The organism is Sphingomonas phoenicis (assembly GCF_047238005.1).
Lineage (GTDB): Bacteria > Pseudomonadota > Alphaproteobacteria > Sphingomonadales > Sphingomonadaceae > Sphingomonas.
Window position 1 is genome coordinate 3,455,660 of record NZ_JBDFMC010000002.1, and the last position, 115,343, is coordinate 3,571,002.

Genomic DNA, 115,343 nt, shown 5'->3' on the forward strand with positions numbered 1-115,343 from the left:
TGTCAACATCGACGTGCCGGAAGGCCTGGAGGTGAAGACCCCCGATGCGACCACGGTCGAGATCAGTGGCGCCGACAAGCAGAAGGTCGGCCAGCTGGCCGCCGAGATCCGTCGCTGGCGCAAGCCGGAGCCCTACAAGGGCAAGGGCATCAAGTACGACGGCGAGTTCATCTTCCGCAAGGAAGGGAAGAAGAAGTAATGTCCAAGGGTATGACACTCTTCGAGAAGCGCCGCCGGCGCAACCGTACCGCGCTGCGTGCGCGGGCCGGCACCCGGCCGCGCCTGTCCGTGCACCGCTCGGGCAAGCACATGTATGCGCAGGTGATCGACGACGTCGCCGGCCGCACCGTGGCCGCGGCCTCGACGCTGACGGCGCGCGATGCGTCGGGCGCCAACGTCGATGCCGCCTCCGCGGTCGGCAAGCGCGTTGCGGAGGCGGCGCTGGCGGCGGGCGTGACCAAGGTCGTGTTCGATCGCGGCGGTTTCCTGTTCCACGGTCGCGTCAAGGCGCTGGCCGAGGCGGCTCGCGAAGCCGGATTGGAGTTCTGATATAATGGCCGACAACAACGATACCCAGTCGCAGCCCGGCGAGAACGCCGTGGTTGAGGCTCCCGCCGGTGACGCCGGCGCTAACACCGGCGGCAACACCGGTGGCGGTTATCAGGGTCAGGGCGGCGGCCGTGGCCGTGGTGGACCCGGCGGCGGCGGCGGTCGCGGTCGTGGTGGCCCGGGCGGCAACCGTGGCGGTCGCGACGGCGGTCGCGGTGGTCGCGACAACCGCGGTCGCGGTGGTCCCGGCAGCGACGATGGCGGCGAGGAGCTGATCGAGAAGCTCGTCCACATCAACCGCGTGTCGAAGACGGTGAAGGGCGGCAAGCGCTTCGGTTTCGCGGCGCTGGTCGTCGTGGGCGACGGCAAGGGCCGTGCGGGCTTCGGCCACGGCAAGGCCCGTGAGGTGCCGGAGGCGATCTCGAAGGCGACTGCGGCCGCCAAGAAGAAGATGGTGCGCGTTCCCCTGAAGGATGGCCGCACGCTGCATCATGACGGCAACGGCCACTTCGGTGCCGGTCGCGTGACGCTGCGCTCGGCGCCGCAGGGCACCGGGATCATCGCTGGTGGTCCGATGCGTGCGATCTTCGAATCCCTCGGCGTCGCCGACGTGGTGACCAAGTCGATCGGCACGTCGAACCCGTACAACATGATCCGTGCGACCTTCGAGGCTCTGGGCGACCAGACCAGCCCGAAGTCGGTCGCGCAGCGTCGTGGCAAGAAGATCGCGGACCTGCTCGGTCGTGGCGGCGCCGACAAGGGCGTTGCCGAGGCCGACGCCGCGGCCGTCGTGGAGTAAGCGAGATGGCGACCATCAAGATCAAGCAGACCGGTTCGCCGATCCGCCGGACCAAGGATCAGCGTGCGACGCTGATCGGCCTCGGTCTCAACAAGATGCACAAGGTGTCGGAGCTGGAGGACAGCCCCGAGGTCCGTGGCATGATCCGCAAGGTTCAGCACATGGTGTCGATCGAGGGCTGACCCTCTCGTCCCATCGCGAAACAGCCGGGAAAGGCGGTGCAGGCCCACGGGCTTGCATCGCCTTTTTCTCGTTCTACCCCGATCTCGATCAATCGGGGGAATGGGTGTGGCGGGGGCCGTGTTCGACAGGGCGGTGGAGGACATCTCCGGACGTCCGATCGTAAAGGAGCTTCAGTCCCTGCGCGGGATCGCGGCCGTGATCGTGCTCGTCTACCATGCGGCACTGTACCTGGACTTCGGGGCAGGGCCTGCGTTCTGGATGACCACCGTGGTCAACGCGCACGCGGCAGTCGTCAGCTTCTTCGTCCTCAGCGGTCTGGTGCTCACCCTGTCGCTGATGCGGGCACCGCTGACACTGGAGGAGGTGGGCTTCTTCTATCTCCGCCGGGCCTTCCGGATCTATCCGGCGCTCTGGTTCGCCTGCGGTATCGCCACCTGCTTCTTCCTCGTGCTCGGCAACGCCACCTTGCCGGCCGCAGGGACCGCGTGGGCGAGCATGAACTTTGCCGTCTGGCCGCTGTCGTGGGCGAAGCTGGCGCTCGCGTTCGCCGGGATCAAGCCGTATCTGCCGGTGCCGATCTGGTCGCTAGCGGTCGAGTTGATCGGCTCGCTGGCCATGCCCTTGGTCCTCCTTTCGATGCACCGATCGGTCTGGGCGTTCGCGGCCCTGACCCTGGGCCTTGCCATCGTGTCGATACGGGCATCGACCGGTCTGGTCCTCGTTCCCAATTACCTCGTCGACTTCGCCCTCGGCGCAGGCATCGCGCTCGCGGTGCCGGCATGGCGGCGTGCCGCCCGCCGCGGCTGGGTCGTCGGCATCGTCGCGCTTGTCGGATTCGGCATCCTGTGGTGCGCGCGGCTGATGACCGGTGCAGATTTCGATCGGCTCTATCATCAGGGAGCGGCGGCCACGCTGGAAGGCGTGGGGGCGGCGCTGCTGATCGGCAGCATCTATGTCCGTCCCGATTGTTTCCGCCTGCTGGCCGGGCGCACGCTGATGTGGCTCGGCGACATTTCCTACAGTCTCTACCTGCTCCACTTGCCCGTGCTGGGGGTGGTCGGGGCGCTGGCGGGATGGATCGCGCCGGTATGGATCGGTGACCATCCCGGGATCGCGACACTGGCCTTGGTCGCTGCGACGGCGGCAGTGACGCTGCCGGTGGCGGATTGGGCGTTTCGCCGCATCGAACTGCCGACGATCGGCGCAAGTCAGCGCGCGCTCCGCCGGCTGAAGGATCGGCTGCATCCGCCGGAGGGGATGCCGATCGCCGGATGGAGCACGGACGCTCGGCCGACATGAGATGCGGGGGTGACATCGCGCATCCGCTCCGCTAAGGGCGCGCCTTCCATTTTCCATCAGCGCGACAAAAGCGAAAGCGAGTGCCAATCATGAAGCTCAACGAACTCCGCGACAACCAGGGTGCCCGCAAGTCCAAGATCCGCGTCGGTCGCGGCATTGGCTCGGGCAAGGGCAAGACCGGCGGTCGCGGCCAGAAGGGCCAGAAGAGCCGCGAGGGCGTGTCGATCGCCGGGTTCGAGGGCGGCCAGATGCCGCTGCACATGCGTCTGCCGAAGCGTGGCTTCAACAACATCTTCGCCAAGGATCATGCCGAGGTGAACCTGGGCGCGATCCAGATCGCGGTCGACGCGGGCAAGCTCGACGCCGGCTCGACCATCGATCACGCCGCCCTGAAGGCGGCCGGTCTCGCCCGTGGCGGCAAGGACGGCGTGCGCCTGCTGGGCAAGGGCGAGCTGACCACCAAGCTGAACTTCCTGGTCGCGGGCGTCTCCGCCTCGGCGCGCGAGGCGGTCGAGAAGGCCGGCGGCTCGGTCGAGGTGCCGGTCCTGGTCTCCGCATCGGAGAAGGCCGCCGCCAAGAAGGGCGTCAAGTACAAGGAGCGCGCCGCTCACAAGGCGTCGTTCAAGGCCTGACCTGAGCTCGGCTCCGGCACCCGTGCCGGAGCGGAATTTCGTCGGCAGGTTAGACAAGCCTGCGGGCGTGACTATATGGCGGCGGGGGGCGGCAAACGCTTACCCGCCGCATTGGTTTCCAGGACATCGATACGCATGGCATCCGCAGCCGACCAGATGGCGCAAAGCATCAACCTGGCGAAATTCGCCAAGGCGACCGACCTCAAGAAGCGGCTGTGGTTCACCATCGGCGCGCTGATCGTGTTCCGCCTGCTGTCCTATGTACCGCTGCCGGGCGTCGACCCGACCGCGCTAGGGCTGCTCAGCGAGAAGACGACGGGCGGCGTGCTCGACTTCTTCAACACGTTCTCGGGCGGCTCGCTCAGCCGCATGTCGCTGATCGCGCTGGGCGTGATGCCGTACATCACCGCCTCGATCGTGGTGCAGCTCGCGACCTCGCTCAGCCCCAAGCTGGCGGCGATCAAGAAGGAAGGCGAGAGCGGCCGCAAGAAGCTGAACCAGATCACCCGCTACGGCACCGTCGCGCTGACGGCGGTGCAGGGCTATTTCATCGCAGTCGGCCTAGAGGCGTTGGGCGCATCGAACGGCGTGGCCGCGGTGATCGAGCCGGGGATGACCTTCCGCATCGCCGCGGTCATCTCGCTGATCGGCGGGACGATGTTCCTGATGTGGCTGGGTGAGCAGATCACCAGCCGCGGCATCGGCAACGGCGTGTCGCTGATCATCATGGCCGGCATCGTCGCGCATCTGCCAACGACGCTGATCAACCTGCTGGAGGGTGGCCGCTCTGGCAGCCTGGATCCGATCCGGCTGATCGGCATCGTCGTCGCGGTCGTTGGGCTGATCCTGTTCATCTGCTTCATGGAGCGCGCGCAGCGCCGCATCCTGATCCAGTATCCCAAGCGCCAGACCCAGCGGGGGATGCAGGCCGATCGCAGCCATCTGCCGCTGAAGATCAACACTGCGGGCGTGATCCCGCCGATCTTCGCCTCGTCGCTGCTGCTGATGCCGCTGACCATCTCGCAGTTCGCCGGCCAGCGCGTGGCGGGGGAGAGCGCCTGGGGCGACTTCATCATCTCGCTGAACCAGTATCTCCAGCACGGCAGCCCGGTGTACATGCTGCTGTACGGTGCCGGCATCATCTTCTTCTCGTTCTTCTACACCGCCGTGGTGTTCAATCCCGAGGAGACGGCCGACAATCTGAAGCGGTACGGCGGGTTCATCCCCGGCATCCGGCCGGGCAAGAACACCGAGAACTACTTCGACTATGTGCTGACCCGCATCACGGTGATCGGCGCGGCATACCTGACGATCATCTGCCTGTTGCCGGAATATCTGGTGTCGGCGCTGTCGATCCCATTCTATCTCGGCGGGACCAGCCTGCTGATCGTCGTCAACGTGACGATGGACACGGTGACGCAGATCCAGTCGCACCTGCTGGCCCACCAGTATGGCGACCTGATCAAGAAGGCGAAGCTGAAGGGCGGCCGCCTCCGCTGATCGGCGGACGGACGGCATCCGGGCGACAAGGGGAGCGGCATGAACATCATCCTGTTGGGACCGCCGGGCGCGGGCAAGGGCACCCAGGCGGCGACGCTGGTGGCGGACCGCGGCATGGTGCAGCTGTCGACCGGCGACATGCTGCGCGCCGCCGTGAAGGCGGGCACGCCGGTGGGGCTGCAGGCCAAGGCGGTGATGGATGCGGGCGAACTGGTGTCCGATACGATCGTGTCGGCGTTGATCGGCGAGCGGCTCGATCAGGGCGTCGCCAGCGGTGCCATCTTCGACGGCTATCCCCGCACGACCGCGCAGGCTGAGGCGCTCGACCTGCTGTTGACCGAGCGTGGCCAGCAGCTCGACTGGGTGATCGAGCTCGAAGTGGACGAGGCGGCGCTGACCGAGCGGATCGTCGGCCGCTATACCTGCGCCGCGTGCGGGACGGGCTATCACGACACGTTCAAGCAGCCGCGACAGCCGGGCGTGTGCGACGTCTGCGGATCGACCGAATTCAAGCGCCGCCCGGACGACAACGCCGAGACGGTCGCCACGCGCATGGCCGAGTACCGGGCGAAGACCGCACCGATCCTGCCCTTCTACGAGGCGCGAGGCCTGGTTCGCCGGGTCGACGGCATGGCCGACATGGCCGTGGTGGGTGCGGCGATCGCCGCGATCCTCGACGAGAAGCCTCGATAGGGCTGCCCGGTCCTGTAAGGGCCGGTGGCGGTCGCGACGGTAAGATCCTGCATGCGCGGGGTGACCGGGCGAGAACGGCCCGTCATCCGTCCATGACGCATTTGTCATGGCCCGGTCACTCCCCGGTATCCCGACCGATTCTATCGCAACTGTCACAGGGTCCCCGCCGCCGCGACGGACCCGGACAGGTTACGAGAGATCGGTACCCGTACTCCCGGGGGTGCCGTAGGGCCGGCGGAAAGGATGCTTTCCGCCGGCTTTTCCTGTACGCGCGGCACGATCGCGAGCGAGACGAGCAAGGCCGATGACCCGCAAGATCCTGATCGTCGAGGACGACCCCTCCACCGCCGCCTATCTGGCCAAGGGGCTGGTCGAGGCGGGCTATACCGCCGAGACCGCGTCTGACGGTCGTGACGGGCTGTTCCTTGCCAGCGAAGGGGTGTTCGACCTGATCATCGCCGATCGCATGCTGCCGGGGCTGGACGGGCTGTCGATGGTCGGCGCGTTGCGTGCCGCCAGGATCCCGACGCCGGTGCTGGTCCTGTCCGCGCTCGCCTCGGTCGACGACCGGGTCGACGGGCTGAAGGCAGGCGCCGACGATTACCTGTGCAAGCCCTTCTCGTTCGCCGAGCTGTCCGCCCGGATCGAGGCGTTGGTCCGCCGCGCCGATCGCGCCGCGACGGAGCCGCAAAAGACCCGCCTGTCGGTCGGCGATCTGGAGATCGACCTGCTGTCGCGCCACGTCAGCCGGGCCGGCCGCCCGATCGCGCTCGGCGGGCGCGAGTTCAACCTGCTGGAATTCCTCGCCCGCCACGCCGGCCAGGTCGTCACCCGCACGATGATGCTGGAGAAAATCTGGAATTATCATTTCGATCCGGGATCGAACGTCGTCGACGTGCATATCGGCCGCCTGCGCCGCAAGCTGGAGGACGGATTCAACTCGCCGATCCTGCACACGGTCCGCGGCGCGGGATACCGGCTGGCGGCCGACGGCTGATGCGCTCCTTCTGATGCGCCTTATCTGATGCGGCTGTCGGTCACGGCGCGGATCGCGCTGCTGGCGATCGCGCTGGCGCTGGTATCAAACCTCGTCCTGGTCGGCTTCGTTTGGAAACAGACGCATGACGACGCGATCGCCGCGACCCGGCGCGAGATGATCGAGCAGTCCGATGCACTTCTGTCGATCTGGCGGCAGGGCGGGCAGGGTGCGCTGGCCATGGCGGTCAGGGACGCACGGCCGCCGGGCGACGTGTCGCTGGTGGTCGCCATGCTCGATCCGCAGGGGCGTCGACTGATCGGCTACGCGCCCGACCGTGTGACCGTGCCGTTGCGGCCCACCCGTTTCCACGTCGCGCGGCTGGGCGAGGAGGGCAGCTGGGGCCAGCACGATACCGGCTATCTCCTCCATCAGGTCGGCGGGAACTGGCTGCTGACCGGCCGCAACCTCGACGTGATCGAGGCCGAGCAGCGCGCGATCGAGAGCGCGCTGGCACTCGCCGTCACCCTGTCGCTGGCGCTGGGGATCGGCGCGGGACTGGTGCTTGCCCGCTATGTCGGCGCGCGGCTGGATCGCATCGCCGGCGTGATCGAGGCGGCGGGGCAGGGCAATCTGTCGCGCCGGGTGGAAATGGTGGCGGGCGGCGCCGACGCGTTCGATCGGCTCGCCGCGAGGCTGAACCTGATGCTCGGCCGCGTGGAGCGGCTGATGACGGAGCTGCGCGTCGTCACCGACAGTCTGGCGCATGATCTGCGCTCGCCGCTGGCCAGGCTGCGGACGAAGACCGAGCAGGCGGTGATGAACGCCGACCCGGCCGCGCGCGATGCGATGCTGGGCGGGCTGCTGGCGGAAACCGACGTGGTCATGCGCATGCTGACGATGGTGATCGAGATCAGCCGTGCCGAGTCGGTATCCCGCGATCGCTTCACCGATGTCGATCCGGCCGCGCTGATCGAGGAGATCGCCGACCTGTACGGCCCCGTCGCCGAGGAGGCAGGCCTGGGCTTCGTCGTCGAGGTGGACACGGCGGTGCCGACGATGCGGCTCCACCGGGAACTGATCAGCCAGGCGATCAGCAACCTGATCGACAACGCGCTGAAGCACGGCGCGGGGGGCGGAGAAGTGACGCTGCGGCTGTCCCCTCATCCGGAAGGAGTGGCGATCCAGGTCGAGGACCGCGGTGCCGGCATCGCCCCGGCCGACCGCGCCGTGGCGCTGCGCCGGTTCGGGCGGCTGGATACGGCGCGGACGACACCGGGCGCGGGGCTGGGCATGTCGCTGATCGACACCGTCGCACGGCTTCATGACGGGCGGTTCGAACTGGCCGACAATCGTCCGGGCCTGATCGCCCGCATCATCCTGCCCCGATCGTGATGCCGGTATAAATAGTTGTTAGTTTTCGCGTGTTAGAGGCACGGAATGACCGAGCCGACGTACCAGATCGAACCGGATGCCGCCAACGAGTTCCTGCGGCTGACGCTGACGGGCGATTGGAACGTGGACATCACCGTCCGCTTCGCGGCCGATGTCGCCGCCGCGCTCCAGACGATGATCGCGCATGGTGCCCGTCCCGGCCATTTCCGGACGCTGATCGACATGCGCCGCAAGAACCTGTTGCCGCAGAACGTCGCGGCGGAGTTCGCCAAGATGGTCCGGCCCGACTCGCCGTCGAAGCGGATCGCGATGCTCGTGTCCGGCGCGATCCATCGCATGCAGGCGAAGCGCATCGCCGATGACCGGCGCGCGGTGTTCGACAGCGAGGAGGACGCGCTGGCCTGGCTGATGGACGATGGCGTGCCGGCGGTGGTGGGGCCGCGCGCGGCCGCGTGACTACCGGCGGGTACCAAGACTGCCCGCTTTCCGCTAATGGGCGCCGATGGACGCCCTGACCGCCTTCGGCCTGTTCGCCGTCACCTTCATGCTGATCTGTTACGTGCTGGAGGATCGGGCGCCGTTCTGGACTCTCCTCTTCGCGCTGGGCTGCCTGATGGGATCGGCCTACGGCTTTCTGCAGGGGGCATGGCCGTTCGGGGCGGTCGAGTTGATCTGGTTCGTGGTGGCGCTCCGCCGTTGGGTCGGACTGCGAACAAAGGCGGCGGCGATCCGACCAGCCGAGGAACCGGCCGGTTGACACGGCGTTGCCGTGCGCTTAACTGACCCTCACTCCGTAACACCGGTTCCCGGCGGCGTCATCTGGCGCTCGTCGCCATCGTGCGTTCGGGGCCAACGCGTCGAGATAGCGGTCGTGCTGCCATGCCGATCGCTGTGGAGCTAGGAGATTACATCACATGGCACGTATTGCGGGTGTCAACATCCCGACCAACAAGCGCGTTATCATCGCGCTGACCTATATTCACGGTATCGGCCCGGCCAAGGCCAAGCAGATCACCGACAAGCTGAGCATTGCGGCCGAGCGTCGCGTGCAGGACCTGACCGATCAGGAGGTTCTCCAGATCCGCGAAGCGATCGACGCCGACCACACGGTCGAGGGCGATCTGCGTCGTGAGACCGCGATGAACATCAAGCGTCTGATGGACCTCGCCTGCTATCGTGGCCTGCGCCATCGCAAGGGCCTGCCGGTCCGCGGCCAGCGCACGCACACCAATGCGCGCACCCGCAAGGGCAAGGCGAAGCCGATCGCGGGCAAGAAGAAGTAAGAACGGTCCGCGGGACGGTTTTAGCTTCTCCTCCGTCGGAAACAGGTTCGAGGCAGGCCGCCTCCCGGTTTCCGCATCAGGGAAAAGGTCAGGAATTACCAAATGGCACAAGCACCGCAGCGTATTCGCCGTCGCGAACGCAAGAACATCACCGCCGGCGTCGCGCACGTGAACGCCAGCTTCAATAACACCATGATCACCATCACCGATGCGCAGGGCAATGCGATCAGCTGGTCGTCGGCCGGCATGATGGGCTTCAAGGGTTCGCGCAAGTCGACCCCGTACGCGGCTCAGGTCGCGGCCGAGGATGCCGGCAAGAAGGCCGCCGAGCACGGCGTCCGCACCCTCGAGGTCGAGGTGAAGGGCCCCGGTTCGGGTCGCGAGTCGGCACTGCGCGCGCTGCAGGCGGTGGGTTTCCAGATCACGTCGATCCGCGACGTGACCTCGATCCCGCACAACGGCGTGCGGCCGTCCAAGCGCCGGCGCGTCTGAGTACCGACGGATCGACCTTCCGCACCGGTTGACGAGCCGGTGTCCAGATTACCAAGCTATATCAGAGGCCGGCGCCCCACCGGCCTCCAACCCAGGGGAACCCCGTGGCTGTCAACGCAAAGAACTGGCAGGAACTCAAAAAGCCGAACGGCCTGGAGAAAAAGGGCGGTGACGGCAAGCGCAAGGCGACTTTCGTCGCCGAGCCGCTGGAGCGTGGCTTCGGCCTGACGCTCGGCAATGCGCTGCGCCGCGTGCTGCTCTCCTCGCTCCAGGGCGCGGCGGTGACGTCGATCAAGATCGAGAACGTCCTGCATGAGTTCTCCAGCCTCGCCGGCGTGCGCGAGGACGTGACGGACATCGTCCTGAACGTAAAGCAGATCGCGATCCGCATGCAGGGCGAAGGCCCGAAGCGCCTCCAGCTGTCGGCCACCGGCCCCGGCGAGGTGAAGGCGGGCGACATCGCCGTGTCCGGCGACATCGAGGTCATGAACAAGGACCTGGTGATCTGCCATCTCGACGAGGGCGCGACCTTCAACATGGAGCTGACCGCGGATGTCGGTAAGGGCTATGTGCCCGCCACTGCCAACCGTCCGGCCGATGCGCCGATCGGGCTGATCCCGGTCGACGCGCTCTACTCGCCGGTACGTCAGGTGTCGTACAAGGTCGATCCGACCCGCGTCGGACAGGACCTCGATTACGACAAGCTGACGCTGACGATCGAGACCGACGGCACCGTCACGCCCGAGGACGCGGTGGGCTACGCCGGCCGCATCCTGCAGGACCAGCTCGCGCTGTTCGTCCACTTCGACGACTCGTCGGTCACCCGTTCGGCCCCGATCGGCCAGGCGGCGGTGCCGGCGGCCGGTGCGGAGCCTGCGGGCGACACCCAGCAGATCAATCGCTACCTCCTGAAGAAGGTGGACGAGCTGGAACTGTCGGTGCGCTCGGCGAACTGCCTGAAGAACGACAACATCATCTATATCGGCGATCTCGTCGGCAAGACCGAGGCAGAGATGCTTCGTACGCCGAACTTCGGCCGCAAGTCCTTGAACGAGATCAAGGAAGTGCTGTCGTCGATGGGGCTGCGGCTGGGCATGGAAATCCCCGGCTGGCCGCCCGAGAACATCGAAGAGATGGCCAAGAAGCTCGAGCAGGAAATCATGGGCTGAGCCGCACGCGGATAGCGGCGCTATCCGCGAGACGGCACTAGTCCGGCCGGCGGGTCGGCTTCCAGCCGATCCGTTCGACGTAGAGGACGCGGCTTTGCCGCGGCCCGGTTGAACACCAGAACGGGTGTGATCTTTTGTGACTGTTCAGGGCAAATGGCGGTGGCCCTTCTACAACACCGCCTGGATCGGGGTACCTTATCCGGCCCCCCTACGAACGAAAAGGATTGATCATGCGTCATCGTGTTGGCGGCCGTAAGCTTCAGCGGACCTCGGCCCACCGCCTCGCCCTGTTCCGCAACATGTCGGCCGCGCTGATCAAGCACGAGCAGATCACGACCACCGTCGCCAAGGCGAAGGAACTGCGTCCCTATATCGAGAAGCTGGTGACGCTGGCGAAGAAGGGTGGCCTGTCCAACCGTCGCCTCGCCCATGCCCGCCTGCTCGACGACGCGCAGCTGGCCAAGCTGTTCGACGTGATCGCGACCCGCTATGCCGACCGCAATGGCGGCTATACCCGCATCATCAAGGCCGGCCCGCGCCAGTCGGATGCCTCGCCGATGGCGATCATCGAGTTCGTCGACCGCGACGTCTCGGCCAAGGGTCAGGATTCGGGCCCGGTCATGAACGACGACGAGGATTACGACGCCGTCGCCTGATCGGCGCCGTCGATCGCCTGCCAAGGGCCGCGTCTTCCATCCGGAAGGCGCGGCCTCTTTCGTTATCGGCCGCATCTCGCTATCGCGCCGCGATGGAACACCCCGACAGCATCCTCATCGTCGATTTCGGCAGCCAGGTGACGCAGCTGATCGCGCGCCGCATCCGCGAGGCGGGTGTCTATAGCGAGATCGCCCCCTTCCAGTCCGCGGACGAGGCGTTCGCCCGGCTGGCGCCCAAGGGCATCGTCCTGTCGGGCGGCCCCGCCTCGGTGGTCGATGAAGACAGCCCGCGCATCCCCCAGGCGATCCTCGACAGCGGCTTGCCGATCCTGGGCATCTGCTACGGCCAGCAGGCGCTGACCGCACAGCTCGGCGGCCGGGTCGAGAAGGGAATGGGCGGCGAGTTCGGCGAGGCGTTCATCGACATCGGCGCACCCTGCGCGCTGTTCGACGGCCTGTGGGCGGAGGGCGAGCGGCACCAGGTATGGATGAGCCACGGCGACCACGTCGCCGAACTCGCCCCCGGCTTCCGCGTCGTCGCCACCAGCCGCGGCGCACCCTTTGCCATCATCGCCGACGATGCCCGCCGCATCTATGCCATGCAGTTCCATCCGGAGGTCGTCCACACGCCCGACGGATCGCGACTGATCGCCAACTTCGCCCGGCACGTCTGTGGCCTTGTCGGTGACTGGAGCATGGCGGAGTTCCGGGCCGCCAAGATCGCCGAGATCCGCGAGCAGGTCGGTTCGGCCAAAGTGATCTGCGGCCTGTCCGGCGGGGTCGATTCGTCGGTGGCGGCGCTGCTGATCCACGAGGCGATCGGCGATCAGCTGACCTGCGTCTTCGTCGATGGCGGTATCCTGCGCCAGGGCGAGGCGGAGCAGGTGGTCGGCCTCTTCCGCGGCCATTACAACATCCCGCTGGTCCATGTCGAAGCGCAGACGCTGTTCATGAGCGGCCTTGCCGGCGTCACCGATCCGGAAGCCAAGCGCAAGTTCATTGGCAAGACCTTCATCGACGTCTTCGAGGCGGAGGCGAGGAAGATTGGCGGGGCCGAGTTTCTGGCGCAGGGGACGCTGTATCCGGACGTCATCGAGAGCGTGAGCTTCACCGGCGGGCCATCGGTGACGATCAAGAGCCATCACAATGTCGGCGGCCTGCCCGAGCGGATGAACATGAAGCTGGTCGAGCCGCTGCGCGAGCTGTTCAAGGACGAGGTCCGCGCCCTCGGGCGGGAACTGGGGCTGCCCGACATCTTCGTCGGGCGGCACCCGTTCCCCGGCCCCGGCCTGGCGATCCGCATTCCCGGCGAGGTTACGACCGAACGCTGCGACATCCTGCGAAAGGCGGACGCCATCTATCTGGAAGAGATCAGGAATGCAGGCCTGTACGACGCCATCTGGCAGGCGTTCGCAGTGCTGCTGCCGGTCCGCACCGTCGGCGTGATGGGCGATGCGCGGACCTACGACTCGGTGCTGGCACTGCGGGCGGTGACCTCGGTCGACGGGATGACGGCACAGGCCTTCTCGTTCCCGGGCGACTTCCTGCCGCGCGTCGCGACGCGGATCATCAACGAGGTGAAGGGCGTCAACCGGGTGGTCTACGACTATACGTCGAAGCCGCCGGGCACGATCGAGTGGGAGTGACCGGGGATCAGCGCGGCATCAGCGACGGTCGGTCCTCTAGGCCTGCCGGTCATGATGTGAGCGCCAGTCGGCGAGAGCGATGCGATAATCGCGATCGGCGCGGTCGCGACGGGCGGTAAGCCGGTCCAGCTCTCGGGCGTGATCGCGCTCGACCTGGCGACGATGGCGGGCCAGAAGCGCCTCCTGCGCCGAGAGTTCGCGCTGCTCGTGATCGAACCGGGCCTGTGCCTCTGTCATGGCGGCCTCTGCCTCGTCGAGCGTTTCCCTATCGGGTCGGGGCGGCGGGGGCGGCGTAGCAGGCGGCTTTTCGGTGACGCGCCGCGGCTGGGCCGTATCCGGCTGTCGCTTCGGCTTCTCCGGTGGACGGGACGGTGGCGGCGGGGCGGCGGCCAGCTGCTCGGCCGCCGATCCGCGCGATTTGCGGATGACCACCCCCGGCTGGGCGAGCGGCTCGGCGGACAGGGCAGGGTCGGTCACCAGCTCGGCGATGCCGCGGGCGAACAGGTCGCGGTCCGAGCCCCAGGCGGCGAGCGCCGCCTTTCGGCTGGGAGCCGCGACATAGGCGTCATGGAAGCCGATCGGGGTCCGAAAGACCTTGAGCCTGGGAGACCGCGCCATGCCGACACCACGCGGCAGGCACGCTTCGGTTCCGCCGAAGCTGCAAGGATTGGCGCGCCCGGCTGGATTCGAACCAGCGACCACAAGCTTAGAAGGCTCGTGCTCTATCCAACTGAGCTACGGGCGCGTGCCGATCGGGAGTTAGCGCGGATTGCCCGGCGACGGAACCGGGATCATAATGCCCGCCATGACAAAGGGCGAGCGGCGGGGCATCGATTTCCGCTATTACGATCTGGTGATGGCGGCGTTCGTCGCCATCCTGCTGCTGTCGAACGTGATCGGCGCTGGCAAGGTCGCGACGGTGCCGCTGCCGCTGATCGGGGATTGGCCGTTCGGGGCGGGTATCCTGTTCTTTCCGTTGAGTTACGTTATCGGCGACGTGTTGACCGAGGTATATGGCTATGCCCGGGCGCGGCGGGTGATCTGGGCCGGGACGGCGGCGGTGCTGTTCATGGCGCTGATGAGCTGGATCGTCGTCGCACTGCCGCCGGCGCCTGGATGGACCAACCAGAGCGCATACGAGGCGGTGTTCGGGCAGGTGCCCCGGATCGTTCTGGCGAGCGTCTGCGCCTTCTGGGCGGGCGAGTTCGTCAACGCGTACGTGATGGCGCGCATGAAGATCTGGACGGGCGGGCGCCACCTGTGGTCGCGGACGATCGGATCGACCGTGGTGGGGCAGGGGGTCGACAGCCTGATCTTCTACCCGCTGGCGTTCCTGGGCGCACCGGGATGGACGAGCGGGCTGGTGGTGGTGGTGCTGTTCACGCAATGGGCGCTGAAAGTCGGGTGGGAGGTGCTGCTGACCCCGGTCACCTATCTGGTCGTCGGCGCGCTGAAGCGGGCCGAGGGGGTCGAGATATTCGACGAGGATACCGACTTCACGCCGTTCCGGGCGCGGGTCTGAGCGCGGAAGGTAAGGCTAAGGTAAGGCATAAATCGATGTGGCGCGAAGGACCGACGCGACGCTTCGTGCGATCGATCGCGTCACCGGCATGCATGTCAAAGAACATGGCCGTGGGTACGGGAAATCGACAGTGTAGGACAGGTTTGTCCAGTGCATCGCTCGACAGCAGAGAGAAGGGCCGACCAGCGCCGTCGGCTGAGACGTCGCTCCGGATCGGCCATGGGCGCCGTCACCCGGCCAGACGGGATCGGTCGCCCCGGGCAGGTGGCCCGGCCCCGCTCGCTCGGGAGGCCCGCGGGATCAGGCGGCGATCGTTTCCATCAGGCCTTCGAACAGGCGACGACCGTCGGTGCCGCCGTGCGCGGCCTCGACCCGGCGTTCGGGGTGGGGCATCATGCCGAGCACGTTGCCCGCGTCATTGAGGATGCCTGCGATGTTGCGGGCGGAGCCGTTGACGGTGGCGGCGTAGCGGAAGGCGACGCGGCCTTCTCCCTCCAGCCGGTCGAGCGTCGCGGCATCGGCAAAGTAGTTGCCGTCGTGGTGCGCGACGGGGAAGCTGACCGTCTCGCCCTGCGCGTAGAGGCGGGTGAAGGCGCTGTCGGCATTCTCGACGACCAGCGACGCGTCGCGGCAGACGAAGGAGAGCTGTTCGTTGCGCATCAGCGCGCCGGGCAGCAGCCCCGCCTCGGTCAGGACCTGGAAGCCGTTGCAGACGCCGAGCACCGGCAAGCCGCGGCCCGCCGCCTCGACGACGGCGCGCATCACCGGCGAGCGCGCGGCGATGGCGCCGGCACGGAGATAGTCGCCATAGGAGAAGCCGCCGGGAACGGCGACCAGGCCGATGCCATCGGGCAGCGATGCCTCCGCATGCCAGACCATCGCGGGCGCGGTGCCCGTCACCTGCTCCAGCGCGACGGCGATGTCGCGGTCGCAGTTCGAGCCGGGGAAGACGAGGACCGCGGTCTTCATGCGCGCTCGATCCGGAAATTCTCGATGACGGTGTTGGCGAGCAGCTGGCGGCACATCGCCTCGACCGTGGCATCGTCGGTGCCGTCGGCAACCTGCATTTCGATCAGGCGGCCGACGCGCACGTCCTCCACCCCGCCAAAGCCGAGCGAGCCGAGCGCGTGGTGGATGGCGCGGCCCTGCGGATCGAGCACGCCGGGCTTCAGCGTGACATAGACCTTCAGCTTCATCACTTACCCCGCTTCTTGCGATGGCTGTCGAGGTCGAGCACCGCGGTTTCCTCGCCCTCCGGCATAAGGCCGAGGCGGCGGGCAACCTCTTGATAAGCCTCTGCTTCCCCGCCCAGATCGCGGCGGAAGCGATCCTTGTCGAGCTTTTCGCCCGAGGCCATGTCCCACAGGCGGCAGCCATCGGGGCTGATCTCGTCGGCCAGGATGATGCGGCCGTAATCATCGTCCCACACCCGGCCGAATTCGAGCTTGAAGTCGACCAGGCGGATGCCGACGCCGGCGAACAGGCCACACAGGAAATCGTTCACGCGGATCGCCAGATCGGCGATGTCGTGCATCTCGTCCTGGCTGGCCCAGCCGAAGCAGGCGATGTGCTCCTCGGAGACCATCGGATCGCCGAGCGCATCGTCCTTGTAGTAATATTCGATGATCGTGCGGGGCAGCTTCGTCCCCTCCTCGATCCCCAGCCGCTTCGACAGCGAACCGGCGGCGACGTTGCGCACGACGACCTCGATCGGCACGATCTCAACCTGGCGAACCAGTTGCTCGCGCATGTTGAGACGGCGGATGAAGTGCGTCGGCACGCCGATATGATCGAGCAGGGTGAACACATGCTCGGAAATGCGATTGTTCAGCACCCCCTTGCCGTTGATCGTGCCCTTTTTCTGCGCGTTGAACGCGGTGGCATCATCCTTGAAATACTGGATGATCGTGCCCGGCTCGGGACCCTCGTAGAGGATCTTGGCCTTGCCCTCGTAGATCTGGCGGCGGCGAGCCATCGGGTTCCCTTCGGAAACGGGTGAACCGACACCGCAAGCGGAGTGCGCGCGGGCCGGGCCTGGAATGAGGTCGCGCCTATAGGGGAAGGGCGCGGGGGGTGCAATCAGGTGGTGGCGTGCGGACTGACGATGCGGGCATGGAGCAGCGCCTGCATGTCGCGGCGGCCATCGGCGATCAGCGGGATGGACACCGCGCCGGGCAGCACGCTGTAGACGATGCGGTAGCGACCGAGCAGGGTCTGGCGAAAGCCGCATTGCCCGGCATCCATCAACTCCCGGGGGCGGCTGCCCCGGTCGGGGAAGGAGGCCAGGCTGTCGACGCAGTCCAGCAAGGATGTGAAGAAGTCCTCTGCCTCGTCGCGACCACGGTGCTCCGCGATGTAAGCGGCGATCTCGCGTGCATCCTGGAGAGCGGCGGGAGTAAGCTTGACGCCGTACCGCATGGTCAACGCGTCAGGATCTCGTCACGCAGTCCTTCCAGCGCTTCACGGGCAGGAAGTACCCGGCCCGTTCGGACATCCTCCATGCCGAGCGCCAGGATCTTGAGCAGCGCCAGTGTCTCCTGCGTGCGTTCGTACTCGCGGACGTCCTGGAGCACCGCCTTCGCCTCGCCGTTCTGGGTGATGACGATCGGCGCGCCGCCGTCGTTCAGTTCGGCAATGATTTCAGCGGCGTTCGCCTTGACGTAGCTGATCGGCTTGATCTGGGTGGACAGGCGCATGATCATCTCCGGACCGAATATGGTCCTTATATAGGATGTTTCCCCGTCAAGGGCAATCAGGTGACCGCCTGTCGCTGCCGATATTCGGGGGCCATGTAGCTGCCGCTCGCGATCACATCGCACAGGATTTCGCCGGCCTTCGCCACGTCTTCGTGGCTGAGATAGAGGGGCGTGATGCCGAGGCGGAGGATGTCGGGATCGCGGAAATCGCCGATGACGCCGCGGGCGATCAGCGCCTGGGTGAGGGCGTGGGCGTGGGGGTGGCGGAAGCTGATGTGGCTGCCGCGGTCGCTTGGATCGGTGGGGGTGACGCAGTCGAGCCCGGCGGCGGCACCGGCGGCGGCGAGGATGTTCCAGAGGCTTGCGCTTTTGGCCCACAGGGCATCGCGGTCGACCGCTGCCCACAGGTCGAGCCCGGCCTCCAGCGCGGCCATGGCGAGCATCGGCGGGGTGCCGGCGAGCCAACGTTTCATCCCCGGTGCAGGCGCGTAAGCATCGGAAAAGGCGAAAGGTTCGGCGTGCCCCATCCAGCCGGACAGCGGGCTTGCCAGACGATCCTGCCAGCGGCGGGCGACGTAGCAGAAGGCGGGCGCGCCGGGGCCGCCGTTCAGGTATTTATAGGTGCAGCCGACCGCCAGATCGGCACCCGCGCCCGTCAGGTCGATGGGAACGGCGCCGACCGAGTGACTGAGATCCCACAGGATTATCGCGCCGGCCGCATGGGCGGCGCGGGTGAGGGCGGGCATGTCGAACCGCTCGGCGGTCTTGTAGTGGACATGGGTGAGGAGGACGACGGCGACCCGGTCGTCGAGTGCGTCGACGATGCCGCCCCGCTGGACGACGCGGAGGGTGGCGCCGGGACTCGCGGCGACGACGCCCTCCGCGATGTGGAGGTCGGTGGGGAAGTTGCCGGCCTCGCTGAGGATGACCGTCCGTTGAGGATCGATGCGAAGACCGGCCGACAGGAGCTTGTAAAGATTGGCCGATGTGGAGTCGCCGACGATCACCTCGTCCGCATCCGCGCCGATCAGCGGGGCGATCTTCGCACCCAGCCGGACGGGCGCATCGATCCAGCCCTCGTTCCAGCTGCGGATCAGGCGGTCACCCCATTGGCGCTGCACCATGTCGTCCATCGCCGCCACGGTGGCGCGGGGAAGGGGGCCGAGCGAGTTGCCGTCGAGATAGATGATGCCGTCCGGAATCGCGAAGCGATCGCGGTAGCGGGCGAGCGGATCGGCCGCGTCAAGTGTACGTTGATCGTCAATGTTCACTTGACGGACTCCATGATCAGGCGGCGGGCGGCGGCCCAGGCGGCGGTGTCGGGGGCGATCAGCTCGACATGGCCGGTCGCGGGGACGGTGTGGAGCGTCGCGCGGTCGCCGGCGGCGGTCGCGCGGGCGACATAGTCGGTCGCGAGGCGATAGGGGATGATCCGGTCCTCGCGCCCGTTGACCAGATCCTGGCGGACGCCGAGCGGGAGGAGCGGCGGGATCGAGGTGTCGGCGAAGCGATCGGGCCGGTCGCCGGTCAGGCGGGCGACGACCGCGGTGCCGCAGCCATTGTCGGGGCTGGCCTCGGTCGCGGCGAGATCGGGCAGGCCGCCCAGCACGATCGCACGGGCGATCGGCAGCGGATCGGCGGTGCGCAGTGGACTGGCGGCGGGCAGGCGCGGGCGGGCGGCGAGCCAGAGCGCGAGGTGGCCGCCGGCGGAATGGCCGACCGCGACGGTGCGGCGAAGGTCGAGCCCGAGGGCGGACGCGTCGGTGCGCAGCCGGTCGGCGGCCGCGGCGACGTCGCGGAAGGTGCCGGGATAGCCGCCGCCGGCGCGGTCGACGCCGCGATACTCGATGTTCCAGACGGCAACGCCGTGGCGGCGCAGATCGTCGGCGATCCAGTTCATCAGCGTGCGATCGGCGATGTCGGTCTGCCAGCAGCCGCCATGGACCATGATCGCGACCGGGTGCGGGCCCGCGCCGTCGGGCAGCCAGAGATCGACCACCTGCAGCGCGTCGTCGCCGTAAGCGATCGTGCGGGTGGGCGCGGGGCGCGGGCGGCTCTTCAGGTCGGGCCAGGTCAGGAGCGGCTTCGGCAGGTCGGCGGCCATGGCGGGTCCGGGCAGGAGAAGGGCGGTCAGGGCGAGAAGGCGAATCGGCATGGGGCGTGGGTAGCATTGTCGTCATCGCCGCGCAGGCGGGGATCCATGGACGCCGGGGTTTGGGAGGAGCCGTGACGTCTGCGTGTAGATCCCCGCCTGCGCGGGGATGACCATGGGAATATGTCGAGTCCGCCCCGGGCCGACCCACCCCCAGCCCCTCCCTTGTCCAGGGAGGGGAGAGGGAAACGTTCAGGCCGCGACTTGCCCTGTCGTAGGCAGCGGGAAGCGGTGCGATCCTTGCCCTTGGCGGACAGATCGCTATGACGACGGAACATATGGCGACCGACCTCACCGGCCCCGACACGCCGATCGGCATCTTCGACGCTCCGTTCGACTCCGCCCTGTCGGAGCGGTACCTGGTCTATGCGCTGTCGACGATCACGGCGCGGTCGCTGCCCGATGTGCGCGACGGGCTGAAGCCGGTGCACCGGCGGCTGCTGTGGGCGATGCGGCTGCTGCGGCTGGACCCGGCATCGGGGTACAAGAAGTGCGCGCGCGTCGTCGGCGACGTGATCGGCAAATATCATCCGCACGGCGACCAGTCGGTCTACGACGCGATGGTGCGGCTGGCGCAGGATTTCGCGCTCCGGTACCCGCTGGTCGACGGGCAGGGCAATTTCGGCAACATCGACGGGGATAACGCCGCCGCGTACCGCTATACCGAGGCGCGGCTGACCCAGGTCGCGATCGACCTGATGGATGGCCTGGACGAGCAGGCCGTCGATTACCGCCCCACCTATAACGGCGAGGAGCAGGAGCCGGAGCTGTTCCCCGGCATGTTCCCCAACCTGCTGGCCAATGGCGCCAGCGGGATCGCTGTGGGCATGGCGACGAGCATCCCGCCGCACAACGCCGCCGAGCTGCTGGACGCGGCCATCGCGCTGGTCGACGATCCGGCGGCCGACGTGATGGCGCATGTGACCGGCCCGGATTTCCCGACCGGCGGGCTGGTGGTCGATCCGCCGGCGGTGATCGCGGAGAGTTACCGGACGGGACGCGGCAGTTTCCGGGTGCGGGCGCGCTGGTCGGTCGAGAAGGAGAAGGGCGGCGGCTGGCAGGTCGTGGTGTCCGAGATCCCGTACGGCGTGCAGAAGGGCAAGCTGATCGAGCAGATCGCGGCGCTGATCAACGACCGCAAGCTGCCGATCCTGGCCGATGTGCGCGACGAATCGGATGCCGAGGTGCGCATCGTGCTGGAGCCGCGCAGCCGCACGGTCGATACGTCGGTGCTGATGGACGGGCTGTTCCGGCTGACCGAGCTGGAAACGCGGGTGCCGCTGAACCTGAACGTGCTGGACAAGGAACGCACGCCGCGGGTGATGAGCCTGCGCGACGCACTGTACGCGTGGGTCGAGCATCAGTTCGTGGTGCTGGAGCGGCGCACGCGCCACCGGCTGGACAAGATCGCCGACCGGATCGAGCTGCTCGACGGATATCTGATCGCGTACCTGAACCTGGACCGCGTGATCGAGATCATCCGGACCGAGGACGAGCCCAAGCAGGTGATGATCGCCGAATTCGCGCTGACCGACCGGCAGGCCGAGGCGATCCTGAACATGCGACTGCGCAGCCTGCGACGGCTGGAAGAGTTCGAGATCCGCAAGGAGCGCGACGGGCTGGACAAGGAACGCCAGAAGCTGGCCGCCCTGCTCGACAGCCCGGCCAGGCAGAAGACGCGGATGAAGCGCGATATGGAGAAGATCCGCGACCGCTATGGCCCCGACACGCCGCTGGGCAAGCGGCGGACGACGATCGAGGAGGCGGCGCCGACCCGCGACATCCCGCTGGAGGCGATGATCGAGCGCGAGCCGATCACCGTCATCCTGTCGCAGCGCGGCTGGATCCGGGCGATGCGCGGGCATGTCGATCTGGCATCAGCCGAGACGCTGAAGTTCAAGGAGGGCGACGGCCCCGCCTTCGCGTTCCACGCGCAGACGACCGACAAGCTGCTGCTGGCCGCGGAGAATGGCCGGTTCTATACGCTGGGCGCCGACAAGCTGCCGGGCGGTCGCGGCTTCGGCGAGCCGGTGCGGGCGATGATCGATCTGGAGGGGCAGACCGGGATCGTCGCGTTGCTGCCCGCCAGCCGCACCGCGCGGCTGTTGCTGGTGGCGAGCGACGGGCGCGGCTTCATCGTGCCGGTGGCCGAGACGATCGCCGAAACGCGCAAGGGCAAGACGGTGATGACGCCGCGCACCGGCGCGAAGCTGAAGATCGTCCGCCCGGTGCTGGCGGCGCACGATTACGTCGCGGCGATCGGCGACAACCGCAAGATGCTGGTCTTCCCGATCGCCGAACTGGTCGAGATGACGCGCGGACAGGGGCTGCAGCTGCAGCGATATCACGACGGCGGCCTGTCGGACGCGATGACGTTCGTGTTCGCCGACGGGATCAACTGGACGATGGGCGGCGACAGCGGCCGGGTGCGGACCGAGACCGACCTGTCGGCGTGGCGCGCGGCACGCGGCGCGGCGGGCCGGATGCCGCCGACCGGGTTCCCGCGGGATAATCGCTTCGGGTGAACGGGCGGCGCGGCAGGCGCGGGCGGTGGTGGATCGGGGGCCGGCTGATGGCGGGCATGTTGCAATGTTGGCGAGCTTCGCGCGACCTGCGTCGGCAAGCCGCATCGCGTCTCCGTTTGCCACGACGACAGACTCCGGCCGAACCAACGTCGACCGTTTCCGCCCAATCTGCGGCTCGTCCGTCCTTTATGACGTTGGAATGCGTTCCGGCATGATCTCCGTTCCGACATGAGCATTCGCATCTGTTGCCTTTGCTTTGCCCATGGTTCAGGTGTTCAAGCAGCGGCGCGTAGCTTGGTGTACGGTCAACGGAGAGTAGGCGGTGGTTCCCTCAGGAAATGGTGAACTGGAAATGACAGCTATGGGTGATTTATGCCCATCGCGATAAACCGGTTGCTTAAAATTTAACCGTTGAGACGCCAAGCTTCAGTTATGACGACTAGAACACCGCTTTGGGATTCCATCCGCAATATTTTCGATCGCGGCCGGAATTATCTAGCAACAGGGTCGCTCCTGTTTTGCCGCAGGCCAGCATCACCGAGAATAACCGGCATTATGACGCGCGAGGTATACGATCTGATCGCCGGGCTGGACGATGTCAGGATGATCACTCCGCCGAATCCGCCCCATCTACCTATTGCGACGTTCGAGTTCGAGCGTGCCGGCTACAAATACGAAGTCCAGCTCCAGTCACTCAATGGCTTCCAGGGTGTCGATCCGGGTAGTCGGTATGATACGTCGGTGAGCGTCATCCTTGCTTTATCCCGCTGGCTTATCCCCGATGCTACCACTGAGGAGATGAGCACGCTCAACGCAAAATATTTGAACTGCCGTGCGGTAAAGATTGACGATTTCGTTGAATTCGCTGTCGTTTCGCGTCTGCTGTTTGTTCGTGGACACGAGCGCTCGACGATTAAAGAGATGATCCAGTCTCTCGTTTCCGAAACTGAAGATTTCATTCAGGGCCTTATGTCGTCCCGATAGACTGAGGCGAGCGAAGGTATACGCGACATGTTCGCTATGCGGTAGAGGCACGGGTCCGCAGCGTAATCAGACTGTGCAAGGCGCGGTTGAAGTGGCGTCACCTCCTCCATAGCCGACATTAGAACTTTTCCCGACAATGGAACCTGCGATTGAGTCCCACGGCGTCGATCGCGATGATGGCCGCGTACGGGTCCTGCTTTCCCGGAAGCTGTTCCCGATTGCGCTTTCCTGTGAAGCCGGATTGCGACCGTGAGCGTCCGGGTGCGGGCGGTTCGCTTGTGGCAATGGCGGTTGCACGCGGCGGGCGATCGGAGCTGGCGCGGGCTTGATCCGTGTTTCGCCGGGCGCGGATGCTTTAGGGCATCTTAACAGTGTCGCCGCTACCCGCAGGGTCATGGCCACTGCCTTTTCCGACCTGCCGATCGCGCCCGCGCCGACGCGCGAGGCCGTCGGTCGTGCGCTGGAGATGATCCCGGTGCCGACCGCGCAGATGGTGTGCGAGCAGGGGCGGATGGCGATCCGGGTGGTGAACCGCGCGTACCGGCAGGCGGGGCTGGGCGATGTCGGGCGGACGCCGCTGGAGATGGAGGCCATCGCGGAGCAGGTCGAGCTGCTGTTCGCGTCGGACCGGCTGCGGGTGGATTTCGACTGGAGCTACGGCGAGGCGCTGAACCGGCGCTATTACCGGGTCACCGCGGCGCGGCCGGACGTGCGGATCGACGACCGCTGCTTCGTGACGCTGCTGGACCAAACGGCACGGCTGAACACCGAGCGCAGCCTGAGACGCGAGATGACCACCGACAGCCTGACCGGGCTGCCCAATCGCGAGGGGTTCGGCGAGCAGGTGCCGGGCGAGCCGCGCGAGGGTGGGACTGGGAGTGGGGGCGGGACCGGCGGTACGGCGCAGGCGTGCGCGGTGCTGGTCGTCGACCTGGCGCGGTTCAGCCGGATCAACGCGTGCCTGGGCGGGCTGGCGGGCGACGAGCTGCTGATCACGGTGGCGCGGCGGATCAAGGGGGCGCTGCGCGCGCGCGACACGCTGGCGCGGATCGGCGGCAACGAATTCGGCATCCTGGTGGCGATCGGCAGCGATCCGGCCGAGGCGATGGCGCTGGGCACGCGGGTGCGGCGCGCGCTGTCCAGCCCGTTCCGGCTGACGGAGTACGAGATCGGCGTCGAATGCGCGATGGGGATCGCGTTCGGCAGCACCGGCGACGAGCTGGAAGAGCTGCTGCGCCAGGCGCAGTTCGCGACCAAGCGGGCCAAGACGACCGGCGAGATCGAAACGTACCAGAACCAGGCGTTCGCGATCGCGCGCGCGCAGTTCGGCATGGAGACCGCGCTGCGCCACGCGATCGAGGACCAGCGGCTGCGGCTGGCGTTCCAGCCGATCTGCGACCTGACGACCGGGCGGATCACCTCGTTCGAGGCGCTGGCCCGGTGGACGGCGCGCGACGGGCGCGAGATCTCGCCGGTCGATTTCATCCCGGTGGCCGAGGAATCGGGGCTGATCGTGCCGCTGGGCCGCTGGGCGATGGACGAGGCGGCGCGGACGCTGGCGAGCTGGGACCGCGCGGTCGGCGGCGATTGCGGCGGGCGGGTGGCGGTGAACCTGTCGGCGATCCAGCTGCAGCGCGACGCGGTGGCGCCAATGGTCCGCCGCGCGCTGGACGCGCACCGGCTGGACGGCGGACGCCTCACGCTGGAGCTGACCGAGAGCGCGCTGGTGTGCGAGCCCGACCGGATCGCCGACATCATGTACGCGCTGAAGGACATGGGTGCGACGCTGGCGATGGACGATTTCGGCACGGGCTATTCGAACCTGGGCTATCTGCAGAAGCTGCCGATCGACGTGCTGAAGATCGACCGGTCGTTCGTGACCACGATGCTGGCCGATCGCGACAAGGTGGCGATCGTGCGCGCGGTGCTGGGCCTGGCGAGCGCGCTGGGCATGCAGACGACCGCCGAGGGGGTCGAATCGGTCGAGACGTCGCAGACGCTGGCGGCGCTGGGCTGTACCTATGGCCAGGGATATCTGTTCGCGCGGCCGCTGGAGGCGGATGCGGCGCTGGCGATGCTGCTGGCCGGCTAGAGCGGTTTCTGGCGGCCGGCGATCTCGTCGGCGAGGCGGTCGACGCGGGCAGCGTCCGGGAAGTCCTCGGCGATCCAGCGATCCTCGATCCGGCGAAGCGCGGCGGCGACGGCCGGTCCCTTGTCGAGGCCGCGGGCGACCAGCGCGCCGCCGCCGATCGGCAGCCGCGGCGGGGTGAAATCCACGATCGGCAGCGGATCCTCGCCGGCCAGCAGCAGGCGATCGACCGCGCCGTCGACCCCGGCGCGATAGGCGAGGGCGCGCGGCCCCTCGTTCCCCGGGCCGGCGGTGGCGGCGACGAGGCGGCGGCGCTGCTGGTTGGAGAGCTTCAGCCGGGCGCCGACCCCGTCGGCGGCGGTAGCGGGCAGCAGCGCGGCGAGCCGGCGGATCGCGTCGGGGGCGATGCCGGCGGCCGCTTCGCGCGCGGTGAGCGCGGCGAGGCGGGCGGCGCCGGCAGCGTCGATCTCGGGCAGGACGGCACGCAGGATGCCGGCATCGACCATCAGCGCGACGACCGGCACCGCCGCGCGCGCGACCAGCAGCTTCAGCAGCTCCGCCGCGATCCTCTCCCGCGACAGCGCCATCAGGTCGTTGGCGCGGAGGGCACAGGCGGCCAGCCCCTCCGCGTCGATCGCATCGCCAAAGCGGGCGTGGAAGCGGAAGAAGCGGAGGATGCGCAGGTGATCCTCGGCGATGCGCTGGAGCGGATCGCCGATGAAGCGGACACGGCGTGCGGCCAGATCGTCGAGCCCGCCAAAATAATCGATGACGGTGCCGTCCGCCGGATCGGCGTAGAGCGCGTTCATGGTGAAATCGCGCCGGGCGGCATCGGCGCGCCAGTCGTCGGTGAAGGCGACGACGGCGTGGCGGCCATCGGTGCTGACGTCGCGGCGCAGCGTCGTGACCTCGATCGGGCGACCGTCCAGCACGGCGGTGACGGTGCCATGGGCGATGCCGGTCGGGACGACGCGGATGCCGGCCGCGGCGAGCCGCGCCATTGCCTCGGCCGGCTCGTGGCGGGTCGCGATGTCGACATCGGCGACGTCGATGCCGAGCAGCGTATCGCGCACCGCACCGCCGACGACGCGTGCCTCGCCGGCGGCGGCGCCGAGCGCGGCGGTCAGCCGGTCGAGCCCCGGCCAGTGGCGCCAGGCGGCGTCGGGAAGGGTGACGGGCGGCGTCGTCACGCCCATCGCAGCCGCCGCGACAGGTTGACGAGCATCGCCGCGGTGGCGCCCCAGATGCGCCGCCCGTCCCACGGAATCTCGATGAAGTGCCGCTCCGCCCCGCGCCACATCGCCGAGGCGGCGCGGTGGTTGGCAGGATCAAGGAGATAGGCGAGCGGCACCTCGAACACGCTCGCCACCTCCGCCTCCGACGGGACGAGCGGCAGATCGGGCGGGACGACGCCGATGACGGGCGTGATCTCGAACCCGGTCGCGGTGCGATACCGATCGACGGCGCCGACCAGATCGACCGTGGCGGGCGGCAGCGCGATCTCCTCCTCCGCCTCGCGCAGGGCGGCCTGCAGCACCGTCTCGCCCGGATCGAGCCGGCCGCCGGGAAAGGCGACCTGGCCGGGATGCGCGCGTAGCGATTCGGTCCGCTGGGTCAGGATGATGCCGGGTTCGGCGCGATCGGTGACCGCGACCAGCACGGCGGCGGCGGTGAGCGTGTCGGCACCGCGCAGGGCCAGCTCCGCGACATCGCCGGGCAGCAGGTCGCCCGTATGCACCACGGCGAGCGCGGCGCGCAGCCGATCGGCCAGGGTCACGCGGCGGCCAGTGGGAAGAAGGCGCCGTCGCTCCAGACGCCCGGCGCGCCGCCGTCGTCGTCGACCAGCGCGAGATCGGCGAGTTCGTAATAGACCGGGCGCGCGACCAGCGCCTCCAGCCCGCCACGGACGTGGAGATAGGGGCGGGGTCCGTCCTCTCCCTCGGCGAAGCGCAGCGCGTTGTCCGGCCCGGCGGTGACGAGGTCGCCGGTGTTGAGCTGGAAGGCAAGGCGCATGTCGCGGCCCGTGCCCTCCACCTTCAGCGTCGTGGCGACGAAGGCGGCATCCTCCACCTCGATCGACAGCTTCTCGACCGGGGTGACCAGGACGTGGCTGCCGTCCGGCTCGCGGCGCAGGACGGTGGAGAAGAGGCGGACCATCGCGATGCGGCCGATCGGCGAGCCCTGATGATACCAGGTGCCGTCGCGGGCGATGCGCATCTCGCTGTCGCCGCAGTGCGACGGGTTCCACTGGTCGACCGGGGGCAGGCGCCGCTCCTCGACGAGGCGGGCGATCTGCGCGAGGCTGAGCGAGGCGAGGTCGGGCGGCGGCTCCATCGGCATGGCGGGCGGGGTAGGCGGACGGACCGGCGGCGTAAAGCCCGCCGCGTTCAGCCGGCCGGACCGAGCGTGCCGCTGCCCGCCGGTACGCCGGCGCCGCGGGCGAGCAGGCGATGCGGCTCGACCGGGCCGGGCAGCCGCCAGCCGCCGGTCCGCTCCGCGGTGAAGCCGAAGAAGCGGCCATAATATCCGGGGTCGCCGATCAGCATCATCGCGGCGTCCAGCCCCTCCGCCCGCGCGGCGGCGAGCGCCGCATCGGTGAGGCGACGGCCGACGCCGCCCTGCTGGTGGCCGGGCATCACCGCCACCGGGCCCACCATCACCATCGGCACGGCGCCGCCATCGTCGGCGGCGAAGCGGACCGGCCAGCACTGGATCGAGCCGACCAGCGCACCGTCCGCGTCGACCGCGGCGAAGCCCAGCGCCGGGATCGCCAGCGCCGTGCCGCGCACGGCATAGGCGGTGCGGCCACGGCGATCGGGCCCGAAGGCGGCGTCGAGCAGCGCCTCCACGGCGGCGGCCCGATCGGGCGTCAGCGGGACGATCATGGTCATGGCAGGCAATCCGATAGCGGGCCGATAGCGGGCCGATGGCGCGCGCGCGGCGGACGGCGCATCCGGAGGCGCGCTGTACTGCGCGGGCGGCGGGTGGCAAGCCGTAATGGCCCGGGCTTTCTCCGGCGGACGCATATGCTAGGGGGCGCCATGAACGACCGTCTCCAGCTAGAAGTCCATGATATCGAGGTGTCGGTGCTGACCGGCATCTATTCCGAGGAGACGCACCTGCCGCAGCCGGTGCGCATCTCGCTGACGGTGGAGATGGCCTGTCCCGACCGGTTCGAGCCGGATACGCCGCTGGCCGCGTCGAAGAACTATCTTGACCTGAAGCACGCCGCGACGGGCGCCCTGCCCGAGAGACAGCATTTCACCCTGATCGAGGGGCTGGCCGAACATATCTGCGACACGCTGTTCCTGCAGGATGCGCGGGTGATGGCGGTGACGGTGAAGATCGTGAAGCTGGCGATCGCGGAGGCGGGCGAGAAGATCGGCATCACCCTGTTGCGCCACCGGCGATGAGCGCGGCGGGCCGCATCGACCTGGCAGCGGACGACGGGCTGGCGGCGCGGTTGCGGTCGGCACGGGGTCCGGTCGTGACGGCGGTGATCCGGGCGCCGCACGAAGCGGCCGCGGCGGCGCTGGTACGCGCCACGATCGCGGCGGTGGCGATGGAGCGCGCGCCCCTGGCCCGGGTGAACGCGGTACTGGTGGCCGACGGCGCGGCGCCGGTGGCAGTGGACCGGGTCGCGGCGTTCCTGGCGGGGGCCGTGGCGACGACCGGGCAGACGCTGGACGTGGCAGGGGACCGGCTTGGCTAGAGTGGATTTCGATCAGGTCTGGTCAACAGGATCGTCACCCCGGACTTGATCCGGGGTCCCGCTTGCCCCGCCTCCAGCGGGATCCCGGATCAAGTCCGGGATAACGACTGTATAAAGCTGATCGACAGCGACTCTAGAGAGTGATCCATCCACGCTGAACCACTCTCGACGACCACCCCGGCGAAGGCCGGGGGCCAGCTGAAATAGCCGGCTTGACGATGCGGAACGCCCCTCTCTGGCGCCCCTCCGCTGGACCCCGGCCTTCGCCGGGGTGGTGCTTTATCCTGGATGGATCGCCCGCCAGACCCGGTCGTGGCGCTACGCCGTCGTCCGGGCCGGCGACGAGCCTGCCGCCGGGTCAGGCGGCAGGGCGGCTCCGGCCGCAGGGGCCCAGCGCCGCGAGGACGACGGCGTAATCCTGTTGCGCCTGGCTCGCGTCGGCGGGGGCCAGCTGGTCGACGGCGGTCGCGGGCAGCGCGGCGGGGAGCGCGCAGGCGAGACGGTACCACAGCAACGTGTCGCGCGCGGGCGGGCCACCGCCCTCCTCGACGATCTCGCCCAGCGATACCGACCAGCGCGGCTGCTCGCCCGGGCGGCGCAGGATCGACAGCGATACGGGGCGCGCATCGGCGGTCTGGAGGAAGACCTGCGTCTCGCCCTCGCCCGGCAGCGCGCCGGGAACGTGGAAGGCGTTACCGATACCGGTGATGGTCGGCGGCGCATCGGCGGCGACGAGTTCGCGGGCGATCCGGCGGACGAGCGAATCGGCGGCGGGGCTCCACGCGACGCGCGCGGCGGGCCCGGCGAGCTGGAGCTGATCGGGCGAGCCGGGCACGCGCCGGGCGAAGAGCAACACCCGCTGCTTCTTCAGCGAGGGCACCCGTCCGCGCTGGTCGACGGGGATGTCGGCGAGGAAGCCGACGCGCTGGGGCAGGCCCGCCTCACCGCGAATCAGGGCGGCGACATCCGCCTGGATATAGAGGCGCTGGCGACCGGGAGCGACCGAGGCGGCCTCCGCCCCCTTGATCCGGGTGGTGGAGCGGATCGTGGCATCGACGACGACCGGGCTGACCAGCATCAGATCGGCGAGATCGGCATAGGGCGGCGCGGCAGGGCCGGCGATCGTGGCGGGAGCAGGGCCCGAATCGGGCGATTGTGCGGCGGCGGGAAGGCAAATGGTCCCGCAGGCGAGGGCCCCGGCGATGGTGACGGACACCAGCGCGGGGCGGCGCTTGATCGGATTATTCATGCTTCCGATGCTAGCGCAGTCCCGCCCCGGTACATAGCGGTTATCGGCGCGCGCCATTTGATCATTTGTTGCTTTCGACAAAGCGTTTGCGTGATGAACAGGTCGAAGGTAGGAATTGCCCAACTGTTAACGGTCGCTGCCGGCACAGGGACGATGCGGATTCACTTCTGTGTCCGATTTGTGTCGCTCGGTTGCCGAACAGCCTTAGGGAGTGTCGTTGCCGAATGGCCTACGTTGACCAGAAGATGAGCGGCGGCAAGGTGATCGCGATCGTCATCGTCGTGCTCATCCACGCCGTGCTGGGCTATGCCTTTATTACAGGCCTGGCGTATAAATATGTGAAGCAGGTTTCGGGGCAACTCGACACGTTCGACGTGGAGCCGCCACCGCCACCGCCGCCGCCGGACGAGCCGCCGCCGCCGCCGCCAGATCAGCCGAATCTGCCGCCGCCGCCGACCACGGTCGTCGTGCCGCCGCCGATCGTGAACGTGCCGGTGCCGGCCCCCGCGATCAACACGTCGCAGATCATCCCGCCGTCGCAGCCGGTCGCCCCGCCTGCACCCCCGGCGCCGCCTGCTCCGCCCGCGCCAGCCGCGCCGGTGGTCAGCAAGGCCGCGGGTGCGAGAGGCAACCCGGCCGAGTGGATCTCGACCGACGACTATCCGCCCAGCTCGCTGCGTGCGGAAGAGGAAGGCACGACGGGCATCGCCTGGGACATCAACGCCGCCGGCCGTGTCGAGAACTGCCGCGTGACGTCCTCCAGCGGATCGGCCGCGCTCGACCGGGCCGCCTGCCAGGCGATCACCCGTCGCGGCCGCTATTCGCCGGCGCTCGACCAGGCGGGCAACCCGATGCGGTCCAGCTCGTCGCGTCGCGTCGTGTGGAAGATGCCGGCACAGTGATGCGCATCTGACGATGCGCATTCCGAACCACCTGTCTCAAATGTTTCAGCCAAAGGACTAACCCACCATGTTCATCACCATCCTTGCCGCCGGCGGCGCGGCAGCGGGCGCCGAAGAAGCCAATCCCTACGGTCTTGGCGCGGCGCTGCGCGAGGGCGGGCTCATCTCGCAGTCGGTGTTCACGATCCTGGTCGTGATGTCGGTCGTGTCGTTCTACATCCTGTTCTCGAAGCTGTTCGAGCAGCAGAAGGTGATCAACCAGGCCAAGCGCGTCCGCGAGAGCTTCTGGCAGTCGAACTCGCTGAAGGAGGGCTCGGCCAAGCTCGACAAGAACTCGGCCTACAAGCAGCTGGTCGACGACGGCCTGGCCGCGCAGGACCAGCATGCCCGCCTGACCGATCCGGTCGAGGCGCATGACTGGCTGCACGGCTCGCTCGCCCGTTCGGAGGGTGCGATCACCTCGAAGCTGGCCAGCGGCCTGGCGTTCCTGGCGACCGTGGGTTCGACCGCGCCGTTCATCGGCCTGTTCGGCACCGTGATCGGCATCTACCGCGCGCTGATCAAGATCGGCTCGTCGGGCCAGGCATCGATCGACGCGGTCGCCGGCCCGGTCGGCGAGGCGCTGATCATGACCGCGCTCGGCCTGGTCGTCGCGGTTCCCGCGGTGCTCGCCTACAACTGGCTGCAGAGCCGCAACAAGACGATCGCCAAGGACCTGTCGGCCTTCTCGAACGACGTGCTGGGCTTCCTGGCCTCGAACGGTGCGGTGCGTCCGACGGCCGCCGCTGCCGCCAAGGCTCCGGTGAAGCCGACCCCGGCGACGACGACGGCCGGCCAGACCGGCGGCGTCCAGACCCGCGGCTGATCCCGACGCCCGACGACCTCGGGCGGGGCCGGCCGGTGCCGGCCCCGCCACCCGCCGGCCTTCATCCGGGCCGGCCCGAACAAGAATAGGATTGCCACGATATGGCGATGAGTACTGGTGGAGGCGGCGAGGACGCCCCCTTGTCGGACATCAACACGACGCCCCTCGTGGACGTCATGCTGGTGCTGCTGATCATCTTCCTGATCGCGGTGCCGGTCGTGCTGCAGACGGTGCCGCTGAAGCTGCCCGACGTGCGGTTCGACCCCACCACGACCAAGCCCGAGAACGTCAACCTCTCGGTCACGACCGAGGGCGGCGAGTGCGCGGTCTACTGGAACCTGTCGAAGGTCAACAGCAAGGAACTGCTGGATTTGGCCGTCAACAAGCTGAAGACCGAGATCGATCGCCAGGGCGGCCCCAACGCCGCCGGGCTGGAACTGCCCGAGGCGCATATCCGCGGCGACGTGAACACGCCCTATCGCTGCATCGGCGGGACCATCTACACGATGCAGTCGGCGGGCTTCGCCCGGGTCGGCTTCATCTCCGAGCCGCCCCCCGGCGGCGGTTCGTCGACCTGATCGGCCCCGATGCCAATCGTGTGCCAAGGAGTAATTTGACATGGCAATGAGTGCGGGCCGCGATGACGGCGAGCCGATGATGGAAATGAACACGACGCCGTTGATCGACGTCATGCTCGTGCTCCTCATCATGTTCATCATCACCATCCCGATCCAGACGCATGCGGTGAAGGTGGATCTGCCGCAGAACTCGAACACGCCGGCCAACCCGGTCGACGCGCAGAAGAACAAGATCACCATCGACGCCGCCGGGACGGTCGCCTGGAACGGCGCACCCGTCGACGAGGTGACGCTGCGCCAGTATCTGGACCAGACGGCGGGCATGAACCCGGAGCCGGAACTCCACTTCCAGCCCGCTCCCGATGCCCGCTACGAAGCGGTCGACCGGACGCTGGCGGTGGTGAAGCGCTCGGCGATCACCAAGCTGGGCTTCATCGGCAACGAGCAGTATCGCAACGACTTCTGATAGCTCCAAAGGGGCGTGGATGGATGCGACGAGAAGGGCGGCCCCGCGGGGTCGCCCTTCTTGCGTTCGGGGCAGGATGGAATGGGGCGGGGTGGAACGGGGCAGGGTGGAACGGGGCAGGGTGGAACGGGGCGGGGCGGGGCGGGCGCGGGGTTGCCGGTGTGGCGATGTGCGAGGGGGAAGGCGATCGTGGGCGCCGGCGCGTCGGTGTGGGGGGCGTCGGGCGCGCGGTCCAGGCTGGCAGAGGATCGGTCAGGCGCGCCAGGCGCCGGAGGATCAATCAAGGGTGCCGGGCACGCGGCTCCGGACGCCGGAGGATCGGTCATGCGTGTCGGGCGCGCAGATCTGGACGCCTTGTATTGGATAGTTGCGTTAGGCGCGTGGCCCCGGACGCAGCCGCCTTGGTCAGTGGTGCCGCGAGCCCGGCCCCGGATGCTGGAATGTCGGTCAGCGGCGTGGCGCGGGGCAGCTTTGGAGGCCGGAGCATTGGTAGGGGGCGTTGGCCGGTCGGCGCGGACGCCGGAGCTTCGGTTTGCGGCGTCGGGCGTGCGGTCCAGGCCGCTGGCGCTTTAGGCGGGGGCGTGGGGTGCGCGGCTCGGGACGCTGGAGTATCGGTGGGGGGGCGCCGGACGCTGGAGGATCGGTCCAGGGTTTCGGGCCCGCGACTCCGGACGCCGGAGCATCGGTCAGGGGCGCAGGACGCGGGGGGATCAATCAAGGATGCCTGACACGCAGACCCGGACGCCGGAGGATCGGTCAGGGGGGCCGGACGCGCAGCCCTGGACGCCGAGTTTCGATCAATTGCGTCAGGCACGCGGCCCCGGACGCCGGTGCCTTGGTCAGTGGTGACGCGGCCCGGCCCCGAATGCCGGCATATCGGTCAAGGGCGTCGCGCCGGGCGGTCCTGGACGTCGGAGTATTGGTCAGGGCCGGCACGCGGGGTGCCCGAACGCCGGAGCACTGGTCAGGGTGTTTGGCACGCGGCCGTTCCTGCTCTTCCGGTTACCGGCGGTTACTCGCTCCGCTCCTTTCGCTTCCGCCCGGGTGTCGGCGACTAGCGCGAGTGGAGCAGGCTGGCGCTGTAGCGCGGCTCAGGCGGTGCGTTGGTCGGGACGTTCGCGCCACGGGTTTGTTGCTTCTCGAGTTCCGCCGTCCGGTGGCAGAACCATGGCTTGGGCCGGCGGATCGATGGACTGGTCGTCGGGCTTCGGCCTTCGCAGAATGCGGACGGACGGGGCGCAAGGTTGAGCCGCGTCGCCGTCGACCGGCGGTGCAGCCGATGGTGGCAGCGGAGCGGCCCTTCACCACTTGGCGGGGCTTCAAGGCGCGGAGATGTGGCCGCCGCGGCCGCCGTTGCGAGTCATCGTTGAATGCTTAAGCGGCTCCGATGGCCGGTGACGGCGGTGGTCGCCTGTACCGGATCGATCCGGTCGGGCGCGCGGCATTGAAGATTATCAAGTCAAATCAGTCGAATAGAGGACTCGGCGCTCCCACTTCGTAGGTCATGAATTGGTGCTTGCCGGACAGTCACGGAAGTGACATCATCGTGTCACAAAACTGAAACGTTACGGCTCGCCGGGCGTTTCGGGGAGAACAAGGAGACAGGATGATGCGCGGGTTTCTCATTCCCCTGATCGTTGCCGGGCTGGCCGCTCCTGCGGTGGCGAGCGACCGGACCGGGTACCAGTCGATCGCCAGCGGCGACCTGCGCGCGGCGGAGGCGACGTTGAACGCGGAGCGGCGCATCTTCCCGGATCGTCCGGAGCTGATGCTCAATCTGGCGGCCGTGTACGGGCGCACCGGGCGGATCGATGCGGCGCGGCAGATGTATGCCGAGGTGATGGCGCGTCCGGTGGTGTCGATGCTCACCCCCTCGGGGGAGGCGGTGTCGTCGCATGATCTGGCGCAGCGCGGCATGGCGCGCATTTCGCCTGCGGTGCTGGCGACGCGCTGATCTTCTAGCCCGGTCGGGGTGGCTGGCGGTCTGGCCCGCCGGGGCATCCCGCCAAGGGGCTGCGAACGGTTAGCGTGGTGGGGCTGGAAGCGGTGCCGGCGGGCTGGGGGTCCGACGTCGCCATGTCACGGCATACGCCGGGCCATTGGCTCGCGATAAGGTGAAGAGTGCCGTCCGGATCGCTGGCAGCCGATGCGTGTGCCTGAAGCGGTACGGGGTGTTGAGATGGACGGTCCGGCGATCGCCGGTGGGGCGGGCATCGAGGTGGATGGCCGGCGATTTCCGACCGAGCCCGGCATCGAGGCGGGCCGTACGGCGTTCCCGATGGAGGCCGGAATCAAGGTGGACGGCCTTGCCGAAGCGCTGCCTGGGCCATGCGAGGCTTTGGCGACTGGACGTCAGAGCCATGCGCCATGCATGTCGTTCGTGCGGACGCCGGGGCCGGGATTAAAGTGCGATCCATTCAGGATGGAGCACCTCCCCGCGAAAGTCGGGGTCCAGCCGGAATGGCTGGCTTGACGATGCGCAACGCTCCCTCTGCCGCATCTTCGATGGACTCCGGCCTTCGCGAGACCTTTGCAAAACTATGCCGTCATTCCGGCTGACGCCGGGACCCATCTCTCCGTGAGCGTCCAGGCCGTTGATGTTCCCGCGTCGGTGGATCCCGGCGTGCGCCGGGATGACGACGGAAATGGAGTGGCGGGGATTTTTGCAGGAGTCTCTCCTTCGCCGGCGATTCTTGCGGATGGGGAGGGGAGGTCGTATCGTCGGCGGGTGACCGGGACGGCGCCGGTCGGGCGTGCGATACCGGGCCGATGGATGGCGGTCGGTCGCGCGGTGATGGCGGTCGATGATGGCCGGGACTGGTGGAAGAGCGATGCATACGGAAATGACGTTCTACAAGGTCTGGGCCGCGATCTCCTATGCGCTCACCTATGGCATTATCCTGCCGCTGTTCGTCGTCTGGTTCTTCTACATCATGATCAACGCGTTCTGGGTCAGGAAGCCGAAGGCGGACCCGGCGCCGGAGGTGCAAGCCGACGGATCGGAGCAGGGGCGCGGGTAGCGGGAGCGTTGGCTTGCGGGCGCTGACTGTGGCCGCGCCGGGCGTGTGCCAAGCGGGCGGTATGTAGATGTACGAATGATCGTGACATGAGGCAGCCTCATCCGGTGGTGTGGTCTTTGCGGTGGGTAGTCGTCGACGTTCTTCCGCTCTTGCCGCCGACGTGATCGGGGCAACGGCGCCGCCCCGGATCAGGTCGACGTGATGGGCAGGTGACCCGGCGAGTTTCGCGACCGTCCCTCCGAAGGAAGCTGACGTGGGCGGGATGGCGGTGTGCGGGTCCGGGCATGCGGCCGGGCTTGGCCGAGGCGGTGCGGGTCGGCTTCGCCGGCACCTTGGGCTTGTCGCCCTGCCGGGCGTAGCCGGAAAGGCCCGGGTTGCCGGGCCGCGCGGCCGCGCAGGCGCCGGTCAGAGTTTGGGCAGGGTGACGCCGCGCTGGCCCATATACTTGCCGGTGCGGTCGGCATAGCTGACCTCGCACGGTTCGTTGCCCTGCAGGAACAGGAACTGACAGGCGCCCTCGTTGGCGTAGATCCTGGCGGGCAGCGGGGTGGTGTTCGAGAATTCGAGGGTGACGTGCCCCTCCCAGCCGGGCTCCAGCGGGGTGACGTTCACGATGATCCCGCAACGGGCATAGGTCGACTTGCCGAGGCAGATGACCAGCACGTCGCGGGGCACCCGGAAATATTCGATCGTGCGGGCGAGCGCGAAGCTGTTGGGCGGGATGATGCACACGTCGGTCTTGCGATCGACGAAGCTGTTGGCGGCGAAATCCTTCGGGTCGACGATCGCGCTGTCGACGTTGGTGAAGATCTTGAACTCGTCGGCAACGCGGGCGTCGTAGCCATAGGAGGACAGGCCGTAGCTGATGCAGCCGTCGCGGCGCTGCAATTCGACGAACGGCTCGATCATCGCGTCGGCCAGCGCGCGCTCGCGGATCCAGCGGTCGGACAGAATGGACATGGCGGCTTCCCCCGTTCAGTGCGGACCGCCATTGCGGGAAGCGGGCGCGGGCGCAAGCGGGGCGATGCCGGCGGGCGGGCGGGGCACGTTCCCCAAAAAAGGTATACGACCACACCCGCGACCCGTTGACGGCGATCGAGCCGCGTCGTTAAGTGTCTTGCATCACCATGACACGGGCCCGTTACGGCCCGATTTCATGGCAACCGCCGGCCGGCTGCGCTTTCGGGTGCAGCGGCGATCCGGCGGTACATCCTTGGGGGGAGATACGGTCTTGCTGAGACGCGAATTCCTGACCGCGAGCGGTCTGGCGCTGGGTGGCGGGTTGCTGCCAGGCTTCATGGGGCGGGCGATCGCCGCGCAGGAGCTGGAATCGACGATCGACGTCGCGGTGAAGAAGCGGCTGGCCGATGCGGCGCTGAACGCATCGAAGAGCGCGGGGGCCAGTTACTGCGACGTGCGCGTCGGGCGGTATCTGCGCCAGTTCGTGGTGACGCGCGAGGCGATGGTGCAGAACGTCGTCAACACCGAGTCGGCCGGGGTCGGCATCCGCGTGATCGCCGACGGCGCCTGGGGCTTCGCCGCGACCAACGAAATGACGCCCGAGGCGGTGGCCGGCGCCGCGCGGCAGGCGACCGCGATCGCCAAGGCCAACGCCAAGACGCAGACCGCACCGGTGAAGCTGGCCCCGACGCCGGGCGTCGGCGAGGTGGCGTGGCGGACCCCGATCAAGAAGAACGCGATGCTGGTCCCGGTGAAGGACAAGGTCGACCTGTTGCTGGGCGTGAACGCCGCGGCGCTGGGGGCGGGCGCGAACTTCGTCAATTCCATCCTGTTCGTCGTCAACGAGCAGAAATATTTCGCGTCGACCGACGGATCGTACATCGATCAGGACGTGCACCGGATCTGGGCGCCGATGACGGTGACCGCGATCGACAAGGCGACGGGCAAGTTCCGGACGCGCGAGGGGTTGTCGGCGCCGATGGGGCTGGGCTTCGAGTATCTGGACGGCAACGCGAAGGACAAGTTCACCTCGCCCAACGGCGTCGTCAATTACGGCATGTCGTACGACATGCGCGAGGACGCGATCGCCGCCGCCAAGCAGGCGCAGGCCAAGCTGAAGGCGCCGTCGGTGAAGCCCGGCCGGTACGACCTGGTGCTGGACCCGTCGCACACCTGGCTGACGATCCACGAGTCGGTCGGCCATCCGCTGGAGCTGGACCGGGTGCTGGGGTACGAGGCGAACTATGCGGGCACGAGCTTCGCGACACTCGACAAGCAGAAGGCGCGGTTCCAGTACGGCAGCGACAAGGTGACGATCACCGCCGACAAGGTGGAGCCGGGCAGCCTGGGCGCCGTCGCGTACGACGACGAGGGCGTGAAGACCAAGAAGTGGGACCTGATCGCGGCCGGCAAGCTGGTCGATTACCAGGCGATCCGCGACCAGGCGCACATCCTGGGCAAGACCGCGTCGGATGGCTGCTGCTATGCCGACAACTGGGCGAGCGTGCAGTTCCAGCGGATGGCGAATGTGTCGCTGCAGCCCGGCAAGGCGAAACAGTCGGTCGCGGACATGATCAAGGGTGTCGAGAACGGCATCTACATCGTCGGCGACGGCAGCTTCTCGATCGACCAGCAGCGGTACAACGCGCAGTTCGGCGGGCAGCTGTTCTACGAGATCAAGAACGGCCAGATCATCCAGCAGATCGAGGACGTGGCCTACCAGATCCGGACGCCGGAATTCTGGAACGCCTGCGTCGGCGTGTGCGACGCCAGCGATTACCGGCTGGGCGGGTCGTTCTTCGACGGCAAGGGCCAGCCGAGCCAGTCGTCGGCGGTGAGCCATGGCTCGTCGACCGCACGCTTCAACGGCATCAACGTCATCAACACCGCCCGCTCGCTCGGCTGACCGGAGACGCATAGATCATGAGCATCCTCACCGAAGAGCAGGCCCGCGCGATCCTGACCAAGGTCGTCGCGCTGTCGAAGGCCGACGAGTGCACCGCGCAGCTGACCGGTTCGATCGACGGCAATGTCCGCTTCGCCCTGAACAACGTGTCGACCAGCGGCATCGTGTCGAACACCGAGCTGGGCGTGCAGGTCGCGTACGGCAAGCGGGTCGGCACCGCGACGATCAACCAGTTCGACGACGCGTCGCTGGCCCGGGTGGTCAAGCGGGCCGAGGACCTTGCGAAGCTGGCCCCGGAAAACCCGGAGTTCGTGCCGGCGGTGCCCAAGCAGACGTACCGGCCGAGCAATACGTTCAGTCCGGGTACGGCGGCGATCACGCCCGAATACCGCGCCAAGGTGGCGGCCGATTCGATCGGCGCATGCAAGGCGGAGAAGCTGGTCGCGGCCGGTTTCCTGCAGGACGGGCAGAGCTTCGTCGCGTTCGCCAACTCGAACGGCAATTTCGGGTACCAGCGGGCGACCGGGCTGGATTACACCTGCACCGTCAGGACCGAGGACGGGCGCGGATCGGGCTGGGTCGGGCGCAACGTGCAGGACTCGGGCAGCTTCAGCGCACCGACCGACGTGCGCACCGGCATGCGCAAGGCCGCGGCGAGCGCCGACGCGCGCGCGCTGGAGCCGGGCAAGTACACCGTGATCCTGGAACCGGCGGCGGCGGCCGGGCTGGTGGGGTTCATGATGAACTTCTTCGGCGCGCGCGAGGCGGACGAGGGGCGCAGCTTCCTGTCCAAGAAGGGCGGCGGCAACAAGATCGGCGAGCAGGTGTACGACCCGCGCGTCAACATGTGGGTCGATCCGTGGGACGCGAGCGCGCCGGTGCTGCCATGGGACGGCGAGGGCCTGCCCCGCGAGCGGCAGGACGTGGTGAAGGACGGCAAGGTCGTGAACCTCGACTATAGCCGGTTCTGGGCGCAGAAGCAGGGCAAGAAGGCGGTCGGCAGCCCCGGCAACATCATCATGGGCGGCGGCACCAAATCGACCGCCGACCTGATCCGGGGCACCGAGAAGGGCATCCTGGTGACGCGCACCTGGTACATCCGGATGGTCGACCCGCAGACGGTGCTGCTGACCGGGCTGACCCGCGACGGCACCTTCTATATCGAGAACGGGCAGATCAAGTATCCGGTCAAGAACTTCCGCTTCAACGAATCGCCCGTCATCATGCTCAACAACATCGACGAGCTGGGCAAGCCGGTGCGGGTGAAGGCGGACGAGGGCGATTTCATCATGATGCTGCCGCCGATGAAGCTGCGGGACTTCACCTTCACCTCGCTGTCGGACGCGGTTTGAGGGGCGCTTCGCTCATCTTCTGCTTTCCCGCCTGTTTCCTGCCTCCCCGGCGGAGGCCGGGGTCCAGTCGGGGGACGATTGCAACGATCGGCAACGTGCCCCGACAAAGGCCTTCCCGACTGGGCCCCGGCCTTCGCCGGGGAGGCGATTAGGTCGTGCGGCGCAGATCCTTTCTAGAGGGCATCGCGGCGGCGGTGGCGATGGGTGTTGCGCCGCGTGCCGTGGCCGCCCCGGCCTACGACTTCTGGTTCACGCGGTTGCGGTACGAGTCGGGCGACTGGGACGTGGACCAGCGGATGCCGGCGAACCTGCTGACCGCGCTGATCGATTATACCAACCTGCGCGTCGATCCGAAGGAGCGGGTGCTGGCGTTGTCGGATCCGAAGATGCTGACGGCGCCGTTCTGCTACATGGCGGGGCACAAGCTGGTCGAGTTCTCGCCCGCCGAGCGGCGCAATTTCGAGCGGTACGTGCGCAATGGCGGGTTCGTGCTGGTCGACGATTGCAACCACGATATCGACGGGCTGTTCGCGACCTCGTTCGAGCGGCAGATGGCGGCGATCTTCGGGCCGCGCGCGTTGCAGAAACTGCCGCCGAAGCACGCACTGTATTCCAGCTTCTTCAAGATGGCGGGGCCGCCGGCGACCGCGTTCGAGCTGAACGGCTGGGGCGACGACCTGGTGCACGATTACCTGAAGGGCATCGCCATCGATGGCCGGACGGGCGTGCTGTACAGCAACAAGGATTACGGGTGCGAATGGGATTACGACTGGCGGAACAAGCGCTTCCTGGCCGAGGACAATACGAAGTTCGCAGTCAACATCGTCATGTACGCGCTGAACGGGTGATCGGATGAACGAGACGGATATCGCCGACCGGCTGTCGCGGCTGACCGGATTGAAGGCCGCGATCGGCGGCGCGATCGTCGGGCAGGAGGCGGTGGTCGAGCAGCTGCTGATCGGGCTGATCGCGGGTGGCCACTGCCTGCTGGAGGGCGTGCCGGGTCTGGGCAAGACGCTGCTGGTGCGGTCGCTGGGGCAGGCGCTGGACCTGGGATTCCGCCGCGTGCAGTTCACGCCCGACCTGATGCCGAGCGACATCCTGGGCACCGAGCTGCTGGAGGAGGACCATGGCACCGGCAAGCGGCATTTCCGGTTCCAGCCGGGGCCGGTGTTCACCAACCTGCTGCTGGCCGACGAGCTGAACCGTACGCCGCCCAAGACGCAGGCGGCGTTGCTGGAGGCGATGCAGGAGCGGACCGTCAGCTATGGCGGCGTCACCCATGTCCTGCCCGCGCCGTTCTTCGTGCTGGCGACGCAGAACCCGCTGGAGCAGGCGGGCACCTATCCCCTGCCCGAGGCGCAGCTGGACCGGTTCCTGCTGCACGTGCGCGTCGATTACCCGACCGAGGTGGAGGAGCGCGACATCCTGGCGCAGACCACCGGCAACCACAGCGCGGCGGTGCCGAAGGTGATGGCGGGCGAGGAGATCATCGGCATCCAGCAACTGGTCCGCGACGTGCACCTGTCGGGCGACCTGCTCGACTGGATCAACCGGCTGGTGCGGGCCAGCCGGCCGGGCGACGCGGCGCAGCCGTCGACGATCGCTGCCTATGTCCGCTGGGGCGCGGGGCCGCGCGCCGGGCAGTCGCTGGTGCTGGCGGCGAAGGCGCGCGCGCTGCTGCAAGGACGGCTGGCGGCGACGCGCGAGGACGTGGCGGCACTGGCCGGACCGGTGATGCGCCACCGCCTGCTGCTGTCGTTCGCCGCCGAGGCGGAGGGCGTGAGCGCCGATGCCGTGGTCGAGCGGCTGGTGGCGGGAGTGCGCGGCCCCGGTGGTTGAGTTGATCCCGGCCGATGTGCGGCACCGGTTGCGCGACCTAACGCTGGCGACGCGGCGGGCGGTGGGCGACCGGGGACTGGGCGCGCACCGCAGCGCCAGCCGCGGCGCCGGGCTGGAATTCGCGCAGTACCGCCCGTACGAACGGGGCGACGAGCCGCGCCAGATCGACTGGAAGCTGTATGGCCGGTCGGACCGCTTCTTCGTGCGCGAGGCGGAGCGGGAGAGCCCGGTGGCGGCGTGGATCCTGCTGGATGCCAGCGCATCGATGACGCAGGCGGACGCGGCCCGGCCGGACTGGTCGCGGCTGGACGCGGGCAAGGCGCTGGCCGCGTGCGTGATGGAACTGGCGGTGATGCAGGGCGACCGGTTCGCGCTGGTGGCGCTGGGCGATGCGATGCGGGTGATGCCGCCGCATGGCGGGGCACGCGCGCGCGACCGGATGCGGCTGGAGCTGGCGGCGTTGCGGGCGGCGGGGACGCTGCCCGGCGAACGGGCGCTGGGGCCGATCTGGGAACGGATCGGCGCGCGCGACCTGGTGGTCGTCATCAGCGATTTCTTCGATCCGGCGGCGGTCGACCTGACGGTGCGGCTGTCGGCGGCGGGGCGCGAGGTGCTGGCGATCCAGATACTGACCATGGAAGAGCGGGATTTCCCGTTCGACGGCGGTTACCGGTTCCGCGATCCCGAGACGGGCGAGGAGCTGCTGGGCGACGGCGCGGCGCTGAAGGCGGAGTTCATCGCGCGGTTCGGCGCGGCGCAGGCGGCGCTGCACGCGGCGCTGGACGCCGGCGGGATCAGGCGGGCGGAACTGGTGCTCGACCAGCCGCTGGACACGCCGCTGCGCCGATTGTTCGGGCGGAACGGCGGCTGATGCCGGTGCTGGCGACACCGCTGGCGCTTGTGGCGCTGGCCGCGTGGGCGGTGCCGCTGCTGATCCATCTGGCGCGGCGGACGGAGACGCGGCCGACCGACTTCGCGGCGCTGCGCTGGTTGCGGCAGAAGCCGCGGCCGCGCCACCGGCCACGCTTCGACGAGCGGGTGCTGCTGGTCGTGCGGCTGGTGCTGATCGCGCTCATTGCCTTGTGGCTGGCGCGCCCGGTGCTGCCGGGCAGTGCCGACCGGACCGCCGTGGTGGCGTTCGCGCCGGGCACGACGCCCTTTGCGGCGGAGGGACGGCGACGGGTGTGGCTGGCACCGGGCTTTCCGTCGGTCGACGCCGCCGCGCCGGCGGGGCGCGGGCCGGTCGACAGCCTGATCCGCCAACTTGATGCCGACCTGCCGCCCGGCGTGCCGCTGACCCTGGTGGTGCCGGCGCGGTTGCAGGGGGCGGATGGGGAGCGGCCGCGACTGTCGCGGGCGGTGCGCTGGCGGGTGGTACCCGGTGGGGCGGTCGACACCGGCGGCGCGCCGCCCGCGCCGGACCTGACGATCCGCTATGCGCCGGAGCGGGCGGGACAGGTACGATATTGGCGGGCGGCGGCGGCAGCCTGGGGCAGGCGCTTCGCCGAGGCTGGTTTCGACCGGCCGATCGATCCGGGTGCGCGCGATCTGGTGTGGCTGGCCGGCGGGGCGTTGCCGCCCGCCGTGCGGAACTGGGTGGAGCGGGGCGGGACCGCGCTGGTGCCGATGGATGCCGACATTGCGGCGCGGTTCGTGCCGGTGTGGCGCGACGATATCGGCATGCCGCTAGCGGAAGGCGCGGCACTGGGGCGTGGGCGGGTGGTGCGGCTGACGCGCGAGTTGACCCTGGCGGCGATGCCCGAGTTGCTGGACGCCGGCTTCCCCGGCGAGTTGCGCGCGATGCTGGCGCCGCTGCCGCCGCCGGCGGTCGTGGCGGCGCGCGATCATGCGCCGCTGACCGGCGGACCGGCGCCGGTGGAACCGGTCCGCGACCTGAGGATGCCGGTGGCGATCGCGATCGCGCTCCTGTGGCTGGTCGAGCGCTGGCTGGCGACGGCGCGGCGGCGGGGGGCGATGCCGTGAGCGCCGTATCGCTGACACGGGCATGGGCCGGACCGGCGCGGCGGCGGGCGATGCTGCGCGATCTCGCGCTGACGGTGCCGGTGGCGATCGTCGCGGGCGTGGCGGCGTGGCGGCTGGCGGGCGTGGCGGTGGCGGTGGCGGTCGTCGTGATCGCGGCGGCGGTGCTCGGCCGGGCGGTGACTCAGCGGGCGGCGCGGTACGACCGGCGCTGGCTGGTGGCGGCGCTGGACGCGGTGCGTGGCGACCTGGAGGACAGCAGCGACCTGCTGTTCGCCGAGCCGGAGACGCTGGGGCCGTTGCAGCGCATGCAGCGCGGGCGGGTGGAGGCAAGGCTGGCCGCGGTGCCGCCGCCGGATCTGGCGCTGCCGCTGCCCGCACGGTGGATCGCCGCCATGTGGCTGGGCGCGATCGTGGCGGTGGCGGCGATGCTGTGGTGGCCGGCGGCCGAGCGGGCCGCCTTGGCGCCGGCGCGCGAGGGCGGGCCGGTGGTGCCGGGCGTGCCGCGGCTGACGGGGCAGCGGCTGATGGTGGTGCCACCGGGCTATACCGGAATGCCGGCGCGGCCGCTCGACACGCTGGATGCGCGCGTGCCACAGGGATCGCGCCTGATCTGGACGCTGCGCTTCGACCCGCAGCCGGCGGGGGCGGCGCTGGTGGCGCCCGACGGTCAGCGGCTGGCCTTGGTGGCCAACGGTGGCGACTGGTCGGGCGCACGGGTGGCGGATCGATCGTTCCTGTACCGCGTCGCCGCGACGGGGGGCACGGCGACGGCACCGCTTCACCGGATCGACGTGGTCGCCGACCAGCCGCCGCGCATCCGCGTGCTGGAGCCGGCACGGACGCTGTCGCCGGTCGTACCCGGCCAGCGTATGTGGTCGCTGGCGTTCGAGGCGACCGACGACGTGGCGGTGGCCCCGGTCGCGCGGCTGCGGCTGGTGGTGGCGCAGGGCGAGGGCGAGAACGTGTCGTTCCGCGAGCGGACGATCGCGATCCGGGGCAGCGGGGAGCCCCGCCGCCGACGCTTCGCGGCGCGGATCGATCTGGGCACGATGGGCTTCAACGAGCCGGGCGACCTGGTCGCGCAGCTGATCGTCAGCGACAATCGCCAGCCGGCGCCGCAGCAGGTGCGCGGGCCAAGCCTGATCCTGCGCCGCCCGCCCGCCGCGCTGGCCGAGAGCGGGCTGGAGGCATCGGTGCGGCGAGTGATGCCAGCCTATTTCACCAGCCAGCGCCAGATCATCATCGATGCCGAGGCGCTGATCGCGCGGCGCGCCACGTTGAGCGCGGACGCGTTCGTCGCCCGATCGGACGCGATCGGCGCCGACCAGCGGCTGCTGCGCCTGCGTTACGGCCAGTTCATGGGCGAGGAGACCGGTGGCGGCGCGACGGCGGCGATGCCGACCAGCGATGCCGAGGAGGGAACGGAGCCGGCGCATAGGGACGATGACGGGCACGATCATGGCGGCGAAGCCCCGGCGAGCCCGGTGTTCGGCGATGCGGGGAACGTGACCGCCGAATATGGCCACACGCACGACGAGTCCGAGGCGGCGACCCTGCTCGACCCCGGCACGCGCGCGACGCTGCGCAAGGTGCTGGACAATATGTGGCAGTCCGAACTGGCGCTGCGTCAGGGCGAGCCGCGCAAGGCGCTGCCCTTCGCGAACACGGCGCTGCGTTTCCTGAAGCAGGTACAGCAGGCGACGCGCATCTTCCTGCAACGGACGGGGACGCAATTGCCCCCGATCGACGAGGGACGGCGGCTGACCGGCAAGCGCGACGGGATCGGGCAGCCGGCGCTGCCGGTGCTGCGGGTCGATCCGGTCGATGCCGTACCGGCGGAGGCATGGCGCGGGCTGGCGGGCGGCGCGGTGCCGCTGGACGGCCTGACCCGCTGGCTGCGCGCGAACGAGGCGCGGGTCGCCGATCCGCTGGCGCTGACCGCCGCGATCGACGCGGTGCGGCGCGATCCGCTATGCGGGGCGTGCCGCCAGCGGCTGCGCGGTGCGCTGTGGAGTGTTCTCGCGCGGCCGGCGCCGACGGTGCGGCGGCGTGCCGAGGGCGGTGCGGCCGGGCGCCGCTACGTCGAGGCGCTGCGATGAGCGGCGAGCGGGTGCTGGCGACGCTGATGATCGCGGCGGTCCTGCTCGGCTGGGTGCGGCTGGGCTGGTGGCAATGGCGGGCGCCGGTGCGCGCGGCATGGTGGCGGATCGCGGCGCTGGCGGCGGTGCAGCCGGTACTGGCGGGATCGCTGTACCTGACGCTGCTGCCGCCGCGGCTGGCGGGCGAGGCCGGAACGCTGGTGGTGGCCACCGCGGGTGCGCCGGGGATCGTGGCGGCAGGCGGTGCCGAGCGGCTGGTGGCGTTGCCCGAGGCCGGGGCGCCGGCGGGGGCGGAAGCGGCGCCCGATCTGGCGACGGCGCTGCGCCGGCATCCGGGCACGCGGGCGATCCGGGTGGTGGGCGGCGGATTGACGCCGCGGGACGTCGCGGCGGCGCGCGGCGTCGCGGTCGCGTTCGATCCGCCGCCGCTGCCGCGCGGGCTCGTGGGGCTGTATCCGCCGGCGCCGGTCGCGCCGGGGGCGATGTTCCAGGTCGGCGCGGCGGTGTCGCGACTGGCGGGCGGGTCGGTCGAGCTGGTCGATCCGGCCGGGCGGCTGGTCGACCGGGTGGTGCCGGGGGCGGACGGGCAGGCGGTGCTGGGCGGGACGGCGCGGGCGGCGGGGGCGGCGCTGTTCACGCTGCGCGTGCGGGGCAGCGACCGGGCGGTCGTCGAGCAGGCAGCGGTGCCGGTGCTGGCGATCGCGCCGCCGCCGACGCGCGTCGTCATCGTCGCGGGTGCGCCGGGACCGGAGGTGAAGTTCCTGCGCCGCTGGGCGACCGACGCCGGGCTGGTGCCGGACCTGCGCGCGGGCGTCGGCGCCGGGGTGCGGATTGGCGACGGCCCGGCGCTGACCCCGGCGACGCTGGCGCGGACCGATGTCGTCATCTTCGACGATCGCGGCTGGGCGGCACTGGCCGCAGGCGAGCGGGCGGCGGTGGCGGCGGCGGTGCGGGGCGGCATGGGCGCCCTGCTGCGGGTGACGGGTCCGTTGCCGGCGGGCGTGCGGGCACAGTGGCGGGCGATGGGCATCGACATCGCCGGCGGCGCGGCGACGGCGCCGGTAGCGCTCGCCCCCGCCTCGCCGAGCGACGAGGCGTTGCAGGCGCGGCGGGGAGCGGGAACCGCGGCGGTGCCGCCATCGGCCGCGGGACCACGCGACGACCTGCCCGAGCTGACGCGGCGGGTGGCGGCGATCGGCGGCGTGGTTCCGGCGATCCGCGACGCGCGCGGCGCGCTGCTGGGCGGATGGCGGCCGGCGGGGCGGGGCCGCGTCGGCGTGTGGCTGGTCGAGGACAGTTTCGGGCTGGTGAGCGCCGGGCACGGCGACCGGTACGGCGAATGGTGGAGCGGGATCGTCTCCGCGATCGCGCGGCCGGATACGCGGCCGGTGGTGCGGGTCGGGCCGCTGGCGCGCGCCGGCGAGCGGATGGCGGTGTGCGATCTGCCGCCGGGTACGGCGACGATGACGGCGCCGTCGGGTGCGCGAGCGGTGCTGATCCCCGATCCGGCGGCGGGCGGGTGTGCGGGATATTGGCCGGGCGAGGCGGGCTGGCACGCGCTGGCCGGCGGGCAGGGACTGTCGCGGCCCGTCTATGTCCAGCCGGCCGGTGCGCTCGCCGGCGTGCGGGCGGCGATGCGGCGGGAGGCGACGATGGCGCTGACCGGGGGCGCGGTGCCGCGCGGGGCGGAGCCGGCAGGGCAGGGCGAGCGGGGATCGTCCTGGCCGTGGTTCCTGGGCTGGCTGGCGGTCGCGTCGCTGGCATGGTGGCTGGAGCGGGCACGGGCGGGCCGGCGGCGGGGTTGAGCCCGCCAGATTGATGAACGCCGGACATGGGTTCAATCGGTCGGCTGCGGCTAATGCAGGGTTCGTGCATTTCCTATCTGGGGCGTCTGATCATCGGCGGCGCCGCGGGCGTCCGGAGGAGGTATGATGCAACAACGTGAACTGGGCCGTAGCGGCTTGCGCGTGTCGGCGCTGGGTCTTGGCTGCATGGGGTTGAGCCATGCCTATGGCAGCCCCGTATCCGAGGACGACGGCATCGCGCTGATCCGGGGCGCGCACGAGCGGGGCGTGACCTTCTTCGACACGGCCGAGGTATATGGCCCGTTCGTCAACGAGGAGCTGGTGGGCCGCGCGCTGGCGCCGATCCGCGACCAGGTGGTGATCGCCACCAAGTTCGGCTTCGCGAACGGGGCGATGGACCAGGGGCTGGACAGTCGGCCCGAACACATCCGGGCGGTGGCGGACGCGTCGCTGAAGCGCTTGCGGACCGACCGGATCGACCTGTTCTACCAGCACCGCGTCGACCCGGCGGTGCCGATCGAGGACGTCGCCGGCGCGGTCGGCGAGCTGATCGCGGCGGGCAAGGTGAAGCAGTTCGGTCTGTCCGAGGCAGGCGTGGACACGATCCGCCGCGCCCATGCGGTCCAGCCGGTCGCGGCGCTCCAGAGCGAATATTCGATGTGGTGGCGCGAGCCGGAGGACACGGTGCTGCCGGTGTGCGAGGAGCTGGGCATCGGCTTCGTGCCGTTCAGCCCGCTGGGTCGTGGCTTCCTGACCGGGGCGATCGACGCGGCGACCGAGTTCGGCAAGGACGATTTCCGCAACAAGGTGCCGCGCTTCTCGGCGGAGAATCGCCGCGCGAACCAGGGGCTGATCGACACGATCGGCGGCATCGCCGACGGGATCGGCGCGACGCGCGCGCAGGTGGCGCTGGCATGGCTGCTGGCGCAGCGGCCCTGGATCGTGCCGATCCCGGGGACGACCAGGCTGCACAGGATCGACGAGAATGTCGGTGCCGCATCGCTGGAGCTGAGCGCGGCCGCGCTGGCGGCGCTGGACGAGGCGCTGGCCCGGATCCCGGTGCAGGGCGACCGGTACCCGGCGGAGCTGCAGCGCAGCGTCAACAGGTAGGAGCGGGGCGGATGCGGCGCGAGGAGCTGGTCGATCTCAACGCCTTCCTGATGGTGGCGGAGGAGGAGAGCTTCACCCGCGCCGCCGCCAAGCTGGGCACCTCGCAATCGGCGCTCAGCCATACGCTGCGACGGCTGGAGACGCGGCTGGGCGTGCGGCTGCTGACCCGGACGACGCGGCGGGTGGCGCCGACCGACGCGGGCGAGCGGCTGCTGCGGACGCTGCGCCCGGCGCTGGACGACATCGCCGCCGAACTGAGTGCGCTGGGCGATTTGCGCGCGACACCGGCGGGAACGATCCGGATCAACGCATCGGAGCATGCCGCCCGCACCGTGGTGTGGCCTGCACTTGCCCGGATGCTGCCGCTCTACCCGGACATCAAGGTCGAACTGCACGCCGACAACGCCATCGCCGATATCGTCGCCGACCGGTTCGATGCGGGCGTGCGGCTGGGCGAACAGGTCGCCAAGGACATGGTGGCGGTACGGATCGGTCCCGACCTGCAACTGGTGGTGGTGGGATCGCCCGCCTATCTCGCGAGCCACGAGCCGCCGGTCGTGCCGCAGGATCTCGCCCAGCATCGCTGCATCAACCGGCGGCTGGACAGCGCCGGCGGGCTGTATGCGTGGGAGATGGAGAAGGACGGGCGCGAGCTGCGCGTCCGCGTCGACGGGCAGCTGATCTTCAACACCGGCGCGCTGGTGCTGGAGGCGGCATGCGCGGGCTTCGGCCTGGCCTATGTCATGGCGGATCAGGCGGCGGAGGCGCTGGCGGACGGGCGGCTGGTGCAGGTGCTGGCCGACTGGACACCGCCCTTTCCCGGTTATCACCTCTATTACACCAGCCGTCGCCAGCATTCCGCGGCGTTCGCGCTGCTGGTCGAGCATCTGCGGTATCGCGATTGATCGCAGGCCGTTAGGCATGGCTCTCCCTTGACGGTATCCGTGGCATCGACGATACCGCTAACAAAGATGGGAGAGGTGGGGTGGCTGAGGATCGGGCCGGTTTGATACGGGCCATGCCGGCGGACTGGCGCGACGGGTTGTTCGTGGGCCGGGTGGACCGCGGCGAGGGGCCGACGCCGGTGGTGGTGCGCGGCGGGATCGTGCACGACATGAGCCGGGTGGCGCCGACGGTGGCGGACCTGATCGCGGGCGGGACTTTCGACGGCGGCGAGGCGGCAGGACCGCTGGAGGCGCTGGATCCGGCGACGCTGCTGAGCCCGATCGACCTGCAATGCGTGAAGGCGGCAGGCGTGACCTTCGCGGTGTCGGCGCTGGAGCGGGTGATCGAGGAGCAGGCGCGCGGCGACCATGGCCGTGCCGGCGCGGTGCGCGCGCGGCTGGAGGCGGCGCTGGGCGGCGGCATCCGCTCGGTGGTGCCGGGGACGGCCGAGGCGGCGGCGCTGAAGGAGGCGCTGATCGCGAGCGGCATGTGGTCGCAGTATCTGGAGGTGGCGATCGGGCCGGACGCGGAGATCTTCACCAAGTCGCCGGTGCTCTCGACGGTGGGCTGGAACGCCGCGGTCGGCATCCGGTCGGACTCGACCTGGAACAATCCCGAGCCCGAGGTGGTGCTGGTCGCCGATGCGGGCGGCGCGATCGTCGGCGCGACGCTGGGCAACGACGTGAACCTGCGCGATTTCGAGGGGCGCTCGGCACTGCTGCTGGGCAAGGCGAAGGACAACAACGCGTCCTGTTCGCTGGGGCCGTTCGTGCGGCTGTTCGATGCGGGCTTCGGCATCGAGGACGTGCGCAGCGCCGACATCGCGCTGACGATCGAGGGCGAGGACGGGTACGTGCTGGAGGGCGCCAGCACGATGCGCGAGATCAGCCGCGATCCCGAGGAACTGCTGCGCCAGGCGCTGAGCGAGCATCACTATCCCGACGGGCTGGTGCTGTTCTGCGGAACGCTGTTCGCCCCTACCCAGGACCGCGACGAGCCCGGGCGCGGCTTCACCCACAAGCCCGGCGACGTCGTCACCATCGCCAGCGCCCGGCTCGGCACGCTGGTCAACACCGTCACCACCTCGCGCGATGCGCCCGCCTGGTCCTTCGGCATCGGCGACCTGATGCGCAACCTCGCACGCCGCGGGCTGCTCGCGGCATGACCCATCCGGAGAAGACCATGTTGCAGCAGACGAGTTCGACCGGGCGGGCCAGCTATCCGAGCCTCGAGGACAAGGCGGTGATCGTCACCGGCGGCGCGTCGGGCATCGGCGCCGGACTGGTCGAGGCGTTCGTGGCGCAGGGGGCGCGGGTGGCGTTCATCGACATCACCGATGCGGCGGGCGAGGCGCTGGCGACAAGGCTGGCCGCCGACGCGCGGCATGCGCCGCTGTACCGCCGCTGCGACCTGACCGACCTGACGTGCGTCGCCGAGACCTTCGCCGGGATCGAGGCGGAGCTGGGCGGGGTCGACATCCTGCTGAACAATGCCGCGAACGACGATCGCCACGCGGTCGAGGACGTCACGCCCGCGTTCTGGGACGAGCGGATGAACGTCAACCTGCGGCACCAGTTCTTCGCGGCGCAGGCGGTGGCGCCGGCGATGAAGCGCGCGGGCAGGGGCGTGATCCTGAACTTCGGATCGATCAGCTGGCACCTCGCGCTGCCCGAACTGGTCCTGTACCAGACCGCCAAGGCCGCGATCGAGGGGCTGACCCGCGCGCTGGCCCGCGACCTGGGGCGCAGCGGCATCCGGGTGAACACCATCGTGCCGGGCAACGTCCAGACACCGCGGCAGGAACGCTGGTACACGCCCGAAGGCGAGGCGCAGATCGTCGCGGCACAGTGCCTGGACGGACGCATCCAGCCGTCGGACGTTGCCGCGCTGGCGCTGTTCCTGGCATCGGACGACGCCCGGATGTGCACCGGCCACGATTATTTCGTCGACGCCGGCTGGCGCTGAACGAACGGACGACAACGGCGCCCGACCAGAGGCGCCGGATACCAACAAGGGAAGGATGCGGGCGTGAACGACCAGCGAGAGATCAACGGAGGACAGGTCAACCGGGCGCTGGTCGGCATGGTGGTCGCCGTCGCGACCATCGGCGGCTTCATGTTCGGCTATGACTCCGGCGTCATCAACGGGACGCAGAAGGGGCTGGAGGCGGCGTTCGGGCTGGGCCGGCTGGGCATCGGCGTGAACGTCGGCGCGATCCTGGTCGGATCGTCGATCGGCGCGTTCGGGGCGGGGCGGCTGTCCGACCTGATCGGGCGGCGCAACACGATGATGGTGGCCGCCGTCCTGTTCATCGTATCGGCGCTGCTGGCCGGTGCGGCGGAATCCTCGGCGATCTTCATCGTCGCGCGGATCATCGGCGGGTTCGGGGTGGGTGCGGCGAGCGTGACCTCGCCCGTCTATATCTCGGAAGTGACGCCGGCGAACGTGCGCGGGCGGCTGTCGAGCATCCAGCAGGTCATGATCATCTCCGGCCTGACCGGCGCGTTCGTCGCGAACTTCGCGCTGGCCCGCTATGCCGGCGGATCGACCGCGATGCTGTGGGGCGGCTTTGCGGCATGGCGGTGGATGTTCTGGCTGCAGGCGATCCCGGCGACCCTGTACCTGTTCGCCTTGTTCTTCATTCCCGAGAGCCCGCGATACCTGATGGTGAAGGGGCGCGAGACCGAGGCGCGGGGCGTGCTGGCGCGGCTGTTCGGCGGTGCCGAGGCGGATCGCAAGGTGGGCGAGATCCGCGCGAGCCTGGCGGGCGATCACCACCGCCCGACAATGTCCGACCTGGTCGACAAGCGGACCGGACGGATCCGGCCGATCCTGTGGGTCGGTGTCGGGCTGGCGGTGTTCCAGCAGCTGGTGGGGATCAACGTCGTCTTCTATTACGGTGCGACGCTGTGGGAGGCCGTCGGCTTCACCGAGGATAATTCGCTGCAGATCAACATCCTGTCGGGCGTGCTGTCGATCGGTGCCTGCCTGCTGGCGATCACGTTGATCGACCGGATCGGGCGCAAGCCGTTGCTGCTGATCGGCTCGGCGGGGATGACGGTGACGCTGGGCGTGGTCGCCTGGGCGTTCTCGACCGCGGTGACCGATGCCACGGGGGCCGTGTCGCTGCCGGGTAATTCCGGGGTGATCGCTCTGGTCGCGGCGAACCTGTACGTCGTCTTCTTCAACGGCAGCTGGGGCCCGGTGATGTGGGTGATGCTGGGCGAGATGTTCCCGACCCAGATCCGCGGATCGGCGCTGGCGGTATCGGGCTTCGCGCAGTGGATCGCAAACGCCGCGATCTCGGTCAGCTTCCCGTCGCTGGTCGTCTCGCCCGGACTGGCCGTGACCTATGTCGGCTATGCCACGGCGGCGGCGGTGTCGTACGTGTTCGTGCGCGCGATGGTCAACGAGACGCGCGGGCGCGAGCTGGAGGACATGGTCGGTTGACGCTGGCGCTGGCGGCGGGAGGCTGGTCGGCCGAGCTGCGGCCCGAGGCGGGCGGCGCGATCACCGCGCTGCGCCGACGGGGTGCCGACGTGTTGCGGCCGACGCCGGCGCGGACCGGAGCGGGGGCGGACGATCCGTTCGATCTGGCGAGCTTCGCGCTGGTGCCCTACGCCAACCGGATCGCGGACGGCGCGTTCGCGGCGGGGGGCCGGCAGGTCAGGCTGGCGCCCAATCATCCGCGACAGGTGCATCCGCTGCACGGCGTCGGCTGGCTGGTCCCGTGGCGGGTCGAGGCGGCGGACGCGGCGGGAGCGACGCTGGTCCATGCGCACGGCGGCGGCGCGGCATGGCCATGGGCGTACGACGCGGTGCAGACGGTACGGCTGACCGCGGAAGGGCTGGCCGTGACGCTGACGGTGACCAACCGCGACGCGGCGGCGATGCCCGTCAGCCTGGGGTTCCACCCCTATTTCACGCGCACCGGCGTGCGATCGATCGGGTTCGCGGCGGAGGGCGTGTGGCTGGCGGATGCGGCGATGCTGCCGACCGAACTTGTGCCTGCCGACGCGCTGGGCGACTGGTCGGCGGGAGCCGGGCTAGAACGGGCCGATCTGGTCGACCATTGCTATACCGGCTGGGACGGCACCGTGCGGATCGCGCGGGACGATGGCGATGTGGTCGTGCGGGGTACGGGAACCGGCCTGCTCCACGTCTATGTGCCGCCGGGCGAGGAGTTCTTCTGCGTCGAGCCGGTCACCGCGATGCCCGATGCCGTCAACCGCGGCGCGGCGGCGATGCTGGCGCCGGGCGAGGCGCGGACGATCGGGATGACGATCGGCGGGTGATCCACCGCCGACACGCCGTCCCGTCGTCGGCAGCCGTCAGCGCGGCTTGACGAACTTCAGGGTCATGCGGTCGCTCTCGCCGATGGCGGCGTATTTCGCGCGATCGACATCCTTCAACGCGTAGCTGGGCGGCAGCGTCCACACGCCGTCCGGCCAGTTCGCCGTGTCGCGCGGGTTGGCGTTCACCTCCGACCGGCCGGCGAGCTTGAAGCCGGCGGCGGTGGCGAAGGCGACGACGCTGCTGGTCTTCATGTAACCGCTCTTCTCCTCGGCGGCGGCGTCGCGGTTCTCGGGCAGGCGATGCTCGACGACGCCGAGCGTGCCGCCCGGTTTCAGCATGCGGAACATGCCCGCGAACATGGCGCGGGCGCGATCGGCGCCGCCGAACCGCCAGTTGTGGACGTTGCGGAAGGTGAGGACGACATCGGCGCTGCCGTCCGGCACGCCGGCCTGCCCCGCTTCGGGCGGGAAGGCGGCGAGCCTGACCTTGCCATAGGTGCCCGCGTGCCCCGACTGGAGATTGCGGACGCCGTTCAGGCCCTTCTCCCACGGACCTGCCGCGTAATAGGTGCCGCCACGGGCGGTGAGCGGCGCGAGGATCTCGGTATACCAGCCGCCGCCCGGCCAGATCTCGACCACGGTGTCGGTCGGCTTGACCCCGAAGAAGGCGAGCGTTTCGGCCGGATGGCGATAGCGATCGCGCGCCACGTTGGTGGCGGTGCGGGTAGGGGCGGCGACCGCCGCGGCGATCGCGGCGGGGATGCGCGGCGCGCTGGCCGCGATCATCGCGGGGGCGGCAAGCAGGAGCAGGAGGGCGTGGCGTGTCATCGTCGACCTTTCGGGGGCGGGTGCGAAGCGGCGATCGTGCGGGTTCCGCCGGCGATGCGCAACCCCGTGGCGGGCGCTTCCCACCGGTCGTCGCGGATGCGACCACCGCGCGCTTGACCGCACGCGCGGGCGGGTGAAGGCTGTGGCAAATCAAGGAGAACGCCATGCCGATGACCGTCAACGGTGCCGTCGTGCCGCTGCCCGACGATCCCCGTGTCTCGTTGCTCGACCTGCTGCGCGAGCGGCTGCAGCTGAGCGGAACCAAGAAGGGCTGTAACCAGGGGGCGTGCGGCGCCTGCACGGTGCTGGTCGATGGCGAGCGGATCGTGTCGTGCCTGGCGCTGGCCGTCCAGTATGACGGGCGGGCGATCATGACGATCGAGGGGCTGGCGGAGGGTGGCACGCTCCACCCGCTGCAGCAGGCGTTCATCGACCATGACGGGTTCCAGTGCGGCTATTGCACGCCCGGGCAGATCTGCTCGGCGATCGGCATGGCGCGGGAGGCGGCACGCGGGGTTCCCAGCCATGTCACCGCCGACCTGACGGCGGAACGGACGACGCTGACCCGCGAGGAATTGCAGGAGCGGATGAGCGGCAATCTGTGCCGGTGCGGCGCGCATAACGGGATCATCGACGCGATCGGCGGCACGCTGCCCCGGCTGGCGGCGGAGATCGGGGCATGACGCCGTTCAGCTATACGCGCGCGGGCGACGTGGCGGAGGCGCTGAGATCGGGGGCGGAGGGTGCGGCCTATCTGGGTGGCGGCACGAACCTGGTCGACCTGATGCGCGAGACGGTGGCGCGTCCGGCCGCGCTGGTCGACGTGACCGGGTTGTCGGTGGCGATCGAGGAGACTGAGGGCGGCGGGCTGATGATCGGCGCAGGCGTGCGGAACACGGCACTGGCGGAGCACCGGGCGGTGCGCGCCCGTTATCCGATGCTGTCGCGCGCGATCCTGGCGGGTGCGTCGGCGCAGATCCGCAACATGGCGACGGTGGGCGGCAACCTGCTCCAGCGGACGCGATGCACCTATTTCTACGATACGGAAGGGTCGCGCTGCAACAAGCGGGCGCCCGGATCGGGATGCGACGCGGTCGAGGGGTTCAATCGCATCCACGCCATCCTGGGCGCATCGACGGCATGCGTGGCGACCCATCCGTCCGACATGTGCGTCGCGTTGGCGGCGCTGGATGCGACCGTGCATCTGCAGGGCAGCGGCGGATCGCGGACGCTGCCGTTCGGCGAACTGCACCGGCTGCCGGGAGAGCATCCGGCGATCGACACGGTGCTGGAGCCGGGCGAGCTGATCACGGCGATCGAGCTGCCGGCGCTGCCCGTCGCGGCGCAGTCAAGCTATCGCAAGGTACGCGACCGGGCATCGTACGCGTTCGCGCTGGTTTCGGTGGCGGCGGCCCTGTCGGTGGAGGACGGCCGCGTGGCCGATGTGCGGATCGCGCTGGGCGGGGTGGCGCACAAGCCGTGGCGGGCGGCGGACGCGGAGGCGGCGCTGCGCGGCGGGCCGGCGACCGCGGCGGCGTTCCACGCGGCGGCGGAGGCGGAGCTGGCCGATGCGGTCGCGCTGCGGGACAACGGGTTCAAGATCGAGCTGGCCAAGCGGGCGATCGTCGCCGTGCTGGGCGAGCTGGCGGGAGATGCGGCATGAATATCGTCGACGATGCCAAGCTGGCGGCACAGACCGCGGCACAGGCGGCGATGGCGAAGCTGGTGCCGCTGGCCCCCGACAGCTGGATCCCGGGCGGGACGCCCGATCCGCTGATCCGGCACAAGCACGGGTTGATCGGCACGTCGGTATCGCGGCTGGACGGGCCGCTGAAGGTGAAGGGCGAGGCGCGGTTCGCGGCCGAGGTGGCGCTGGACGGCATGGCCTATGCCGCGCTGTCCTATGCCACGATCGCGCGGGGACGGATCACGGCGATCGATACGTCCGCAGCCGAGGCCGCACCCGGCGTGGTCCTGGTGATGACGCACCTGAACGCCCCGCGCATGAAGCCGCCCGCGGTATTCGGATCGGCGCCGATGGCGGCGGGGCCGAGCGACCTGCCGATCATGCAGGACGACCGCATCCACTGGAACGGCCAGCCGGTCGCGCTGGTGCTGGCCGGGACGCAGGAGCAGGCGGATCATGCCGCCTCGCTGATCCGCACCAGCTATGCCGCCGAACCGTCTACCACCTCGTTCGCGAAGGCGCGGGCGGCTGGGGTGGAGCAGGGCAACTTCATGGGCCAGAAGCTGGCCGACACGATCGGCGATGCCGACGCCGCGTTGGCCGCGGCGCCGCACCGGGTGGACCAGCTGTACCGGACGCCGCGCCACAACCACAACGCAATCGAGCCGCATGCCGCGACGATCCTGTGGCAGGACGGCGAACTGGTGATCCACGATGCCAGCCAGATGGTGACCGCGGAGGCAGCGACCGTCGCGGGCGTGTTCGACCTGACGCCCGAGCAGGTCCGCGTCACCTCTCCCTTCGTCGGGGGCGGGTTCGGGGCGAAGGGATTGTGGGATCACCAGATCCTGGGCGCGGCGGCGGCGAAGATGGCCGGCCGGCCGGTGCGGATCGTGCTGTCGCGCGAGGGCGTCTACCGCGTCGTCGGCGGACGGACGCTGACCGAGCAGCGGGTGGCGATCGGCGCGCAGCCGGATGGCGGCTTCGACGCGCTGATCCATACCGGCACCGTCGCGATGACGCCGCACAACAACATGCCCGAGCCCTTCATCCTGGGCACGCGTGCCGGTTATGCGGCGGGCGCGATCAAGCTGCAGGTGGAGGTGGCGACGATGAACATGCTCGCCAACACCTTCATGCGCGCGCCGGGCGAGGCGGTGGGTACCTTCGCGCTGGAATCAGCGATCGACGAAATGGCGGTTGAGCTGGGAATGGATCCGATCGAGCTGCGGATCCGCAACGAGCCGGACAAGGACCCGATTTCGGGACTGCCCTTCTCGTCGCGGAACATCGTCGAGGCATGGCGCGCGGGGGCGGCACGGTTCGGCTGGGACCGGCGGCAGGCGGTGCCGGGCAGCCGGCGCGAGGGAGAGTGGCTGATCGGCATGGGCTGCGCCACCTCCACCTATCCCTATTACCGGATGCCGGGCGCAGCGGCGCGCATCACGCTGACCCGTGACGGCGGTGCGGGCGTGACCGCGCTGGTCGAGGTGGCGGCGCACGAGATGGGCATGGGCACGACGACGACGACAGCGATCGTCGCGGCGGAGCGGTTGGGCCTGCCGATGGAGCGGGTCGAGATCGGGTACGGCGATTCGATCATTCCGGGCGCGGTGATGGCCGGCGGGTCGCAGCAAACCGCGGCGATCGGCGCGGCGGTGATCGCCGCGCACCGGGCGCTGGTGACCGAGCTGCTGAAGCTGGCGGGAAACGACTCGGCGCTGGCGGGCCTGTCGGCGGACGAGGTGGGCAGCGAGGACGGCGCGCTCGTCAAGCTGGACGAGCCGGGGCGCCGCGAAACCTATGCCTCGATCCTGGACCGGGCACGGCGTACGGTGGTCGTCGCGGCCGAACAGGCGTCACCCCCGCTGGAGACGATGCACTGGTCGATGCATTCGCACGGGGCGATGTTCTGCGAGGTACGCGTCAATGCGATCACCGGCGAACCGCGGGTCACGCGGTTCCTGGGTTCGTTCGACACCGGCCGCATCCTGAACGCCAAGACGGCGCGCAGCCAGTTCCGTGGCGGCATCATCATGGGGCTGGGCATGGCGCTGATGGAGGAGACGCAGTTCGACGAACGGAACGGCCGGATCATGAATCCGAGTCTCGCCGAGTACCACATACCGGTTCATCTGGACGTGCCCGAGATCGACGTAATGTGGACCGACATCGCCGATCCGCACACGCCGATGGGCGCGCACGGCATCGGCGAGATCGGCATCACCGGCGTCGGCGCGGCGGTGGCGAACGCGGTGTACAATGCGACCGGCAAGCGGGTGCGCGACCTGCCGATCACGCTCGACAAGCTGCTGTAACGGGAACGGGACCGGTTTTCACCAAAGTGGACATTGTGTCCGCTTAACGACCGGCCTATTGGCGGTGGCTGTCCGTTCCCGCAGCCACAGGGCCGAAGCCGATGAGTGACGAGCGTCCCGCGCCAGCCGACGACGTACCCGACCAGGCGCCGGAGAAGCCCGCCCGCCGGCAGCTGAGCGGGCGGGCCAGGCTGATCCTGCTGGTGGTGGCGGCGATCGCGCTGACGGTCGGCGTGGTATGGTTCGTTCGGTACCAGAGCCATGGCAGGTATCTGGAAGAGACCAACGACGCGCGGGTCGAGGCGGACATGGTCACCGTGTCGCCGCGGGTCGCCGGTTATGTCTCCGCGGTGCTGGTTGGCGAGAACGAGGATGTGCGGGCGGGGCAGCCGCTGGTTCGCATCGACCCGCGCGATGCGCGCGCGCAGGCGGCGCAGGCGGACGCGCAGATCGCGGTGGCCGCGGCGCAGGCCGATGCGGCACGGGCGCAGATCCGCGAGCAATATGCCGCCATCGACCAGACGCGCGCGCAACTGGCTGCGGCCCGGGCCAAGGCGGCGTACGATGCCGGCGAGGTCGCGCGTTATCGCCCGCTCGCCGCCTCGGGCGCGGAGACCAGGGCTACGTTGGCGCAACTGGAGGCGACGGCGCGGCAGTCGGCCGACAATGTCCGGGCGCAGGCGGCGGCGGTGACGATGCAGGAGCGGCGCGTCGCCTCGTATCGCAGCCAGGTGCGGCAGGGCGAGGCACAGGGGCAGGCGGCTCGGGCACAGCTGTCCGCCGCCAATGTCGATGTCGGCGCCACCGGGCTGACGGCGCCGATCGCCGGGAGGATCGGCGACAAGACGGTGACGGTGGGCCAGTATGTGCAGGCGGGTACGCGGCTGATGTCGATCGTGCCGCTCGACCGGCTCTACATCACCGCGAATTTCAAGGAGACGCAGCTGGCGCTGATGCGGCCGGGGCAGCCGGTGTCGATCGAGGTCGACGCGCTGGACGGCGTGACGCTGACTGGCCGGGTCGAGAGCCTGGCACCGGGAACCGGCGCGCAGTTCTCGCTGTTGCCGCCGCAGAACGCGACGGGCAATTTCACCAAGATCACCCAGCGGGTGCCGGTGCGAATCTCGATCGAGGCGACACCGGCGGCGCGGCGCCTGCTGGTGCCGGGCCTGTCGGTGACGGTGACGGTCGACACCATCGGGGCCCGTGACGAGATCGCGCGGATCAGGGAACAGCAGGAACAGGCCGACCGGCGCGGGAAAGCGCGCTGAAATGGCGAGTGCGGCGATGAACCGAGCGACTGCCGCCAGAGGCGGTGCGCCGGAGCGGGCGGATCTCGGCGCGTGGCTGGCGGTGGCGGCGGGGACGCTGGGCGCATTGATGGCGACGCTGGACATCTCGATCGTCAATTCATCGCTGCCAACCATTCAGGGAGAGATCGGCGCCAGCGGGACCGAGGGTACGTGGATCGCCACCGCCTACCTGGTCGCCGAGATCGTCATCATCCCGATGTCGGCCTGGCTGCAACGGATGCTGGGGCTGCGCACCTTCCTGCTGATCGCGGCCGGGCTGTTCACCGCCTTTTCCGTGCTGTGCGGGGTATCGACCAACCTGATGATGATGATCGTCGGGCGGGTCGGGCAGGGGTTCACCGGCGGCGCGATGATCCCGACCGCGCAGACGATCATCGCGCAGCGCCTGCCGCCGCAGCAGCAGCCGATCGGGATCGCCGCATTCGGCGTCACGGCCATTCTGGGCCCGGTGCTGGGGCCGCTGATCGGCGGCTGGCTGACCGAGAATATCAGCTGGCACTATGCCTTCTTCATCAACGTGCCGATCAGTGCGGTGCTGATCACGCTGCTGCTGGTCGGCCTGCCGCACGAGAAGGCGAAGCTGCACCTGTTCGGCGAGGCGGACTGGTTCGGCATCGCCGGACTGGTGCTGGGGCTGGGCGGGCTGACCGTGTTTCTGGAGGATGGCCAGCGCGAGCAGTGGTTCGATTCCGAGCTGATCCGGCTGATGTTCCTGACCAGCACGATCGGGTTCGGCCTGCTGTTCTGGGGACAGGCGACGGCCAGGCGGCCGATCATCAAGCTGAAGCTGCTGCTGGCCCGGCAGTTCGGCTCGGTCGCGCTGATGGGCGTCGTGCTCGGCATCGTGCTGTACGGCACCAGCTATGCGATCCCGCAGTTTCTGGCGGCACTGGCCGACTATAATTCGTTGCAGGCGGGCAAGGTCGTGCTGCTGTCCGGCATCCCCAGCCTGTTCATGATGGCGATCGTGCCCGTCCTGTTGAAAACGCTGGATATCCGGATCGCGGTGGCGGCGGGGCTGCTGATCATGGGGGTGTCGGCGCTGCTCGACGCGAACCTGACGGCGGCGTCGACCGGCAGCGATTTCACCGTGTCGCAGCTGTTGCGCGGGGTCGGCCAGATCCTCGGCATGCTGTTCCTGAGCCAGGCGGTGGTGCGATCGGTGCCGCGCGAGGATGCGGGCGACGCGTCGGGCCTGTTCAACGCATTCCGCAATCTTGGCGGCAGCTTCGCGCTGGCCGGCATCTCGATCCTGCAGGACAAGCGAATGTGGCTCCATTCGCGCCGGCTGGAGGAGAGCCTGAACGCGAACAGCCCGGCCGTGCAGGATTATGTCGGTGCGATTGGCCGCACGGTCGCCGACCGGGCCGCGGGCCTGCGGCTGGTGTCGCAGCAGATCCAGGCACAGGCGCTGACGATGACGTACAACGATATCTTCTGGATCATGGGCGTGGGCACGCTGGCGGTATTGCCGCTGGTGTTGTTCCTGAAGCCGCTGCCGAAGACGGCTGGACCGGCGATGGTGCATTGATGAAGAAAGCGATCCTGCTGCTCGCCGCGACGCTGCCGGGCGCCTGTACGGTCGGCCCCGATTATCACGGGCCACCGGCCGTCGCGTCCGATATGCCCGGCTTCGTTCGCGCTCCCCGGGAAGTGTCGACGGCGGCGCCGGCGCTGGCCCGCTGGTGGGAAGCGCTGGGCGATGCGACGTTGACCCGGCTGGTCGACGATGCGCTGGCGCATAGCCCGACGATCGATCAGGCGACCGCCCGCATCCGCGAGGCGCAGGCGCAGTTGCGCCAGCAACGGACCGGCCAGCTGCCGAGCGTCAGCGCCAACGCCACCTATCTCCATGCCGATCTGCCGGGTGTGGCGCTGGGTAGCGCGCAGGGCGGCGAGGGTGGCGGACAGGCGGCCGGGTCGTCGTCGGGCACGGCGTTGAACTTCTACAATCTGGGGCTGAACGCGTCGTGGGAGCTGGACCTGTTCGGCGGCGGCCGGCGCAGTACCCAGCAACGGCGCGCGACCGCGGCGGCGCGGGCAGCGGACCTCGCCGACGTTCAGGTCTCGCTGTCCGCACAGGTCGCACAGGCCTATGTCGGTCTGCGCGACGTGCAGGAACGGATCCGGCTGAACGCCGCATCGACGCGGTTGCAGGAACAGCAGATTGCTTTGTCACGCCAGCGGCTGGCGCGCGGGACGGCGTCGCAGCTGGACCTCGAGCGACTGCAGGGACAGCTGGAGGATACGCAGGCGCAGGCGATCCCGTTGGGCGCGCAGGCGGACGAGTATCTGAATCAGCTGGCGGTGCTGACCGGCCGTGCGCCCGGTGCGCTGGACGCGACGCTGGGTGGGGTGGTCGCGGTTCCGCTGCCACCGGCATCGGTGGCGATCGGCGATCCCGCCGCGCTGATCGCGCGCCGGCCGGACATCCGCTCGGCCGAGCGGCAGCTGGAGGCCAGCACGGCCGGGATCGGGGTCAGCAAGGCCAAGGAGCTGCCCGGCATCCGGTTCCTGGGATTGCTGGGGCTCGGAGGAACGTCGCCGGGCGACGTGTTCGACCTCGATAACCTGACGGCACTGGCGGCGCCGTCGCTGTCATGGTCGTTCCTGGACTTCGGACGCAACCGCGCGGCGACGGCCGCATCGGAGGCGCAGCGCGACCAGGCGGCGGCGACGTATCGCCAGACCGTGCTGGAAGCGTTGCAGGATGCCGAGAACGCGCTGTCCCGCTTCGGCAATACGCGCGCGCAGCTGGGACAGCTGGTCCGTGCGCAGGCCACGGCGGCGCGGGCGTCGTCACTGAACCGGCAACGGGTGGCGGCGGGGACCAGCACGCTGATCGACCAGCTCGACATCGAGCGGCGGCAGCTGTCGACCGCGATCGCGGTGACGCAGGCCAAGGCGCAACTGAGCGGCAGCTACATCGCGGTGAACAAGGCGCTGGGGCTGGGCTGGACCGCCGATGCCCCCGGCCTCAGCGCGGGCGAAGACCCTCGAACAGCAGCGACATCGCCGCGGCAAGCTGATCGGTCACCTCGTCCTCGTCCATGAACGGCAGCAGCAGCCCGCCGGCCATGCGCATTGCCATCACGACATCGCGCGGCGTGATCCGGTCGTCGATCTCGCCGCGCGCCTGGGCCTGACCGACTGCCGGGGCGACGACGCGCTCCAGCCGTTCCCCGATCGCGCGGAAGGCGGTGAGATTGCTGTCGCCGTGGTGGAGTTCAGCGGCGATGCGGGCGAACAGCGACACGGCAGGTGCGCCCATCCGCACCATCGCCGCGATCGTGCCGGCGATCGATGCGGTCGGATCCAGCGCTGCCTCCAGCCGGTCGACCTCGCGGGAGAAGATGGCGAGCGCCAGCGCCTCCCGGTCCGGGAAATTGCGGTACAAGGTTCCGCGACCGACACCCGCGCGTTCGGCAACGACCTCGAGCGGAACGCCGTAACCGTCGCTGGCGAAGCAGGCTGCGGCCGCGACGATCAGCGCCTCCCGGCGCTCCTGCGCGTCGCGGCGAGGCGCACGCCTGCCTTTCGGGTCCGGAACACCAGTCATCGCCGCCGATGATAGCGTCGCGTGACCATCAGGTCACCGGCGACGACTCCACAGCCAGGCGCCCGCGGCCGCGGCGATGCCCGCGGCGGTCGCGGCACCGGCCGCGGCCGCGGCCTTGCGACGGCGCTCCGGATGGCGGCGACCGCCATCGGGGCCGGCGGCACCGGCGGGCGGGTCGAACAGGCTGCCGCTGACATCGTCCGTCGGCTGCGCCCGGTCGGACCAGACGTCCATGAAGCCGTTCATGATCGCCGCGCCGAGGTTGGGCGCTGCGAACTGGCCGAGCTTCAACGCGAGGGCGGGCGCGCCGACGACGGTCGTGTTGCGCGGGCGGCGGGCGAGCCGCACCACCGCCTTCGCGACGGTTTCCGGCGCCAGCGATCCCGGCGGCAGCGACAGGCGCGCACCGGTATAGTTGCCGGCATGGTCGATGCCGGGCGTGTCGACGAAGGTAGGATAAACATCGCAGATGTGGATGTGCGGGTTCTTCGATACCTCGCCCCGCAGCGCCTCGCTGAAGCCGCGCAGCCCGAACTTGCTGGCAGCATAGGCGGCTGCATAGGGCGTGGCGATGAAGCCGCCGACCGAGATCATGTTGACCCAGGTGCCGCGATCCTGCGCCAGGAAGATCGGCAGTACGGCATGGGCGTCGTTCATGTGACCGAGCAGGTTCGCCGCCACGACGCGGGCATGGTCGGCGATCGGCACGTCGTGATACATGCCGACCACGCCGACCCCGACGCAGCTGAACCAGAGATCGATGCCGCCAAGATGCGTCCGGGCCTTCTCAGCGAGGGCGGCGCCCGCAGCGGCGTCCGTCACGTCGACGACGTGGACCTCCGCCGTTCCCCCCACTGCGCGACAACGCCGGGCGATGTCGTCGAGACCCATTTGGCCACGCGCGGCCAGCACCAGCCGGGCACCCTTCGCGGCGAAGGCGAGGGCAGTGGCGGCGCCGATGCCGCTCGATGCGCCGGTGATGACGACGCGGTGGCCGGACAGCTTCATCGTCCGATCGCCTCCTTCACCGCGTCGGCCGCCTTGGCGAGCAGGCCCTTTTCCGCTTCCTCCGCTTCCGCCTTGGTGCGGAAGGCGGCGCCCTCCGGCTCGGCGGGGGGAGCGTAGACCGAGAAAAGCTTCAGCGTGCCCGCGCCCTTGTTGACGATATTGTGCTTCGACCCCTTGGGTACGACGATCATGTGGTTGGGCGTCGCCTTCGTGGAGTGGCTGTCGATCACGACCTGCGCCTCGCCCTCGACGAAGAAGGTGGTCTGGTCGGCCGGGTGGGTCTCCATCCCGATCTCCTCGCCCGCCGGTATGCTCATCAGCACGATCTGGACCTTGGCGTCGCGATAGACCTCTTTCCGCCAAAGGTCGTTCTTGCCGGCCAGTTCGATCATATCCTTGTTGAAGATCGCCATTTCCGTGCTCCTGTCATCAGCGTCAGGGGTCGGACGCACGACAGGCAGGGGCGTTCCGGCGAACCGGCGCGATCGTTCAGCCGCCGACGGCGTGGATGATGCCCAGCATCGCCCAGTAGAGCGTGCCGGCGAGCAGCATCGCGACCGGCAGCGTCAGGATCCACGCGAGCAGCATGTTGCGGATGGTCCGCCGCTGGAGCCCGGCCCCGTTCGCGACCGACGCACCGGCGACCCCCGACGACAGGATGTGGGTGGTCGATACCGGCATGCCGAAACGCTCGGCGAGCAGTATGGTGGAGGCGGCGACGAGCTCCGCCGACGCACCCATGCCATAGGTCAGGTGGGTCTTGCCGATCCGCTCGCCCACGGTGACGACGATCCGCCGCCAGCCGACCATCGTGCCCAGGCCGAGCGCCAGCGCCACCGATACCTTTACCCAGGCCGGGATGTAGCGGGTGCCCTGCTGCAGCCGGTCGGCATAGTCGGTAACGGCATCGAGTTCCGCGGCGGTCAGCGTCTCGCGCGCGGCGGTCGCCTTCTTCACCTGCGCGACGGTATCGAGGACGAGGTACATGTCGTTGCGCAGGTTCGGCGTCTCGGCGGCAGGGACCCGGCGCAGCGAGCCGTAACCGGCGATGCGGTCGGACACGTCGGCGGTCAGCGTGGCCAGCGCGCCGTAGGTCCGCAGCGATTCCACCCGGCGGTCCCGCAATGCCTGGGTCAGGGTGGCGCGGGCTTCGTCGGGAGCGGGGCGTACCCCGTCGGCCGCGCGCAGGAACGCGCGCTCCGCCACCGCCGAGGACCGGACGAAGGCGGGCGTGGCGCTGTCCGGCACGGTGCGGTTGAGCGCATAGGCAGTGGGTGCGCAGCCGATCAGGATCAGCATGATCAGACCCATGCCCTTCTGCCCGTCATTGCCGCCATGCGCGAAGCTAACCGCGGTGCAGGTGAAGATCAGCAAGGCCCGTATGCCGCGCGGCGGCGGCTGGTCGGCGGCGGGCTGACGATACAGGGCTGGATCCGGGGCGAGGCGCTTCAGGACGAGCAGCAGGACGAACGCGCCGGCGAACCCCAGCAGCGGGCTGAAGAGAAGGGCGGCGAGCACCTTTTGCGCCTGCGTCCAGTCGACGCCGGCGGTGGCGCCCGTGCCGCTCGACAGCAGCTGGTTGGCGACGCCCACCCCCAGGATCGAGCCGATCAGTGCATGGCTCGACGAATTGGGCAGGCCGACATACCAGGTCGCCAGATTCCACCCGACCGCGGCGAGCAGCAACGCGAAGATCATCGCATAGCCACCGGCGCTGCCGACGTGCAGCACCAGATCGACCGGCAGCAGCGTGACGATGGAATAGGCGACCGCTCCGGACGACAGGAGCACGCCGAGGAAGTTGAAGAAGCCCGACCAGACCACCGCCAGCGGCGCCGGCATGGCATGGGTGTAGATGACGGTCGCCACCGCGTTGGCGGTGTCGTGGAAGCCGTTCACGAATTCGAACCCGAGCGCGATGACCAAGGCCGCGCCGAGGAACAGGAACACGCCGAGCGCCATCCGCTCGCCCACCTGCTGCGTGTCGACCAGAATGCTGAAACCGGCATAAGCCAGCCCGCCGATCAGGAGCATGCCGAAGATCCAGCGGCTGGCCGGGTGAAACTCGCCGTGCAGCCGCGCTCCCGGCTGGGCGACGGATGAAGGCGGAGCGAGGGCGGTCGAGTGGGCCATGACACCTCCATCCGGTGCAGATGCGACAGAAGCATGACAGTCGTGCTTGTCGCCCGGCGGTCGCGGCTGGTGGTGATCGCGTCGCGCATCCGCGTTGTTGCCGTGACGGCGTGGCTGCAAAGGACGGATGCTTGGTTGCAGGCGGCGCAGCTGGCATCATGCTGGTTTGTAAAAACCACGCTTTGTCAGAAGGATGCGGGATGTGCGCGCCGTGGAGCAGCATCTGGCGGTCGCAATTCGTCACCCGCTGCGCTTGTGCGGCGGCCGACACTGTCTACGTGGCGACCTGGCGGGCGGCAGGGTCGCGCACGCCTCCGGGAGATCATGATGGTGGAAGCGCAACCACGCGCGGTGCGGCCGGGCCTGGTATTCTTCGCGCTGGCGATGGGCGGGTTCGCGATCGGAACGACCGAGTTCGCGACGATGAGCCTGTTGCCGGATTTCTCGCGCGGACTGGGCATTTCCGAACCGGTGGCCGGCCACGTCATCAGCGCCTATGCGCTGGGCGTCGTCGTCGGTGCGCCGCTGCTGGCGGTGCTGGCGGCACGCATGGCGCGACGGACGCTGCTGATCGGGCTGATGACGCTGTTCGCGATCGGCAACGCGATGAGCGCGCTGGCGCCCTCCTATCACGCGATGCTCGCGTTCCGGTTCCTGAGCGGACTGCCGCATGGTGCCTATTTCGGGGTCGCGGCGCTGGTTGCGGCCTCGCTGGTCGGGCCGGAGCGGCGAACGTTCGCCGTATCCCGCGTCATGCTGGGGCTGACCGTGGCGACGATCGTCGGCGTGCCGCTGGCGAACTGGATCGGCCAGATCGCCGGCTGGCGGTGGGGCTTCGGGATCGTCGCGGTGCTGGGGCTGGCGACGGTCGCTCTGGTGGCGGCGTTCGCACCCCATGATCGTCCGGCCGGGTCGGCCAGTCCCCTCGCCGAGCTGAACGCCCTCAGGATCCCGCAGTTGTGGCTGACGCTGGGCATCGGCGCGATCGGCTTTGGCGGGCTTTTCGCGGTCTACACCTATCTGGCGTCGACGCTGGTCGAGGTGACGGGGATGTCGACGACGGCAGTGCCGCTGGTACTGTGCGTCTTCGGCCTGGGTATGCTGGCGGGAAACCTGCTGGTGCCGATGTTCGCCGATCGTGCGCTGATGCCGACGGTCGGCGGGCTGCTGCTATGGAGTGCGGCGTCGCTGGCGATTTTTCCCTGGGCAGCCCAGCATGCGTGGGCGGTAACGATCGACGTCTTCCTGATCGGCATCGGCGGGTCGCTGGGCACCGTGTTGCAGACGCGGCTGATGGATGTCGCGCGGGATGCGCAGAGCCTGGCGGCGTCGCTGAACCATTCCGCGTTCAACACGGCGAACGCGCTGGGCCCCTGGCTGGCGGGGCTCGCCATCGCCGGCGGTCATGGCTGGACGTCGACCGGGATCGTCGGCTGCGGACTGGCGCTGGGCGGGCTGGCCTTCTGGGCGGTGTCGCTGGCGACGTCCCGGGAGACGCGCGTGCTGGCTGCGGCGGAATGAGTCGCGGGCGAGGATGAACGTCGCGGGGTGATCGGGCGTTGCGGCCTCCTATCCGCGGAGTATCGATCACGCATATGGCCAGTACCAGTCTGGGCAAGACCATCCGGTCCAACATCGTCCTGTTCGGCGCGCTGTTCGCCAATGTCGGGATCGCCGTCGCGAAGTTCGTCGCGGCGGGCTTCACCGGCTCGTCGTCAATGCTGTCGGAAGGGTTCCACTCGCTGGTCGACAGCGGCAACCAGATCCTGCTGCTGTATGGGCAGCGACAGGCCAAGCGACCACCCGATGCCCGTCATCCGTTCGGATATGGCAGGGAGCTGTATTTCTGGGCGTTCGTGGTCGCCATCCTGATCTTCGCGCTGGGTGCCGGCATCTCGTTCTACGAGGGCTGGCTGCATATCCGCGAACCCGAGCCGCTGGCCGATCCCACCATCAACTATGTCGTGCTGGGTATCGCCACGCTGCTGGAGGGAAGTTCGTGGACGATCGCCGTGCGCGAGTTCCGGCAGTCGAAGGGAGATCTCGGCTGGTGGGCGGCGATCAAGGAGTCGAAGGACCCCGCCAGCTTCATCGTGTTGTTCGAGGACTCGGCGGCGCTGGCCGGGCTGATGGTGGCGGCGATCGGCATCTGGGCGAGCCACGCGATGGAGGACCCGCGGATCGACGGGGTCGCCTCGATCGTGATCGGTGTGATCCTGGCCGCCGTCGCGGTGTTGTTGGCACGCGAGGCGAAGGGCCTGTTGATCGGCGAGCGGGCCGATCCGCGGGTCGTGGAGCGGGTCCGCGCCCTGGTCGCCGCGAGCGAGGGAGTGGTCGCGGTCAATCATGTGCGCACGATCCATACGGCGCCGGATGCGGTATTCGTCGCCATCAGCGCCGATTTCGACGATCGACTGACGATGGGCGAGGGCGAGGCGCTGATCGAGCGGATCGAGGCGCAGCTGCGGGCGGAGTTCCCAGACATCTCGTCGATCTATGTGCGACCGGAGCGAGCCGCGGAGGAAACGGCACGAGCGGAGCAGCGGCGATCCGCGCCCGCGGCCGGCGACCGACGATGAGCGACCGGGCCGAATGACGATCCACATGATCATGCTGGTCAGGCCGCACTGCTACCGCTAACATGCACGTCAACGATCCCAGTAGAGGGACGAGGGAGGTGTCTGGGTGCAGTTCGGAAGCAGGATCATCGGTGCGGCTGGATTGGCGGCCAGTGTGCTGTTCACCGGCGCCGTCGCGGCCGAGCCGGCGAACCGATTGATCGCGGTCGACGTTCGGGCCACGACGACGCCGCGCGACCGCATGGCGCAGATGTCGATCGGCTCCGACTTTCCCGGCACGCTGATCCGCGACGATAGTCTGGCGCAGCTCCGGATCGTGCAGCGGGAGCTGAACTTCCGCTACATTCGCTTTCACAACATCTTCGCCGATCAGCTCGGCACGTATCGGGAGGTCGACGGCAAGCCGGTCTATGACTGGAGCAGGATCGACTACCTCTACGACCAGTTGCTGGGCATGGGCATCAAGCCGTTCGTCGAGCTGGGGTTTACGCCGGACGCGATGAAGACGTCGAACCAGACCCTGTTCTACTGGAAGGGAAATACGTCGCACCCCCAGCCCACCAAGTGGACGGGGCTGGTCGATGCCTTCGTCCGCCACCTGATCGGGCGCTACGGTGCGGCGGAAGTGCGAAACTGGTATTTCGAGGTGTGGAACGAGCCGAATCTGGACGGTTTCTGGGAACGTGCCGACCAGCGGGCGTATTTCGACCTGTATGCCCGGACCGCCATGACGATCAAGGCGATCGATCCCGCGCTGCGGGTCGGCGGACCGTCGACGGCGGGAGCGGCATGGGTACCCGAGCTGTTGGCCGATGCGCGGCGGCAACAGGCGCCGGTCGATTTCGTGACCACCCATACCTATGGCGTCGAAGGCGGTTTCCTCGACGAGAAGGGTGAGGGCGACAACAAGCTGTCGCGCGATCCCGATGCGATCGTGAACGACGTTCGCAAGGTGCGCGAGCAGATGGACGCCGCCGGCCGGCCCGGAATGCCGCTGTTCTTCACCGAGTGGAGCACCAGCTACAACCCGCGCGACCCGATCCATGACGACTATCTGGGCGCAGCGTATATCCTGTCGAAGCTGCGTCGCACCGAAGGGCTGGCGCAGGGCATGAGCTACTGGACGTTCAGCGATCTGTTCGAGGAGCCGGGTCCGCAGGCCAAGCCGTTCGAGGGCGGCTTCGGGCTGATGACCCCGCAAGGGATCCGCAAGGCGGCATGGTTCGCGTACAAATACCTGAACGATCTGGGCGACCGCGAGTGGAAGACGGGCGATGCGCAGAGCATCGTCGCGCGCAAGGGTGCGGCCGTGCAGGTGCTCGCGTGGCGCGACGCGCTGCCCGAGCAGCCGGTCAGCAACCGGCCATTCTTCACCAAGGTACGCGCGCCGGCGCCTGCCGCGCCGATCGACCTGGCGCTGTCGGGAATGAAGCCGGGATCGTACCGGGTGACGGTGCGCCGGACCGGGTTCCGCCAGAACGACGCCTACACCGCCTATCTGGACATGGGTCGTCCGGCGACGCTGACCCCGGAGCAGGTGCAGCGGTTGCAGGCACTGACCGCGGACCGCCCGACGGCGACCGTCATACAGGTCAAGCGTGACGGGATGCTGCGAACGACGATGCCGATGCGCGACCATGACGTGGTGATGGTCGAGGTTGCCCCTCGTTAGGGCGCGGTCCGCTCCATTGCCCAATTGCCGGAGACCCGTCCCGTGATCGTTCCACGCCGTACCATCCTGAAATCGATGATGGCCGGCGCCATCGCCCCGGCCATGCCGGGCGCAGCATCGGCAGATGCGGTCGCTCCGCCGAAGGACGGCAAGGTGCCTGGCGGCAAGGGCGCCGATGGCCGGCGCAAGGCCGATCTGGGCAACGGGTTCTTCCGCAATCCCATCGTCGCGGGCGACCATCCAGATCCGACCATCCTGAAGGACGGCGACGATTACTACATGACGTTCTCGTCGTTCGCCTCCTATCCGGCGCTGATCATCTGGCATTCCACGGATCTGGTGAACTGGACGCCGATCGGGCCGGCGCTGCACCGCGAGCTGGGGGTGATCTGGGCGGTCGACCTGGTGAAGCATGGCGACCGTTACTTCATCTACATACCCGCCGATCCGGCGCAGCAGGGCTGGTCGATCTTCGTCATCTGGGCCGATGACATTCGCGGCCCGTGGAGCGAGCCGATCGACCTGAAGATCAGCGGCCAGATCGACCCCGGCCATGTCGTGGGCGAGGATGGCCGGCGATATCTGTTCACCAACGGCATCAAGAAGATCCGCCTGCGCGACGACGGACTGGCAACCGACGGCGTGCTGGAGGATGCCTATGCCCCGTGGCGCTATCCCGACGACTGGGTGGTAGAGAACTTCGCACCCGAAGGCCCGAAGCTGCTGCGGCGCGGCGGCTGGTTCTACCTGGTCACCGCCGTCGGCGGAACCGCCGGCCCGGCGACCGGGCACATGGTGATCGCCGCCCGCTCGCGATCGGTCCAGGGGCCGTGGGAGCATTGCCCGCACAATCCGCTGGTCAGGACCTACTCGGTCGACGAACCCTGGTGGTCGCGAGGCCATGCCACGCTGGTCGAGGGGCCAGCCGGCGACTGGTGGATGGTGTATCACGGATACGAGAACGGATATCGCACGCTGGGCCGTCAGACCCTGCTGGAGCCGATCGAGTGGACGGCGGACGGCTGGTTCCGCGCTACCGGTGGCGACCTGTCGCGAGACCTGCGCAAGCCCGCGGGCGGCCGCATCGGCCGGTCGGAGCCGGCGCTGACCGATCCCTTCACCGAGGATCGCATGGGGATCCAGTGGAGCTTTCACCAGCCGGTCCCGGGAGAGGCACGTCGGGCGGTCTACGAGCAGCGGGCGTTGCGCATCGATGGCCGGGGAACGTCGCCCGCCGACTCGTCGCCGCTGACCTGCATCGTCGGCGACCGGTCGTACGAGGCGGAGGTGTCGATCGATCTGGTCGGCGACGCGGAGGCCGGGCTGCTGCTGTTCTACAACCACAAGGCATTCGTCGGGATCGGGTTCACGCCGGAGACGGTCAAGATCTTCGAATATGCCGAGGAACTGGTCTGGGCGAGGCGCCCGCAACGGGCACGCACGCTTCGCCTCCGGCTGCGGAACGACGCGCACGTCGTCACCTTCCATTATTCCACAGACGAGGGACGGACGTGGACGCGGCACGACACGCGGATGGAAGTGTCCGGCATGCACCATAATGTGTTCGGCGGTTTCCTGAGCCTGCGGCTGGGCATCTATGCGGCAGGCGGCGGCGCGGCGCGGCTGCGGGATTTCCGCTACCGCGTCATCGACGGTGTGGATCGCGAAACGGTGCTGCCACGAGCCTAGGACAGCGAAGCTGACGATCGCTACCATCGGCGGTCGGAGCGCGGCGGATTGGCAACACTCTACTACGGTGATCCGGTAGACGGCGTGAAGACACTTGCAGAAGCGCTAACACAAGCATATCCCGATGATAGCGGTAGCATCCTGAGAATGGTGCACCTGGCTTGGCAGGCGATCACGCGCTGCCCGCCATTGGAGGGGATGGATGATGAAGGGGATCAAGCTCGTTTCGAATCGGCGTTTGGCCATCGGCACGATCCGAGGCGGCGTGTCGCTTGCGGCACTGCTGACCGCCGGCCTGAGTGGCCAGGCATGGGCACAGGCCGAGTTGCAGACGGCGTCGCCCGATACGACGCAGGCTGCTGTTCCCGGACAGGAGCAGAACGAGCCAGGTGCCGATAACGACGGCGAAATCGTGGTCACGGGTCGACGCGCCGCACTGGAGGCGGCCGACGAGCGCAAGCGGCGCAGCGAGACGATCATCGACTCGGTCGTTGCCGACGACGCGGGCAAGCTGCCCGACAATTCCATCACCGAAGTCCTGCAGCGTGTGTCGGGCGTGTCGATCGTGCGCTTCGCGGCGCTGGGCGATCCGGATCACTTTTCGGTACAGGGCTCGGGCGTGCAGGTGCGCGGCCTTACCGGCGTCGCGTCGCGTCTAAACGGGCGCGAAATCTTTAGCGCTAACAACGGTCGTGCCATCTTGTGGAGCGACGTGACTCCCGAACTGATGGCGGCCGTCGATGTGTACAAGGCGTCGACGGCGGACCTGATCGAGGGCGGCACCGGCGGCCAGATCGATCTGCGCACCAAGATGCCGTTCGATTTCAACGGCAAGTTCCACGTTGCGGGCACGGGCGAGTTGAGTGTCGGCGATCTGGCCAACAAGGCCGATCCGATGGGCTCGATGCTGGTGACCGATACGTTCGATACGCCGATCGGCCGGATCGGCGTGCTGGCCGACGTGGCGTACAGCCAGTTCAGCTCGCTGTCCCAGTTCATCCGCACCGAGCCATATTTCAAGACGCGGATCAGCGGCAATGACTACTACGTGCCCGGCGGCTTCACGTACGGCGAGGAGGCGTTCCGCTATCGCCGGACCGGCATCTACGGCGCGGTGCAGTGGGCGCCGTCGGACAGCCTGACCTTCTCGGGCACCTTCTTCCAGTCGCGCTACAAGAGCCAGTCGAGCGATTACGGCGCGCAGGTGTCGTCGCAGACGCTGGCGGTCGATCCCGCGAACAGCACCTTCGACGAGAACGGCCTGCTGCTGAAGACCAACTCGCTGTTCAATCGCGACACCGGCACCTTCGCGGCCGGCGGAACGGTCAACAGCAGCGGCAACAAGGGCTTCGTCACGAGCAACACGCGGACACGCGATTACTCGCTGTCGTTCGCCTGGGTGCCGGAGGGCGGCCCGCTGAGCGTGCGCGGCGCCATCCAGCGGGTCGATTCGACGCAGATCTACGACCGGCTCGACATCTTCCGCGAGGTTAGCTTCGGGTCCGGGTTCGGCATGGACCTGACCGGCGATCTGCCACGGATCACGGTCGGGCCGTCGACCCAGGCATCCTTCGCCGATCCGGCGAACTATTTCTGGTCGGCGTCGATGCCGCACAACGAGGACAACAAGGGTCGGCTCGACACGGCACAGCTCGATGCCGAGTACAGCATGGACAACAGCTTCTTCCGCTCGGTGAAGGTCGGCGGCCGCTATGCCAAGCGTACCGAGCGCGACTTCTCGAACGGCTATAACTGGACCGCGCTGGGCCGCGGCTGGAACGGCGACCCGCAGCTGACCTATGCCAACGCGGCGCCGGGCGATGTCGCGGTCCATACGTTCAAGGACTTCTTCCGCGGCGAGACGCTGTTGCCCGGCAACCTCCAGTTCGCGACTGAGAGCCTGGCCGAGCGGTTCCACAAGGATCGCACGGGGCTGGTCACGCCGCCGCCCGCAGGCTTCTGCCCGCCAGGCACCGAGTTCAATTGCACGGCGAGCGGACCGCTGCCGCAGAGCGGTTACGGCGGCCTGTCCGGTATCCGGCCGGTCGGCTTCGTCCTGCCGGACGACCGCGTCGACAACCGTACGACCAACATCGCCGGCTATGCGCTGGTCCGGTTCGGGCCGCAGGGCGGCGAGCCGGGGATCGCGGGCAATGTCGGCGTCCGTGTCGTCCACATCGAGAACGAAGGCAGCGGCTTCATCCGCCAGAACGGCGTGACGTTCGTGCGGAACGGTGCGACCGCGACGTTGACCAACGCTGCCGTGCCGCGCGGCGGCAAGGCCGAATTCACCCGCGTCCTGCCGTCGATCAACCTCGACTATTCGCCGAGCGAACGTACCAAGCTGCGCGCGAGCTATAACGTCACGCTCGACCTGCCGACGTTCAATGCCCTGCGTGCGTCGGGGACGGTAGGCGTCAACACGACGCCGGGCGCCACGCCGAGCGATCTGCCGATCTTCACCAACTTCACGACCGAAACCGGCAATCCGCTGCTGAAGCCGACCATGTCGAACAACTTCGACCTGTCGTTCGAGTATTATCTGAAGTCGGGGACATCGTTCCATGTCGCGCCGTTCTACAAGCGGCTGACCGACGTGACGCTGTTCTCGCTGACGCAGTGTCAGGTGAACATCCAGTTCTCCGACGGTACGACGGAGCTCGCGAACATCGCGGCGACGGATTACATCAACTCGGACAAAGCGGCGGAGGTTCGCGGCGTCGAGGTCGGTGGCCGCTTCTTCCTCGACATGCTGCCCGGCTTCGCCAGCGGTTTCGGTTTCGAGGGCAACTATACCTTCATCGACAGCAAGAACCCGGGTGACATCTATCGCGACATCAACGGCGTGATCCGCAGCGACGCGCCGCTGGTCGGCCTGTCCAAGCACAACTTCAACGCGGCGCTGCTGTACGAGCGCAATCCGCTGTCGATCCGCGTCGCCTATTCCTGGCGGTCGAAATATCTGCAGACGACGAACAGCAACGGCACCAACCCGACGTACAACTATTACGCCACGCCCGGGGTGGCGACGCCGATCCAGATCGCGTTGCCGGTATATGGCGACAATTACGGCACGCTCGATGCCGGCGTTCGCTTCAAGGTGACCGAGAATTTCTCGTTCGGTGTGCAGGGCACCAACCTGACGGCCTCCACCCAGCGAACCCTGATGGGCGGCTATCCGGGCGGTGCGCGGGTCGGGCGCAGCTGGTTCCAGAGCGATCGACGGATCAGCACTGGCATCAACCTGTCGTTCTGACGATAAAGGGTCGCCTGCCGGGAATGACTGGCAGGCGACCCTGTTGGGAGGCGGATGACCAAGCGTATTCTGATCGCCGGCGGGGGCACGGCCGGCTGGCTGACCGCGGGGTATCTGGCCAGGCGGCTGGGCGCCGACCTGCCCGGTGGCGCATCGATCACGCTGGTCGAATCGAAGGTGATCGGTGTCCTCGGCGTGGGCGAGGGGACATTCCCGACGATACGGCGCACGCTGGCGACGATAGGTATCGACGAGGCCGAACTGGTCCGTCGATGCGGCGCGACGTTCAAGCAGGGTGCCAAGTTCGCGCACTGGCGACATACGCCCGGCCAGGGGCGCTTCGATCACTACATGCATCCGTTCCAGGTTGCCGACGACAGCAACGGACTGGAGCTGCTTCCCTATTGGCTGCTGGGCCTGGGCGGCGACGAGAACTGGGACGAGGTCTCCAACCCGCAGAAGCGGACCGCGGACGCGCACCGCGCACCGAAACTGCCCAATCATCCCGATTACGTCGGGCCGTTAAACTACGCCTTCCACTTCGATGCGATCGCGCTGGCCGGGCTGCTGTGCGAGCAGGGGGGGCGCAACGGCGTCACCCACATCGTCGACACCATCGACGAGGTGCTGATCGACGAGGACGGTGCGATCGGCGGATTGCGAACCGAGCGGAACGGGACGCTGGAAGCGGATCTCTATATCGACTGCACCGGCTTCCGTGCCGAGCTGATCGGGCGTGCGCTGGGCGTGCCGTACCGGTCGTGCCGCGACGTCCTGTTCTGCGATCGCGCGCTGGCCGCGCAGCTCCCCTATGCGACGCCCGATGCGCCGATCGCCTCCTACACGATCTCGACCGCGCAGGAGGCGGGCTGGATCTGGGACATCGGGCTGACCCAGCGGCGTGGCATCGGCCATGTATACTCGTCCGACCACACCGACGACGCTGCGGCCGAAGCGACGCTGCGCCGCTATCTGGGACCCGCCGGTGCGGATGCCGAGGTACGCCGGTTCGCGTTCGATGCCGGCTTTCGCGAGGTCAACTGGGTCAAGAACTGTGTGGCGATCGGCCTGTCGAGCGGCTTCTTCGAGCCACTGGAGGCGACCGGCATCGCCTTTGCCGAGGTGGCCGCCGGGATGGTTGCGAACCTGTTCCCGTGGGGTGGCGACTACGAGACGTCGGCCCGCCAGTTCAATGCCAACATGCTGCGCCGGTACGAGCGGGCGCTGGACTTCATCAAGCTCCACTATTGCATATCCGGGCGGCGCGACACGGCGTTCTGGCGCGACAATGTCGCGGACACCTCGATCCCCGACAGCCTGCTCGAACTGCTCGACCGGTGGCGTTTCCGCCCGCCCAACGAGCTGGACATCGATCCGCAGGTCGACATCTTCACCGATGCGAGCTGGCAATATGTCCTGTACGGAATGGGCTGGAAGACGGACCTGTCGGCCCGGGCCGGCGCGTTCCGCTATCATGACGACGCGCGTCGCGCCTTTGCCGAGGTGAAGCGGCAGGTGCAGTTTGGTATCCGGAACCTGCCCTCCAATCGCGATCTGGTCGCCTTCGCCGAGCGGCATCGCTTCGGTGCGAACCAGGCGGGTTGATGGACCGCCGCGATCCGCACGCCATCCGCAAGGTGGTGATCGTCGGCGGGGGCACGGCCGGCTGGATGACGGCGGCGGCGATGACGCGGCTGGCCGAGGCCGGCCTGTCGGTGACGCTGGTCGAGTCGGAGGAGATCGGCACGGTGGGGGTGGGGGAGGCGACGATCCCGTCGCTGCTCGACTTCAACCGGATGCTGGGCATCGACGAGAACGCCTTCGTCCGCGCGACGCAGGCGACGTTCAAGCTGGGCATCCAGTTTCGCAATTGGGGGCGGATCGGCGACACCTATCTTCACCCGTTCGGCATCCACGGGAAAGACGCGCAGGGCGTGTCGTTTCACCAGCTCTGGCTGCGCCAGCGGAGCATCGGCAGCGATTCCGGGCCGATCGAGGACTATTGCCTCTCTGCGGTCGCGGCGCGGCTGGGGCGGTTCACCCGTCCGGTGGAAAACCCGGCCGCCGTGCTGTCGACCCTGTCCTACGCCTTCCACTTCGATGCAGCACTCTATGCCGCGTTCCTGCGCGATTATGCCGAGGAGGGCGGCGTCCGGCGAGTCGAGGGCCGTGTCGTAGCGGTCGAGCGGGAGGCGGATAGCGGCTTCGTCGCGGGCGTTACGCTTGCCGATGGTCGCCGCCTCGATGGCGACCTGTTCGTCGATTGCAGCGGCTTTCGCGCGCTACTGCTGGGGGACGAACTCGGCGTGCCGTTCACGAGCTGGCAGCATTGGCTGCCCTGCGACCGGGCCTGGGCGGTGCCGAGCCCGCGGGTCGCGACGATGCCGCCCTATACGCGGGCAACCGCGGGGCGGGGCGGCTGGCGCTGGCGCATCCCGTTGCAGCACCGGACCGGGAACGGCCATGTCTATTCGAGCGCCCATCTGGGTGACGACGATGCCTTGCGCGAGTTGCTGGACGGGCTGGAAGGCGAGCCGTTGGCCGAGCCGCGCCAGCTGCGGTTCGTGGCGGGACGGCGCGATCGCCTCTGGGATCGCAACTGCGTGGCGATCGGGCTGGCCGGCGGTTTCCTGGAGCCGCTGGAGTCGACCAGCATCCACCTGATCCAGGCCGGCATCACGCGGTTGATGAGCCTGTTTCCCGATCGCTCGTTCGATCCGGTCGAGATCGCCGAATACAATCGGCAGATGCTCCGCGAATATGAGCAGGTCCGCAATTTCATCATCCTGCACTATCACGCGACCGCCCGATCGGATTCTTCGTTCTGGGATCACTGCCGGACGATGGACGTGCCATCGTCGTTGCAGGACAAGATCGCGCTATGGTCGGGCAAGGCGCGGCTGTTCCGCGAGGCGGGGGAGCTGTTCACCCCGGACAGCTGGATCGCCGTGCTGCTGGGTCAACACGTGCAGCCGGCCTCGTTCGACCCGCTGGCGGGTGCGCTGCCGGCCGAGGGTTCCGCGCGCTTCATGGACCATCTGCGTGGTATCATCGCCAGCACCGCGGCGGCCATGCCGACCCATGCGCAGTTCATCGACCGGGAGTGCGCAGCGGCCTCGCGGTAGTGGGCGGCGGTCAGGCGGTCAGCCCGCGGCCGTCGATGCGGTACACCGGGACGATGCCGGAGACCTGACCGACATCGAGTTCCAGGGCATCGGCCGACTGGCGGAACGTCGTGGTGGCGCCGCCCAGCCGGGCGATGCGATCAATCCGTCCTTTCAGCTGGCGGCCCAGCGCGGCGATCCGCACGGTGCCGCGCGGCGGCTTCAGGAAGAACAGGTAGAGGGTTTCGCCGTTGGTGGTGAAGCGCACGTCCTGCAGGGTGAAGCCGGTGAAGGCGCCCTCGTTCTGCATGCCGGCCGCCAGTTTCGTCGGTCCCTCGCCATAGACATGCCACGGACGTGAGCCGAAGATCGCCTGGCCGTTCACCGCCATCCAGCGTGCCAGATCGTCAAGGATCCGCTCCTCCGCGGCATCGATGCTGCCATCGCCGCGCTGGGGGATCGACAGCAGCAGGTTGCCGTTCTTCGACACCACGTCGGCCAGTCGTTGCAGCACATCCTCGGCCGATTTATAGCTGCGATCGGTGAAGCGAGCGCGGTTGTAGAACCAGTCGCCGATGCAGGTGTCGGTCTGCCACGGCTCCTCCCACAGCCGGTCGGAAAAGCCGCGCTCGACATCCTGGACCAGACCGAAACGGGCGTGCGGCTTCAACTGCTTGGCGGTCAGCACCACGTCGATGCCGCCGTGCCAGTCGATCGACCGGTTGTAGTAATCCGCCGCCGCCGCCAGTCCGATCGGGCCGAAGGGCAGTTCGTAATTGTCCATGTAGCAGAAGTCGGGGCGGTATTTTGCCAACAGGTCGGTTTGCCGCAGCAGCCACTGCCGCGCGTAGCGCGCATCGCCGGGTGGTGCCGTCTCGATCCATTGGCCGTCGTTCCGGTCGTGCCACGCGTCCATCGCGGCGACGCTGTCGATGCCGTCTGGCGCGACCATGTGACGGCCGGTGTATAGCGTCTGAGGATCCAGCCCCTCCCACCAGCGACCGCGGCCATCGGCCTTGGTCAGCCCGTGCGCGTCGTACCGCTCGCCTCGACGCGGCCCTTCGGGATCATAGGCATAGGCCGGCTGGTACCAGTGCCACGCATGGCTGGCATGGTTGGAGACACCGAACCGCAGCCCCGCATCCCGCGCGGTCTTCGCCCAGATTCCCACCACGTCGCGCCGGGGCCCGACCCGCGTCGCGTTCCACGGATGATGTGCGCTGTCGTAGCAGTCGAGATTGTCGTGGTGGCAGGCGAGCGAGACGAAATACTTCGCACCGGCCTTCACGAAGCGGCGCATCAGCGCCTCCGGCTCCCACCGGTTCGCGGTCCATCGCGGCAGGATGTCCATCATGCCGGTGTCGGCGGGATGGCCGTACGTCGCCAGATGGTGGCGGTACATCGGATGCCCCTGCATGTAGAGCAGCCGGCCATACCAGTCGCCCTGTTCCGGCACGGACTGAGGGCCCCAGTGCGACCAGATGCCGAACTTGGCATCGCGGAACCAGTCCGGATAGCGATAATGCCGGACGAGCGAGGCCCAGTTGGCCTGTACCGGCCCCGCCGCCGTCACCCCCGCGCGTGCGACGGCGGGCAGGGCGGCGAACCCGGCCAGTACCTCGCGCCGTCGCCACGCGGCCGGGGTCATGCGCCGTGTTCCCATAGCCTTGTGATCGGCAGCAGCGATGCGGTGACCGCAATGTGTCGCATGTCGTTCACTTTCCCTGCTTCGCGGCGATCAGCGATAGCGACCCATCGTGATCTTCAGCACCTGCGGGCGATCGACCAGGTTGATGCCGTAATCGGTCTGGTCGCCGTTCCAGACGCGGGTGGCGACCCAGCGGCCGTCCTTGACGCCGCCCTCTTCGACCGAGAGCATCACGGTGTTGGTTGCTCCGTCGACAGCGCCGATGGTGAGGCGGACATGGTCGCCGACGACGAGGAACTCGTCCGGCCCCATCTGCGCCACCGCGACGCCGCCGACCGGCTCCTTGCCCCAGGGAGCGGGATCGGACTTTAGCCACGACCAGTCCTTCATGCCGAACTGCCACTCTCCCCACGAAGCGGTCAGCTTCCATTTGCCGAGGACGGTGGATTGTGCCGCGTTATCATCGGGTTTGGCGGCACCCCAGGTGGCGTTCCGGGCAGCGATGCGGGACCAGTCGCGCATGATCGACCCGACTGCGGCATAGGGAAGGGCGAGGGCGTCGAGCGTGGCGGGGTCGAGATCGCGGGCGCCGAGGGGATAGTTCGAGTAGCCGGTGCCATCGATCCCGAACGGCGCGTAGCCGATCGCGCCGCGGCCGAGGGCGGCGTAGAAGAAGCGGTGGAATTCGCGCGCGTTGCCGATCTCCGGCACCATCAGCGCATTGTCGGGGCGCGAGTATTTGTCGAGATATTGTATGACGTTGGCGCTTTTGCGATCGTAGATGTCGGGGGCGGCGAAATCGATGTTGGGGGCGGCGGCCTTCCAGATGTCGAGCACGTCCTGCTGCGGTCCACCGCTGGCGACGCCGTCGGGATCGGGAACGTTCGAAGGTCCGGCCAACGAGGCATTCACGTACATCGGCAAGGACTTGGCGCGCTTTCCTGCGGCGGCGATGGCATCGACGTAGGAGGCGACGTACCAGGTGTTGAAGGCACGGTCGGCCTGCGCGCCAAAGGCCTGGGCCCAGGTACCGCGCTTGCCGGTCGCCTTTGCGAGCCTGGCCGGAATTTCCTTGGCGAACAGCGCGTTGCCGGTCGCGGAATAGTCGCGCGGGTTGCGGTAGCTGCCGGTTTCGTTCTCCGGCTGGACCATGATGACGGTGTGCTGGGGATCGTGGTCGCGGAGATATTCCATGACCTTCACGAACGCGCGCGCATCCGCCTTCATGGTCTCCGCACCATGGGCGCTGAGCACGCCGTGGTCCTTGCCATCGCGGGTTTTCATGCGTGGAAACCGACGGTTATCGAGCTTTACCCAGTCCGGCGCATAGGAATAGGAGGTGTTCTTCCAGGTGCCGAACCAGAGGAGGACGACGCGTTTGTCGTGGGTGCGGGCCTGATCGAGGAGGGTCTGGAGGAACGACAGGTCGAAGCGACCCTCGACCGGCTCGACCTGCTGCCAAGCGATTGGAACCTCTACGGTATTCGCGTGGATGCGGTCGAGCAGCGGCCAGGCGGTGGACAGCGGGTCGGCGTAGTTGGAGCTGTTGTTGACCTGCGCGCCGAGGATCGTGAACGGAGCTCCGTCGACGATCAAGGAATGGCGGCCATCATGTTGTTCCAGACGAGGAATTTGCGCGACGCCGATGGCGGGCAGGGTGGCCAGCAGGAGCGCGAACAGCTGTTTTTTCATCGTTTTTCCCCGATTGGATCGCCGTAGAAGAGGCCGCGGCCGTCGGTGCCGAGATAGACGCGGCCCGCAACCCGCGGATCGCTCGCGATGACGCGGAAGCGCAGCCCCCATTGGTGCGCTTCGTCGTTGATCCTGAACCATTTCCTGCCGAGATCGGTCGAGCGGTAGATGCCGCGGACGCCGCCCAGCGTACCCACCGCGAAGATCATGTCGTCCTTGCCGATCCCGAACAGGTCGACCGTCAACTGTCCGTTGACCGTCAAGAAAGTACGACCGGCGTCGGTGCTGCGGAAAAGGGCGGGGCCGACGCGCAGCCACAACTTCCCGATCGCACCCGGCGCGGCGACCAATGTCGCCTGAGCCTCCCGATTGGTGGTGCGGGCGGCGGAGAGATCGGCGGGCAGGCCGGTGGACGCCACGGGCGCGAAGCTGCGCGCGGCGTCGGTCGACACCAGCAGGCGGTTCGCTGCCGTGTCGACCGCGTAGAAGCGGGCGGGGTCGACCTTGTCTGCGACGGCGCGGGTGGCACCGGGCAGGCCGCGCGGCTGTTGCCAGGTGCGTCCGCGATCATGGGTCACCCGCGGTTGCGGCGTGGCGACGACGAAGGTGGCGCCATCGGCGGAGACGGTGATCGCCGCCTCTCCGACCAGATCCTCCCGCCGCGCCGGATCGCCCATCGCCGGGACCATGAGCGGGCGCCAGGTGCGGCCGCCGTCGGCGGACCAGCCGAGCGACGCGTCGCGCGGGCGATCGGCGTAGAGGCTGCCGCTGCGCACCAGCACCTGCGGCGCGCGGCCGGCATAATCGAGCGTGTTGGTGTTCGACAGATACGGATCGGTGAAGCTGGGCGCGGGGGAGCGATCGAGCCGGTCGTGGACGAAGCCCGCCAGATCGCCGAAGCCGGAGACGAGGGGCGCGCCGCCGGTCGGCGAGATCAGCGTGATGACCGCGGTCTGCTCGATCCCCGCGACCCATGGCGACCAGTCGATCGTGCCCGTGCGGTCCAGCCCGGTCGTCGCATAGACGGTGGCGCCGGTGGTATAGGCGATGCGGCGCGCGTCGAACGGATCGATGGCGAGGCCGGAGATCCAGTGGCCGAAATCGGCGCCCTTGCCCTCATGCAGGAGGAAAGGGGTGGCGGACACGTCGCGGCGGCTGCGTGCGCCGATATCGGTCCAGTGCGCGCCGCGATCGCGCGAGAGCCAGAGCGTGTCGCCGATGCCGTAGCGGTCGATCGTCGATACCGCGACGGTGCCGGGAGCGGAGCGGGCGAGCGCGACGCCGAGGAAGCCGCCGACGCTGCCGGTCGCGACGTAATCGGGCGGCGTGACGTCGCGCGCGCCCGCCGCGTCGAAGCGCCAGACCGCACCGGTGCGCGCATCGCTGGGGCCGATGCCGCTGGCATAGCCGACATAGACGGTGCCATCGGCGGCGATCGCGCCCTTCGCCGCGAGCAGATGCGCCGGTGGACCGGCGACGGGCGCCCAGCTGCGCCCGGCATCGTCGGAGCGGTAGAGATGGTGCGCGCCGGGATCGGCGACCCCCGCCCAGATGCGGCGGGAGCCGGTGGTCGCGGTGCCGCCGGCGGGATCGAAAAGGACGAACGAGACGCCGCCATGGCTGGTGCGCGGCGCGGGGCGGCCGAGCCCGGCGACGGGGAAGCCGGCGACCTTCGCCCAGGTCGCGCCGCTGTCGTCGCTGCGCCACAGCCCGTCGTGGCGCGAGCCGAACATCAGCGTCGTGGGGCGATGGGGGTCGATCGCCAGCCGCTCGCCCAGCCCGCGCCCGGCCTCGTTGCCGCCCATCGCGAACGGGACAGGGGTGATCCGCCAGTGCACCCCGCGATCGGCGGAGCGCAGGATCGCGGCGGGCAGGCGTGCGGCCATGCCGGCGGCCATGTAGACGATGTCGGGGTCGCGGGGATCGGGGGCGATGCTCTCGATACCCATATAGCTGGGCTCTGCATTGTCGTCCTGCAGCGGGATCCAGCGGTCGAGGCGGGCATCGAAGCGATAGGCGCCACCCATGTCGGTGCGCAGCCAGGCGAGCCCGCGCTCCGCCGGGCTGAAGACGATGTTCGGCGCATAGCCGCCGGCGCCGACGGTGACGTTGGTCCAGCGGTAGGGGAAGGTCGGCGCGGGCGCGGTAGCGGCTGGGACGGGGGCGGAGACTGGGACGGAGACTGGGGCGGCGTCGCGGGCGGCGAGCGGCGCGGCGCAGCAGAGCATCGCCGCCAGCAGCGTCGATCGTCCCGAGGGGCATTGTGCCGGTATCGTGCCTCTCCCCATGTCGCCGGCCGGGCGGGTCGTCCCGCCTGTCTTCGGAGCGGGTTATGCACAGAAGGTATCGCTAACACAACGCTGCGTGACGGGGTGGGCGGGGATTTGTCCGGTGTGGTGACGAGGGTTGCGGTGCTTCGGCGGGCAGTGGCGGAGGGGGTGTTGCGGGGATGCTTTCGCGGCGAGGATCGTTGTGATTGGGTGCTGTGTCCTTCACCGGCGGATCGTCGCGGGGTGGAGGCCGACGTCCGGTTGGCCGACGGCAGCGACCGAGTTGCGGGGGACGTTCCAACTGGGCCCCGGCCTTCGCCGGGGTGGTCGAGATTGGGCGAGGATCTTCTTTTGGAGCAGGGCTGGCTGGGAGGATCTTGCCCGGCGGACTCATTGCAACTCTTCCTGCCGCCCGGCGGAGGCTGGCGACCAGGATGGTGATGGCCGCGATCGAGTTGCGGGGGACGTTCCAGCTGGGCCCCGGCCTTCGCCGGGGTGGTCGGGATGGGGCGAGGATCTTCCTTTAAAGCAGGGCTGGATGGGAGGATCTTGCCCGGCGGAGACACCGCAAATCTTCCACCCCGGCGTAGGCCGGGGTCCAGTAGGGTGACGGCCGCGACCGAGTTGCGAGGGATGTTCCAGCTGGGCCCCGGCTTTCGCCGGGGCGGGACAGGGGTTCTGGAGCGATCGCGCGATGGGGAAGGGCCGGGAGGATCTTTCCCGGTCATCGGGGTCCGTCAAACCGCGACGGGTTCGCCGTCCGTCCGTCGTCAGCGCGGGCGGACGGGGGGGCGGCGGCGGGGGGCGGCGTCTGACTGGCGGCGGATCAGGGTGTAGTCGAGGGTCAGGTGGCGGATGTCGGCATCGCCGGTGCGCCTGGCGCGCAGCATGGTGGTGAGCAGCTCGACCGAGGCACGCGACATGTCGGCGATCGGCTGGTGGATGGTGGTCAGTTCCGGCCAGATCGTCGTCGCGATGGCGCTGTCGTCGAAGCCGCAGACCGTCAGGTCGCCCGGCACGTCCAGCCCGCGGCGATGGGCGACGGCGACGACGGCGGCGGCCATGTCGTCGTTGCTGGCGAAGATGGCGGAGGGGGGATCGTCGCGGTCGAGCAGCTCGTCGGCGGCGTCGAGGCCCGAGCGATAGGTAAAGAGGCCGGCGGCGACCAGCCGCTCGTCGAAAGGCAGGCCGGCATCGGCGAGGGCGGCGCGGTAGCCCTCCAGCCGCTCGTCGCTGGCGGTCAGGTTCGGGTTGCCGGTGATGAAGCCGATCCGGGCATGGCCGAGTTCGATCAGGTGTCGCGTCATCTCCTGCGCGGCGGCGCGATCGTCGATCGAGATGGCGGCGGCCTCCGGCGGGGGACAGCCGGTGGCGACGACGACGGTGGGGATGCGCGCGTCGATCAGCACGTCGAGCACCGCGCGGGCGTCGCAGAGCGGCGGCGGCAGGATGATCCCGTCGATGCCGCTGCCGACCAGCCGCTCGGCGACCGTCCGCGCCTCGTCCCCGACCTCGCATTTCTGGACGACGAGCTGGATGTCGGACCGGCCGGCCTGATCGAGGCTGCCGACCAGGAACTCGCTGAGATAGGCGGCGCTGGGATTGGAATAGAGGAGCGCGAGGCGGATCTGCGAGGCGCCGGCCAGGCTGCGCGCGGCGCGGTTGGGCGCATAGTTGAGCTGGGCGATGGCGGCGTTGACCGTCTCGCGCGTGGCGTCGCGCACGTTGCTCTCGGCGTTGATGACGCGCGACACGGTCATGGTCGAGACACCGGCGAGTTTCGCCACGTCGGCGATGGTCGGGGCGCCGCCCTGGCGCCCATGCGCGGTGCGCGGCTTGCGCGGTGCCTTGGTCATGATCCTCGCTAGTCGCAGCGATAGCTGGCGCGCAAGGGGCTGTCGGTCGCGGATCGGGACCGGTTCGGGGCAACGCCGTGCCCCTGACGGCGATCGGGCGAGGCGAGGCCGGTCCGGATGGAGGCGGTCGTACCGGCAGGGGCATTGGCCCTGGGCTCCTGCGGTCGCAGGAACGCGGAGGATCGGCGGGGTGGGTGGCGATCGGGCCCATGGGTGGAGTATGCCGGGCGCGAACGAGAGCAGAGGAATGCGCGATGGCGGGGTTGACGATCGATCGGCGGGCGGTGCTGGGCGGGCTGGCGGCGAGTGCGGCGGTGCCGCTGGCGGCGCAGGCGCCCGTGCCGGCGGCGGCGGGCGAGACGATCGCCCTGTGGCCGGGACGGGCGCCAGGGGCGCCGGCGACGCTGCCGGTGCCGAAGACCGAGCAGCGGTCGAAGCAGGCGGGCTTCGACGATCGCTGGCTGACCGGGATCGACCGGCCGACCCTGACGGTCAGGCGGGCGGCCAGCCCGAACGGGGCGGCGGTGATGCTGGTGCCGGGTGGCGGCTATGGCTTCCTGGCGTGGGACAATGAGGGCGAGGAGCAGGCGCGGTGGCTGACCGCGCTGGGGGTGACGTGCTTCATCCTCAGCTATCGCCTGCCGGGCGAGGGCTGGACGCCGCGGGCGACGGCGCCGCTGGCCGATGCGCAGCGCGGGCTGCGGCTGATCCGGGCGCGGGCGGCGCAGTACGGCGTCGACCCGCGGCGGATCGGGGTGCTGGGCTTTTCCGCGGGCGGGCACCTCGCCGGCAGTTTGGCGACGCGGGCGGACGAGCGGGTCTATGCGCCGGTCGACGCGGTCGACCGGGTGTCGGCGCGGCCCGACCTGGCGGCGCTGGTGTATCCGGTGGTGAGCTTCGCGGCGGCGTTCACGCATGGCGGCAGCCGCGACAACCTGCTGGGCCCGGCACAGAGCAAGGCGGAGCGGCGCGCCTTCTCGGTCGAGACGCGGGTGACCGCGGCGACGCCGCCGATCTTCCTGGCGCATGCCAGCGACGACGATCTGGTGCCGGTCGCCAACAGCCTGGCGCTGTACGGCGCGATGGTGGCGGCGGGGCGCGAGGGCGAGCTGCACTGTTTCGACAAGGGCGGGCACGGGTTCGGCGTGCGCCTGCCCAAGGGAACGCCGGCGGCGGCGTGGCCGCAGTTGCTGGCCGCCTATGCCCGGCGCACGGGGCTGTTGCCGGCCTGAGGCGGGGCGCTGGACTTGTCCGGCGGGTCGGGTAGCGTGGGTGCGATCGGCGGGGATGGCGGATGAGGTTCACGGTTCGGCTCGCACTGATGGCGCTGGCCATCGCACCGCTCGCGGCGTCGGGCGACAGCAGCCCGCAGGTGGTGCTGGCGACGCCGGGTGCGGGTGGGGGCGCGATCGAGCGGTTCACGATCCGGTTCAGCCAGCCGATGGTCGCGCTGGGCGATCCGCGCGCAACCGGGCCGCTGGCGGTCGACTGCGCGGTCGGTGGCGAGGGGCGCTGGGTCGACCAGCAGACGTACGTCTGGGAGTTCGCGACGCCGCTGCCGGGGGGGACCGCGTGCACGATGCGGACGCGCGAGGGATTGAAGAGCGTCGCCGGCTATGCGCTGGCCGGGCAACAGACGTTCCGCGTCGATGCCGGCGGGCCGGTGGCACGCGCGGTGCTGCCGGGTAGCGGCGACATCGAGGAGGACCAGGTGTTCCTGGTCGCATCGAACATGGCGGCGATGCGGGGTTCGGTGGCGGCGAACGCCTATTGCGCGGTGGACGGAATCGGCGAGCGGATTGCGGTCGACGTGCTGCCGGCGGCGCTGCCGGCCAGGCTGCTGGGGCGGCTGGGCACGGACCGGTGGGAGGTGCAGAGCTTCCTCGACCGCGCGGGCCTGCCGACGACGGTGCCGGCGGATGCGGCGGCGCGGGCGCGGATGCTGGGGAGCGTGACGGCGCTGAAATGCCGCCGCCCGCTGCCGCCGGGGCGCGACGTGGCGCTGGTGTGGAGTGCGGGAATCGCGGGCGCGGGCGGCCGGCTGGCGGGGGCGGACCAGCGGTTCGACTATACGGTGCGCCAGCCGTTCACGGCGCGGTTCGAATGCTCGCGGGTCAACCCGCAGGCGGGGTGCAGTCCGGTCGAGAAGGCGTATGTCCGCTTCGCCGCGGCGGTGCCGATGAGCCAGGCGGCGGCGGTGCGGATCGTGACGGCGGACGGGCGGCAGATCGCGCCGGTGTTCGGCGACGACGAAAGGCGGCGGGCGACGGTGTCCGACGTGTCGTTCGCCACCCCGCTGCCGGCGGGGGTCGATGCGCGGCTGGTGCTGCCCGCCGGCATCCGCGACGAAAGCGGGCGCGCGCTGGCCAATGCGGCGCGGTTTCCGCTCGACATCCGGTTCGACGCGGCGCCGCCGCTGGTGAAGTTCGCCGCCGGCTTCGGCATCCTGGAAGCAAAGCAGGGCGGCGTGCTGCCGGTGACGGTGCGGGGCGTGGAGCCGGCGCTGCAGGGGCGGCGACTGGGCGTGCAGGGGCAGCGCATCCGCGTCGACGGATCGGACGGCGAGGTGGCGCGGTGGCTGCGCACCGTCGACGATGCCGACGACACGCGGATCGAGGAGATCGAGCGGAACGGCGAGACGGTCAGGATCAATCACACCGGCGAGACGCCGATCCTGAAGCCCGGCACGGGCGAGGGAATGACGGTCGCGCTGCCGGGCAAGGGCCGCGATTTCGAGGTGGTGGGCATCCCGCTGGGCAAGCCCGGATTCTACGTCGTCGAGCTGGCGAGCCCGGTGCTGGGCCGCGCGCTGCTGGGGCGGAACGTGCCGCGCTATGTCGCCAGCGCGGCGCTGGTCACCGACATGGCGGTACATTTCAAATGGGGGCGCGAGCGGAGCCTGGCGTGGGTGACGCAGCTGTCCGACGGCAAGCCCGCCGCCAATGCCGAGGTGCGGGTGACCGACAGCTGCACCGGCAAGCTGCTGGCGCGCGGCGTGACCGACCGGACCGGCGGGCTGTTCGTGCCGGCGGGCCTGCCGCAGCCCGAGACCTATGCCAGCTGCACCGATGCGACCGGGCCGCATGCCCTGATGGTGTCGGCACGGCGCGGCGACGATTTCAGCTTCACCCTGACCGACTGGGGCGAGGGGATCCGGCCGTACGATTTCGACCTGCCGTACGGCTATGCCGCGCGGGGGGAAACGGTGCACACCGTGTTCGACCGCGCACTGGTCCGCCAGGGCGAGACGATCCACATGAAGCACATCCTGCGCCGCCCGACCGCCGCCGGCTTCGCGCTGTCGCCGGGGGTGACGGGCACGCTGAAGCTGACGCACCGGGGATCGGACACGCAGTTCGAGCTGCCGCTCAGGATCGACGCGAACGGCATCGGCGAGACGGCGTGGACCGCGCCCAAGGGTGCGCCGATGGGCGATTACGACCTGTCGATCGTGGCCGGGGACCGCTCGATCGAGACAAGCCAGTCGTTCCGCGTCGACGAATATGTGCTGCCGACGATGCGCGCCACGGTGACCGGGCCGAAGGGCGCGGCGGTGCGGCCGGCCAGCGTGCCGCTGGACCTGTTCGTGGGATATCTGTCGGGCGGGGGCGCGTCGAACCTGCCGGTCGACCTGCGCGTCGGCTGGTTCGCGCATTCGGCGACGCCGGAGGGGTATGACGGATACAGCTTCGGCGGGCGCGCCGTCAGCGAGGGTGTGCGCCCGCTGGACGGCGACGGCGAGGAGGAACGGACCGAGCTGCCGCCGACGCAGACGCTGCCCGCGACGCTGGGCGGGGATGGCACCGCGCGGCAGACGGTCGCGGTGCCGCAGGGGCTGGACGGCAGCGCCGACATGCAGGTCGAGATGGATTATCGCGACGCGAACGGCGAGGTGCTGACCGCGTCGCGGACGATCCCGATCTTCGCGTCGGGCGTGCAGCTGGGCGTGAAGACCGACGGCTGGCTGATGAAGCAGGACGACCTGCGGCTGCGCTTCGTGGCGCTGGACACGGCGGGCAAGCCGATCAGGGGGCAGAAGATTTCGGTCGCGCTGTACAGCCGGCAGGTGCTGACCGCGAGGCGGCGGCTGATCGGCGGGTTCTACGCGTACGACAACCAGATGCGGACGACGCGGATCGACGCCGGCTGCACGGCGACGACCGATGCGCAGGGGCTGGCGCAGTGCCAAGTCGATCCCGGCGTATCGGGCGAGGTGTACGCCGTCGCCACCACCCAGGACGCCGAGGGACACGTCGCGCGGGCGGTGCGCAGCGTGTGGCTGGCCGGCAACGACGACTGGTGGTTCGGCGGCGACAATGGCGACCGGATGGACGTGGTGCCCGAGAAGCAATCCTACGCCGCCGGCGAGACCGCGCGGTTCCAGGTGCGGATGCCGTTCCGCGAGGCGACCGCGCTGGTGACGGTGGAGCGCGAGGGCGTGCTGTCAAGCTTCGTCACGCAGCTGTCGGGCAGCGATCCGGTGGTGTCGGTGCCGATGGACGGCGCCTATGCCCCGGACGTGTTCGTGTCGGTGATGGTGGTGCGCGGACGGACGACGAGCGGGTTCTGGAGCTGGCTGCACCGCATCGCACGGACATTGGGGCTGAGCGACACGCCCGACGACGCGCCCGAGCCGACCGCGCTGGTCGACCTGGCCAAGCCGGCATACCGAATGGGCATCGCCAAGGTGAAGGTGGGGTGGGAATCGCACCGGTTGCAGGTGGGCGTAAGAGCCGACCGCGAACGCTATGCCCCGCGCGATACCGCGCAGGTGACGGTGCAGGTCCGCGACCCGCAGGGCCGGCCGGCACGAACCGCCGACGTCGCCTTCGTCGCGGTGGATCAGGCGCTGCTGCAACTGGCGCCCAACGGCAGCTGGGACGTGCTGACCGCTGAGATGGGCGAGCGGCCGCTGTCGGTACTGACCGCGACGGCGCAGATGCAGGTCGTCGGCAAGCGGCATTACGGGCGCAAGGCGGTGGAGGCCGGCGGTGGTGGCGGCGGCGACGCATCGGGGCTGAACCGCGAGAATTTCCAGCCGGTGCTGCTGTGGCGGGGCCGGGTGGCGCTGGATGCGCAGGGGCGGGCACGGGTGGCGGTGCCGCTGTCCGACGCGCTGTCGTCGTTCCGGCTGGTGGCGGTGGCGACGCAAGGGGCGCAGCTGTTCGGGACGGGCAGCACCGACGTGCGCACCGCGCAGGACCTGTCGATCTATGCCGGGCTGCCGCCGCTGGTGCGGACGGGGGATTTCTATGCCGCCGGCTTCACCCTGCGCAATGGTTCCGCGAGCGCGATGACGGTGACCGCCGAGGTCGACGTGTTCCCGCGCGTCGCCACGGGCAAGCCGCTGACGGTGACGATCCCGGCGGGCGGCGCGGCGCCGCTGGCGTGGAACCTGACCGCGCCCGAGGGGGTCGACACGCTCCGCTGGCAGGTGCGGGCGCGGACCGCCGACGGGCGGGCGGCGGACCAGGTGACGGTGACGCAGGACGTGGTGCCGGCGGTGCCGGTCGAGGTGTGGGCGGCGACGCTCCTGAGGGTAGGCGAGGGGGCAAGAGTCGGCGCGGGATCGACGATCCCGATCGCGGCACCGGCGGGGGCGCTGCCGGGACGGGGCAGCGTCGACGTGCGGCTGGCCGATACGCTGGCGCCGCCGCTGGCGGGGGTGCGCGATTATATGAGCCGCTATCCCTATGACTGTTTCGAGCAGCGGCTGTCGCGGATCGTGGTGCTGGGCGATGCGGCGGGCTGGGCACGGCTGGCGGGCGAGATCCCGACCTATCAGGCGCCCGACGGGCTGCTCCGCTATTTCCCCGGCGACACGATGACGGGGTCGGAGGCGCTGACCGCGTACGTCCTGTCGATCACGGGCGAGGCGGGGCTGGCGGTGCCCGAGGCGGCACGGACGCGGATGGTCGAGGCGATGAAGGCGGTGCTCGACGGGCGGTTGCGGCGCGAGGATTATGGCGACGTCCGCCTGCAACGCGTCGCCGCGCTGGCGGCGCTGGCGCGGGCGGGGGCGGCGACCCCGGCGATGCTGGGGCAGATCGGCCTGCCGATGGCCGACATGCCGACCGCGACGCTGGCCGATTACCTGGCGGCGCTGGACCGGATACCCGGGCTGGCCAACGGTGCGGCCCTGCGCGCGGAGGGCGAGCGGGTGCTGCGCAGCCGGCTGGCGTACGAGGGCACGCGGCTGGACCTGACCGACCAGTCGTCGGCATCGTGGTGGCTGATGTCGTCGGGCGACGAAGCGGCGATCAAGGCGGTGCTGGCGACGCTGGGCCGGCCCGGCTGGCAGGAGGACGGGCCGCGGATGATGGCGGGCACCGCGCTGCGCCAGACGCGCGGGCACTGGGACACGACGACGGCGAATGCCTGGGGCGTGGTGGCGGCGCGGCGGTTCGCGGCGCTGTACCCGGCCGGGGCGGTGGCGGGCACGACGACGCTGGCATACGGCACGCGGACCGTGGCCCGCGGCTGGCCGCTGGCGGCGGCGGCGCGGACGGTGTCGTTCCCGCTGGCCGCCGCGCCGGCGCCGCTCCGGCTGGCGCAGGCGGGCGGGGCGGGGCCGTGGGCGAGCGTGTCGGTATCGGCGGCGGTGCCGCTGACCCGGCCGCTGGCGGCGGGATACCGGATGACGCGGCAGGTGGCGGTGGTGCAGGCGCGCAACCCCGGCCGGCTGACCCGTGGCGACGTGGTGCGTGTGACGATCGCGGTCGACGCGGCTGCCGAGCGCAACTGGGTGGTGGTGAGCGACCCGATCCCGGCCGGTGCCACGATCGTCGGCGATCTGGGCGGGCAATCGGCGATGCTGCAATCCGGCGAGAACGGCGACGGCGTGCAGCCCGCCTATGTCGAACGGGGGCGCGATGCGTGGCGGGGCTATTTCGCGTGGGTGCCGCGCGGGCGGTTCACGGTGTCGTACACGCTGCGCCTGAACGGCGCGGGGCGGTTCGGCCTGCCGCCGAGCCGGGTTGAGGCGATGTACTCGCCCGCGATCCGTGCGGCGGTGCCGAATGCGCCGGTGGTGGTGGGGGTGCGGTGAGGGGGCGCCAACATGCCCTGCGCCTCTCGCCCTTGCATGCCTCCCCGGCGGAGGCCGGGGTCCAGCTGGAATGGCTGCGGTGAATGACAACGACGGTTCGCCCAACTGGGCCCCGGCCTTCGCCGGGGAGGGGAGTGGGGGAAGATGGCGTCTCACCCGGCATGCTGGCTGGCTGATCCTCGTCCTCGTCGTCGCCATGGCGGCGCTCGCCTGGGCGACGTGGCCGCCGGCGCTGCCGGATTATGCGCAGGCGCGGAGCCGTTATCGGCCGTCGGAGGCGTGGCTGTACGACCGGCACGGGGTGCTGATCGACAGCGCGCGGGTGGATTTCGCGACGCGGCGGCTGGCGTGGGTGCCGCTGGACCGGATCGCGCCGGTGGTGCCGCGGACGGTGGTGGCGGCGGAGGATCACCGCTTCGCCACGCATGGCGGGGTGGACTGGCTGGCGATCGCCGGGTCGCTGCGGCGGCGGCTGGCGGGGCAGCCGGTGCGCGGCGCCAGCACGATCACGATGCAGGTGGCGGGGTTCCTGTCGCCCGAACTGGCGCGACCGGGCGCGCGGGGGTGGCGCGACAAGCTGCGCCAGCTGCGCGCGGCGCGGGCGCTGGAGGCGCGGTGGAGCAAGGACCAGATCCTGGAGGCGTATCTGAACCTGGCGCCGTTCCGGGGCGAGGCGCAGGGGATCGGCGCGGCGGCGATGGCGTATTTCGGCAAGGCGCCGGCGGCGTTGACCGCCGACGACGCGGTGCTGCTCGCCGCGCTGCTGCCCGACCCGCAGGCGAGTGCGGCGCGGCTGGCGGCGCGGGCGTGCCGGCTGGCGGGGGCGGTGACGTGCGACGGGTTCGAGGCGCAGGCGGCATCGATGCTGGGGCCGGCGCGCAGCCTGGCGCTGGACCCGGGACTGGCGCCGCACCTGTCCGATCGCCTGCTGACGCGGGCGGGGATGCGGGTGGCGACGACGCTGGACGCCGGGGTGCAGCGGCTGGCGATCCTGGCGCTCCGGCGGCAGTTGCAGGGGCTGGGCGGATCGCGGGCGCGCGACGGCGCGGCGGTGGTGGTCGACAATGCGAGCGGCGACGTGCTGGCCTATGTCGGCGGGATCGGCGGCGCGTCGACCGCGGCGGCGGTGGACGGGGCGAACAGCTATCGCCAGGCGGGATCGACGCTGAAGCCGTTCCTGTACGCGCAGGCGATCGAGCGCGGATACCTGACCGCGGCGTCGATCCTGGACGATTCGCCGGTGCAGCTGGACACCGCATCGGGGCTGTACGTGCCGCAGAACTACGACCGCGGGTTCAAGGGGCCGGTGTCGGCGCGGACCGCGCTGGCCGGGTCGCTGAACGTGCCGGCGGTGCGCACGCTGCTGCTGGTGGGGGTCGATCCGTTCCGCGACCGGTTGTGGGACACCGGGTATCGCGGGCTGGTGGAGGACGGGCAATATTACGGCTTCTCGCTGGCGCTGGGATCGGCGGAGGTGACGCTGCTGGAGCAGGCGGACGCGTATCGCAGCCTGGCGACCGGCGGGCGCTGGTCGCCGCTTCGCGTGCTGATGCGCGCGCCGCGGGCGGAGGGGCGCGCGGTGACGACGCCGGCGGCGGCGTGGATCGTCGGCGACATGATGGCCGATCCGAATGCGCGGGCGGCGACGTTCGGGCTCGATTCGGCGCTGCGCCTGCCGTTCTGGGCGGCGGTGAAGACCGGCACGTCGAAGGCGATGCGCGACAATTGGTGCGTTGGCTATTCCGACCGGTTCACGGTGGCGGTGTGGGTCGGCAATCTGGAGGGCGACCCGATGCGGGCGGTGTCGGGGACCAGCGGCGCGGCGCCGGTGTGGCGCGACCTGATGCTGGCGCTGCATGCGCGGGCGCCGGGCCATGCGCCGGCCGCCCCGCCGGAGGTGGAGGCGCGGACGATCGCCTTCGCCGACGGGATCGAGCAGCCGCGGCGCGAATATTTCCTCCGCGGCACCGGGCAGGCGGTGATCGCGGCGGCACCGGGCGCGGCGCGGCGGCCGCGCATCGTGAGCCCGGTGGCGGGCACCGTCTATGCGATCGATCCCGACATCCCGCCCGACCGGCAGCGGTTCGCGGTGGCGGTGACGGGCGGCGTCGCGGGGCACCGGCTGGTACTGGACGATCGCGTGCTGGGCCCGGCGGATGCGCGGCCGCAGGTGATGCCGGCGCCCGGCGTGCACCGGCTAAGGCTGGTGGACGGCGGCGGGCGGGTGGTGGATCAGCTGCGCTTCACGATCCGGTGACGGACAGACTCCGCCACGGAGCAGATCGTGATGGAATAAGCGCCTTGTTTTGCTAGGGAAGCATCGCCCCGCCACCAGGGGCTCGTGCTCGACCCGCGACGCAGCGCGATTTCGGGCCGGAGGTGAAGGTTGAGAGACGAGCAAGAGCATTCGCGCATCGAGCACGAACTGGTGCGGGAGGATCGCGGCACCGACCCCTTCTCCGCCGCCGTGCGGGCGACGCGGATGCCGATGCTGATCACCGATCCCAACCAGCCCGACAACCCGATCGTGTTCGTGAACGACGCGTTCTCGCGCCTGACCGGGTTCGACCACGACGAGATCATCGGCCGCAACTGCCGCTTCCTGCAGGGGCCGGAAACCGACCGGAGCGAGGTCGCGCGGCTGCGCGAGGCGATCGCGGCGCGGCAGCCGATCGAGCTGGAGCTGCTGAACTATCGCAAGGACGGCGAGACGTTCTGGAACCGGCTGCTCGTGTCGCCGGTGTTCGACGAGGACGGGAACGTCACCTATTTCTTCGCATCGCAGTTCGATGTCACGCTGGAGCGCGAGCGGCTGGTCCGATTGCAGCGCGACCGCGACCATCTGGAGGCGGAGGTCGACCAGCGGACCAGCGACCTGGCGCAGGCGGAGGACCGGCTGCGCTTCGCGTTGCAGGCGGCGCGGCTGGGATCGTGGAGCCTGGACCTGGCGAGCGAGCGGCTGACCGTGACCGACGGGTCGAAGGAGAATTTCGGCCGGCGGCCGGACGATCCGTTCACCTATGACGATATCAAGGCGGCGGTACACCCCGACGACCGCGCGCACCGGGACGAGGCGCTGCGCGAGGCGCTGGAGGAAACCGGCGAGTATCAGGTCGAGTACCGGATCATCACGCCGGCGGGGGAGGAGCGCTGGCTGTCGGTGCGTGGCCAGGTGTTCCACCGGGCCGACGGCACGCCGCTGCTGCTGGTCGGGGTGTCGCAGGACATCTCCGACCGCAAGCGGGCCGAGGAGCACCGGGCGCTGCTGGCGAACGAGCTGAGCCACCGGGTCAAGAACATGCTGGCGACGCTGCAGGCGATCGTGTCGCAGACGCTGCGCAACGCGACGACGCTGGAGGAGGCGGGCGAGACGCTGGCGGCGCGCATCCAGTCGATGGATTCGGCCAACGACCTGCTGGTCAGCGAACGGTGGGAGAGCGCGGCGATCCACGACCTGATCGACCGGGCGCTGGCGCCGTTCCGATCGGTCGACGGCAGCCGGTTCCGGATCGAGGGGCCGCGCGTCCGCATCCCGCCGCGGATCGCGGTGGGGCTGGCGCTGGCGCTGCACGAACTGGCCACCAACGCGGCGAAATACGGCGCGCTGTCGACCGCCGGCGGCCATGTGGCGGTGACATGGACGGTGACCGACGGGCGCAAGCCCGGCACGCTGCATTTCCGCTGGCAGGAGATCGGCGGGCCGCCGGTCGTTCGGCCGACGCGCCTGGGCTTCGGATCGAAGCTGATCGAGCGGGTGCTGGCCAGCGAGATCGACGGCACGGTGGAGCTGGATTACCAGCCCGCCGGCGTCGTGTTCACCGCGGTCGCGACGCTGCCGGAGATCGATGCCGAGGGCTGAGGATCGTCAGGCCCCGGCTTTGCCCCCGTCGTCGGTGGTGAAGCCGGGTACGATCGCGGCAAGGCTGGCGGCGAGGTCGGCGTTGCGGAAGGGCTTGGTCAGGCGCGCGGTGTCGATGGCGATGCCGTCCGCCTCCGCATAGCCGGACACGATCAGGACCGGCAGGTCGGGCCGCAGCGAGCGCAGCCGGCTGGCGAGGTCGGCCCCCGTCATCCCGGGCATCAGATGGTCGGTGACGACGACGGCGGGGGCAAGCCCCCCGTCGATCTGGTGCAGCGCCTCCTCCGCCGTCGATGTCTCGACCACGTCGAAGCCGAGATCGCCGAGCATGTCGGCGGTGGTCATGCGGACCAGATCCTCGTCGTCGACGAGCAGCGCGGTGCCGCGTTCCAGCAGGGCGGCGGGTGTCGCCGGCGCATCGCCGGGGACGGCGACGGGAACCAGGCTGACGGGTAGCCACAGCTCGATCGTGGTGCCAGCGTCCGGCGCGCTGTCGATCATCAGCTTGCCGCCCAGCTGGGCCACGAGCCCGTGCACCATGCTGAGCCCCAGCCCGGTGCCCTTGCCGATCCCCTTGGTCGAGAAGAACGGCTCCACCGCCCGCATCCGGGTCGGCTGGTCCATGCCGGTGCCGGTGTCGCGGACGCACAGGCGGACATAGTGGCCGCGGGGCACGCCGTCGGGATTGTCGACACGGACGCTTTCCCGGGTGGCGGCGATCGTCAGCGTGCCGCCGCCGGGCATCGCATCGCGGGCGTTCACCGCCAGGTTCAGGAGCGCCATCTCCATCTGGTTGGGATCGGCGATCGCGGGCGGCAGATCGGGATCGATCGCGACGCGGACGTCGATCTGCGGGCCGAGCGTGGAGTCGATCAGGCCCGCCAGCCCGTCGACCAGCGCGGCGATGTCGACCGGAACGGGCTGGAGCGGCTGGCGACGGGCGAAGGCGAGCAGGCGTTGTACCAGCGTCCTCGCGCGTTCTGCCGAGGCGAGGGCGCCGCCGATCAGGCGACGTTCGCGCTCGCTGCCCACGCCGCGGCGCTCCAGCAGATCCAGCGATCCGATGATCGGCGTCAGCAGATTGTTGAAATCATGAGCGACCCCGCCGGTCAGCTGGCCCATCGATTCCATTTTCTGGCTTTGGCGAAGCGCCTCCTGCGTGGCTTCGAGTTGGGCGGTGCGAGCCTTCTCCTCGGTCAGGTCGCGCACGGTCGAGTAGAGCTTTCCTCCTTCCGGCAGGGCGACCCAGGACAGCCATCGCCACTCGCCGTCGCGGGTGCGGTAGCGGTTCTCGAAGCGTAGCACCGCCTGGCCGGCGCGGACGCGCTCGAACGCGTCGCGGCTGGCGTCGCGGTCGTCGGGGTGGAGGAAGTCGAGGTAGGAACGCCCCTCGATCTCCCCTTGCTGCCAGCCGAGCGCGGCGGTCCAGGCGGGGTTCACGGCCTCGATCACGGTCGTCGACATGTCGATGACCGACAGCAGGTCGGAGCTGATCTGCCACAGGGTGCCGCTCTGCATCGCGCGGGCGATCACCCGCTGTTCCAGATCGACGTTCAGCGCATGCAGCCGCCGTTCGGCGACCACCTTGCCCGTCATGTCGCTGGCGACGTTGAGCATGCCGGCCACGTTGCCGCGGTCGTCGTGCACCGGGCTGTACGAGAATTGCCACCACGTATCCTCGGGATAGCCATTGCGCTGCATGACGAGGTGATAATCCTCGAACCACACCGCCTCGCCACCCAGCGCACGGTCGACCAGCGGCGCGATCTCTGCCCACACGTCGGACCAGACCTGCTGGAACGGGCGACCGAACGCCCAGGGATGCCGCTTGCCGAGGAACGGGGCGTAGGCATCGTTGTAGAACAGGGTAAGCTCCGGCCCCCACGCCAGCATCATGCCGTGGCGCGACGCGAGCATGGTCCGGATCAGGGTGCGCAGCGATTGCGGCCAGCCGGCACGATCGCCCAGCGGCGACGCCGGCCAGTCGATGGCGTCGAGCAGGGCGCGCGCCGGTTCATGCGGTTCGGAGGCAGGCGTGTTCCGGTCGGTCATCGGGGCGGGAAATGCTTGTGGCGCGAAGGCGATCCCGATCCGCCGGGCCGACCGCCATGATAATCGATCGCAAGTGGGCCGATCAGGGCCGGCGCTCGTTGGTCGCGGGTACACCCCTTCGATCCAGGATTTCCCATGAGCGATACAGCGACAGTGACCGGCAATGGCGGCGAGCCGCACCAGCGTGCCGATGGCGAGGGCGCGGCGGTGCTGACCACCAATCACGGCGTGCCCGTGAGCGACAACCAGAACAGCCTGAAGTCCGGCGCGCGCGGGCCCACGCTGCTCGAGGACTTCGTGCTGCGCGAGAAGATCTTCCACTTCGACCACGAGCGTATCCCCGAGCGGATCGTCCATGCGCGCGGATCGGGCGCGCACGGCACGTTTGAGGCGACCGCCGACATCAGCGACCTGTCGAGGGCCGCGGTGTTCGCGAAGGGCCAGAAGACCGAGGTGTTCGTCCGCTTCTCGACGGTTGCCGGTGGCGCCGGGTCGGTCGACACCCCGCGCGACGTGCGCGGCTTCGCGGTGAAATTCTACACCAAGGAGGGCAACTGGGACCTGGTCGGCAACAACATCCCTGTCTTCTTCATCCAGGATGCGATCAAGTTCCCCGACCTGGTCCATGCGGTGAAGATGGAGGCGGACCGCGCCTATCCGCAGGCGGGCAGCGCGCACGACACCTTCTGGGACTGGGCCAGCCTGATGCCCGAGACGACCCACATGCTGATGTGGGCGATGTCTGACCGGACGCTGCCGCGCAGTTTCCGGACGATGGAAGGGTTCGGCGTCCATACCTTCAAGCTGGTGAATGCGGAGGGCAAGGCGTCGTTCGTCAAGTTCCACTGGAAGCCCAAGCTGGGGCTGCAGTCGACGATCTGGGACGAGGCGCTGAAGCTGCAGGCCGCGGACAACGATTATCAGCGGCGCGACCTGTGGGAGGCGATCGATACCGGCGCGTTCCCCGAGTGGGAGCTGGGCATCCAGGTGTTCGACCAGGAGTTTGCCGAGGCGCAGCCCTATGACGTGCTCGACGCGACCAAGCTTATCCCGGAAGACGACGTACCGGTCAGGATCATCGGCACGCTGACGCTGGACCGCAACGTCGACAATTTCTTCGCGGAGACCGAGCAGGTCGCGTTCCTGCCGACGAACATCGTGCCGGGCATCGATTTCTCGAACGATCCGCTGCTGCAGGGGCGGCTGTTCAGCTATCTGGACACGCAGAACTCGCGGTTGGGGACGACCAACTTCCACCAGATCCCGATCAACGCTCCGCGCTGCCCGTTCGGGAATTTCCAGCGCGACGGCAAGATGCAGACGCAGGTGCCGAAGGGGCGGGCGAACTACGAGCCCAACAGCCTGGCTGCCCACGGCGAGGATGGCGGCCCGCGCGAGAGCGTGACGCGCGGCTTCGCGACGGTGAACGCGGCGACCGGGCCGGACGAGCAGGGCGACAAGCTGCGCATCCGTGCCGACCTGTTCGCCGATCATTACAGCCAGGCGCGGCTGTTCTACCGGTCGCAGACGGAAAGCGAGCAGGCGCACATCGCCTCGTCCTTCGTGTTCGAGCTGTCCAAGGTCGGGCTGCTGGATCAGGTGCCGCCGCGGATGGTGGCGAACCTGCGCAACGTCGACGAGGATCTGGCCAAGCGGGTGGCCGACGGGCTGGGCATCGACCTGCCCGAGCGGGCGGAGGCGGCGCGGGCGCCGGTCGACATGGCGCCGTCGGACGCGCTGTCGATCCACAAGAACATGAAGGACACGCTGGAGGGGCGCAGCGTCGGCATCCTGTTCGCCGACGGCAGCGACGGTACCGCGATCGACGCGGTGGTCGCGGCGGTGGATGCGGCGGGCGGCAAGCCGGTGCTGGTCTCTCCCAGGGTCGGCGGTGCGACGCTGGCTGACGGCAGCAAGCGCAAGGCGGACGGGCAGCTGGCGGGCACGCCGTCGCAGCTGTTCGACGCGGTGGCGATCGTGCTGTCCGAGGAGGGTTGTGCCGCGATGCTGAAGGAAGCGGCGGCGGTGCAGTTCGCGATGGACGCGTTCGGCCATCTGAAGGCGATCGGGGCCAGCGAGGCGGCGCAGCCGCTCCTCGACAAGGCGGGCGTGACGCCCGGCGACGGGGTGACCGGGCTGGACGCGGACTTCGTCGCGGCGGCGAAGCGACGCTTCTACGCGCGCGAGCCGGACGTGCGCACGCTGGCATAACGGAGAGGCGGGGGCGCCGCGGGGCGCCTCCGTTTCCGCAAGGCTGCCTACAGTCCTTCGCCGACCCAGTGGGCGTTGGACAGGCGGCGGGCCAGATCGGCGCACTGGCGGCGGATGTCGGGAACGGCGACGATCTCCCAGAAGCTGCCGCGCGTCATCGGCCCGATGCAGAACAGATCGGGCTGGGGCGTGCCGGCCGCGTCGACGATGCGCGAGTCGGCGTCGATGTCGATGCCCAGGCGAAGCGGATCGGGGCGCATCCGCCCGTCCGCGACCAGCCGCCGGAGCAGTGGCTCGGCAGAGCGGAGCACGTCGCCCTGCGGCCCCGTGCAGTTGACGATGCGGCGGACGACCGTCTCGCATGCGGCATCGTCGCCGCACGGGCGCCAGGTGACGCAGGCACCGTCCGCATGGGGGGCGACCGACAGGATCCTGCCCGCCACGAAGCGCAGCCGCCCGGCCGCGACCATCGCATCGATGCGGGCGGCGACCGGCGGGGCGAGGCGATGGCGATGCACGTCCCACCACGGCCGCAGATGGCGCAGGAAGCGGGCCCGCATCGCGGTGTCGGCGCGTGCCCACCAGCGCTGCGTGATCGGTCGCAGCGCGTCCACCGCCGCGCGCCAGCCCTCCGCCGCGGCGGTGCGACGCACCTGCGCGACGAGATGGGAGAGGGGTGAATCGGGCGGGTCGCCCGACCCGGCGGCGGGCGGGGCGCCATCGACATGCGCGCGGGGCGACAGGCCGCGCCGCGACAGGCCGAGGATCGTCCCCTCGAAACCGGCGGCGTCGAGCGATAGCGCCATGTCGATCGCGGTGAGCCCGGTGCCGACCAGCAGGACGCCGTCACCCGGCGCCAGCCCCGCCGCGACGTCGCCGCGCCACGGATCGTCCTGATAGATGCCCGGTGACAGCGCGGCGGGATCGAGACCGGCGGGCGGGTGCGGCGGCAGGTTGCCGAGGGTCAGTACCACCGCATCGGCGGCCAGCACCCGGCCATCGGCAAGATCGACGGCGATCCGGCCGCCGTCGCGGCGGTCGATCGCCACCGCCTCGCCCGCGATCACCGCCAGCCGGTCCGGCGCGGCGGCGCGGACCGAGGCCAGCGTGTCGCGAAGATAGGCGCCGTAGGTGGTGCGGGCGACGAAATCGCCGGCCGCCCCGTGGCCCCGCTCGGCGGCCCAGCGGGTGAAGTGGCCGGGATCGTCCGGAAACGCGCTCATGCCGCTGGCCCGGACGTTCAACAGCTGGCCCGGATGCGCGCTGCCATAGGCGACGCCGCGGCCGAGCCGGTCGGGCGCGCGCTCGACCAGCGTCGCGCGGGGGCCGCCATAGCGGATCAGGTTGACCGCCATCAGCGTCCCGCTGAACCCGCCACCGACGATCACGACATGGTCGTCGGGGGTCATCCAGCCGGCGGTGGTACCATCGAAGGGGGCGGTATCGGACATCGCCTTCCTCTGCCCGATCGAGCCGCCGGGCGAAAGCGACGGTCGATCCCCCCGTCGCCCGATCCGACCGGCCTGCGGTCTGGTCCTTACGCGTGGTGCGCGCTATCGCAGCGCCATAGATGGCCAGTGGTCGCGGGCAACTGGCGCACGTACGCCACTGCATCGCGGCGACGAAGCGGGCGAAGGGGAGGGACGATCGTGGAAGAGTGGTGGGACAGCCTGACGACGACCGCGGCGGGCGTGCTGTCGCCGCACGGTCCGGCGGTGCAGGCGGCGGCGCAAAGCTATGCGCCGGGTGACTTCAGCATCCATTTCTTCCTGCAGCTGGCCGTCATCCTCGTCACCTGTCGCGTGGTCGGCTGGCTGGGGCAGAAGTTCCTCGGCCAGCCGCAGGTGGTGGGGGAGATGATCGCCGGCGTCCTGCTGGGCCCGTCGCTGCTGGGGCTGGTGTTCCCCGGCGTGCAGGGCGCGATCTTTCCCAAGGAGACGCGCAACGTCCTTTATGCCGGGGCGCAGCTGGGCGTGGGGCTCTACATGTTCCTGGTCGGCACCACGCTGCGCCTCGATCATTTCAGGTCGAAGGCGCGGGCGGCGTCGATGGTGTCGCTGGCCGGGATCGCGGCGCCGTTCGCGATCGCGGTGCTGATCACCCCGCTGCTGCTGACCGTACCCGGCCTGTTCACCGCGGGAATCAGCCAGACCAACGCGACGCTGTTCCTGGGCGCGTGCATCGCGCTGACGGCGTTCCCGATGCTGGCGCGGATCATCAACGAGCGCGGGCTGGCCGATTCGTCGCTCGGCACGCTGTCGCTGACTGCGGGCGCGTTCGACGATGCGTGTTCGTGGTGCGTGCTGGCGATCGTGCTGGCGACGTTCGGCGGGGGCGCCGGCGTCGCGATCCTGGCGATCGGCGGCGGGCTGGCCTGGGCGGCGTTCGTGATCCTGGCGGGGCCGCGGCTGCTGGCGCCGATCGCACGGATGGTGGAGCGGGAAGGGCAGATGAGCCTGAGCGCGTTCGCGTTCGTGATGATCGCCTTCTGCCTGTCGGCGTTCCTGATGGACGTGGTGGGCATCCACGCGATCTTCGGCGGCTTCATCCTGGGCGCGGTGATGCCGCGCGGGCTGCTGACCACCGAGCTGAAGCGCAAGCTGGAGCCGCTGACGGTCGTGCTGCTGCTGCCGATGTTCTTCACCTATTCGGGGCTGAACACGCGGATGGACATGGTCAATTCCGGGTCGCTGCTGCTGATCGCGCTGGGCATCCTGGTCGCATCGGTGCTGGCGAAGGGTGGCGCCTGTTACCTGGCGGCGCGGCTGTCGGGCGAGGACAACCGGACCGCGCTGGGCATCGGCGCGCTGATGAACTCGCGCGGGCTGATGGAGCTGATCATCATCAACATCGGCCTGCAGAAGGGGATCATCGGGCCGACCCTGTTCTCGATGCTGGTGCTGATGGCGATCGTGACGACGATGATGGCCAGCCCACTGTTCGAGCTGTTCTATGGCCGGAAAGGGCGCGAGACGGGGGAACTGGCGGAGCTGGACCGCGCAACGGTGGCGGCCGGCTGACCGCCGCCGCCGGCGGATATCACCCGGACAACTGGATCAGCTCGCGTGCGGCCTGCCGTGCGCGGGCCCAAGTCTCGTACTCGGCCATGGCATCGGCGAGCGCACGGTGCGCCGGGCGATCGCCCCTGGCGGCGGTCGCGCGGGCGATAATGTTGTGGATCTCGACATCCAGCCGGGCCGCCGGCAGCACGGGGCGCAGGATCTCGGCACAGGTATCGCGCAGGGCATCGTCGGTGTCGCGCAGCCGCAGGCTGTGGCGCGGGATGTCGGCGCTGCGCAACAGGTGGCTGAGCCACTTGCCGTCCCACGATGGCGCGCTGGCGAACAGCTCGTGATCGGTCAGCGCCTCGACCATCCGGCGGGCGACCGCATCGTGCGGCTCGCCCTGATCCAGCAGCAACGCGCGATCGATGCCGTGGATCGCCTGCGCCGCCGGATCCCAGTCGGTCCAGTCGGGCGCCGGTGCGATCAGGTGGCTTTCGGAGCGACCGTCCTGGAACACCCACGCCACCTCGATCGGATAGCTGCGATCGGACAGCGACGATGCCTCGAAATCCAGGAAGACCTTCATCCGACCCGCCTGGACTGTTCCGGGCGCGCCGCCAAGTACACCGATCATGTTTCCCCGCCTGCGAAGGCGGCTCGACGCGTATCGCGGCGGACGATAAGGCCACCGGCCCGCCCGCTTGCCCGGACCCGACCCATGATCGCGACCACTGGCCGGGCCGTCGGCCTGGATTTCGGCACCACCAACACCGTCGCGGCGATCGCCGCAGCCGGTGGCGACGAGGCCGCGCTGGTGCGGATGGACGACCGCGACGCGGTGTTCCGCACCGCGCTGTGCTTCTGGCACGACGAGGAGGTGCGCGGTGGCATCGCGGTCGAGGCGGGGGCCGCGGCGATCCGCGAGTATCTGGAGTTTCCCGCCGACAGCCGTTTCCTTCAGTCGTTCAAGTCGGTCGCGGCGAGCGCGTCGTTCGACAGCGCACCGGTATTCGACAAGCGGTACCGCTTCGAGGAACTGGGGCAGCTGTTCCTCGGCAAGCTGGCGGGCCATGCCGGGCGCGCGCTGGAGGGCATCGACCGACTGGTGGTCGGGCGGCCGGTCACCTGGGCGGGATCGCGGCCCGACGAGGCGCTGGCGCGGACGCGGTACGACGCGATGTTCGCCGGCTTCGCGGGCGAGGTACGCTATGTCTACGAACCGCTCGCCGCCGCCTATGGCCATGCCGTACGGCTGACCGAGCCGACGACGCTGCTGGTCGCCGATTTCGGCGGCGGGACCAGCGACTTCTCGGTGGTGCGTGTCGCGGCGCCCGGTGCGGAGCGGCGCTGCGTGCCGCTGGGCCATGCGGGTATCGGGCTGGCCGGCGACCGGTTCGACGCGCGGATCGTCGACAAGCTGGTGCTGCCGTTCCTGGGGAAGGGTGGCCAGTACCGATCGTTCGACAAGGTGCTGGACATCCCCGGCGGCTATTTCGCCGACGTGGCCGACTGGTCGAAGCTGGCGATGATGCGCAACCGCCGGACGCTGGCCGAACTGGATCGGCTGCGCCGCAGCGCCGTCGATCCGGCGGCGGTCGGGCGGATGATCGCGCTGATCGAGCAGGAACTGGGCTTCGCGCTCTACGACGCGGTCGGCCGGCTGAAGCGGGCGCTGTCCGATACCGATGCGGCGACGTTCGCGTTCGAGGGAGGCGATATCGCGATCGAGGCGGCGGTGACCCGCGCCGAGTTCGAGGGGTGGATCGCCGACGATCTGGGCCGGATCGCCGCGACGGTCGACCGGGCGCTCGCCGCGGCCGGCGTCGGGGCGGAGGACATCGACCGCGTGTTCCTGACCGGCGGTACATCGCTGGTCCCGGCGGTCCGCTCGATCTTCACCCGCCGGTTCGGGGCCGGGCGGATCGAGAGCGGCGGCGAGCTGACCTCGATCGCGAGCGGGCTGGCGTTGATCGCGCAGGCGGACGACCGGGACGCCTGGGCGGCCTGACCGGACCGGGGCGGTTCAGCCGCCCCCGACGATGATCGCCGGCAGGCTGCGGATCGGCTCGACGGTGATCGCCCGGAACCAGGTCTCCGCCCCCTCGGACTGAAGCTGGATGTGCCCGTGGGTCAGCGGGCGGCGGCTGCCGTCGGGTGCGATCGTCGCCAGATCCTCGACCGCGGCCACCGGCGTGCCGTTCACGACATGCACCGCGCGGTCGCCGACGACGTACAGGTCCAGCGTGTTCCACTCGCCGATCGGCCGCTCCGCATCGGTCGCGGCCTCGACGTTCCAGGTGGGGGTGCCGTTGATCATGTCGATCCGCCGCCCGCCGACGCGAAAGCGGAGGTGCGGGGCGATCAGCGACGGATCGGCGGTGACGGTGGTGCGTGCGCGCACGTCGCTGCCGACGACCACGGCCATGCCGGTCGCCCCCTTCATGATCTCGAACTCGACCGATGGCTGCCACGTGCCGAACACCGTGCCGGGCCGGCCGTGCGTGTGATAGAGGAGACCGTTGTTGGGCGGCTGGTCCGTACGCGGCGCCCAGCGCTGCGGCCCCCAGCGATATTGCAGGCGCAGGTGATAGTCGCGCAGGTCGGCCCGGTGGACCAGGCTGCCCCAGGTACGGCCCTCGATCCGGATCGCGCCGCCACCGTCGATCCGCCGCACGGCAAAGTCGCCGGCGCGGCGGCCGGTGCCGATCGGCGCGCGGCCGGGATCTGAGCGATAGGTCAGCGCCGGATCGTCATAGCCGAGCCACGGCGTCCAGCCGTCCAGCGTCCGCCCGTCGAACAGGGCGATGCGCTTGCCGGTCGGGCGGGGCAGGGGGCCGAGCGACAGGCGCTGGGGTGTGGCGGCGGGCGGGCCGGCGATGGCGGTCGCCTGCTCGATCGACTGCCCGGTCACTGTCGACGCCGGGAGTGCGAGCACGGCGAGAAGGGCCGCGGCCCCGTACCTGATCATGTCTCGCAACCGTCAGCGCGGGCCGGCGGGCGCGGTGTCGGCGACCAGCCGGGCGCCGCCGTCCGTGTCCAGGTCGAGCATCGGGCGCGACGCGGCGGTGTAGCGCGGCCAGGCGGGCAGGCCGGCGCCCTCCGGCCGGGCTTGCTTGACGAAGGCGACGAGGTAAGTGCTGGCCGTCCGCCCCGCCGACCGGTCCGCCGCCGTCGTCTGCGCGCCATACTTGATCGCCGCGGTGTCGAAGAAGAACGGGATGTCGGTGGCGTGGCCCGCGCCCTTCGTGTCGGGCGTGCGCACCGACGTCGCGACGTAGGAGAAGCGATAGTAATAGGTCGGCACGCCCTTCGCCGCGAGCAGCGCGGCCATGTCGCGCGCGCCGCCGATCATGTAGCCGTCGGCGCCGCCGATATCGTTGCTGGTGGCGCCCAGCATCACCGGCATATGGGCGAACCGGTCGCTGCGATAGGCTGCGACGGGATCGACCGCGATACGGCCGTCGACCACCGGGCGGCTGTAGGTGAGAGGTGCGCCGGGCCGCGGCGCCATCGAGGCCAGGTTGAGCCCGTCGACCACCGCGTCGGCAGGCAGCGCGCGCAGCTTCGCCAGCGCCTGCGGATCGTCGGCGGCGATCCCCTTCGACCGGGCGAAGGCGGTTCCGATCGCTTCCGCGTCGGCGATCGAGGGGCCGGGCGTCGCGCCGGGACCGCCGGACTGGATCACCGCCTTGTGGAACAGGCCGCGGGACAGGGGCGAGGTGAGCAGCGCGTGGACCGACATGCCGCCCGCGCTCTCGCCCATGATCGTCACATTGGCCGGATCGCCGCCGAATGCGGCGATGTTGCGCCGGACCCAGCGAAGCGCCGCCAGCTGGTCCATATAGCCATAGTTCGCCAGTCGGCCGCCATCCGCATCGGCCCGGGTCAGCTGCGGATGCGCGAAGGTGCCGAAGCGGCCCAGCCGGTAGTTGAAGCTGACGACCATGATGCCGCGCTTCGCCAGCTCGGCCCCGGTATAGGTCGGCGGCGACGAGCCGCCGTTGACGAACCCGCCGCCATAGATCCACACCAGCACCGGCAGTTTCGCCGCCGCGCCGGCGGGTTTCCAGACATTGGCGTACAGGCAATCCTCCGCCGGCGGCGTGCCGAGCGGCGCGGCGTCGCTGGGGAAGGGCAGCTGCATGCAGTCGTGCCCGTACCGCGTCGCATCGCGCACCCCGGCCCAGGCGGCGGCCGGCTGCGGCGCCCGCCAGCGTAATTGCCCGACGGGCGGCGCGGCGAAGGGAATGCCCTTGAACGCGATCACGCCCGCCTCGCTGTCACCGCGCAGCATGCCGGTGTCGATCCGGACGGTCGGTGCGGCGGATGGGGGCCCGGAGGCCGGGGGTGCCGCGCCGGCCGTCAGGAGGGCGGCTGCGACGATGATCGGGTTGCGCATGTCATGCCTCACCGGAGTAATAGCGGACTGGATCGGGGACGATCGCCACGCCGCTATGCGCACCGCGATCGCGGTCGGTAAAGGCCGGACCTTGGTCGCGGCTGACAGTGGAGCGGGGCTGTTCCGGGCGGCGAACACCGGCCGGGCGGTGCGATCAGGAGCGGATCACTGATGTGGCTGGTGAGCCGGATTGGACATGTCTCGAACGTTTTCGAAAACCTTCAGCCGAGGCGCGGCGGATTATCCAAGCATTCAAGGCGATTCGTGAAGAGGCAGTAACATCAGCCTTTTATCCTTGATCGCCACGCACTCGGCCGCGCTAGTGTAATATCGTATACAAAAGTAGTTTGTCCGAGTATAAGGCGGAAGCGGAGGGGTGTTATGCTGGCTGGTCCGATTGCTCGACGAACGTTGATGTCCGGCGGCAGCGCGCTGGTCGCAGCGGCGATGATGCCGCGTACGCTTCGTGCCGCAACGCTGGTGGACGTTGGATCGATACCGCCGGCCCATCCGATTCCGCTTGCAGATGTCCGCCTCATGCCGTCCGATTTCGCGACTGCTGTAGAGGCCAATCACCAGTATCTGCTGGGTCTCAGCGCCGACCGGCTGCTGCACAATTTCCGCAAATATGCCGGGCTGGAACCCAAGGCGGATATCTATGGCGGTTGGGAGAGCGACTCCCTCGCGGGTCATACGCTGGGCCATTATCTGACCGCGCTGACCCTGATGCACGCCCAGGTCGGCGATCCCGAATGTCGGCGTCGGGCCGAGTATATCGTGGCGGAACTCGCCCTGGCGCAGGCGAAGCGTAGCACTGGCTATGTCGGTGCGCTCGGCCGCAAGCGTAAGGGCGAAAGTGGGATCGTCGACGGGGAAGAAATCTTCCCGGAGATCATGCGCGGCGAGATCCGGTCAGGCGGGTTCGATCTCAATGGCTCCTGGTCGCCGCTCTACACCGTGCACAAGCTGTTCGCGGGTCTGCTCGACGTCCATCAAGCGTGGGGCAACCGCCAGGCCCTGGTAGTCCTGATCGGCCTGGCTACCTATTTCGAGCGGGTCTTCGCAGCACTCGACGACGCGCAGATGCAGGCGGTGCTGGGCTGCGAATATGGCGGCCTGAACGAGAGCTATGCGGAATTGTATGCGCGTACCAAGGACCCGCGCTGGCTGAAGGTGGCCGAGCGGATCTGGGATCGCCGCGTGCTCGATCCGCTGGCGGCACGGGAGGACAAGCTCGCCGGTTTCCACGCCAACACCCAGGTGCCCAAGCTGGTCGGGTCGGCGCGCCTGTGGGAGCTGACCGGGCAGGAGAAGTACCGCACCGCCGCGCACTTCTTCTGGGACCGGGTCACGGAACATCACAGCTATGCCATCGGCGGCGACGCAGACCGCGAGTATTTCTTCGGACCCGATCGCATCGCCGGCGCGCTGAGCGAGGCGACGTGCGAGCATTGCAATACGTACAACATGCTGAAGCTGACGCGGCAGCTGTTCAGCTGGGCACCGGACGGAGCGCTGTTCGACTATTACGAGCGCGCACACCTCAACCACACGCTGTCGCAAATCAATCCGCGCAATCGCGGCTTCACCTATTTCACGCCGATGCTGTCGGGCGCAGCGCGTGAATATGCGCCGGCAGGCGAGGAGGGCTTCGTCTGCTGCGGCGGAAGCGGCATGGAAGCACATGCCAAGCATGGCGACTCGATCTTCTGGGAAAGCGGATCGATGCTGATGGTGAACCTCTACATCCCCGCCCAGGCGAAATGGGCGCGGCAGCGGGCGGTCGTGACGCTCGAGACCGCGTATCCCTATGGCTCCGACGCGCAGCTTGCCTTCACGGCACTCGGCCGCCCCGGTCGCTTTGCCGTGGCGTTGCGCATACCCGGCTGGGCTGCCGGTCGGGAGATGGTGACGGTCAACGGCAAGGCGGTAACTGCCGTGCGGCGCGCGGGCTATGCGATGGTGGAGCGCCGCTGGAAGGAAGGCGACACCATCGCGATCACCCTGCCGCTCGATCTGAGGACGGAGGCGGCGCAAGGCGGCGGTCCCGTCGCGATCCTGCGCGGACCGCTGGTGATGGCGGCCGATCTGGGAGCGGCGGACGCCGCCTGGACCGGGATCGAGCCCGCGCTGGTTGGCGACGCGCCGCTGGCGGGCTTCATCCCCGCGGCATCGCCCGCCAGCTATGACACGCGCGGGGTGATCCGGCCCGCCGACCTGCGCTTCGTGCCCTTCTATCGGCAGTATGACCGCCGCAGCGCCGTCTATTTCCGTCGTTTCACCGAGGCGGAGTGGCGGTTTGAAGAGGCAGCGTTCGCCGCCGAGCAGCAACGGCAGAAGGACGTGGCAGCGCGCTCGATCGACATCATGCATTTCGGCGAGATGCAGCCGGAACGCGATCATGATCTGGAAAGCGAACAGTCGTGGCCGGTCAGCTATCGCGGGCGCAACGGCCGCGATGTCCGATCGGGCGGGTATATGGCGTTCACGCTGAAGACGCGTCAAGGCCCGCTGATTCTCCAGGCGACCTATTGGGGGGAGGACCGCAATCGTGGCTTCGACATATTGGTCGACGATGTGAAGGTGGCGAGCGAGCAGCTGAAGGGCGAGACGCCGGGCAAGTTCGTCGATGTCGACTATGCGCTGCCCCTGGCGCTGACCCGCGGCAAGGCGGCGCTGCGCATCCGCATCGTGCCCCATGACGGGCAGACCGCCGGACCGGTGTTCGGCGCCCGCTTGCTGGCGGCCAAGGCAGGAGAGACACGGTGAACCCACTCGCAACGGCCGCTTTCGCCGCCGCATTCCTGTCCGCCGCCGCGACCGCGCAGACGGGTACGCCGGTAACCGCGCCGGGCAACCCGATACTGGCGGACGGGCGATACTACTCGACCGATCCTGCCCCCATCGTCGATGGCGACACGCTGTGGATCCTGGCAGGGCGTGACGAGGCACCCGCCGACGTCAACGACTTCATCATGAAGGAGTGGCAGCTGCTATCGGCGCGTGATCCGGCGTCCGGCCGGTGGACGCACTATCCCGCCATCGCCCGGCCGGAGGCGGTGTTCGCCTGGGCGGAGCCGGGGCGCGCCTATGCCGGGCAGATCGTGAAGGGACGTGACGGCCGCTTCTATCTCTACGCTCCCGTGCTGCAGCGGGACAGCAAGGCCGAGGACCGCTTTGCGATCGGCGTTGCGGTGGCCGACCGCGTCACCGGTCCCTGGCGCGACGCGCACCCCGGCGGCCCGATCGTGTCGCAGACGGTTCCGGTCGCCAACACCATCCAGAACATCGATCCCACCGTCTTGGTCGATGACGATGGCCGGGCATATCTCTACTGGGGCACGTTCGGGCAACTGCGCGGGATCGAACTGGCCGCCGACATGGTCACGCCCAAGGGGTCGGAGATCGTCGTCGACACCCTGACCGGCTTCTTCGAGGCGCCGTGGCTGATGAAGCGGCGGGGCACCTATTACATGCTGTATGCCGGCAATAATGTCGGGCCGGACTCGCGCTGCACGCCTGCGCTTTACCATGCCTGCATCGCTTATGGCACGGCGTCGTCACCGCTCGGACCGTGGACATATCGCGGCACGGTACTGAAGCCGGTCAGCTCGACCACCAGCCATCCCGGGGCAGTCGCGTTCAAGGGGCAGTGGTATCTCGCCTATCACACGGCCGACGCGGTCGGCGGAGGTCATTTCCGGCGCAGCGTCGCGCTCGATCGGATGGAGTGGGACGACAGCGTATCGCCGCCCGCGATCCGGCCGGTCATGCCGACGCGCCGGCCGGCGCCGCCCGCTGGCCCTACCCGCAACGTCGCCGCCGCTGCCGAGGCGCACGCCTCGAACGCGCCGATCCCGGTGCAGTACTGGATCAGGGCACTGAACGACGGCATCGTCAAGGCCGCACCTCTGCCCCCCGATCTGTGGGGCAGCTGGACGCCTGACAATCCGCCACGCCAGTGGATCGAGTATCGCTGGGCACGGCCGGTGACGCTCGACGGCAGCCGCATTCGTTTCTGGGCGGATCACCCGGCCGGGGCGGACGAGGGTGTCGCCCCGCCGGCATCGTGGCGGCTGGACTATTGGGATGGCGGGTGGAAGCCGGTGCCAGGCGCGACCGCCTACAACATCGCTGCCGATGTGTGGCAATCCGTCCGCTTCCGCCCGATCACCACCCGCTGCCTGCGCGCGACTTTCGTGGCGTCGGGTCGATCCGGTCGTCATGCCGGACTGGCGGTGCAGGAGTGGGAGGCGCTCGTGCCGCGCCCACGGCCGGCGCCGCCGCCCCCTGTGACGCCGATCGCGGATTGCGGCTGACGACTGGTCAGCAGACCTCGGCGGTCGATTGGGGCAGGGGGCCGGGCGGTACGCGTGCGGGGTGCTGGAAATATACGTCGCCCGGCAGACGGTGGCGCGTGCCATAGACCTCGCTCAGTCCATTGTAGAGCGCGACATCATACGCGGCCAGTTCCGCATCGGATAGGATGCGACGACCGTCGACGACCGCCACCTTGTTGGAATTGAACCAAGTCTGCGTGCCTTCTGCCCAATATTCGTCGATCGTCACCGCCGCATATTCACCCTTCCACATGCCCCGTTGCATCGCCGACGCGTAGGCGCGCTCGACCCTGGCATAGAGTGCCGGATCGACCTGGTGCGCCGCTTCCAGGATCGCATGAGAAAATTCATGGACGAAGATGTTCTCGCCGAAATAGCGCGTGCCGGGTACGCCGAGCAGGTTCTCGGTCGCCGCGCTGGTCAGCAGGCCGCCCATTCCCCGCGCACGACCGTTCCAGTATTCGCGGTCGGTCAGACTGCCGATCCGCTTCGCGTAATGCTTGCGCTCGCAGATGGTCAGCCGTTCGTCATCGATCGTCGGCTTCTTCCAGTCCCGCTGTTCGGGCAGGTCGACCGTACCCTCGGCCTCGGCCATGATCGCGACGCGGAAGCCGGTGGCGATCATTGCGCGGCGCAGGTCGGGTCGCTCGGCCAGCATCGCGACCGCGATGTCGCGTGCCGCCAGCAGCGCCGCGTCCGGCACCGCCGCCGAGGATGCGATCGGAACGCCCTCGGCATCGACGTACCGCTGATAGAAGGGGTCGAGCTTCGCCGATGGCGGCGGCGGCCCGATCACCCGCGCGGCATAGGCGGTGGCCGATCCGGCGTCGGTTGGGGGAGCCGCAACCGCAGCCGTCGCCGCGAGCCACACCGCCGCAACCGTCGACAACATCGACCTGTTTCTGAGCAACAGCAATCCCCTTGGCATTCCTGGTATACCGTATAATTGTGAAGCGGGATCTGACAAGGGAGTTCGCCGATGATCGGGCAAGGCACGTATACATCGGCAAGGCAGGCTCTCGCTGCCGTAGCTGCCATGCTTCTCTCTGTCTTGTTCGCTGCTCATGCTGCCTCGGCAGAGACGTGGCTGTTCGACGATGGTCCATCTTATCCGGGCGTCACGATGATGCAGGTGGCTGACGGCGCTAATCCGAGCGGTGCGATCACCACGACCTGGTACGGCACCATTCCGATGCTGAATTCGCGGCGAACCGGCGACACCCTGGTCTTCGACACCCGCAACCTGAACGATCCGGCGCATCCGACGCGCCGCTGGATCGCTCGCTTCGCCGGCGGCATGGTCAGGTTGGAGGGCGGGATCTGGCATGCCGACCTGAAGCAGACCGGCCGCCCCGGCACCGATGCAGAGGTGGCGCGCCGCGCCTTCCGCCCGGCGCCCGCGCTGCCGCCGCTCGGCACGCTGCCGCCCGACAATCTGGCGCGGACGCCGCCGATGGGTTGGTCGAGCTGGAACAGGTTCGCCGAGCA

General features: G+C 69.3%; 96 protein-coding genes and 1 tRNA gene (2 of these 97 running past the window's edge). 67 read left to right on the forward strand and 30 right to left on the reverse strand.

Translation table 11 applies throughout. The features are described 5' to 3' along the window. The 17 genes from rplF to guaA all read left to right on the forward strand — a co-directional run. On the forward strand, positions 1 to 199 hold the 3' portion of the coding sequence (rplF, locus tag ABC319_RS17345; RefSeq protein WP_413071419.1) for a 50S ribosomal protein L6. Its footprint begins 335 nt before the window's first position; 199 of the gene's 534 nt are visible here — the last part of the coding sequence; its start codon lies beyond the left edge, outside the window; the stop codon is at positions 197 to 199. Further along, positions 199 to 549, forward strand: a complete 351-nt coding sequence (rplR, locus tag ABC319_RS17350) for a 50S ribosomal protein L18 (protein ID WP_413071420.1) — start codon at positions 199 to 201, stop codon at positions 547 to 549. Before rplF ends, rplR begins: the two co-directional genes overlap by 1 nt. 4 nt (positions 550 to 553) lie before the next feature. Beyond that, a complete protein-coding gene (gene rpsE / locus ABC319_RS17355) occupies positions 554 to 1,348 on the forward strand; it encodes a 30S ribosomal protein S5 (protein WP_413071421.1) in 795 nt (264 codons plus the stop codon). A gap of 5 nt (positions 1,349 to 1,353) precedes the next feature. Further along, the gene (gene rpmD, locus ABC319_RS17360; RefSeq protein WP_413071422.1) at positions 1,354 to 1,530 is read left to right on the forward strand and encodes a 50S ribosomal protein L30; all 177 of its coding nucleotides are present in this window, start codon (positions 1,354 to 1,356) and stop codon (positions 1,528 to 1,530) included. Between the two features lie 118 nt (positions 1,531 to 1,648). Then, positions 1,649 to 2,830: an acyltransferase family protein gene (locus ABC319_RS17365; protein ID WP_413071423.1), complete on the forward strand. Its 1,182-nt coding sequence runs from the start codon at positions 1,649 to 1,651 to the stop codon at positions 2,828 to 2,830. 89 nt (positions 2,831 to 2,919) lie between these two features. Next, on the forward strand, positions 2,920 to 3,462 hold the full coding sequence (gene rplO / locus ABC319_RS17370; RefSeq protein WP_413071424.1) for a 50S ribosomal protein L15: 543 nt from the start codon (positions 2,920 to 2,922) through the stop codon (positions 3,460 to 3,462). Between the two features lie 135 nt (positions 3,463 to 3,597). Continuing rightward, positions 3,598 to 4,962, forward strand: coding sequence for a preprotein translocase subunit SecY (gene secY / locus ABC319_RS17375; protein WP_413071425.1), 1,365 nt, complete (start codon positions 3,598 to 3,600; stop codon positions 4,960 to 4,962). A 39-nt stretch (positions 4,963 to 5,001) separates the two neighbouring features. Continuing rightward, positions 5,002 to 5,655 carry an adenylate kinase gene (locus ABC319_RS17380; RefSeq protein WP_413071426.1) on the forward strand — a complete coding sequence of 218 codons (654 nt, stop codon included), beginning with the start codon at positions 5,002 to 5,004 and terminating at the stop codon, positions 5,653 to 5,655. A gap of 304 nt (positions 5,656 to 5,959) precedes the next feature. Then, positions 5,960 to 6,652: a winged helix-turn-helix domain-containing protein gene (locus tag ABC319_RS17385; RefSeq protein WP_413071427.1), complete on the forward strand. Its 693-nt coding sequence runs from the start codon at positions 5,960 to 5,962 to the stop codon at positions 6,650 to 6,652. Positions 6,653 to 6,679: 27 nt separating this feature from the next. Next, positions 6,680 to 8,026, forward strand: coding sequence for a sensor histidine kinase (locus ABC319_RS17390; RefSeq protein WP_413071428.1), 1,347 nt, complete (start codon positions 6,680 to 6,682; stop codon positions 8,024 to 8,026). 45 nt (positions 8,027 to 8,071) lie between these two features. After that, positions 8,072 to 8,482 (forward strand): hypothetical protein, encoded by a 411-nt coding sequence (locus tag ABC319_RS17395; RefSeq protein ID WP_413071429.1) that lies wholly within the window; start codon positions 8,072 to 8,074, stop codon positions 8,480 to 8,482. A gap of 46 nt (positions 8,483 to 8,528) precedes the next feature. Continuing rightward, entirely contained in the window at positions 8,529 to 8,783 is a 255-nt protein-coding gene (locus ABC319_RS17400) for a hypothetical protein (RefSeq protein ID WP_413071430.1), read from the forward strand. A 157-nt stretch (positions 8,784 to 8,940) separates the two neighbouring features. Further along, complete coding sequence (gene rpsM / locus ABC319_RS17405; protein ID WP_413071431.1) at positions 8,941 to 9,309, forward strand: 30S ribosomal protein S13; 369 nt, start codon at positions 8,941 to 8,943, stop codon at positions 9,307 to 9,309. Positions 9,310 to 9,411: 102 nt separating this feature from the next. Continuing rightward, entirely contained in the window at positions 9,412 to 9,801 is a 390-nt protein-coding gene (gene rpsK / locus ABC319_RS17410; RefSeq protein WP_019516037.1) for a 30S ribosomal protein S11, read from the forward strand. Between the two features lie 104 nt (positions 9,802 to 9,905). Next, on the forward strand, positions 9,906 to 10,970 hold the full coding sequence (locus tag ABC319_RS17415; protein ID WP_413071432.1) for a DNA-directed RNA polymerase subunit alpha: 1,065 nt from the start codon (positions 9,906 to 9,908) through the stop codon (positions 10,968 to 10,970). 230 nt (positions 10,971 to 11,200) lie between these two features. Next, complete coding sequence (rplQ, locus tag ABC319_RS17420; RefSeq protein WP_413071433.1) at positions 11,201 to 11,626, forward strand: 50S ribosomal protein L17; 426 nt, start codon at positions 11,201 to 11,203, stop codon at positions 11,624 to 11,626. Positions 11,627 to 11,718: 92 nt separating this feature from the next. Then, positions 11,719 to 13,272 carry a glutamine-hydrolyzing GMP synthase gene (guaA, locus tag ABC319_RS17425; RefSeq protein ID WP_413071434.1) on the forward strand — a complete coding sequence of 518 codons (1,554 nt, stop codon included), beginning with the start codon at positions 11,719 to 11,721 and terminating at the stop codon, positions 13,270 to 13,272. 36 nt (positions 13,273 to 13,308) lie between these two features. Here guaA and ABC319_RS17430 read toward each other — a convergent pair whose 3' ends face one another. Together ABC319_RS17430 and ABC319_RS17435 are read right to left on the reverse strand one after the other, a co-directional pair. Beyond that, entirely contained in the window at positions 13,309 to 13,890 is a 582-nt protein-coding gene (locus ABC319_RS17430; RefSeq protein ID WP_413071435.1) for a hypothetical protein, read from the reverse strand. Between the two features lie 50 nt (positions 13,891 to 13,940). Then, positions 13,941 to 14,017: transfer RNA gene (locus tag ABC319_RS17435), tRNA-Arg, on the reverse strand. Between the two features lie 51 nt (positions 14,018 to 14,068). Between ABC319_RS17435 and ABC319_RS17440 the strand changes: the two genes are divergently transcribed. Next, positions 14,069 to 14,794: a queuosine precursor transporter gene (locus ABC319_RS17440; protein WP_413071436.1), complete on the forward strand. Its 726-nt coding sequence runs from the start codon at positions 14,069 to 14,071 to the stop codon at positions 14,792 to 14,794. A 300-nt stretch (positions 14,795 to 15,094) separates the two neighbouring features. Here the strand turns inward: ABC319_RS17440 and purQ are convergent, their stop codons facing one another. The 7 genes from purQ to ABC319_RS17475 form a co-directional block, all read right to left on the reverse strand. Next, positions 15,095 to 15,763 (reverse strand): phosphoribosylformylglycinamidine synthase subunit PurQ, encoded by a 669-nt coding sequence (gene purQ, locus ABC319_RS17445; RefSeq protein ID WP_413071437.1) that lies wholly within the window; start codon positions 15,761 to 15,763, stop codon positions 15,095 to 15,097. Further along, positions 15,760 to 15,990: a phosphoribosylformylglycinamidine synthase subunit PurS gene (gene purS / locus ABC319_RS17450; RefSeq protein ID WP_413071742.1), complete on the reverse strand. Its 231-nt coding sequence runs from the start codon at positions 15,988 to 15,990 to the stop codon at positions 15,760 to 15,762. The genes purQ and purS overlap by 4 nt, the downstream gene beginning before the upstream one ends. Next, positions 15,990 to 16,769 carry a phosphoribosylaminoimidazolesuccinocarboxamide synthase gene (purC, locus tag ABC319_RS17455; RefSeq protein WP_413071438.1) on the reverse strand — a complete coding sequence of 260 codons (780 nt, stop codon included), beginning with the start codon at positions 16,767 to 16,769 and terminating at the stop codon, positions 15,990 to 15,992. The genes purS and purC overlap by 1 nt, the downstream gene beginning before the upstream one ends. A 104-nt stretch (positions 16,770 to 16,873) precedes the next feature. After that, positions 16,874 to 17,212: a type II toxin-antitoxin system RelE/ParE family toxin gene (locus ABC319_RS17460; RefSeq protein ID WP_413071743.1), complete on the reverse strand. Its 339-nt coding sequence runs from the start codon at positions 17,210 to 17,212 to the stop codon at positions 16,874 to 16,876. 2 nt (positions 17,213 to 17,214) lie between these two features. After that, positions 17,215 to 17,490 carry a type II toxin-antitoxin system Phd/YefM family antitoxin gene (locus ABC319_RS17465; protein WP_413071439.1) on the reverse strand — a complete coding sequence of 92 codons (276 nt, stop codon included), beginning with the start codon at positions 17,488 to 17,490 and terminating at the stop codon, positions 17,215 to 17,217. Between the two features lie 56 nt (positions 17,491 to 17,546). Next, positions 17,547 to 18,761 (reverse strand): kynureninase, encoded by a 1,215-nt coding sequence (gene kynU / locus ABC319_RS17470; RefSeq protein ID WP_413071440.1) that lies wholly within the window; start codon positions 18,759 to 18,761, stop codon positions 17,547 to 17,549. Continuing rightward, a complete protein-coding gene (locus tag ABC319_RS17475; RefSeq protein ID WP_413071441.1) occupies positions 18,758 to 19,645 on the reverse strand; it encodes an alpha/beta hydrolase in 888 nt (295 codons plus the stop codon). The genes kynU and ABC319_RS17475 overlap by 4 nt, the downstream gene beginning before the upstream one ends. A gap of 275 nt (positions 19,646 to 19,920) precedes the next feature. Between ABC319_RS17475 and parC the strand changes: the two genes are divergently transcribed. The 3 genes from parC to ABC319_RS17490 all read left to right on the forward strand — a co-directional run bounded on the left by parC (position 19,921) and on the right by ABC319_RS17490 (position 25,243). Then, entirely contained in the window at positions 19,921 to 22,167 is a 2,247-nt protein-coding gene (gene parC, locus ABC319_RS17480) for a DNA topoisomerase IV subunit A (protein ID WP_413071744.1), read from the forward strand. A gap of 555 nt (positions 22,168 to 22,722) precedes the next feature. Continuing rightward, on the forward strand, positions 22,723 to 23,151 hold the full coding sequence (locus tag ABC319_RS17485; RefSeq protein ID WP_413071442.1) for a hypothetical protein: 429 nt from the start codon (positions 22,723 to 22,725) through the stop codon (positions 23,149 to 23,151). A gap of 394 nt (positions 23,152 to 23,545) precedes the next feature. Next, the gene (locus tag ABC319_RS17490; protein ID WP_413071443.1) at positions 23,546 to 25,243 is read left to right on the forward strand and encodes a putative bifunctional diguanylate cyclase/phosphodiesterase; all 1,698 of its coding nucleotides are present in this window, start codon (positions 23,546 to 23,548) and stop codon (positions 25,241 to 25,243) included. Here the strand turns inward: ABC319_RS17490 and ABC319_RS17495 are convergent. From ABC319_RS17495 to ABC319_RS17510, 4 genes are read right to left on the reverse strand one after another with little or no spacing between them, the layout of a single operon-like run. After that, positions 25,240 to 26,430, reverse strand: coding sequence for a CCA tRNA nucleotidyltransferase (locus ABC319_RS17495; protein ID WP_413071444.1), 1,191 nt, complete (start codon positions 26,428 to 26,430; stop codon positions 25,240 to 25,242). The genes ABC319_RS17490 and ABC319_RS17495 overlap by 4 nt on opposite strands. Next, the gene (locus ABC319_RS17500; RefSeq protein ID WP_413071445.1) at positions 26,427 to 27,017 is read right to left on the reverse strand and encodes a CoA pyrophosphatase; all 591 of its coding nucleotides are present in this window, start codon (positions 27,015 to 27,017) and stop codon (positions 26,427 to 26,429) included. The genes ABC319_RS17495 and ABC319_RS17500 overlap by 4 nt, the downstream gene beginning before the upstream one ends. Then, entirely contained in the window at positions 27,014 to 27,580 is a 567-nt protein-coding gene (locus tag ABC319_RS17505) for a DUF1285 domain-containing protein (RefSeq protein ID WP_413071446.1), read from the reverse strand. The genes ABC319_RS17500 and ABC319_RS17505 overlap by 4 nt, the downstream gene beginning before the upstream one ends. Before the next feature lie 47 nt (positions 27,581 to 27,627). Beyond that, entirely contained in the window at positions 27,628 to 28,131 is a 504-nt protein-coding gene (locus ABC319_RS17510; RefSeq protein WP_413071447.1) for a GNAT family N-acetyltransferase, read from the reverse strand. A 150-nt stretch (positions 28,132 to 28,281) separates the two neighbouring features. Between ABC319_RS17510 and ABC319_RS17515 the strand changes: the two genes are divergently transcribed. After that, entirely contained in the window at positions 28,282 to 28,653 is a 372-nt protein-coding gene (locus ABC319_RS17515) for a dihydroneopterin aldolase (RefSeq protein ID WP_413071448.1), read from the forward strand. Then, positions 28,650 to 28,952 (forward strand): Rossmann fold domain-containing protein, encoded by a 303-nt coding sequence (locus ABC319_RS17520; protein WP_413071449.1) that lies wholly within the window; start codon positions 28,650 to 28,652, stop codon positions 28,950 to 28,952. Before ABC319_RS17515 ends, ABC319_RS17520 begins: the two co-directional genes overlap by 4 nt. 358 nt (positions 28,953 to 29,310) lie before the next feature. Here ABC319_RS17520 and ABC319_RS17525 read toward each other — a convergent pair whose 3' ends face one another. Next, the gene (locus ABC319_RS17525; RefSeq protein WP_413071450.1) at positions 29,311 to 30,201 is read right to left on the reverse strand and encodes a hypothetical protein; all 891 of its coding nucleotides are present in this window, start codon (positions 30,199 to 30,201) and stop codon (positions 29,311 to 29,313) included. Positions 30,202 to 30,425: 224 nt separating this feature from the next. Here ABC319_RS17525 and ABC319_RS17530 point away from each other — a divergent pair, with 224 nt between their 5' ends. The 7 genes from ABC319_RS17530 (at position 30,426) to ABC319_RS17560 (ending at position 36,032) form a co-directional block, all read left to right on the forward strand. After that, positions 30,426 to 31,103, forward strand: coding sequence for an energy transducer TonB (locus tag ABC319_RS17530; protein WP_413071451.1), 678 nt, complete (start codon positions 30,426 to 30,428; stop codon positions 31,101 to 31,103). Between the two features lie 67 nt (positions 31,104 to 31,170). Then, entirely contained in the window at positions 31,171 to 31,968 is a 798-nt protein-coding gene (locus ABC319_RS17535; protein WP_413071452.1) for a MotA/TolQ/ExbB proton channel family protein, read from the forward strand. 101 nt (positions 31,969 to 32,069) lie between these two features. After that, positions 32,070 to 32,546, forward strand: coding sequence for an ExbD/TolR family protein (locus tag ABC319_RS17540; RefSeq protein WP_413071453.1), 477 nt, complete (start codon positions 32,070 to 32,072; stop codon positions 32,544 to 32,546). Between the two features lie 40 nt (positions 32,547 to 32,586). Further along, the gene (locus ABC319_RS17545; RefSeq protein WP_413071454.1) at positions 32,587 to 33,012 is read left to right on the forward strand and encodes an ExbD/TolR family protein; all 426 of its coding nucleotides are present in this window, start codon (positions 32,587 to 32,589) and stop codon (positions 33,010 to 33,012) included. Between the two features lie 1,606 nt (positions 33,013 to 34,618). After that, positions 34,619 to 34,966: a tetratricopeptide repeat protein gene (locus ABC319_RS17550; RefSeq protein WP_413071455.1), complete on the forward strand. Its 348-nt coding sequence runs from the start codon at positions 34,619 to 34,621 to the stop codon at positions 34,964 to 34,966. Between the two features lie 225 nt (positions 34,967 to 35,191). Then, on the forward strand, positions 35,192 to 35,485 hold the full coding sequence (locus ABC319_RS17555) for a hypothetical protein (protein ID WP_413071456.1): 294 nt from the start codon (positions 35,192 to 35,194) through the stop codon (positions 35,483 to 35,485). A 358-nt stretch (positions 35,486 to 35,843) separates the two neighbouring features. After that, positions 35,844 to 36,032: a hypothetical protein gene (locus ABC319_RS17560; protein WP_413071457.1), complete on the forward strand. Its 189-nt coding sequence runs from the start codon at positions 35,844 to 35,846 to the stop codon at positions 36,030 to 36,032. Between the two features lie 405 nt (positions 36,033 to 36,437). Here ABC319_RS17560 and dcd read toward each other — a convergent pair whose 3' ends face one another. Further along, positions 36,438 to 36,992: a dCTP deaminase gene (gene dcd / locus ABC319_RS17565; protein WP_413071458.1), complete on the reverse strand. Its 555-nt coding sequence runs from the start codon at positions 36,990 to 36,992 to the stop codon at positions 36,438 to 36,440. A 271-nt stretch (positions 36,993 to 37,263) separates the two neighbouring features. Here dcd and ABC319_RS17570 point away from each other — a divergent pair, with 271 nt between their 5' ends. The 14 genes from ABC319_RS17570 (at position 37,264) to ABC319_RS17635 (ending at position 54,329) form a co-directional block, all read left to right on the forward strand. After that, positions 37,264 to 38,898 carry a TldD/PmbA family protein gene (locus tag ABC319_RS17570; RefSeq protein WP_413071459.1) on the forward strand — a complete coding sequence of 545 codons (1,635 nt, stop codon included), beginning with the start codon at positions 37,264 to 37,266 and terminating at the stop codon, positions 38,896 to 38,898. Between the two features lie 17 nt (positions 38,899 to 38,915). Further along, positions 38,916 to 40,250, forward strand: a complete 1,335-nt coding sequence (locus ABC319_RS17575) for a TldD/PmbA family protein (RefSeq protein WP_413071460.1) — start codon at positions 38,916 to 38,918, stop codon at positions 40,248 to 40,250. Positions 40,251 to 40,405: 155 nt separating this feature from the next. After that, the gene (locus ABC319_RS17580) at positions 40,406 to 41,098 is read left to right on the forward strand and encodes a DUF4159 domain-containing protein (protein WP_413071461.1); all 693 of its coding nucleotides are present in this window, start codon (positions 40,406 to 40,408) and stop codon (positions 41,096 to 41,098) included. Positions 41,099 to 41,102: 4 nt separating this feature from the next. Further along, positions 41,103 to 42,092: an AAA family ATPase gene (locus ABC319_RS17585; protein WP_413071462.1), complete on the forward strand. Its 990-nt coding sequence runs from the start codon at positions 41,103 to 41,105 to the stop codon at positions 42,090 to 42,092. Continuing rightward, a complete protein-coding gene (locus ABC319_RS17590; protein ID WP_413071463.1) occupies positions 42,085 to 42,963 on the forward strand; it encodes a DUF58 domain-containing protein in 879 nt (292 codons plus the stop codon). Before ABC319_RS17585 ends, ABC319_RS17590 begins: the two co-directional genes overlap by 8 nt. Beyond that, on the forward strand, positions 42,963 to 44,075 hold the full coding sequence (locus ABC319_RS17595; RefSeq protein WP_413071464.1) for a BatA domain-containing protein: 1,113 nt from the start codon (positions 42,963 to 42,965) through the stop codon (positions 44,073 to 44,075). The genes ABC319_RS17590 and ABC319_RS17595 overlap by 1 nt, the downstream gene beginning before the upstream one ends. Further along, positions 44,072 to 46,174 (forward strand): DUF4175 domain-containing protein, encoded by a 2,103-nt coding sequence (locus ABC319_RS17600; RefSeq protein WP_413071465.1) that lies wholly within the window; start codon positions 44,072 to 44,074, stop codon positions 46,172 to 46,174. The genes ABC319_RS17595 and ABC319_RS17600 overlap by 4 nt, the downstream gene beginning before the upstream one ends. After that, entirely contained in the window at positions 46,171 to 47,979 is a 1,809-nt protein-coding gene (locus tag ABC319_RS17605) for a carboxypeptidase regulatory-like domain-containing protein (RefSeq protein WP_413071466.1), read from the forward strand. Before ABC319_RS17600 ends, ABC319_RS17605 begins: the two co-directional genes overlap by 4 nt. 126 nt (positions 47,980 to 48,105) lie before the next feature. After that, positions 48,106 to 49,089 carry an aldo/keto reductase gene (locus tag ABC319_RS17610; RefSeq protein ID WP_413071745.1) on the forward strand — a complete coding sequence of 328 codons (984 nt, stop codon included), beginning with the start codon at positions 48,106 to 48,108 and terminating at the stop codon, positions 49,087 to 49,089. Between the two features lie 11 nt (positions 49,090 to 49,100). Continuing rightward, the gene (locus ABC319_RS17615; protein ID WP_413071467.1) at positions 49,101 to 49,994 is read left to right on the forward strand and encodes a LysR family transcriptional regulator; all 894 of its coding nucleotides are present in this window, start codon (positions 49,101 to 49,103) and stop codon (positions 49,992 to 49,994) included. A gap of 113 nt (positions 49,995 to 50,107) precedes the next feature. Further along, positions 50,108 to 51,199: a fumarylacetoacetate hydrolase family protein gene (locus ABC319_RS17620; RefSeq protein WP_413071746.1), complete on the forward strand. Its 1,092-nt coding sequence runs from the start codon at positions 50,108 to 50,110 to the stop codon at positions 51,197 to 51,199. 17 nt (positions 51,200 to 51,216) lie between these two features. Continuing rightward, positions 51,217 to 51,999: a D-xylose 1-dehydrogenase gene (gene xylB / locus ABC319_RS17625; protein WP_413071747.1), complete on the forward strand. Its 783-nt coding sequence runs from the start codon at positions 51,217 to 51,219 to the stop codon at positions 51,997 to 51,999. 81 nt (positions 52,000 to 52,080) lie between these two features. Continuing rightward, the gene (locus ABC319_RS17630) at positions 52,081 to 53,484 is read left to right on the forward strand and encodes a sugar porter family MFS transporter (RefSeq protein ID WP_413071748.1); all 1,404 of its coding nucleotides are present in this window, start codon (positions 52,081 to 52,083) and stop codon (positions 53,482 to 53,484) included. Next, positions 53,481 to 54,329, forward strand: coding sequence for an aldose 1-epimerase (locus ABC319_RS17635; protein WP_413071468.1), 849 nt, complete (start codon positions 53,481 to 53,483; stop codon positions 54,327 to 54,329). Before ABC319_RS17630 ends, ABC319_RS17635 begins: the two co-directional genes overlap by 4 nt. A 36-nt stretch (positions 54,330 to 54,365) precedes the next feature. Here ABC319_RS17635 and ABC319_RS17640 read toward each other — a convergent pair whose 3' ends face one another. Beyond that, positions 54,366 to 55,157 (reverse strand): class I SAM-dependent methyltransferase, encoded by a 792-nt coding sequence (locus tag ABC319_RS17640; protein ID WP_413071469.1) that lies wholly within the window; start codon positions 55,155 to 55,157, stop codon positions 54,366 to 54,368. A gap of 164 nt (positions 55,158 to 55,321) precedes the next feature. Between ABC319_RS17640 and ABC319_RS17645 the strand changes: the two genes are divergently transcribed. The 6 genes from ABC319_RS17645 (at position 55,322) to ABC319_RS17670 (ending at position 63,529) form a co-directional block, all read left to right on the forward strand. Beyond that, positions 55,322 to 55,840, forward strand: coding sequence for a 2Fe-2S iron-sulfur cluster-binding protein (locus ABC319_RS17645; RefSeq protein ID WP_413071470.1), 519 nt, complete (start codon positions 55,322 to 55,324; stop codon positions 55,838 to 55,840). Further along, complete coding sequence (locus ABC319_RS17650; RefSeq protein ID WP_413071471.1) at positions 55,837 to 56,820, forward strand: FAD binding domain-containing protein; 984 nt, start codon at positions 55,837 to 55,839, stop codon at positions 56,818 to 56,820. The genes ABC319_RS17645 and ABC319_RS17650 overlap by 4 nt, the downstream gene beginning before the upstream one ends. After that, on the forward strand, positions 56,817 to 59,162 hold the full coding sequence (locus ABC319_RS17655; RefSeq protein ID WP_413071472.1) for a xanthine dehydrogenase family protein molybdopterin-binding subunit: 2,346 nt from the start codon (positions 56,817 to 56,819) through the stop codon (positions 59,160 to 59,162). The genes ABC319_RS17650 and ABC319_RS17655 overlap by 4 nt, the downstream gene beginning before the upstream one ends. A gap of 101 nt (positions 59,163 to 59,263) precedes the next feature. Continuing rightward, positions 59,264 to 60,433 carry an HlyD family secretion protein gene (locus tag ABC319_RS17660; RefSeq protein WP_413071473.1) on the forward strand — a complete coding sequence of 390 codons (1,170 nt, stop codon included), beginning with the start codon at positions 59,264 to 59,266 and terminating at the stop codon, positions 60,431 to 60,433. A gap of 16 nt (positions 60,434 to 60,449) precedes the next feature. After that, positions 60,450 to 62,006 carry an MDR family MFS transporter gene (locus tag ABC319_RS17665; protein WP_413071474.1) on the forward strand — a complete coding sequence of 519 codons (1,557 nt, stop codon included), beginning with the start codon at positions 60,450 to 60,452 and terminating at the stop codon, positions 62,004 to 62,006. Next, a complete protein-coding gene (locus ABC319_RS17670) occupies positions 62,006 to 63,529 on the forward strand; it encodes an efflux transporter outer membrane subunit (protein WP_413071475.1) in 1,524 nt (507 codons plus the stop codon). The genes ABC319_RS17665 and ABC319_RS17670 overlap by 1 nt, the downstream gene beginning before the upstream one ends. On the opposite strand, the gene ABC319_RS17675 is transcribed toward ABC319_RS17670, so the two are convergent. From ABC319_RS17675 to ABC319_RS17690, 4 genes are all read right to left on the reverse strand, one after another. Then, a complete protein-coding gene (locus ABC319_RS17675) occupies positions 63,453 to 64,034 on the reverse strand; it encodes a TetR/AcrR family transcriptional regulator (protein ID WP_413071476.1) in 582 nt (193 codons plus the stop codon). The two genes, ABC319_RS17670 and ABC319_RS17675, sit on opposite strands and share 77 nt — an antisense overlap. A gap of 33 nt (positions 64,035 to 64,067) precedes the next feature. After that, positions 64,068 to 65,042: an SDR family oxidoreductase gene (locus tag ABC319_RS17680; RefSeq protein ID WP_413071477.1), complete on the reverse strand. Its 975-nt coding sequence runs from the start codon at positions 65,040 to 65,042 to the stop codon at positions 64,068 to 64,070. Beyond that, positions 65,039 to 65,455, reverse strand: a complete 417-nt coding sequence (locus ABC319_RS17685; protein ID WP_413071478.1) for a cupin domain-containing protein — start codon at positions 65,453 to 65,455, stop codon at positions 65,039 to 65,041. Before ABC319_RS17685 ends, ABC319_RS17680 begins: the two co-directional genes overlap by 4 nt. A gap of 76 nt (positions 65,456 to 65,531) precedes the next feature. Further along, on the reverse strand, positions 65,532 to 67,175 hold the full coding sequence (locus ABC319_RS17690) for an inorganic phosphate transporter (RefSeq protein ID WP_413071479.1): 1,644 nt from the start codon (positions 67,173 to 67,175) through the stop codon (positions 65,532 to 65,534). Between the two features lie 324 nt (positions 67,176 to 67,499). On the opposite strand from ABC319_RS17690, the gene ABC319_RS17695 reads away from it, so the two are divergent. From ABC319_RS17695 to ABC319_RS17725, 7 genes are all read left to right on the forward strand, one after another. Next, complete coding sequence (locus ABC319_RS17695; RefSeq protein WP_413071480.1) at positions 67,500 to 68,696, forward strand: MFS transporter; 1,197 nt, start codon at positions 67,500 to 67,502, stop codon at positions 68,694 to 68,696. 74 nt (positions 68,697 to 68,770) lie between these two features. After that, positions 68,771 to 69,754, forward strand: coding sequence for a cation diffusion facilitator family transporter (locus tag ABC319_RS17700; RefSeq protein WP_413071481.1), 984 nt, complete (start codon positions 68,771 to 68,773; stop codon positions 69,752 to 69,754). 106 nt (positions 69,755 to 69,860) lie between these two features. After that, positions 69,861 to 71,426, forward strand: coding sequence for a GH39 family glycosyl hydrolase (locus tag ABC319_RS17705; protein WP_413071482.1), 1,566 nt, complete (start codon positions 69,861 to 69,863; stop codon positions 71,424 to 71,426). A gap of 42 nt (positions 71,427 to 71,468) precedes the next feature. Continuing rightward, the gene (locus tag ABC319_RS17710) at positions 71,469 to 73,115 is read left to right on the forward strand and encodes a family 43 glycosylhydrolase (protein WP_413071483.1); all 1,647 of its coding nucleotides are present in this window, start codon (positions 71,469 to 71,471) and stop codon (positions 73,113 to 73,115) included. A gap of 202 nt (positions 73,116 to 73,317) precedes the next feature. Beyond that, positions 73,318 to 76,371, forward strand: coding sequence for a TonB-dependent receptor (locus ABC319_RS17715; protein ID WP_413071484.1), 3,054 nt, complete (start codon positions 73,318 to 73,320; stop codon positions 76,369 to 76,371). A gap of 54 nt (positions 76,372 to 76,425) precedes the next feature. Then, complete coding sequence (locus ABC319_RS17720) at positions 76,426 to 77,976, forward strand: tryptophan halogenase family protein (protein ID WP_413071485.1); 1,551 nt, start codon at positions 76,426 to 76,428, stop codon at positions 77,974 to 77,976. Then, positions 77,976 to 79,496, forward strand: coding sequence for a tryptophan halogenase family protein (locus ABC319_RS17725; protein WP_413071486.1), 1,521 nt, complete (start codon positions 77,976 to 77,978; stop codon positions 79,494 to 79,496). The genes ABC319_RS17720 and ABC319_RS17725 overlap by 1 nt, the downstream gene beginning before the upstream one ends. A 10-nt stretch (positions 79,497 to 79,506) precedes the next feature. On the opposite strand, the gene ABC319_RS17730 is transcribed toward ABC319_RS17725, so the two are convergent. From ABC319_RS17730 to ABC319_RS17745, 4 genes are all read right to left on the reverse strand, one after another. Beyond that, the gene (locus tag ABC319_RS17730) at positions 79,507 to 81,123 is read right to left on the reverse strand and encodes an alpha-L-fucosidase (RefSeq protein ID WP_413071487.1); all 1,617 of its coding nucleotides are present in this window, start codon (positions 81,121 to 81,123) and stop codon (positions 79,507 to 79,509) included. 90 nt (positions 81,124 to 81,213) lie between these two features. Next, positions 81,214 to 82,815, reverse strand: coding sequence for a DUF5597 domain-containing protein (locus tag ABC319_RS17735; RefSeq protein ID WP_413071488.1), 1,602 nt, complete (start codon positions 82,813 to 82,815; stop codon positions 81,214 to 81,216). After that, positions 82,812 to 85,103, reverse strand: a complete 2,292-nt coding sequence (locus ABC319_RS17740; protein ID WP_413071489.1) for a WD40/YVTN/BNR-like repeat-containing protein — start codon at positions 85,101 to 85,103, stop codon at positions 82,812 to 82,814. Before ABC319_RS17740 ends, ABC319_RS17735 begins: the two co-directional genes overlap by 4 nt. Before the next feature lie 752 nt (positions 85,104 to 85,855). Beyond that, complete coding sequence (locus tag ABC319_RS17745) at positions 85,856 to 86,941, reverse strand: LacI family DNA-binding transcriptional regulator (protein ID WP_413071490.1); 1,086 nt, start codon at positions 86,939 to 86,941, stop codon at positions 85,856 to 85,858. A 254-nt stretch (positions 86,942 to 87,195) separates the two neighbouring features. On the opposite strand from ABC319_RS17745, the gene ABC319_RS17750 reads away from it, so the two are divergent. The 4 genes from ABC319_RS17750 (at position 87,196) to ABC319_RS17765 (ending at position 97,848) form a co-directional block, all read left to right on the forward strand. Then, on the forward strand, positions 87,196 to 88,173 hold the full coding sequence (locus ABC319_RS17750) for an alpha/beta hydrolase (protein WP_413071491.1): 978 nt from the start codon (positions 87,196 to 87,198) through the stop codon (positions 88,171 to 88,173). 62 nt (positions 88,174 to 88,235) lie between these two features. Continuing rightward, positions 88,236 to 93,989 carry an alpha-2-macroglobulin family protein gene (locus tag ABC319_RS17755; protein ID WP_413071492.1) on the forward strand — a complete coding sequence of 1,918 codons (5,754 nt, stop codon included), beginning with the start codon at positions 88,236 to 88,238 and terminating at the stop codon, positions 93,987 to 93,989. A gap of 196 nt (positions 93,990 to 94,185) precedes the next feature. Further along, complete coding sequence (gene pbpC / locus ABC319_RS17760) at positions 94,186 to 96,246, forward strand: penicillin-binding protein 1C (RefSeq protein WP_413071749.1); 2,061 nt, start codon at positions 94,186 to 94,188, stop codon at positions 96,244 to 96,246. 129 nt (positions 96,247 to 96,375) lie between these two features. Continuing rightward, the gene (locus ABC319_RS17765) at positions 96,376 to 97,848 is read left to right on the forward strand and encodes a PAS domain-containing protein (RefSeq protein ID WP_413071493.1); all 1,473 of its coding nucleotides are present in this window, start codon (positions 96,376 to 96,378) and stop codon (positions 97,846 to 97,848) included. 6 nt (positions 97,849 to 97,854) lie between these two features. Here the strand turns inward: ABC319_RS17765 and ABC319_RS17770 are convergent, their stop codons facing one another. After that, entirely contained in the window at positions 97,855 to 99,900 is a 2,046-nt protein-coding gene (locus tag ABC319_RS17770) for a hybrid sensor histidine kinase/response regulator (RefSeq protein WP_413071494.1), read from the reverse strand. Between the two features lie 135 nt (positions 99,901 to 100,035). Here ABC319_RS17770 and ABC319_RS17775 point away from each other — a divergent pair, with 135 nt between their 5' ends. Further along, positions 100,036 to 102,111 carry a catalase gene (locus tag ABC319_RS17775; RefSeq protein WP_413071495.1) on the forward strand — a complete coding sequence of 692 codons (2,076 nt, stop codon included), beginning with the start codon at positions 100,036 to 100,038 and terminating at the stop codon, positions 102,109 to 102,111. Between the two features lie 47 nt (positions 102,112 to 102,158). Here ABC319_RS17775 and ABC319_RS17780 read toward each other — a convergent pair whose 3' ends face one another. After that, a complete protein-coding gene (locus ABC319_RS17780) occupies positions 102,159 to 103,562 on the reverse strand; it encodes an FAD/NAD(P)-binding protein (protein ID WP_413071496.1) in 1,404 nt (467 codons plus the stop codon). Between the two features lie 198 nt (positions 103,563 to 103,760). On the opposite strand from ABC319_RS17780, the gene ABC319_RS17785 reads away from it, so the two are divergent. Continuing rightward, positions 103,761 to 105,131 carry a cation:proton antiporter gene (locus ABC319_RS17785; protein WP_413071497.1) on the forward strand — a complete coding sequence of 457 codons (1,371 nt, stop codon included), beginning with the start codon at positions 103,761 to 103,763 and terminating at the stop codon, positions 105,129 to 105,131. Positions 105,132 to 105,150: 19 nt separating this feature from the next. On the opposite strand, the gene ABC319_RS17790 is transcribed toward ABC319_RS17785, so the two are convergent. Next, on the reverse strand, positions 105,151 to 105,702 hold the full coding sequence (locus tag ABC319_RS17790) for a 3'-5' exonuclease (RefSeq protein WP_413071498.1): 552 nt from the start codon (positions 105,700 to 105,702) through the stop codon (positions 105,151 to 105,153). A gap of 132 nt (positions 105,703 to 105,834) precedes the next feature. On the opposite strand from ABC319_RS17790, the gene ABC319_RS17795 reads away from it, so the two are divergent. Continuing rightward, positions 105,835 to 107,124: an Hsp70 family protein gene (locus tag ABC319_RS17795; RefSeq protein ID WP_413071499.1), complete on the forward strand. Its 1,290-nt coding sequence runs from the start codon at positions 105,835 to 105,837 to the stop codon at positions 107,122 to 107,124. Positions 107,125 to 107,139: 15 nt separating this feature from the next. Here ABC319_RS17795 and ABC319_RS17800 read toward each other — a convergent pair whose 3' ends face one another. Both ABC319_RS17800 and ABC319_RS17805 read right to left on the reverse strand, forming a co-directional pair. Continuing rightward, positions 107,140 to 108,084 carry a 3-keto-disaccharide hydrolase gene (locus tag ABC319_RS17800; RefSeq protein WP_413071500.1) on the reverse strand — a complete coding sequence of 315 codons (945 nt, stop codon included), beginning with the start codon at positions 108,082 to 108,084 and terminating at the stop codon, positions 107,140 to 107,142. Positions 108,085 to 108,096: 12 nt separating this feature from the next. Continuing rightward, positions 108,097 to 109,515 carry a carboxylesterase/lipase family protein gene (locus tag ABC319_RS17805; protein WP_413071501.1) on the reverse strand — a complete coding sequence of 473 codons (1,419 nt, stop codon included), beginning with the start codon at positions 109,513 to 109,515 and terminating at the stop codon, positions 108,097 to 108,099. 414 nt (positions 109,516 to 109,929) lie between these two features. Between ABC319_RS17805 and ABC319_RS17810 the strand changes: the two genes are divergently transcribed. Further along, positions 109,930 to 112,284: a beta-L-arabinofuranosidase domain-containing protein gene (locus ABC319_RS17810; protein WP_413071502.1), complete on the forward strand. Its 2,355-nt coding sequence runs from the start codon at positions 109,930 to 109,932 to the stop codon at positions 112,282 to 112,284. After that, positions 112,281 to 113,834, forward strand: coding sequence for a family 43 glycosylhydrolase (locus tag ABC319_RS17815; RefSeq protein WP_413071503.1), 1,554 nt, complete (start codon positions 112,281 to 112,283; stop codon positions 113,832 to 113,834). Before ABC319_RS17810 ends, ABC319_RS17815 begins: the two co-directional genes overlap by 4 nt. Positions 113,835 to 113,841: 7 nt before the next feature. Here the strand turns inward: ABC319_RS17815 and ABC319_RS17820 are convergent, their stop codons facing one another. Next, entirely contained in the window at positions 113,842 to 114,747 is a 906-nt protein-coding gene (locus ABC319_RS17820; protein WP_413071504.1) for a glycoside hydrolase, read from the reverse strand. A gap of 240 nt (positions 114,748 to 114,987) precedes the next feature. Between ABC319_RS17820 and ABC319_RS17825 the strand changes: the two genes are divergently transcribed. Continuing rightward, positions 114,988 to 115,343: the beginning of a glycoside hydrolase family 27 protein gene (locus ABC319_RS17825; protein ID WP_413071505.1), read on the forward strand. 1,024 nt of this gene lie beyond the right edge of the window; 356 of the gene's 1,380 nt are visible here — the first part of the coding sequence; the start codon lies at positions 114,988 to 114,990; the stop codon falls past the right edge of the window.

Bases quoted from the DNA above. Each gene is read 5' to 3' on its own strand.
- ABC319_RS17740 (WP_413071489.1), bottom strand. From the start codon at position 85,103: ATGGGGAGAGGCACGATACCGGCACAATGCCCCTCGGGACGATCGACG.
- ABC319_RS17560 (WP_413071457.1), top strand. From the start codon at position 35,844: ATGCATACGGAAATGACGTTCTACAAGGTCTGGGCCGCGATCTCCTAT.
- rplQ (WP_413071433.1), top strand. From the start codon at position 11,201: ATGCGTCATCGTGTTGGCGGCCGTAAGCTTCAGCGGACCTCGGCCCAC.
- ABC319_RS17475 (WP_413071441.1), bottom strand. From the start codon at position 19,645: ATGCCGATTCGCCTTCTCGCCCTGACCGCCCTTCTCCTGCCCGGACCC.
- ABC319_RS17620 (WP_413071746.1), top strand. From the start codon at position 50,108: ATGCCGGCGGACTGGCGCGACGGGTTGTTCGTGGGCCGGGTGGACCGC.
- ABC319_RS17695 (WP_413071480.1), top strand. From the start codon at position 67,500: ATGATGGTGGAAGCGCAACCACGCGCGGTGCGGCCGGGCCTGGTATTC.
- parC (WP_413071744.1), top strand. From the start codon at position 19,921: ATGGCGACCGACCTCACCGGCCCCGACACGCCGATCGGCATCTTCGAC.
- ABC319_RS17790 (WP_413071498.1), bottom strand. From the start codon at position 105,702: ATGAAGGTCTTCCTGGATTTCGAGGCATCGTCGCTGTCCGATCGCAGC.
- ABC319_RS17725 (WP_413071486.1), top strand. From the start codon at position 77,976: ATGGACCGCCGCGATCCGCACGCCATCCGCAAGGTGGTGATCGTCGGC.
- ABC319_RS17735 (WP_413071488.1), bottom strand. From the start codon at position 82,815: ATGAAAAAACAGCTGTTCGCGCTCCTGCTGGCCACCCTGCCCGCCATC.
- ABC319_RS17685 (WP_413071478.1), bottom strand. From the start codon at position 65,455: ATGGCGATCTTCAACAAGGATATGATCGAACTGGCCGGCAAGAACGAC.
- ABC319_RS17690 (WP_413071479.1), bottom strand. From the start codon at position 67,175: ATGGCCCACTCGACCGCCCTCGCTCCGCCTTCATCCGTCGCCCAGCCG.
- ABC319_RS17780 (WP_413071496.1), bottom strand. From the start codon at position 103,562: ATGTCCGATACCGCCCCCTTCGATGGTACCACCGCCGGCTGGATGACC.
- ABC319_RS17755 (WP_413071492.1), top strand. From the start codon at position 88,236: ATGAGGTTCACGGTTCGGCTCGCACTGATGGCGCTGGCCATCGCACCG.
- ABC319_RS17540 (WP_413071453.1), top strand. From the start codon at position 32,070: ATGGCGATGAGTACTGGTGGAGGCGGCGAGGACGCCCCCTTGTCGGAC.
- ABC319_RS17395 (WP_413071429.1), top strand. From the start codon at position 8,072: ATGACCGAGCCGACGTACCAGATCGAACCGGATGCCGCCAACGAGTTC.
- ABC319_RS17505 (WP_413071446.1), bottom strand. From the start codon at position 27,580: ATGCCGATGGAGCCGCCGCCCGACCTCGCCTCGCTCAGCCTCGCGCAG.
- ABC319_RS17615 (WP_413071467.1), top strand. From the start codon at position 49,101: ATGCGGCGCGAGGAGCTGGTCGATCTCAACGCCTTCCTGATGGTGGCG.
- purS (WP_413071742.1), bottom strand. From the start codon at position 15,990: ATGAAGCTGAAGGTCTATGTCACGCTGAAGCCCGGCGTGCTCGATCCG.
- ABC319_RS17605 (WP_413071466.1), top strand. From the start codon at position 46,171: ATGAGCGGCGAGCGGGTGCTGGCGACGCTGATGATCGCGGCGGTCCTG.
- ABC319_RS17610 (WP_413071745.1), top strand. From the start codon at position 48,106: ATGCAACAACGTGAACTGGGCCGTAGCGGCTTGCGCGTGTCGGCGCTG.
- guaA (WP_413071434.1), top strand. From the start codon at position 11,719: ATGGAACACCCCGACAGCATCCTCATCGTCGATTTCGGCAGCCAGGTG.
- ABC319_RS17715 (WP_413071484.1), top strand. From the start codon at position 73,318: ATGATGAAGGGGATCAAGCTCGTTTCGAATCGGCGTTTGGCCATCGGC.
- ABC319_RS17430 (WP_413071435.1), bottom strand. From the start codon at position 13,890: ATGGCGCGGTCTCCCAGGCTCAAGGTCTTTCGGACCCCGATCGGCTTC.
- ABC319_RS17720 (WP_413071485.1), top strand. From the start codon at position 76,426: ATGACCAAGCGTATTCTGATCGCCGGCGGGGGCACGGCCGGCTGGCTG.
- rpsK (WP_019516037.1), top strand. From the start codon at position 9,412: ATGGCACAAGCACCGCAGCGTATTCGCCGTCGCGAACGCAAGAACATC.
- ABC319_RS17670 (WP_413071475.1), top strand. From the start codon at position 62,006: ATGAAGAAAGCGATCCTGCTGCTCGCCGCGACGCTGCCGGGCGCCTGT.
- ABC319_RS17440 (WP_413071436.1), top strand. From the start codon at position 14,069: ATGCCCGCCATGACAAAGGGCGAGCGGCGGGGCATCGATTTCCGCTAT.
- ABC319_RS17820 (WP_413071504.1), bottom strand. From the start codon at position 114,747: ATGTTGTCGACGGTTGCGGCGGTGTGGCTCGCGGCGACGGCTGCGGTT.
- ABC319_RS17745 (WP_413071490.1), bottom strand. From the start codon at position 86,941: ATGACCAAGGCACCGCGCAAGCCGCGCACCGCGCATGGGCGCCAGGGC.
- pbpC (WP_413071749.1), top strand. From the start codon at position 94,186: ATGGCGGCGCTCGCCTGGGCGACGTGGCCGCCGGCGCTGCCGGATTAT.
- ABC319_RS17575 (WP_413071460.1), top strand. From the start codon at position 38,916: ATGAGCATCCTCACCGAAGAGCAGGCCCGCGCGATCCTGACCAAGGTC.
- ABC319_RS17530 (WP_413071451.1), top strand. From the start codon at position 30,426: ATGGCCTACGTTGACCAGAAGATGAGCGGCGGCAAGGTGATCGCGATC.
- secY (WP_413071425.1), top strand. From the start codon at position 3,598: ATGGCATCCGCAGCCGACCAGATGGCGCAAAGCATCAACCTGGCGAAA.
- ABC319_RS17800 (WP_413071500.1), bottom strand. From the start codon at position 108,084: ATGATCAGGTACGGGGCCGCGGCCCTTCTCGCCGTGCTCGCACTCCCG.
- rplO (WP_413071424.1), top strand. From the start codon at position 2,920: ATGAAGCTCAACGAACTCCGCGACAACCAGGGTGCCCGCAAGTCCAAG.
- purQ (WP_413071437.1), bottom strand. From the start codon at position 15,763: ATGAAGACCGCGGTCCTCGTCTTCCCCGGCTCGAACTGCGACCGCGAC.
- ABC319_RS17545 (WP_413071454.1), top strand. From the start codon at position 32,587: ATGGCAATGAGTGCGGGCCGCGATGACGGCGAGCCGATGATGGAAATG.
- ABC319_RS17380 (WP_413071426.1), top strand. From the start codon at position 5,002: ATGAACATCATCCTGTTGGGACCGCCGGGCGCGGGCAAGGGCACCCAG.
- ABC319_RS17510 (WP_413071447.1), bottom strand. From the start codon at position 28,131: ATGACCATGATCGTCCCGCTGACGCCCGATCGGGCCGCCGCCGTGGAG.
- purC (WP_413071438.1), bottom strand. From the start codon at position 16,769: ATGGCTCGCCGCCGCCAGATCTACGAGGGCAAGGCCAAGATCCTCTAC.
- ABC319_RS17555 (WP_413071456.1), top strand. From the start codon at position 35,192: ATGGACGGTCCGGCGATCGCCGGTGGGGCGGGCATCGAGGTGGATGGC.
- ABC319_RS17675 (WP_413071476.1), bottom strand. From the start codon at position 64,034: ATGACTGGTGTTCCGGACCCGAAAGGCAGGCGTGCGCCTCGCCGCGAC.
- xylB (WP_413071747.1), top strand. From the start codon at position 51,217: ATGTTGCAGCAGACGAGTTCGACCGGGCGGGCCAGCTATCCGAGCCTC.
- ABC319_RS17795 (WP_413071499.1), top strand. From the start codon at position 105,835: ATGATCGCGACCACTGGCCGGGCCGTCGGCCTGGATTTCGGCACCACC.
- ABC319_RS17535 (WP_413071452.1), top strand. From the start codon at position 31,171: ATGTTCATCACCATCCTTGCCGCCGGCGGCGCGGCAGCGGGCGCCGAA.
- ABC319_RS17650 (WP_413071471.1), top strand. From the start codon at position 55,837: ATGACGCCGTTCAGCTATACGCGCGCGGGCGACGTGGCGGAGGCGCTG.
- ABC319_RS17660 (WP_413071473.1), top strand. From the start codon at position 59,264: ATGAGTGACGAGCGTCCCGCGCCAGCCGACGACGTACCCGACCAGGCG.
- rpmD (WP_413071422.1), top strand. From the start codon at position 1,354: ATGGCGACCATCAAGATCAAGCAGACCGGTTCGCCGATCCGCCGGACC.
- ABC319_RS17585 (WP_413071462.1), top strand. From the start codon at position 41,103: ATGAACGAGACGGATATCGCCGACCGGCTGTCGCGGCTGACCGGATTG.
- rplR (WP_413071420.1), top strand. From the start codon at position 199: ATGTCCAAGGGTATGACACTCTTCGAGAAGCGCCGCCGGCGCAACCGT.
- ABC319_RS17550 (WP_413071455.1), top strand. From the start codon at position 34,619: ATGATGCGCGGGTTTCTCATTCCCCTGATCGTTGCCGGGCTGGCCGCT.
- ABC319_RS17770 (WP_413071494.1), bottom strand. From the start codon at position 99,900: ATGACCGACCGGAACACGCCTGCCTCCGAACCGCATGAACCGGCGCGC.
- ABC319_RS17655 (WP_413071472.1), top strand. From the start codon at position 56,817: ATGAATATCGTCGACGATGCCAAGCTGGCGGCACAGACCGCGGCACAG.
- ABC319_RS17810 (WP_413071502.1), top strand. From the start codon at position 109,930: ATGTCCGGCGGCAGCGCGCTGGTCGCAGCGGCGATGATGCCGCGTACG.
- ABC319_RS17645 (WP_413071470.1), top strand. From the start codon at position 55,322: ATGCCGATGACCGTCAACGGTGCCGTCGTGCCGCTGCCCGACGATCCC.
- ABC319_RS17665 (WP_413071474.1), top strand. From the start codon at position 60,450: ATGAACCGAGCGACTGCCGCCAGAGGCGGTGCGCCGGAGCGGGCGGAT.
- ABC319_RS17680 (WP_413071477.1), bottom strand. From the start codon at position 65,042: ATGAAGCTGTCCGGCCACCGCGTCGTCATCACCGGCGCATCGAGCGGC.
- rpsE (WP_413071421.1), top strand. From the start codon at position 554: ATGGCCGACAACAACGATACCCAGTCGCAGCCCGGCGAGAACGCCGTG.
- ABC319_RS17775 (WP_413071495.1), top strand. From the start codon at position 100,036: ATGAGCGATACAGCGACAGTGACCGGCAATGGCGGCGAGCCGCACCAG.
- dcd (WP_413071458.1), bottom strand. From the start codon at position 36,992: ATGTCCATTCTGTCCGACCGCTGGATCCGCGAGCGCGCGCTGGCCGAC.
- ABC319_RS17525 (WP_413071450.1), bottom strand. From the start codon at position 30,201: ATGAATAATCCGATCAAGCGCCGCCCCGCGCTGGTGTCCGTCACCATC.
- ABC319_RS17520 (WP_413071449.1), top strand. From the start codon at position 28,650: ATGAGCGCGGCGGGCCGCATCGACCTGGCAGCGGACGACGGGCTGGCG.
- ABC319_RS17490 (WP_413071443.1), top strand. From the start codon at position 23,546: ATGGCCACTGCCTTTTCCGACCTGCCGATCGCGCCCGCGCCGACGCGC.
- ABC319_RS17390 (WP_413071428.1), top strand. From the start codon at position 6,680: ATGCGGCTGTCGGTCACGGCGCGGATCGCGCTGCTGGCGATCGCGCTG.
- ABC319_RS17465 (WP_413071439.1), bottom strand. From the start codon at position 17,490: ATGCGCCTGTCCACCCAGATCAAGCCGATCAGCTACGTCAAGGCGAAC.
- ABC319_RS17400 (WP_413071430.1), top strand. From the start codon at position 8,529: ATGGACGCCCTGACCGCCTTCGGCCTGTTCGCCGTCACCTTCATGCTG.
- ABC319_RS17385 (WP_413071427.1), top strand. From the start codon at position 5,960: ATGACCCGCAAGATCCTGATCGTCGAGGACGACCCCTCCACCGCCGCC.
- ABC319_RS17750 (WP_413071491.1), top strand. From the start codon at position 87,196: ATGGCGGGGTTGACGATCGATCGGCGGGCGGTGCTGGGCGGGCTGGCG.
- ABC319_RS17700 (WP_413071481.1), top strand. From the start codon at position 68,771: ATGGCCAGTACCAGTCTGGGCAAGACCATCCGGTCCAACATCGTCCTG.
- ABC319_RS17595 (WP_413071464.1), top strand. From the start codon at position 42,963: ATGCCGGTGCTGGCGACACCGCTGGCGCTTGTGGCGCTGGCCGCGTGG.
- ABC319_RS17515 (WP_413071448.1), top strand. From the start codon at position 28,282: ATGAACGACCGTCTCCAGCTAGAAGTCCATGATATCGAGGTGTCGGTG.
- ABC319_RS17460 (WP_413071743.1), bottom strand. From the start codon at position 17,212: ATGCGGTACGGCGTCAAGCTTACTCCCGCCGCTCTCCAGGATGCACGC.
- ABC319_RS17730 (WP_413071487.1), bottom strand. From the start codon at position 81,123: ATGACCCCGGCCGCGTGGCGACGGCGCGAGGTACTGGCCGGGTTCGCC.
- rpsM (WP_413071431.1), top strand. From the start codon at position 8,941: ATGGCACGTATTGCGGGTGTCAACATCCCGACCAACAAGCGCGTTATC.
- ABC319_RS17640 (WP_413071469.1), bottom strand. From the start codon at position 55,157: ATGACACGCCACGCCCTCCTGCTCCTGCTTGCCGCCCCCGCGATGATC.
- ABC319_RS17485 (WP_413071442.1), top strand. From the start codon at position 22,723: ATGACGCGCGAGGTATACGATCTGATCGCCGGGCTGGACGATGTCAGG.
- ABC319_RS17805 (WP_413071501.1), bottom strand. From the start codon at position 109,515: ATGCGCAACCCGATCATCGTCGCAGCCGCCCTCCTGACGGCCGGCGCG.